At 63.0% G+C, this 109,652-nt stretch carries 115 protein-coding genes, 3 tRNA genes and 4 pseudogenes (1 of these 122 only partly in view); 44 read left to right on the top strand and 78 right to left on the bottom strand.

Annotated features, from left to right (window positions below; translation table 11 throughout):
* Positions 1 to 257 precede the first annotated feature (257 nt).
* From NKJ76_RS19490 to NKJ76_RS19480, 3 genes are all read left to right on the top strand, one after another.
* Positions 258 to 356, top strand: a complete 99-nt coding sequence (locus tag NKJ76_RS19490; RefSeq protein ID WP_023670351.1) for a hypothetical protein — start codon at positions 258 to 260, stop codon at positions 354 to 356.
* 59 nt (positions 357 to 415) lie between these two features.
* Positions 416 to 514: a hypothetical protein gene (locus tag NKJ76_RS19485; RefSeq protein ID WP_023684816.1), complete on the top strand. Its 99-nt coding sequence runs from the start codon at positions 416 to 418 to the stop codon at positions 512 to 514.
* Between the two features lie 73 nt (positions 515 to 587).
* Complete coding sequence (locus NKJ76_RS19480) at positions 588 to 680, top strand: hypothetical protein (RefSeq protein WP_023689018.1); 93 nt, start codon at positions 588 to 590, stop codon at positions 678 to 680.
* 90 nt (positions 681 to 770) lie between these two features.
* Here NKJ76_RS19480 and NKJ76_RS19475 read toward each other — a convergent pair whose 3' ends face one another.
* The 8 genes from NKJ76_RS19475 to minC form a co-directional block, all read right to left on the bottom strand.
* Positions 771 to 1,946: a hypothetical protein gene (locus NKJ76_RS19475; protein WP_352538140.1), complete on the bottom strand. Its 1,176-nt coding sequence runs from the start codon at positions 1,944 to 1,946 to the stop codon at positions 771 to 773.
* A gap of 144 nt (positions 1,947 to 2,090) precedes the next feature.
* Complete coding sequence (locus tag NKJ76_RS19470) at positions 2,091 to 2,972, bottom strand: EamA family transporter (RefSeq protein WP_023693874.1); 882 nt, start codon at positions 2,970 to 2,972, stop codon at positions 2,091 to 2,093.
* Positions 2,973 to 3,131: 159 nt separating this feature from the next.
* Entirely contained in the window at positions 3,132 to 3,713 is a 582-nt protein-coding gene (locus NKJ76_RS19465; protein WP_352538139.1) for a dihydrofolate reductase family protein, read from the bottom strand.
* 165 nt (positions 3,714 to 3,878) lie between these two features.
* The gene (locus NKJ76_RS19460; protein ID WP_023670345.1) at positions 3,879 to 4,415 is read right to left on the bottom strand and encodes an SRPBCC family protein; all 537 of its coding nucleotides are present in this window, start codon (positions 4,413 to 4,415) and stop codon (positions 3,879 to 3,881) included.
* The gene (locus NKJ76_RS19455; RefSeq protein WP_023834732.1) at positions 4,412 to 4,858 is read right to left on the bottom strand and encodes an ArsR/SmtB family transcription factor; all 447 of its coding nucleotides are present in this window, start codon (positions 4,856 to 4,858) and stop codon (positions 4,412 to 4,414) included. Before NKJ76_RS19455 ends, NKJ76_RS19460 begins: the two co-directional genes overlap by 4 nt.
* A gap of 265 nt (positions 4,859 to 5,123) precedes the next feature.
* A complete protein-coding gene (gene minE, locus NKJ76_RS19450) occupies positions 5,124 to 5,396 on the bottom strand; it encodes a cell division topological specificity factor MinE (RefSeq protein ID WP_023684809.1) in 273 nt (90 codons plus the stop codon).
* Positions 5,393 to 6,208 carry a septum site-determining protein MinD gene (gene minD, locus NKJ76_RS19445; RefSeq protein ID WP_023670342.1) on the bottom strand — a complete coding sequence of 272 codons (816 nt, stop codon included), beginning with the start codon at positions 6,206 to 6,208 and terminating at the stop codon, positions 5,393 to 5,395. The genes minE and minD overlap by 4 nt, the downstream gene beginning before the upstream one ends.
* A gap of 49 nt (positions 6,209 to 6,257) precedes the next feature.
* Positions 6,258 to 7,088 (bottom strand): septum site-determining protein MinC, encoded by an 831-nt coding sequence (gene minC / locus NKJ76_RS19440; protein ID WP_352538138.1) that lies wholly within the window; start codon positions 7,086 to 7,088, stop codon positions 6,258 to 6,260.
* A 360-nt stretch (positions 7,089 to 7,448) separates the two neighbouring features.
* Between minC and NKJ76_RS19435 the strand changes: the two genes are divergently transcribed.
* Both NKJ76_RS19435 and NKJ76_RS19430 read left to right on the top strand, forming a co-directional pair.
* The gene (locus NKJ76_RS19435) at positions 7,449 to 7,673 is read left to right on the top strand and encodes a hypothetical protein (protein WP_352538137.1); all 225 of its coding nucleotides are present in this window, start codon (positions 7,449 to 7,451) and stop codon (positions 7,671 to 7,673) included.
* 565 nt (positions 7,674 to 8,238) lie between these two features.
* Entirely contained in the window at positions 8,239 to 8,817 is a 579-nt protein-coding gene (locus tag NKJ76_RS19430) for a hypothetical protein (RefSeq protein ID WP_352538136.1), read from the top strand.
* A 666-nt stretch (positions 8,818 to 9,483) separates the two neighbouring features.
* On the opposite strand, the gene NKJ76_RS19425 is transcribed toward NKJ76_RS19430, so the two are convergent.
* From NKJ76_RS19425 to NKJ76_RS19410, 4 genes are all read right to left on the bottom strand, one after another.
* Positions 9,484 to 9,807 (bottom strand): DUF2934 domain-containing protein, encoded by a 324-nt coding sequence (locus NKJ76_RS19425; protein ID WP_352538135.1) that lies wholly within the window; start codon positions 9,805 to 9,807, stop codon positions 9,484 to 9,486.
* An 85-nt stretch (positions 9,808 to 9,892) separates the two neighbouring features.
* Positions 9,893 to 10,477 (bottom strand): BA14K family protein, encoded by a 585-nt coding sequence (locus NKJ76_RS19420; protein WP_023738670.1) that lies wholly within the window; start codon positions 10,475 to 10,477, stop codon positions 9,893 to 9,895.
* 190 nt (positions 10,478 to 10,667) lie between these two features.
* Positions 10,668 to 14,477, bottom strand: coding sequence for a methionine synthase (metH, locus tag NKJ76_RS19415; RefSeq protein WP_352538134.1), 3,810 nt, complete (start codon positions 14,475 to 14,477; stop codon positions 10,668 to 10,670).
* 150 nt (positions 14,478 to 14,627) lie between these two features.
* Entirely contained in the window at positions 14,628 to 15,749 is a 1,122-nt protein-coding gene (locus NKJ76_RS19410; protein ID WP_352538133.1) for a KamA family radical SAM protein, read from the bottom strand.
* A 201-nt stretch (positions 15,750 to 15,950) separates the two neighbouring features.
* Here NKJ76_RS19410 and NKJ76_RS19405 point away from each other — a divergent pair, with 201 nt between their 5' ends.
* The 3 genes and pseudogenes from NKJ76_RS19405 to NKJ76_RS19395 all read left to right on the top strand — a co-directional run bounded on the left by NKJ76_RS19405 (position 15,951) and on the right by NKJ76_RS19395 (position 21,617).
* A complete protein-coding gene (locus NKJ76_RS19405) occupies positions 15,951 to 17,597 on the top strand; it encodes an acyl-CoA synthetase (protein ID WP_352538132.1) in 1,647 nt (548 codons plus the stop codon).
* A gap of 244 nt (positions 17,598 to 17,841) precedes the next feature.
* Complete coding sequence (locus NKJ76_RS19400) at positions 17,842 to 18,735, top strand: hypothetical protein (RefSeq protein ID WP_352538131.1); 894 nt, start codon at positions 17,842 to 17,844, stop codon at positions 18,733 to 18,735.
* A gap of 261 nt (positions 18,736 to 18,996) precedes the next feature.
* Positions 18,997 to 21,617, top strand: a pseudogene (locus NKJ76_RS19395) (bifunctional diguanylate cyclase/phosphodiesterase).
* Between the two features lie 45 nt (positions 21,618 to 21,662).
* Here NKJ76_RS19395 and NKJ76_RS19390 read toward each other — a convergent pair.
* The 4 genes from NKJ76_RS19390 to NKJ76_RS19375 form a co-directional block, all read right to left on the bottom strand.
* Positions 21,663 to 23,285 carry an ABC-F family ATP-binding cassette domain-containing protein gene (locus NKJ76_RS19390; protein ID WP_352518966.1) on the bottom strand — a complete coding sequence of 541 codons (1,623 nt, stop codon included), beginning with the start codon at positions 23,283 to 23,285 and terminating at the stop codon, positions 21,663 to 21,665.
* Between the two features lie 377 nt (positions 23,286 to 23,662).
* Positions 23,663 to 24,406, bottom strand: coding sequence for a 2OG-Fe(II) oxygenase (locus NKJ76_RS19385; RefSeq protein WP_352538130.1), 744 nt, complete (start codon positions 24,404 to 24,406; stop codon positions 23,663 to 23,665).
* A gap of 118 nt (positions 24,407 to 24,524) precedes the next feature.
* On the bottom strand, positions 24,525 to 25,049 hold the full coding sequence (locus NKJ76_RS19380; RefSeq protein ID WP_352538129.1) for a carboxymuconolactone decarboxylase family protein: 525 nt from the start codon (positions 25,047 to 25,049) through the stop codon (positions 24,525 to 24,527).
* Between the two features lie 44 nt (positions 25,050 to 25,093).
* Positions 25,094 to 25,516: an OsmC family protein gene (locus NKJ76_RS19375; protein ID WP_352459594.1), complete on the bottom strand. Its 423-nt coding sequence runs from the start codon at positions 25,514 to 25,516 to the stop codon at positions 25,094 to 25,096.
* Between the two features lie 200 nt (positions 25,517 to 25,716).
* Between NKJ76_RS19375 and NKJ76_RS19370 the strand changes: the two genes are divergently transcribed.
* The 7 genes from NKJ76_RS19370 to NKJ76_RS19340 all read left to right on the top strand — a co-directional run bounded on the left by NKJ76_RS19370 (position 25,717) and on the right by NKJ76_RS19340 (position 31,371).
* The gene (locus NKJ76_RS19370) at positions 25,717 to 26,439 is read left to right on the top strand and encodes a 3-keto-5-aminohexanoate cleavage protein (RefSeq protein ID WP_352538128.1); all 723 of its coding nucleotides are present in this window, start codon (positions 25,717 to 25,719) and stop codon (positions 26,437 to 26,439) included.
* A 102-nt stretch (positions 26,440 to 26,541) separates the two neighbouring features.
* Complete coding sequence (locus NKJ76_RS19365) at positions 26,542 to 27,051, top strand: Lrp/AsnC family transcriptional regulator (RefSeq protein WP_023670324.1); 510 nt, start codon at positions 26,542 to 26,544, stop codon at positions 27,049 to 27,051.
* Positions 27,048 to 28,211: a saccharopine dehydrogenase family protein gene (locus tag NKJ76_RS19360; protein WP_023705202.1), complete on the top strand. Its 1,164-nt coding sequence runs from the start codon at positions 27,048 to 27,050 to the stop codon at positions 28,209 to 28,211. Before NKJ76_RS19365 ends, NKJ76_RS19360 begins: the two co-directional genes overlap by 4 nt.
* A gap of 107 nt (positions 28,212 to 28,318) precedes the next feature.
* Positions 28,319 to 29,107 carry an ABC transporter substrate-binding protein gene (locus NKJ76_RS19355; protein ID WP_352538127.1) on the top strand — a complete coding sequence of 263 codons (789 nt, stop codon included), beginning with the start codon at positions 28,319 to 28,321 and terminating at the stop codon, positions 29,105 to 29,107.
* A 115-nt stretch (positions 29,108 to 29,222) separates the two neighbouring features.
* Entirely contained in the window at positions 29,223 to 29,900 is a 678-nt protein-coding gene (locus NKJ76_RS19350; RefSeq protein ID WP_352538126.1) for an amino acid ABC transporter permease, read from the top strand.
* Positions 29,897 to 30,571, top strand: a complete 675-nt coding sequence (locus NKJ76_RS19345; protein WP_023684787.1) for an amino acid ABC transporter permease — start codon at positions 29,897 to 29,899, stop codon at positions 30,569 to 30,571. Before NKJ76_RS19350 ends, NKJ76_RS19345 begins: the two co-directional genes overlap by 4 nt.
* A gap of 71 nt (positions 30,572 to 30,642) precedes the next feature.
* Entirely contained in the window at positions 30,643 to 31,371 is a 729-nt protein-coding gene (locus NKJ76_RS19340; protein WP_023670319.1) for an amino acid ABC transporter ATP-binding protein, read from the top strand.
* A gap of 209 nt (positions 31,372 to 31,580) precedes the next feature.
* Here the strand turns inward: NKJ76_RS19340 and NKJ76_RS19335 are convergent, their stop codons facing one another.
* The 9 genes from NKJ76_RS19335 to NKJ76_RS19295 all read right to left on the bottom strand — a co-directional run bounded on the left by NKJ76_RS19335 (position 31,581) and on the right by NKJ76_RS19295 (position 41,955).
* Positions 31,581 to 32,648 (bottom strand): cyclic nucleotide-gated potassium channel, encoded by a 1,068-nt coding sequence (locus NKJ76_RS19335; protein ID WP_023684786.1) that lies wholly within the window; start codon positions 32,646 to 32,648, stop codon positions 31,581 to 31,583.
* Between the two features lie 144 nt (positions 32,649 to 32,792).
* A complete protein-coding gene (locus tag NKJ76_RS19330; protein WP_352538125.1) occupies positions 32,793 to 33,863 on the bottom strand; it encodes an adenylate/guanylate cyclase domain-containing protein in 1,071 nt (356 codons plus the stop codon).
* Positions 33,864 to 33,866: 3 nt separating this feature from the next.
* Positions 33,867 to 34,361: a Rab family GTPase gene (locus NKJ76_RS19325; protein WP_023670316.1), complete on the bottom strand. Its 495-nt coding sequence runs from the start codon at positions 34,359 to 34,361 to the stop codon at positions 33,867 to 33,869.
* An 11-nt stretch (positions 34,362 to 34,372) separates the two neighbouring features.
* Positions 34,373 to 37,051, bottom strand: a complete 2,679-nt coding sequence (locus NKJ76_RS19320) for an OmpA family protein (RefSeq protein WP_031204239.1) — start codon at positions 37,049 to 37,051, stop codon at positions 34,373 to 34,375.
* Positions 37,052 to 37,058: 7 nt separating this feature from the next.
* Entirely contained in the window at positions 37,059 to 37,724 is a 666-nt protein-coding gene (locus NKJ76_RS19315; RefSeq protein WP_023670314.1) for a hypothetical protein, read from the bottom strand.
* A gap of 196 nt (positions 37,725 to 37,920) precedes the next feature.
* Positions 37,921 to 38,322 carry a GFA family protein gene (locus tag NKJ76_RS19310; RefSeq protein ID WP_023689042.1) on the bottom strand — a complete coding sequence of 134 codons (402 nt, stop codon included), beginning with the start codon at positions 38,320 to 38,322 and terminating at the stop codon, positions 37,921 to 37,923.
* 21 nt (positions 38,323 to 38,343) lie between these two features.
* Positions 38,344 to 39,402, bottom strand: a complete 1,059-nt coding sequence (locus tag NKJ76_RS19305; protein ID WP_023738663.1) for a Gfo/Idh/MocA family protein — start codon at positions 39,400 to 39,402, stop codon at positions 38,344 to 38,346.
* 103 nt (positions 39,403 to 39,505) lie between these two features.
* On the bottom strand, positions 39,506 to 40,291 hold the full coding sequence (locus NKJ76_RS19300) for a ThuA domain-containing protein (protein WP_023738662.1): 786 nt from the start codon (positions 40,289 to 40,291) through the stop codon (positions 39,506 to 39,508).
* 158 nt (positions 40,292 to 40,449) lie between these two features.
* A complete protein-coding gene (locus NKJ76_RS19295) occupies positions 40,450 to 41,955 on the bottom strand; it encodes a DUF2778 domain-containing protein (protein WP_352538124.1) in 1,506 nt (501 codons plus the stop codon).
* A 538-nt stretch (positions 41,956 to 42,493) separates the two neighbouring features.
* Here NKJ76_RS19295 and NKJ76_RS19290 point away from each other — a divergent pair.
* Both NKJ76_RS19290 and NKJ76_RS19285 read left to right on the top strand, forming a co-directional pair.
* Positions 42,494 to 43,045 carry a cytochrome c gene (locus NKJ76_RS19290; RefSeq protein ID WP_352538123.1) on the top strand — a complete coding sequence of 184 codons (552 nt, stop codon included), beginning with the start codon at positions 42,494 to 42,496 and terminating at the stop codon, positions 43,043 to 43,045.
* A 130-nt stretch (positions 43,046 to 43,175) separates the two neighbouring features.
* Positions 43,176 to 43,598: a hypothetical protein gene (locus tag NKJ76_RS19285; RefSeq protein ID WP_023705211.1), complete on the top strand. Its 423-nt coding sequence runs from the start codon at positions 43,176 to 43,178 to the stop codon at positions 43,596 to 43,598.
* Positions 43,599 to 43,682: 84 nt separating this feature from the next.
* Here the strand turns inward: NKJ76_RS19285 and NKJ76_RS19280 are convergent, their stop codons facing one another.
* The 3 genes and pseudogenes from NKJ76_RS19280 to NKJ76_RS19270 all read right to left on the bottom strand — a co-directional run.
* The gene (locus NKJ76_RS19280) at positions 43,683 to 43,835 is read right to left on the bottom strand and encodes a hypothetical protein (protein ID WP_352538122.1); all 153 of its coding nucleotides are present in this window, start codon (positions 43,833 to 43,835) and stop codon (positions 43,683 to 43,685) included.
* A gap of 376 nt (positions 43,836 to 44,211) precedes the next feature.
* On the bottom strand, positions 44,212 to 45,144 hold the full coding sequence (locus NKJ76_RS19275; RefSeq protein WP_023711883.1) for a dimethylarginine dimethylaminohydrolase family protein: 933 nt from the start codon (positions 45,142 to 45,144) through the stop codon (positions 44,212 to 44,214).
* A 39-nt stretch (positions 45,145 to 45,183) separates the two neighbouring features.
* Positions 45,184 to 46,764, bottom strand: a pseudogene (locus tag NKJ76_RS19270) (zinc-binding metallopeptidase family protein); the annotation flags it as partial.
* 83 nt (positions 46,765 to 46,847) lie between these two features.
* On the opposite strand from NKJ76_RS19270, the gene NKJ76_RS19265 reads away from it, so the two are divergent.
* From NKJ76_RS19265 to NKJ76_RS19240, 6 genes are all read left to right on the top strand, one after another.
* Positions 46,848 to 47,744 carry a LysR substrate-binding domain-containing protein gene (locus NKJ76_RS19265; protein ID WP_352538121.1) on the top strand — a complete coding sequence of 299 codons (897 nt, stop codon included), beginning with the start codon at positions 46,848 to 46,850 and terminating at the stop codon, positions 47,742 to 47,744.
* A 103-nt stretch (positions 47,745 to 47,847) separates the two neighbouring features.
* Entirely contained in the window at positions 47,848 to 48,939 is a 1,092-nt protein-coding gene (locus NKJ76_RS19260; RefSeq protein WP_023693915.1) for an ABC transporter ATP-binding protein, read from the top strand.
* 82 nt (positions 48,940 to 49,021) lie between these two features.
* Positions 49,022 to 50,137 carry an ABC transporter substrate-binding protein gene (locus tag NKJ76_RS19255; protein ID WP_352538120.1) on the top strand — a complete coding sequence of 372 codons (1,116 nt, stop codon included), beginning with the start codon at positions 49,022 to 49,024 and terminating at the stop codon, positions 50,135 to 50,137.
* Positions 50,138 to 50,158: 21 nt separating this feature from the next.
* Positions 50,159 to 50,992 (top strand): ABC transporter permease, encoded by an 834-nt coding sequence (locus NKJ76_RS19250; RefSeq protein WP_352538119.1) that lies wholly within the window; start codon positions 50,159 to 50,161, stop codon positions 50,990 to 50,992.
* A complete protein-coding gene (locus NKJ76_RS19245; protein WP_023743839.1) occupies positions 50,992 to 51,798 on the top strand; it encodes an ABC transporter permease in 807 nt (268 codons plus the stop codon). Before NKJ76_RS19250 ends, NKJ76_RS19245 begins: the two co-directional genes overlap by 1 nt.
* Before the next feature lie 89 nt (positions 51,799 to 51,887).
* Positions 51,888 to 52,520 carry a LysE family translocator gene (locus NKJ76_RS19240; RefSeq protein WP_352538118.1) on the top strand — a complete coding sequence of 211 codons (633 nt, stop codon included), beginning with the start codon at positions 51,888 to 51,890 and terminating at the stop codon, positions 52,518 to 52,520.
* A 45-nt stretch (positions 52,521 to 52,565) separates the two neighbouring features.
* Here NKJ76_RS19240 and NKJ76_RS19235 read toward each other — a convergent pair whose 3' ends face one another.
* Together NKJ76_RS19235 and NKJ76_RS19230 are read right to left on the bottom strand one after the other, a co-directional pair.
* Positions 52,566 to 53,456: an alpha/beta fold hydrolase gene (locus NKJ76_RS19235; RefSeq protein WP_502902325.1), complete on the bottom strand. Its 891-nt coding sequence runs from the start codon at positions 53,454 to 53,456 to the stop codon at positions 52,566 to 52,568.
* Entirely contained in the window at positions 53,456 to 53,791 is a 336-nt protein-coding gene (locus tag NKJ76_RS19230) for an antibiotic biosynthesis monooxygenase family protein (protein ID WP_352459606.1), read from the bottom strand. Before NKJ76_RS19230 ends, NKJ76_RS19235 begins: the two co-directional genes overlap by 1 nt.
* A 166-nt stretch (positions 53,792 to 53,957) precedes the next feature.
* Between NKJ76_RS19230 and NKJ76_RS19225 the strand changes: the two genes are divergently transcribed.
* On the top strand, positions 53,958 to 54,338 hold the full coding sequence (locus NKJ76_RS19225; protein WP_352538116.1) for a hypothetical protein: 381 nt from the start codon (positions 53,958 to 53,960) through the stop codon (positions 54,336 to 54,338).
* A gap of 66 nt (positions 54,339 to 54,404) precedes the next feature.
* Here the strand turns inward: NKJ76_RS19225 and NKJ76_RS19220 are convergent.
* The 4 genes and pseudogenes from NKJ76_RS19220 to NKJ76_RS19205 all read right to left on the bottom strand — a co-directional run bounded on the left by NKJ76_RS19220 (position 54,405) and on the right by NKJ76_RS19205 (position 55,314).
* A tRNA-Arg gene (locus NKJ76_RS19220) sits at positions 54,405 to 54,463 on the bottom strand.
* Positions 54,464 to 54,498: 35 nt separating this feature from the next.
* Positions 54,499 to 54,821, bottom strand: a pseudogene (locus NKJ76_RS19215) (HigA family addiction module antitoxin).
* A 50-nt stretch (positions 54,822 to 54,871) separates the two neighbouring features.
* Positions 54,872 to 54,948: transfer RNA gene (locus tag NKJ76_RS19210), tRNA-Arg, on the bottom strand.
* Between the two features lie 60 nt (positions 54,949 to 55,008).
* The gene (locus NKJ76_RS19205; RefSeq protein WP_023670294.1) at positions 55,009 to 55,314 is read right to left on the bottom strand and encodes an ETC complex I subunit; all 306 of its coding nucleotides are present in this window, start codon (positions 55,312 to 55,314) and stop codon (positions 55,009 to 55,011) included.
* Between the two features lie 173 nt (positions 55,315 to 55,487).
* On the opposite strand from NKJ76_RS19205, the gene NKJ76_RS19200 reads away from it, so the two are divergent.
* The 4 genes from NKJ76_RS19200 to NKJ76_RS19185 all read left to right on the top strand — a co-directional run bounded on the left by NKJ76_RS19200 (position 55,488) and on the right by NKJ76_RS19185 (position 57,932).
* The gene (locus tag NKJ76_RS19200) at positions 55,488 to 56,672 is read left to right on the top strand and encodes a flavin-containing monooxygenase (RefSeq protein ID WP_023711887.1); all 1,185 of its coding nucleotides are present in this window, start codon (positions 55,488 to 55,490) and stop codon (positions 56,670 to 56,672) included.
* Positions 56,673 to 56,723: 51 nt separating this feature from the next.
* Positions 56,724 to 56,800 (top strand) — tRNA-Pro (locus NKJ76_RS19195).
* A 179-nt stretch (positions 56,801 to 56,979) separates the two neighbouring features.
* On the top strand, positions 56,980 to 57,291 hold the full coding sequence (locus NKJ76_RS19190) for a hypothetical protein (RefSeq protein ID WP_023689055.1): 312 nt from the start codon (positions 56,980 to 56,982) through the stop codon (positions 57,289 to 57,291).
* A gap of 380 nt (positions 57,292 to 57,671) precedes the next feature.
* The gene (locus NKJ76_RS19185; RefSeq protein ID WP_352538115.1) at positions 57,672 to 57,932 is read left to right on the top strand and encodes a hypothetical protein; all 261 of its coding nucleotides are present in this window, start codon (positions 57,672 to 57,674) and stop codon (positions 57,930 to 57,932) included.
* An 8-nt stretch (positions 57,933 to 57,940) separates the two neighbouring features.
* On the opposite strand, the gene NKJ76_RS19180 is transcribed toward NKJ76_RS19185, so the two are convergent.
* The 5 genes and pseudogenes from NKJ76_RS19180 to NKJ76_RS19160 all read right to left on the bottom strand — a co-directional run bounded on the left by NKJ76_RS19180 (position 57,941) and on the right by NKJ76_RS19160 (position 61,325).
* Positions 57,941 to 58,324 (bottom strand): type II toxin-antitoxin system VapC family toxin, encoded by a 384-nt coding sequence (locus NKJ76_RS19180; RefSeq protein WP_352538114.1) that lies wholly within the window; start codon positions 58,322 to 58,324, stop codon positions 57,941 to 57,943.
* Positions 58,321 to 58,578, bottom strand: coding sequence for a type II toxin-antitoxin system Phd/YefM family antitoxin (locus NKJ76_RS19175; RefSeq protein WP_352538113.1), 258 nt, complete (start codon positions 58,576 to 58,578; stop codon positions 58,321 to 58,323). The genes NKJ76_RS19180 and NKJ76_RS19175 overlap by 4 nt, the downstream gene beginning before the upstream one ends.
* Positions 58,579 to 58,896: 318 nt before the next feature.
* The gene (gene hdaA, locus NKJ76_RS19170; RefSeq protein WP_502902323.1) at positions 58,897 to 59,589 is read right to left on the bottom strand and encodes a DnaA regulatory inactivator HdaA; all 693 of its coding nucleotides are present in this window, start codon (positions 59,587 to 59,589) and stop codon (positions 58,897 to 58,899) included.
* Positions 59,590 to 59,603: 14 nt separating this feature from the next.
* The gene (locus NKJ76_RS19165; protein WP_023711891.1) at positions 59,604 to 60,797 is read right to left on the bottom strand and encodes an AI-2E family transporter; all 1,194 of its coding nucleotides are present in this window, start codon (positions 60,795 to 60,797) and stop codon (positions 59,604 to 59,606) included.
* Positions 60,769 to 61,325: pseudogene (locus NKJ76_RS19160) on the bottom strand (CDP-alcohol phosphatidyltransferase family protein). The gene NKJ76_RS19165 and the pseudogene NKJ76_RS19160 overlap by 29 nt, the downstream one beginning before the upstream one ends.
* Positions 61,326 to 61,512: 187 nt before the next feature.
* Here NKJ76_RS19160 and purM point away from each other — a divergent pair.
* From purM to NKJ76_RS19140, 4 genes are read left to right on the top strand one after another with little or no spacing between them, the layout of a single operon-like run.
* Positions 61,513 to 62,592 carry a phosphoribosylformylglycinamidine cyclo-ligase gene (gene purM, locus NKJ76_RS19155; RefSeq protein ID WP_023689059.1) on the top strand — a complete coding sequence of 360 codons (1,080 nt, stop codon included), beginning with the start codon at positions 61,513 to 61,515 and terminating at the stop codon, positions 62,590 to 62,592.
* On the top strand, positions 62,589 to 63,296 hold the full coding sequence (gene purN, locus NKJ76_RS19150) for a phosphoribosylglycinamide formyltransferase (RefSeq protein ID WP_023670282.1): 708 nt from the start codon (positions 62,589 to 62,591) through the stop codon (positions 63,294 to 63,296). The genes purM and purN overlap by 4 nt, the downstream gene beginning before the upstream one ends.
* Positions 63,297 to 63,318: 22 nt before the next feature.
* Entirely contained in the window at positions 63,319 to 63,651 is a 333-nt protein-coding gene (locus NKJ76_RS19145) for a hypothetical protein (RefSeq protein WP_023731097.1), read from the top strand.
* A gap of 10 nt (positions 63,652 to 63,661) precedes the next feature.
* A complete protein-coding gene (locus NKJ76_RS19140) occupies positions 63,662 to 64,177 on the top strand; it encodes a SixA phosphatase family protein (RefSeq protein ID WP_352538111.1) in 516 nt (171 codons plus the stop codon).
* A gap of 192 nt (positions 64,178 to 64,369) precedes the next feature.
* Here the strand turns inward: NKJ76_RS19140 and NKJ76_RS19135 are convergent, their stop codons facing one another.
* The 6 genes from NKJ76_RS19135 to NKJ76_RS19110 all read right to left on the bottom strand — a co-directional run bounded on the left by NKJ76_RS19135 (position 64,370) and on the right by NKJ76_RS19110 (position 70,193).
* On the bottom strand, positions 64,370 to 64,603 hold the full coding sequence (locus NKJ76_RS19135; protein ID WP_023727317.1) for a DUF680 domain-containing protein: 234 nt from the start codon (positions 64,601 to 64,603) through the stop codon (positions 64,370 to 64,372).
* 236 nt (positions 64,604 to 64,839) lie between these two features.
* Complete coding sequence (gene dapB, locus NKJ76_RS19130; RefSeq protein ID WP_023727318.1) at positions 64,840 to 65,613, bottom strand: 4-hydroxy-tetrahydrodipicolinate reductase; 774 nt, start codon at positions 65,611 to 65,613, stop codon at positions 64,840 to 64,842.
* 63 nt (positions 65,614 to 65,676) lie between these two features.
* Positions 65,677 to 66,480, bottom strand: coding sequence for an agmatinase (speB, locus tag NKJ76_RS19125; RefSeq protein WP_023727319.1), 804 nt, complete (start codon positions 66,478 to 66,480; stop codon positions 65,677 to 65,679).
* A 96-nt stretch (positions 66,481 to 66,576) separates the two neighbouring features.
* The gene (locus NKJ76_RS19120; RefSeq protein ID WP_352538110.1) at positions 66,577 to 67,749 is read right to left on the bottom strand and encodes an amidohydrolase; all 1,173 of its coding nucleotides are present in this window, start codon (positions 67,747 to 67,749) and stop codon (positions 66,577 to 66,579) included.
* A gap of 12 nt (positions 67,750 to 67,761) precedes the next feature.
* Entirely contained in the window at positions 67,762 to 68,988 is a 1,227-nt protein-coding gene (locus NKJ76_RS19115) for a Zn-dependent hydrolase (RefSeq protein WP_031195177.1), read from the bottom strand.
* 2 nt (positions 68,989 to 68,990) lie between these two features.
* The gene (locus NKJ76_RS19110; protein ID WP_352538109.1) at positions 68,991 to 70,193 is read right to left on the bottom strand and encodes a diaminopropionate ammonia-lyase; all 1,203 of its coding nucleotides are present in this window, start codon (positions 70,191 to 70,193) and stop codon (positions 68,991 to 68,993) included.
* 103 nt (positions 70,194 to 70,296) lie between these two features.
* Here NKJ76_RS19110 and NKJ76_RS19105 point away from each other — a divergent pair, with 103 nt between their 5' ends.
* Positions 70,297 to 70,773, top strand: a complete 477-nt coding sequence (locus tag NKJ76_RS19105) for an Lrp/AsnC family transcriptional regulator (protein ID WP_023738646.1) — start codon at positions 70,297 to 70,299, stop codon at positions 70,771 to 70,773.
* A 58-nt stretch (positions 70,774 to 70,831) separates the two neighbouring features.
* Here NKJ76_RS19105 and NKJ76_RS19100 read toward each other — a convergent pair whose 3' ends face one another.
* The 6 genes from NKJ76_RS19100 to NKJ76_RS19075 all read right to left on the bottom strand — a co-directional run bounded on the left by NKJ76_RS19100 (position 70,832) and on the right by NKJ76_RS19075 (position 77,841).
* A complete protein-coding gene (locus NKJ76_RS19100) occupies positions 70,832 to 72,940 on the bottom strand; it encodes a molybdopterin-containing oxidoreductase family protein (protein WP_023711902.1) in 2,109 nt (702 codons plus the stop codon).
* 231 nt (positions 72,941 to 73,171) lie between these two features.
* Positions 73,172 to 75,049: an ABC-F family ATP-binding cassette domain-containing protein gene (locus NKJ76_RS19095; protein ID WP_352538108.1), complete on the bottom strand. Its 1,878-nt coding sequence runs from the start codon at positions 75,047 to 75,049 to the stop codon at positions 73,172 to 73,174.
* A 137-nt stretch (positions 75,050 to 75,186) separates the two neighbouring features.
* Complete coding sequence (locus NKJ76_RS19090; protein ID WP_023670270.1) at positions 75,187 to 75,633, bottom strand: Ros/MucR family transcriptional regulator; 447 nt, start codon at positions 75,631 to 75,633, stop codon at positions 75,187 to 75,189.
* 166 nt (positions 75,634 to 75,799) lie between these two features.
* On the bottom strand, positions 75,800 to 76,033 hold the full coding sequence (locus tag NKJ76_RS19085) for a hypothetical protein (protein ID WP_023733893.1): 234 nt from the start codon (positions 76,031 to 76,033) through the stop codon (positions 75,800 to 75,802).
* Complete coding sequence (locus NKJ76_RS19080) at positions 76,026 to 76,994, bottom strand: DMT family transporter (RefSeq protein ID WP_352538107.1); 969 nt, start codon at positions 76,992 to 76,994, stop codon at positions 76,026 to 76,028. The genes NKJ76_RS19085 and NKJ76_RS19080 overlap by 8 nt, the downstream gene beginning before the upstream one ends.
* Before the next feature lie 13 nt (positions 76,995 to 77,007).
* Entirely contained in the window at positions 77,008 to 77,841 is an 834-nt protein-coding gene (locus NKJ76_RS19075; protein ID WP_023701893.1) for a hypothetical protein, read from the bottom strand.
* A 111-nt stretch (positions 77,842 to 77,952) separates the two neighbouring features.
* Here NKJ76_RS19075 and NKJ76_RS19070 point away from each other — a divergent pair, with 111 nt between their 5' ends.
* The gene (locus NKJ76_RS19070) at positions 77,953 to 78,921 is read left to right on the top strand and encodes a LysR substrate-binding domain-containing protein (protein WP_023670266.1); all 969 of its coding nucleotides are present in this window, start codon (positions 77,953 to 77,955) and stop codon (positions 78,919 to 78,921) included.
* A gap of 237 nt (positions 78,922 to 79,158) precedes the next feature.
* On the opposite strand, the gene NKJ76_RS19065 is transcribed toward NKJ76_RS19070, so the two are convergent.
* Entirely contained in the window at positions 79,159 to 79,311 is a 153-nt protein-coding gene (locus NKJ76_RS19065) for a hypothetical protein (protein WP_023693936.1), read from the bottom strand.
* 136 nt (positions 79,312 to 79,447) lie between these two features.
* On the opposite strand from NKJ76_RS19065, the gene NKJ76_RS19060 reads away from it, so the two are divergent.
* The 3 genes from NKJ76_RS19060 (at position 79,448) to NKJ76_RS19050 (ending at position 82,208) form a co-directional block, all read left to right on the top strand.
* Positions 79,448 to 79,615 carry a hypothetical protein gene (locus tag NKJ76_RS19060; RefSeq protein WP_352538106.1) on the top strand — a complete coding sequence of 56 codons (168 nt, stop codon included), beginning with the start codon at positions 79,448 to 79,450 and terminating at the stop codon, positions 79,613 to 79,615.
* A 50-nt stretch (positions 79,616 to 79,665) separates the two neighbouring features.
* Positions 79,666 to 81,747, top strand: a complete 2,082-nt coding sequence (locus NKJ76_RS19055) for an ATP-dependent helicase (protein ID WP_352538105.1) — start codon at positions 79,666 to 79,668, stop codon at positions 81,745 to 81,747.
* Between the two features lie 158 nt (positions 81,748 to 81,905).
* The gene (locus NKJ76_RS19050; RefSeq protein ID WP_023670262.1) at positions 81,906 to 82,208 is read left to right on the top strand and encodes a DUF982 domain-containing protein; all 303 of its coding nucleotides are present in this window, start codon (positions 81,906 to 81,908) and stop codon (positions 82,206 to 82,208) included.
* Here the strand turns inward: NKJ76_RS19050 and NKJ76_RS19045 are convergent.
* The 4 genes from NKJ76_RS19045 to NKJ76_RS19030 all read right to left on the bottom strand — a co-directional run bounded on the left by NKJ76_RS19045 (position 82,196) and on the right by NKJ76_RS19030 (position 86,066).
* Positions 82,196 to 82,846, bottom strand: coding sequence for a hypothetical protein (locus tag NKJ76_RS19045; RefSeq protein ID WP_352538104.1), 651 nt, complete (start codon positions 82,844 to 82,846; stop codon positions 82,196 to 82,198). The genes NKJ76_RS19050 and NKJ76_RS19045 overlap by 13 nt on opposite strands.
* A gap of 550 nt (positions 82,847 to 83,396) precedes the next feature.
* Entirely contained in the window at positions 83,397 to 84,182 is a 786-nt protein-coding gene (locus NKJ76_RS19040) for a GGDEF domain-containing protein (RefSeq protein ID WP_352538103.1), read from the bottom strand.
* A 277-nt stretch (positions 84,183 to 84,459) separates the two neighbouring features.
* Positions 84,460 to 85,068, bottom strand: coding sequence for a hypothetical protein (locus NKJ76_RS19035; protein ID WP_352538102.1), 609 nt, complete (start codon positions 85,066 to 85,068; stop codon positions 84,460 to 84,462).
* Between the two features lie 485 nt (positions 85,069 to 85,553).
* On the bottom strand, positions 85,554 to 86,066 hold the full coding sequence (locus tag NKJ76_RS19030) for a DinB family protein (protein WP_023673440.1): 513 nt from the start codon (positions 86,064 to 86,066) through the stop codon (positions 85,554 to 85,556).
* Positions 86,067 to 86,356: 290 nt separating this feature from the next.
* Between NKJ76_RS19030 and bluB the strand changes: the two genes are divergently transcribed.
* Positions 86,357 to 86,992 carry a 5,6-dimethylbenzimidazole synthase gene (gene bluB / locus NKJ76_RS19025; RefSeq protein WP_352538101.1) on the top strand — a complete coding sequence of 212 codons (636 nt, stop codon included), beginning with the start codon at positions 86,357 to 86,359 and terminating at the stop codon, positions 86,990 to 86,992.
* Between the two features lie 451 nt (positions 86,993 to 87,443).
* Positions 87,444 to 87,866 (top strand): nucleoside-diphosphate kinase, encoded by a 423-nt coding sequence (gene ndk / locus NKJ76_RS19020; RefSeq protein WP_352538100.1) that lies wholly within the window; start codon positions 87,444 to 87,446, stop codon positions 87,864 to 87,866.
* 86 nt (positions 87,867 to 87,952) lie between these two features.
* On the opposite strand, the gene NKJ76_RS19015 is transcribed toward ndk, so the two are convergent.
* Positions 87,953 to 88,408 (bottom strand): MarR family winged helix-turn-helix transcriptional regulator, encoded by a 456-nt coding sequence (locus NKJ76_RS19015; RefSeq protein WP_023701901.1) that lies wholly within the window; start codon positions 88,406 to 88,408, stop codon positions 87,953 to 87,955.
* Between the two features lie 64 nt (positions 88,409 to 88,472).
* Between NKJ76_RS19015 and NKJ76_RS19010 the strand changes: the two genes are divergently transcribed.
* Positions 88,473 to 88,949: a cupin domain-containing protein gene (locus NKJ76_RS19010; protein WP_352538099.1), complete on the top strand. Its 477-nt coding sequence runs from the start codon at positions 88,473 to 88,475 to the stop codon at positions 88,947 to 88,949.
* Positions 88,950 to 88,952: 3 nt separating this feature from the next.
* On the opposite strand, the gene NKJ76_RS19005 is transcribed toward NKJ76_RS19010, so the two are convergent.
* The 6 genes from NKJ76_RS19005 to NKJ76_RS18980 all read right to left on the bottom strand — a co-directional run bounded on the left by NKJ76_RS19005 (position 88,953) and on the right by NKJ76_RS18980 (position 94,130).
* Positions 88,953 to 89,720 carry a YbaY family lipoprotein gene (locus tag NKJ76_RS19005; RefSeq protein WP_352538098.1) on the bottom strand — a complete coding sequence of 256 codons (768 nt, stop codon included), beginning with the start codon at positions 89,718 to 89,720 and terminating at the stop codon, positions 88,953 to 88,955.
* A 69-nt stretch (positions 89,721 to 89,789) separates the two neighbouring features.
* Positions 89,790 to 90,263 carry a molybdenum cofactor biosynthesis protein MoaE gene (locus tag NKJ76_RS19000; protein ID WP_352538097.1) on the bottom strand — a complete coding sequence of 158 codons (474 nt, stop codon included), beginning with the start codon at positions 90,261 to 90,263 and terminating at the stop codon, positions 89,790 to 89,792.
* Positions 90,264 to 90,267: 4 nt separating this feature from the next.
* The gene (gene moaD / locus NKJ76_RS18995; protein WP_023689089.1) at positions 90,268 to 90,525 is read right to left on the bottom strand and encodes a molybdopterin converting factor subunit 1; all 258 of its coding nucleotides are present in this window, start codon (positions 90,523 to 90,525) and stop codon (positions 90,268 to 90,270) included.
* A 1-nt stretch (position 90,526) separates the two neighbouring features.
* A complete protein-coding gene (gene pgsA / locus NKJ76_RS18990) occupies positions 90,527 to 91,123 on the bottom strand; it encodes a CDP-diacylglycerol--glycerol-3-phosphate 3-phosphatidyltransferase (protein WP_023831127.1) in 597 nt (198 codons plus the stop codon).
* Positions 91,124 to 91,293: 170 nt separating this feature from the next.
* A complete protein-coding gene (gene uvrC, locus NKJ76_RS18985) occupies positions 91,294 to 93,369 on the bottom strand; it encodes an excinuclease ABC subunit UvrC (protein WP_352538096.1) in 2,076 nt (691 codons plus the stop codon).
* Positions 93,366 to 94,130 carry an SDR family oxidoreductase gene (locus tag NKJ76_RS18980; protein WP_352538095.1) on the bottom strand — a complete coding sequence of 255 codons (765 nt, stop codon included), beginning with the start codon at positions 94,128 to 94,130 and terminating at the stop codon, positions 93,366 to 93,368. The genes uvrC and NKJ76_RS18980 overlap by 4 nt, the downstream gene beginning before the upstream one ends.
* 411 nt (positions 94,131 to 94,541) lie before the next feature.
* On the opposite strand from NKJ76_RS18980, the gene NKJ76_RS18975 reads away from it, so the two are divergent.
* A complete protein-coding gene (locus NKJ76_RS18975; RefSeq protein ID WP_352538094.1) occupies positions 94,542 to 95,192 on the top strand; it encodes an outer membrane protein in 651 nt (216 codons plus the stop codon).
* 63 nt (positions 95,193 to 95,255) lie between these two features.
* Here the strand turns inward: NKJ76_RS18975 and NKJ76_RS18970 are convergent, their stop codons facing one another.
* From NKJ76_RS18970 to NKJ76_RS18960, 3 genes are all read right to left on the bottom strand, one after another.
* On the bottom strand, positions 95,256 to 95,852 hold the full coding sequence (locus NKJ76_RS18970; protein ID WP_023689091.1) for a glutathione S-transferase family protein: 597 nt from the start codon (positions 95,850 to 95,852) through the stop codon (positions 95,256 to 95,258).
* Positions 95,853 to 96,192: 340 nt separating this feature from the next.
* Positions 96,193 to 96,582 (bottom strand): hypothetical protein, encoded by a 390-nt coding sequence (locus NKJ76_RS18965; protein WP_023673454.1) that lies wholly within the window; start codon positions 96,580 to 96,582, stop codon positions 96,193 to 96,195.
* 581 nt (positions 96,583 to 97,163) lie between these two features.
* Positions 97,164 to 97,691, bottom strand: a complete 528-nt coding sequence (locus NKJ76_RS18960) for a DinB family protein (RefSeq protein ID WP_352538093.1) — start codon at positions 97,689 to 97,691, stop codon at positions 97,164 to 97,166.
* Positions 97,692 to 97,753: 62 nt separating this feature from the next.
* On the opposite strand from NKJ76_RS18960, the gene NKJ76_RS18955 reads away from it, so the two are divergent.
* Entirely contained in the window at positions 97,754 to 98,470 is a 717-nt protein-coding gene (locus tag NKJ76_RS18955; protein ID WP_352538092.1) for a TetR/AcrR family transcriptional regulator, read from the top strand.
* On the opposite strand, the gene NKJ76_RS18950 is transcribed toward NKJ76_RS18955, so the two are convergent.
* The 6 genes from NKJ76_RS18950 to NKJ76_RS18925 all read right to left on the bottom strand — a co-directional run bounded on the left by NKJ76_RS18950 (position 98,467) and on the right by NKJ76_RS18925 (position 101,746).
* A complete protein-coding gene (locus NKJ76_RS18950; protein ID WP_023673457.1) occupies positions 98,467 to 98,913 on the bottom strand; it encodes a hypothetical protein in 447 nt (148 codons plus the stop codon). The two genes, NKJ76_RS18955 and NKJ76_RS18950, sit on opposite strands and share 4 nt — an antisense overlap.
* A 201-nt stretch (positions 98,914 to 99,114) precedes the next feature.
* Complete coding sequence (locus NKJ76_RS18945; protein ID WP_352538091.1) at positions 99,115 to 99,537, bottom strand: VOC family protein; 423 nt, start codon at positions 99,535 to 99,537, stop codon at positions 99,115 to 99,117.
* A gap of 70 nt (positions 99,538 to 99,607) precedes the next feature.
* A complete protein-coding gene (locus NKJ76_RS18940) occupies positions 99,608 to 99,955 on the bottom strand; it encodes a MarR family transcriptional regulator (RefSeq protein ID WP_196813743.1) in 348 nt (115 codons plus the stop codon).
* A complete protein-coding gene (locus tag NKJ76_RS18935) occupies positions 99,907 to 100,083 on the bottom strand; it encodes a hypothetical protein (protein ID WP_023829025.1) in 177 nt (58 codons plus the stop codon). Before NKJ76_RS18935 ends, NKJ76_RS18940 begins: the two co-directional genes overlap by 49 nt.
* Positions 100,084 to 100,275: 192 nt before the next feature.
* Complete coding sequence (locus NKJ76_RS18930) at positions 100,276 to 101,124, bottom strand: 23S rRNA (adenine(2030)-N(6))-methyltransferase RlmJ (RefSeq protein ID WP_023684716.1); 849 nt, start codon at positions 101,122 to 101,124, stop codon at positions 100,276 to 100,278.
* Between the two features lie 7 nt (positions 101,125 to 101,131).
* Complete coding sequence (locus tag NKJ76_RS18925) at positions 101,132 to 101,746, bottom strand: hypothetical protein (RefSeq protein ID WP_023733873.1); 615 nt, start codon at positions 101,744 to 101,746, stop codon at positions 101,132 to 101,134.
* 182 nt (positions 101,747 to 101,928) lie between these two features.
* Between NKJ76_RS18925 and NKJ76_RS18920 the strand changes: the two genes are divergently transcribed.
* Entirely contained in the window at positions 101,929 to 103,086 is a 1,158-nt protein-coding gene (locus tag NKJ76_RS18920; RefSeq protein ID WP_352538090.1) for an ATP-grasp domain-containing protein, read from the top strand.
* Positions 103,087 to 103,099: 13 nt separating this feature from the next.
* Here the strand turns inward: NKJ76_RS18920 and NKJ76_RS18915 are convergent, their stop codons facing one another.
* The 6 genes from NKJ76_RS18915 to NKJ76_RS18890 are packed head-to-tail and all read right to left on the bottom strand — an operon-like array spanning position 103,100 to position 109,247.
* Positions 103,100 to 104,104, bottom strand: a complete 1,005-nt coding sequence (locus NKJ76_RS18915; protein ID WP_352538089.1) for a Rieske 2Fe-2S domain-containing protein — start codon at positions 104,102 to 104,104, stop codon at positions 103,100 to 103,102.
* A complete protein-coding gene (locus NKJ76_RS18910; protein WP_023705347.1) occupies positions 104,101 to 105,234 on the bottom strand; it encodes a GNAT family N-acetyltransferase in 1,134 nt (377 codons plus the stop codon). Before NKJ76_RS18910 ends, NKJ76_RS18915 begins: the two co-directional genes overlap by 4 nt.
* Positions 105,231 to 106,487 carry a F390 synthetase-related protein gene (locus tag NKJ76_RS18905; protein WP_023705348.1) on the bottom strand — a complete coding sequence of 419 codons (1,257 nt, stop codon included), beginning with the start codon at positions 106,485 to 106,487 and terminating at the stop codon, positions 105,231 to 105,233. The genes NKJ76_RS18910 and NKJ76_RS18905 overlap by 4 nt, the downstream gene beginning before the upstream one ends.
* Positions 106,484 to 107,308 carry an MBL fold metallo-hydrolase gene (locus NKJ76_RS18900; protein WP_023705349.1) on the bottom strand — a complete coding sequence of 275 codons (825 nt, stop codon included), beginning with the start codon at positions 107,306 to 107,308 and terminating at the stop codon, positions 106,484 to 106,486. The genes NKJ76_RS18905 and NKJ76_RS18900 overlap by 4 nt, the downstream gene beginning before the upstream one ends.
* Complete coding sequence (locus NKJ76_RS18895) at positions 107,305 to 108,309, bottom strand: NAD-dependent epimerase/dehydratase family protein (protein WP_031196565.1); 1,005 nt, start codon at positions 108,307 to 108,309, stop codon at positions 107,305 to 107,307. The genes NKJ76_RS18900 and NKJ76_RS18895 overlap by 4 nt, the downstream gene beginning before the upstream one ends.
* Positions 108,306 to 109,247: a 3-oxoacyl-[acyl-carrier-protein] synthase III C-terminal domain-containing protein gene (locus NKJ76_RS18890; protein ID WP_245261185.1), complete on the bottom strand. Its 942-nt coding sequence runs from the start codon at positions 109,245 to 109,247 to the stop codon at positions 108,306 to 108,308. The genes NKJ76_RS18895 and NKJ76_RS18890 overlap by 4 nt, the downstream gene beginning before the upstream one ends.
* A 201-nt stretch (positions 109,248 to 109,448) precedes the next feature.
* Here NKJ76_RS18890 and NKJ76_RS18885 point away from each other — a divergent pair, with 201 nt between their 5' ends.
* Positions 109,449 to 109,652, top strand: partial view of a T6SS immunity protein Tdi1 domain-containing protein gene (locus tag NKJ76_RS18885; RefSeq protein ID WP_023685696.1) — the 5' end (the start) only. 393 nt of this gene lie beyond the right edge of the window; the window shows 204 of its 597 coding nt (coding positions 1-204); its start codon is at positions 109,449 to 109,451; the stop codon falls past the right edge of the window.

The following is a 109,652-nucleotide window of genomic DNA, read 5'->3' as shown; positions in this document are numbered from 1 at the left end:
AGGCTGGGCCAGTCCGCGCTGCATTGCCGCTCTGTTTGAGCAGGCCGACCAACCAGGCCAGACCCGCCACAGTTTCGGACATTTTTCGCACCGCAACCCGGCCACGCCATGCACGCCCAAGAACAACGCTTTGTCGATGAAGGTGGACTTGCAGTTAGCGCATCGGCGCCAAGAAAACCCGGGGCGGGACGACGGCGCCGCGAAGGTTGACAGTGCCGATCCGTCTGGCATTATCGCGTAAGCTTGGAGGATTCACTATGAAGAAAACCTATTCGAAGCCTGTTCTGGTCAAAAAAGGCAAGCTTTCGCAGGTTACGGCGCTCGCCAATGGAGCGGGTTCCGGCCCGATCGAGTGAAGTCGTTGAGTCGGACTGTCGCCTGATCTGGCGGCCTCGCCTGACACTGGAGATGCGGCATGAAGAAGACCTATTCGAAGCCGGTGCTGGTCAAGAAGGGCAAGCTCTCGCAGGTTACAGCCGACAATGGTAACGGCTCCGGGCCGGTCGCCGTCTAGCAGCCGATTATCCGACGCCTCGTGCCGTCTGGCCGGGAACGGGGCTTTGGGTGCCCGACGTGGAGAGTGGAAAATGAGGAAGACCTATTCCAAGCCAGTGCTGGTAAAAAAGGGCAAGCTCTCGCAGATCACCGCGAACGGCGCTTCTGCTCCTATTCCGGGCTAAACTCGTTCCCCGGTAGATCGAGATCCTCCTGGCAGAGTCGGGCGGCTTGATCGTTTCCGGAGCATGATCTCCCGCAGGCGGCGGGACCGTTCAGCGCACAACCACCAGATCGTCGAGCACGAGCTGCCAATAGTGGCTCGTTGAAAGGCGCACGCGCGTCACCGCCGCCAGCATCGGCGCATAGTGGACGGGCGCCATTGCCGACAGGACGATCGTGTCGCTGGCGATCAGCCGGTCGCCAAGCCAGCTCTCGACCAGTGCGGTTTCGCCTTCGGACTTCAACCATGCCGCTGTCAGCATCACGGAATGGAACCCGAACGGTTTGTCGCTCGAGAATTCGGCCGGGTGTCCGCTGCTCGTATAGCAGACATGGTCTCCCGAGATATTGCCGTTGACGTAGCCTTCGCTGCCTTCGGTATGATCGCGCGCCAGTGCGTTCAGGTTGAACCAGGTCAACCCGGCATAACCGGACGGCACCTTGCGCAGGCCGCGCGTCGTGACATCGTCGAAACCGATGGCCTGCAAGGACGCGGCGCTGTCGACGGCCGCGTTCTCGGGCGACAGCAGGCCGAGTTCGGTCGGGTAGGCCGACAAGGCCAGTCGTCGTTCCATGCCACCGCCGGTGATTTCGATCGCGTCGGCGTCATCGGGCAGATCGAGACGGAAGCCAGCCCCAGCACTTAGCGGATGCACCGCCACCTCTTGCCCTTTCGCCATCACCGAGATGCTCGCCGAAGCACCGTCCGCTACGCGGCCGCTGAGCCGGCGTATCGCAAACAGGCCGACCGGCTGCAGCATTGCTTCCGAGGCCAGCCCGGTGGGCGAGCCCGGCAGCGGCCGGAGGTGCTGCGACTGGACCTCGTTGGCGCTGCTGGAGCGCCAGCCGGGCGGAACCGACACGGTGAAGCGGTAGCTGCCCGGCACATGGATGGGCGCGGCCCGACGTTTCGCCGACGCCAGGAAATTGGCAAAGCCGCCGCGGTTGCTCCGCGCCGCGGCGACGAAGCGGCCGTCGCCATCATGCAGTCTGACCATGATGCCGGCCATCGGGCGGTCGCCGAGCCCGTAGCGGCCGTCGCGATCGGCATCGAAGTAGACAAAGGTCGAATGATTGAGCTTGCCGTGGTTGCCCGACCAGTCCCGGCGCACGGCGTAGTCGTTGGCCGGATCTTCACGAAGCCGGGCTCTGCGACGCGACCGCGCCAGCCGCCAGGCCAAAGCCGCAACGACAGCGGCGAGCCCGGCAAGGAGTATTGCCTTGATCACGGACGGCTCAAGCAATGCTGTCGGCCCTGCTCATCTGGATCTCCTGCACATACATCGATCCATATATCGATGCTGCAGGCGCTTGAGCAACCGGACACGGGACCGGCGGACATGGCGTCGGCCTCATATACCCATCTCGGGCAACTATTCCGGCGACGGCACCGGCGGCTTGGTGGTCAGCGCGGCGCCGAAGGCGGCGACGACCACGGCGGCGACGCCCGCGCACTGCAGCGGGCTCAGGGTCTCGTGCAGGAACAGGAAGCCGGCCAGCGCGCCCAGCGCCGGCTCCAGACAAGTCAGCGTGCCGTAGAGCCTGGCCGGCATCCGGGTCAGCGCCACCATCTCCAGCCAGAACGGCAAGGCGCTGGAGAACAGCCCGACCAGCAGCGCGCTGACCAGGATCGCGGGTGCGATCAGGCCGGTACCCGCCTCGGCTAGGCCGAACGGCAGGGCGAGAGCAGCGGCAATGACCAGCCCGTAAGCCGTGGTCTGGCTGCCAAGCTCGGCGCCCGCCTTTTGCGCAAAGACGATGTAGAGCGCCCAGCAGCCGCCGGCGGCCAGCGCCAGCATCACGCCGATCGGGTCGAGTGCACTGCCGGAGTGGATGAAGGGCGACAACAGCAATATGCCGGCAACGGCCAGCACCACCCAGACGAAGTCGGTGGCGCGCCGCGACGACAGCGTCGCCACGAGCAGCGGGCCGCAGAATTCGAGCGCCACCGCGACGCCGAGCGGAATTCTGGCGAGCGCTGCATAAAACAGCAGGTTCAGCGCCGCGAGGTTGACGCCGTAGGCGATGAGCCAGGGCAGCACGGCGCGCGACGGCCGCACCCGCCACGGCCTCAGCACCGCCGCCAGCATCAGCGCCCCCACGACCAGCCGCAGCGCCGTGGTGCCATTGGCGCCGATCAGTGGAAACAGGCCCTTGGCGAAGGTGGCGCCGATCTGGATCGACACCATGGCGCCAAGCAACGCGCCGATCGGCAAGCCCTTCGCTTCAGCTGCGGCAATCTGCGTCGACGTCAATTCCAGTCCCTCCGCGCGGTGCGCCGCAGCGTTGGCCCGAGATATGGATAATAGGCCTGGCTGTCGTGTGGCACGGGCAGACTGTTGATGGGGCAAGACGTGGAAGGCGAACGCCGACGCATTTCCTCTCCCCCGTCGATCGGGGGAGAGGAAAAGAGGCTAGCTCGCCAGCCCATACACCAGCCTCACCCGCCCATCCGACAGCTGGCCGACCTGGCGCAGTTCCAGTCCGTGCCGGGCGTGCACCGTGCCGAACAGCGCCTTGCCGTCGCCGGCGAGCAGCGGATAGACGATGAGCCGCATTTCATCCACTAGCCCCGCCTCAATCAGGCTGGCGGTGATGCGGGCGCCGCCCATGAGATAGATGTCCTTGCCGGGCTCGCGCTTCAGCGCCGCGATGTCGTCGAGGCTGCGCAGGAAGCGCGTCGAGGCCCAGGCGGCCGAAGTCATGGTGTTCGACAGCACATAGTGCGGGCTTTTCGCGGCAAAGCGCGCCCATTCGAGTTCGGCCGGGTCGACCAGCCTGCCGGTCATCGGCAATGGCTGGTCCGGCTCGTTCTGTTGGATCGCGCTCCAGTAGCGCTCATAACCGGCATACATGACGCCGCCGAGCAGGCAGGCGTCGATCTCGGGCATCAGGCCGTATTCCTCCGACCAGTTGTCGACCCAGTCGGCGAAGCCTTCGGGGCCTTCCATCTTGCCGTCGATGGAGATCTTCATTCCGGTGATCAATTTACGCATGACTTCCTCCTTCGGGCTTGCGGGATGCAAGCACGTTGCCTGGTTTCACTTCCGCTGACGCGCCGCGGTGTCTGGCGAAGGCGCGTGTTTCGCCGACCCTTGCGCCGGCATCCGGCGCAAGGGATCGATGGTGCCCGGTTGGACCGGGCGATGCGTCAGGTCAGGTCAGGCCGGCAGGCGCCGGTCGTATTCCGCCACGATACGGCTAAAGCTGTCCCAGAACGGTTCGGGTTTCTCGGCCGCCACGCGGGCAACCAGGAGGTCGAGATGCACGTGCCAGCCTGCGGCATGCATCATCAGGCTCGAGCGGTCCGGCAGGCGGCGGTGGACCAGGGTGAGCAGAACGTCGTCGCCGCGCTGCGCCAATTCGAAGGTGACATTGCCGCTGCCGTTCCAGGTGATGGTGAGCTTGCGCGGCGGATCGCACTCGACGATCTGGTTGTGCATCCGCTGCTCGCCGCCACTGAAGCTGGCCGGCCTTTCGCCGGGCGGGTCGGTCAGTTCGTCATTGCGCCAGACCAGCTCGAAGGAAGAGCCTTCCTCCATCTCCATGTCGCCGGCCGCCAGCCATTGGCGGCGCAGATCGCTCTGCGTCAGATATTCCCAGACGCGCTCCCTGGTTCCGGGCAAAAGCCGTTCGATCCTCAAAGTGGCCGGCTGGATCAGCTGGGCGTAGCCGTCGAAGCTGTTCATCTGGTTCATCGGTCGTCTCCCTCGGATGATGTTGGCCTGGATGTGTCTGGCTTGGGTGATTCCGGCTTGGATGGTTCTGGATTTGCCGGTGCCGGCGTTGACGGCGTTGTCGACGTTTTGCGCCCCGCCTCCTCGCGCATAAGCTGTTCGAGGACATCGAGGCGGCTGTTCCAGAAACGCGCGTATTGGCCGAGCCACTGATAGGCGGTGGCCAGCGGGCGGGCCTCGAGGCGGCAGACATGGGTGCGCCCGCGCACTTCGCGCCGGATCAGCCCGGCATGCTCCAGCGCCTTGATGTGCTTGGAGGCGGCGGCCAGCGACATGGCGAAGGGTTGAGCCAGCTCGCTCACCGTGCGCTCGCCGCCGGCGAGGTGGTTAAGCATGTTCCGGCGCGTGGCGTCGCCAAGGGCGTGAAAAACCTGGTCCATCTGGGGCGTCTCTAATTCAACCATGTAGTTGAATATAGAGGCGAGATTTTAGATAGTCAACTAGTTGGTTGAATGTTTTTTGGGGAGAGGCGCTGGCCCCCTACCTCCCCCTTGTGGGGAGGTCGGACCGTAGGTCCGGGCGGGGGTACTAGCGCTGACCGTGGGGGATGTGGATTTCCTCTTCCCTCACGAAAGTCTGGGAGAGGAACCCAAGATGGCGGAGGTCCGCGCAGACCCCCACCCCGATCCGCTTTGCGGATCGACCCTCCCCACAAGGGGGAGGGTAACCTCACCCAGCCATGGCCAGCGGCACTGCGCTCTTGTTGGGGATCTGGATGTCGATCTCCAGCGTCGACATGGTCTCGCCGCGGTCCATCGAAACTTGCAGATAATCCTGGTCGATCTGCACATGCTTGGCGATCACCGCCATGATCTCTTCGCGCAGGATGGAGACGAGATCGGGCTGGCTGCGGTTGCGGCGCTCATAGGCAAGCAGCACTTGCAGCCGTTCGCGCGCCACCGGCGCGCTGGTGCGCCGCTTGAAGATGTCGAGCAGGTTCATGCCGCCCTCCTTCCCAAAAGACGATCGAGGAAGCCCTTGCGTTCGAAGGGCACGATGACCGGCAGCTGTTCGCCCTCGAGGCGCTTGGCCGCGTCGATGTAAGCCTTGGCAGCGGCGTTCAGCGGCTCCGACAGCGTCACCGGCGAACCGAGGTTGGAGGCGCGCAGCACATCCTGGCTTTCCGGAATGATGCCGAGCAGCGGCACCGACAGGATCTCCAGCACATCGTCGATCGACAGCATTTCACCGCGCGCGGCGCGTCCCGCATCGTAGCGCGTGACCAGCACATGCTTGGCGATCTGCTCGCCCTCCTCGGCGCGCAAGGTGCGGGAATCGAGCAGGCCGATGATGCGGTCGGAATCGCGCACCGACGACACTTCCGGATTGGTGACGATGACCGCCTCGTCGGCAAAGCGCATGGCGAGCTGCGCGCCGCGCTCGATGCCGGCTGGGCTGTCGCAGAAGACGTAGTCGAACACCGAGCGCAGCTTGCCGATGACCTCGGCGACGCCCTCCTCGGTCAGCGCATCCTTGTCGCGCGTCTGCGAGGCCGGCAGCAGGAACAGCGTCTCGACCCGCTTGTCGCGGATCAGCGCCTGCGACAGCTTTGCCGAGCCTTGGATGACGTTGACGAGGTCGAACACCACGCGGCGCTCGGCGCCCATGATCAAATCGAGGTTGCGCAGGCCGACATCGAAATCGACCAGCGCCACCTTCTTGCCGGTCTTGGCGACCGCCGCCCCCAGAGCCGCGGTAGAGGTCGTCTTGCCGACGCCCCCCTTGCCCGAGGTGACCACCACTACCTTGCCCATCAATAAAGCCTCCGTTGTTGTTCGTTATGTCGTTGTCGGGCGAGACGCATTAGCTGAAAGGGGCGATGCGCAGCATGCCGTTGTCGAGAAATGCCTGCACAGGCTTGCCCCGGACTGACGGGTCCATCTCCTCGGCCGTGCAATACCAGCCATCGACCGAGAGAAGCTCGGCCTCGTTCTTGCGGCAGAAGACACGCGCGGCGGTATTGCCCTGCGCCCCTGCCGACGCGCGGCCGCGCAGCGTGCCATAGACGTGGATCGAGCCGGTGGCGACGATCTCGGAGCCGGACGCGACGGAGCCCAGCACGATGACATCGCCATGCGGGTGGAAGATCAGCTGCCCTGAACGGATCGGCGAGCGGATCATCAGCGTGCTGGCGTCGGGTGCGGCGATTTTGGCGTCTTTCGGCTGTGCCTTGGCATCGCTCGCCGGTTTCAAATCGCCCGCCTTCAAATCGCCGGCCTCTGCCTTGATGTCACCGGCCGCCTTTATGTCGCTTCCTGCAGTGGCGTCCTCCGCCCTGCCCGCCTTGCGGCTGGGCTGCAGCAGACCGTCGGTGGTCGCCTCCTTGGCGCCGACCAGCACCGGCGGCAGATGCGCGCCAAGCTCGGCGCCGCCGTCGAGCTCGATGGCATAGATGCGAATGCCGCGCTGGCCGAGTAGATCGACCAGCGCTTCGATGGCCACGACATCGGGCTTGAGCACGTTCAGGTCGAGCACCACCGGGCGCCCCGCAAAATATCCCGGCGAATTGCCGACCCAGCGATCGAGGCTCTCCAGCCAAACGTCCAAAGGCGCCTCCGGCGTCAGCGTGAAAGCCACGAAGGAGCGGGCGCGAAAGCGAATGGATTTGGCCTCGAGGGGAGCGGCAAAGGTCACGGCGGGCGATTCCTTACTGAGAGGTAAACGCTAGCGGTGGTATGGTTAATGAAAGGTTAATGCGGTGGGTATTCACGAGCAGTGGGAGCGCTTTTCCTGACAACCCGTGCCAGGTCCTGCGACCCTTGCAAAGACGCTAATCGACGCGACCATTCCCCTGCCGTCAGCTAGGCAAGCTGCAATCGCGACGACCGCAACGCAGCAAGTGTCGGCGCAGATGTTGAAAATAATCATGTATTGCCGAGCGTTGAATACTTGCGCACCGCCATGCGCCGCGTAATGTCGGCGTGGGACGGGTTTTATTTGGGGGGAATTATGAAACGCAGTGTTTGACACTATCGCTGCTGGCTTGCTCGCAGCATGCGCCACGCCGCCCGACAGGATAGCCGGCGTTCCAAATTCCGGCCCTGCACCCCGGCCGACAGACAGCACCTTGCCGTCATATCGAACCAGCAGAACAAGTCAGCAACCGGCGATGCGCTCGGCGTCTTCCTGATCGGCGTGCCGATTGCATCCATGTCGGGTGGCGACCACGAGGCCGAGATAGCGTTTCTCAAGGGACGCTGCGGGGCGACGAAGACGTAAGTGCGGATCATTGAGCCGGGTAAGTTCACAGGAGGTGAGTGGTGAGACAAGATCGTAGCAGGCGCGCAGCCAAAGCAAGCGCCGCAATCGGCGCGCTGGTACTGGCAAGCATATTCCTTGCGGGATGCACTACAGTCTCGACCGCCAACAAGGACGGATGGCAGAACAAGACCACCGCTGTGCCGCTCGACGAGGCGATGAGGCGACAGGGCTTCATGCCGGCGAGTATGGACTGCCGGATCGATGGCCGCCAGATTTATGGGTCTAGGTTTACCTGGAAGCCCAACCCGAAGAACAAGCGCTGGGAGTGGCAAGTCGGCGAACCGAATTTCGTCGCGGCCAATAGAGCTGCTATGCTGAAACTGGGACTTCACCGTGTGTCCCACAAGAGCGTTCGCGACTCCACTACCGGCCAAACAGTTGAATGCGCAATCTGGACGAACTAGTCGAGATCAGCGGCGACCGCGAGGCCAAGATCACCGTCGTCATGGGTACCAAGGCCATCGAAGATTTAGAGGCTACCGGAAGATGAACTCGAAACGACAAAGATAGACGGTGGCATCTGATGAAACGCGCAATACTTATGCTGTCGTTGATCTCCGGGCTAATTTTTCACGTCGCGTTGGCGAACGCAGGAAATCCCGAGCGAGAGAAGTGCACCTGCGACACACAGAAGGAGTCGGAACCGATTAACGGCGCATGGGTCAAAAATGCGACTGCGTGCTGGTCGACAGAAATTAAGGACCGCCAATGGTGCGATATTACCGTCCAAAGTCTTGAAGGAAGCCAGACCCAAGCCGCGATCGTGATCCAACTGCTTGACCGCAAAGACGATGCCGCGGCGCTTAATGCCAAGCTCCAAGAGCAATTCCAACAATTCATGTCGACGGCAGCCGACGCTAGCTTACCACTTGATCTCAATTTGGCGCGTGACGTCGTTCCTAGTCTGCTGAAGGCGAATGAAGACCTCATCATGCAATGCGTAAACGCCCTTCAGGACAAGATGTCCGGAAAGGGTGGCGCGGTTTTGGAAGGCGAAGGTGGGCTCAAATGTAGCGTCGGGGAATCGAGCGGATGGCTGCGGATCGAATTTCGGGTGGGAGATGTATGGCTCGCCTATATGATCGCTCCTCCCTCTTCGTGAACCACAGATGATGAAGCTACTTAAGAAGTTCGGACTATGGGTCGCGGGACTTGTCGCGGTCACGATCGTGGGGATCTGGATAGCTGGCGGATACAGTTGGTTTCTCACACAATTTGCCCCTCCCTCGCCATTTAAAATTGATTTTCAGGTTGAGAAACGTTGCGCGGGTGGAGAACTGGTCGACCTGAAGCGACACTTTGCCGATCAATCCGTAAAGCTCGAGTGGGGTGCTGATCGCTTGATCATTTGCGATCCGAATGCGTTGCAAACCAACATCGCCGATGCACCGACAGATATCGCGAATGCATTTCCGGGGTGCCTAGGCTTTAGAGGTGGTCGTTGCGGATGTTGCATGCGAGTGACGCGATATGCGCGTTGCCGTCCAATGGCGGTTACATCTGTGATGGGGAAGCAGCAGCTACTTATCAAGGATCACGCGCCTTGGGCGCAGAGACTGATGCCATTCCGCCGTGCACCAGTCAGTTGCTATCGCGCTTCGGCTTTGGCACGGCGTTATAACGGCAAACGGTGCGCCACGCCGTGTGCGGTTTGCAGGTCTAGGCACAAAAGCACGCGGCGCACTCGATGATCTTCTTGTCCTTGTCGATGGTGACCGTCCACAGGTTGTCTTCGGCAGACCGTAAATCGTGGTTCTTGCCCGCATTTTTACCGATCAAGATTTCGCCGCCCGCTTTCCTTTAAGCCCCTCGCCGCCTGCTCAACCGCCGCCCGGTCCGTGCCGAGCCTGTCGATCAGCTCCTGCGCTTCCTCGCCCGATATGCCGGTGCGCATGGCCAGTTCCTCGACCGCCAGGATGTCGGTGCTGGCGATCTCGCGCGGCAGGGCGTCGTCGGCGGTCAGCGGCAGGGCTGCTTCGCGGTCGATTTCGGCCTCGGCCCGGTGCCAGTGGTGCTCGGGGTCACCAGTGCCTTCGCGCTCCCAGATCTGATAGGCGCGCTGCTGTATCTTGTGATGCCGGTCGTCTTCCATGGTGGTTCTCCCCTGGGCTTTGAGGACGATCCGAACGATCCCAGAAATCGCGCGGTCGCAATGGTTGCGGCGCCCTTCGCGCTGGCTATTCGCATTGCCGTCTCGGCCCGCCGGAATATGGCTGGTAGCTGTTGTCTTCCGGACGGTAGGAGCGATAGCGGCTGAAGCAGGATTCGACATGGTCGCCGCCGGCGGCCGCGTAGGCGCCCGCGCCCTCGACGTAGCTTGCCTCTCGCGGCGCGACGCGGTCGGCGGCGAGATAGGGCGATACGCAGGTGCGCTGCTGTCCGCTATAGGACATGTAGCTGTTGTCGTCGGGATCGTAGGAGCGGTATCGGCTGGCGCACCAGGCGAGATGCGGCGGCGGCAGTTCGGTCCGCGCGATGGCGCCGGTGACTGTGGGATCGGGCTGCTGCCTGGCCGGGTCCTGGGCTGGCTCCTTGGCGGCGATGTCGGCAGGCGCGGACTGCTCGGGCGGCACACGTTCGAAGTCCTGCGCCGTCTTGTCCACCGGCCGCGCTTTCCGGGTCCACAGTTCCGCCACGCTGACGGTCGGCCTTGCCTCCCGCACAGGCTTGGCGGCAAGCAGCCAGGCTGCGAAAACCAGCCCGCTGCCGAACACCGCAAGGGTCAGCACGAAGCCGCCGACCAGTCCCAAAATCGCTTTCACTCGACACTCCTTGTGTCCCTGCCAATAAAATGCGGGACATCACGGCTTGTTCCAGAAAAGCAGGCGCGAGGGACCTAAGTCTGACCGACCGACAACCGGCAGCTCGCCGAGAACCGGTGCGGCGCGATTTTTTCGACGGTGAAAAATCAAGGGAGCGGTCGAGCAGCCATTGGGCTAGATCACGTCCCGGCTATTCCGCCGCCTCGGCATAATCCACGGGCACATAGTTGAGGATCGGCCCAAGCCAGCGCTCGGCATCGGCCAGCGGCATGGCTTTACGCCGCGCATAGTCCTCGACCTGGTCGCGTTCGACCTTGGCGACACCGAAATAATAGCTTTCGGGATGGGCGAGATAGATGCCGGAGACCGATGAACCCGGCCACATCGCATAGCTTTCGGTGAGGCTCACGCCGGCACTGCGCTCACCATCCAGCAGTTGGAACAAGGTCGCCTTCTCGGTATGATCGGGCTGCGCGGGATAGCCGGGCGCCGGGCGGATGCCGCGATAAGGCTCGCCGATCAGTTCGTCGGGCGCCAGCTTCTCGTCTGATGCATAGCCCCAGAATTCCTTGCGCACCTTCTCGTGCATGCGCTCGGCGAAAGCTTCGGCGAAACGGTCGGCCAGCGCCTTGACCATGATCGAGGAATAATCGTCATTGGCGCGCTCGAAGCGCTCGGCGATCGCCACCTCCTCGATCCCCGCGGTCACGATGAAGCCGCCGATATAGTCCGGCTTGCCGCTGTCGGCCGGCGCGACGAAATCCGACAGCGCGACATTGGCCTTGCCGTCGCGCTTGATCAGCTGCTGGCGCAGCGTGAAGAAAGTGGCAAGCTCCTGCGAGCGCGCCTCATCTGTGAACAGCCTGATGTCGTCGCCGACGGCATTGGACGGCCAGAAGCCGATGACGGCGCGCGGCGCGAACCATTTTTCCGCGATGATCTTTTTCAGCATCGCCTGCGCGTCCTCGAAAAGCTGGCGCGCGGCGGCTCCCTGCTTCTCGTCGTCGAGGATCTTGGGGTAACGCCCCTTCAGCTCCCAGGTCTGGAAGAACGGCGTCCAGTCGATGTAGCGCGCGAGCTCCGTCAGGTCCCAGTTGCCGAAAACCTTGACGCCGGTGAAGGACGGCTTCGGCGGCTCATAGGTCGACCAGTCGACCTTGTGCGCATTGGCCCTGGCCTTGGCCAGCGGCAGCCGCTGCTTGTCGGCCTCGGAGCGGGCATGCGCGTCGGCGACCTTTTTGTACTCGGCCCGCACTGTGTCGACGTAGCCGCCCTTGGTCTCGTTCGACAGCAAGGATGACACGACGCCGACGGCGCGGCTGGCGTCATTGACATAGACCGTCTGTCCCTTGGAATAGCGCGGGTGGATCTTCACCGCCGTGTGCACGCGGCTGGTCGTGGCGCCGCCGATCAGCAGCGGAATGTCAAAGCCTTCACGCTCCATCTCGGCGGCCATGTGCACCATCTCGTCCAGCGACGGGGTGATCAGGCCGGACAGGCCGATGATGTCGACATTTTGCTCGCGAGCCGTCTGCAGGATCTTCGCCGCCGGCACCATGACGCCGAGATCGATGATCTCGTAATTGTTGCAGGCCAGAACGACGCCGACGATGTTCTTGCCGATGTCGTGGACATCGCCCTTTACAGTCGCCATCAGGATTTTGCCGGCTGTCTGGCGCTCGCCATTGTCGATGCCATTGGCGGCGTTGGCCAGTTTTTCGGCCTCCATGTGCGGCAGCAATCCGGCCACCGCCTGCTTCATCACGCGCGCCGACTTCACCACTTGCGGCAGAAACATCTTTCCCGCGCCGAACAGATCGCCGACGACATTCATGCCGGCCATCAGCGGGCCTTCGATGACATGCAGCGGCCGCTCGGCCGCAAGCCGCGCCTCTTCGGTGTCGGCGTCGATGAATTCGGTGATGCCGTTGACCAGCGCATGCGAAATCCGCCGCTCGACCGTCCAGTCGCGCCAGGCGAGATCGCGCTCCCTGGCTTCCTTGCCGGCGGTGCCCTTGAAGCGCTCGGCGATCTCCAGCATGCGTTCGGTGGCGGTGCCGCCGGCCCTGGGCGCGCGGTTGAGCACGACGTCCTCGCAAGCCTCGCGCAGTCCCGGTTCGATCGTGTCGTAGACGGCAAGCTGGCCGGCATTGACGATGCCCATATCCATGCCGCGCTGGATAGCATGGTAGAGGAACACCGCGTGCATCGCCTCGCGCACCGGCTCGTTGCCGCGGAAGGAGAAGGACAGGTTCGAGACGCCGCCCGAGATATGCACATGCGGCAGCGTGGCGGTGATCTCGCCGGTGGCCTCGATGAAGTCGACGCCGTAATTGTCGTGCTCCTCTATGCCGGTGGCGACCGCGAAGACATTGGGGTCGAAGACGATGTCTTCGGGCGGGAAACCCGCCTGTTCGGTGAGCAGCTTGTAGGCGCGGGTGCAGATCTCGACTTTGCGCGCCTTGGTGTCGGCCTGGCCGGCTTCGTCGAAGGCCATGACGACCACGGCCGCGCCATAGGCGCGCACCAGCTTCGCATGATGCAGAAAGGCTTCCTCGCCTTCCTTCATCGAGATGGAGTTGACCAGTGGCTTGCCCTGCACGCATTTCAGCCCGGCCTCGATGATCTCCCATTTCGAGGAGTCGACCATGACCGGAACACGGGCGATATCAGGTTCGGCGGCGATCAGGTTGAGATACTCGACCATCGCCTTCTTCGAATCGATCAGGCCTTCATCCATGTTGATGTCGATGATCTGGGCGCCATTGGCGACCTGGTCGCGCGCCACGTCGAGCGCGGGGACATAATCGCCCGCCGTGATCAGCTTTCGGAACCTGGCCGAGCCGGTGACGTTGGTGCGCTCGCCGACATTAACGAAGGGAATCTCGTCAGTCAGCGTGAACGGCTCCAGCCCGGACAGGCGCATCTTGCGCTCGATCTCGGGGATGGCGCGTGGCGGATATTTCTTGACAGCCTCGGCGATGGCGCGGATGTGGTCCGGCGTCGAGCCACAGCAGCCGCCGACGACGTTGACCAGCCCTTCCCGCGCAAAATCCTCGATCTGCGCGGCCATGAAGTCCGGGCTCTCGTCATAGCGGCCGAATTCATTGGGCAGGCCGGCATTCGGATAGGCGCAGACGAAGGTGTCGGCGGCGCCTGAAATTTCGGCCAGATGCGCGCGCATCGCATTGGCGCCGAGCGCGCAGTTGAGGCCGATGGTGAAGGGGTTGGCATGGCGCACCGAATGCCAGAAGGCGGTCGGCGTCTGGCCCGACAGCGTGCGGCCGGAGAGATCGGCGATGGTGCCCGAAATCATCACCGGCAGGCGCACGCCCTTTTCGAGGAAAATCTCGTTGCAGGCAAAGATCGCCGCCTTGGCGTTCAGCGTGTCGAAGATGGTCTCGATGAGAATGATGTCGGCGCCACCGTCGACCAGGCCGCGCAGCTGCTCGCCATAGGCCAGGCGCAATTCATCGAAGGTCACCGCGCGGTAGCCGGGATTGTTGACGTCGGGGGACATCGAGGCGGTGCGGTTGGTCGGCCCGAGCGCGCCGGCGACGAAACGGCGCTTGCCGTCCTCCTGCTGTGCCCTCGCCGCTGCCCGACGCACCAGTCGCGCGCCGTCCCGGTTCAGCGCGTAGACGGCATCCTCCATGCCGTAATCGGCCTGGGCGATCGAGGTCGAGGAGAAGGTGTTGGTCTCGAGGATATCGGCGCCAGCGATGGCGTATTGATAATGGATCTCCTCGATCGCCTTCGGCTGCGTCAGGATCAAGAGGTCGTTGTTGCCTTGCTGGTGGCAGGCGCAGCCGGCGAATGCCTCGCCGCGAAAATGCTCCTCGTCGAAACCGAGACCCTGGATCTGCGTGCCCATGGCGCCGTCGAGGATGAGGATGCGCTCGCGTGCCGCCGCGGTGAGCGCCGCAAGCACTTCCGAACCGTCGGGCTTGGCCGCGACGGGGCCGAACAAAACGTCCAGCGATGCAGAATTCTGCGACATTTTTTTCCTTGAGGCGACAACCATCACATAAGGATATCTTTATGTCAACATACGGAATGCAGGCGAACGCGTCGTGGCGAGAGTTTGGTGCGATCGGTCATCCCGATCGACAATGTGACGGCGGCGGTCATTGTCGCCGCTGCGCCCTGCCTACACCACGACGTCCCGATACAGCCTCACCTCGCCGTCCTGGCCGCGGATGCGCCAGTCCTGCCCGTCCCGGCCCTCGACATGGCATGGCCCGAGCGGCACCTTGCCACCGCCTTCCGGCAGGTCCAGCACATAGACCGGATTGCAGATGCCCGACAGGCGGGCGCGCAGCGCGCCGGCCAGCGCCTGTCCCTGCGCAATCGTGGTGCGCCTCTGCGCCATGCCGCGCGCGAGGTCGCCATGGTGCAGGTAATAGGGTTTGACGCCGAGCCGGTACATCAGTTCGCGGCAGAGTTCCTCCAGCACCTCGACCGTGTCGTTGACGCCCTTGAGCAGGACACTCTGGTTGAGCAGCACGAAGCCTGCCTGGCGCATGACGCGGCAGGCCAATTCGGTGGCCGGCGTGATCTCCCGCGCATGGTTGAAATGGGTGACGATTGTGACCATCAGCCGGCCCTGCAACGCGCCAACCAGCCCCGGCGTGATGCGCGCGGGCAGTACGACAGGCACGCGCGTGTGGATACGCAGCAGCCTGACATGCGCGATCGCCTCGATGCGGGCGCGGATTTCAGCCAGCGCCTTGTCGGGCAGCGAAAGCGGATCGCCGCCCGTCAGGATCACTTCGCGGATTTCGGTATGGCCTTCGATATAGGCAAAAGCCTCTTCGAGCGCTTCTCGCGTATAGCCGCGGCCGATCGAGGTCAGGGATTCCTTGCGGAAGCAGAAACGGCAATAGACCGCGCATTGGTAGGTTGCAAACAACAGCACCCGGTCGGCGTGGCGGTGCGTCAGTCGTGGCACCGGACTGAAGGCATGGTCGGCGATGGGATCGTCGAGCTCGCCTTCCGTTTCCGTCAGCTCATCCGGCGATGGAATGACCTGGGCGCGGATCGGATCGGCGGGATCGTTCCAGTCGATCAGGTCGAGATAGGTTTTGGGGGCACGCACCTTGTGGCGTACGACCGCCTCCTGCGCCGCCGCGCGCTCGGCGGGTGACAGCGGCAGGGAGGCGAGATCGCGGACGTGGCGCACGCCCGCGCGGATGTCGTTTTGCCAGGCGGTGTCGGCATCGCGTTCTTCGTCGGCTGTGGCCGCGTCATCGAAAGTTGAGTCTGGGGTCATTGCGGCCTCGGGGCAATTCTGGCGGTGCTATCGGCCGGATGGACGGTTCGGTCAACTCCAGTGGCTCGGCGCGGATTGTCGCTGCGCTGCGGTCCTTCGCATTCCCCGACTATCGCCGTAATCGACCAGCGCAGCAATTTCAGGCAATCTGACCGATAAGGCGCTCCAAGGGGAGATGGGCGCCGCCTAGGGAGGACTGCCATGAGCAAAATGCCGCGCTATGAGGATGCCGTTCAGCGCTTTCGCATCGAAGATGAGATCGCGCGGTTGTATGGCAACCCTGGAACCGGCATCAATGCCTATGTCGAATGCTGCGGCCGCTACACCGGAGAAGACCGGCTGGCGCTGCGCGCGATCTCGGCCGGCGGCGAGCTTCGCGAATTCAGCTTCGACGATCTCGCCGACATGTCGGGGCGCGCCGCCAATGTGCTCAAGGCCGCCGGCGTCGGTGCCGGCGATGTCGTCGCCGGCATGCTGCCGCGCGTCCCCGAACTGGTGGCGCTGATCCTCGGGACATGGCGCATCGGGGCGGTCTACCAGCCGCTGTTCACCGCCTTCGGCCCGAAGGCCATCGAGCACCGTCTCGGCTATAGCGGCGCCAGGATCGTGGTCACCAACCCGGCCAATCGCGGCAAGCTCGACGAGGTCGAGACATCAGCGCAAATCGCCATCATTCTTGGCAATGGCGATGTGCTACCTGCAGGCGACATCGATTTCCGCGCCGCGCTTGCCGCCGCCTCGCCCGAGTGCCAGCCGGTGATGCGCAAGGGCGACGACTTGTTCATGATGATGTCGACGTCGGGAACGACCGGCCTGCCCAAGGGCGTGCCGGTGCCGCTTCGCGCCCTGCTCGCCTTCGGCGCCTATATGCGCGACGCGATCGGCTTGCTGCCCGACGACATCTTCTGGAACATCGCGGACCCCGGCTGGGCCAACGGCCTCTATTACGCCATCACCGGCCCGTTGCAGCTCGGCATCGCCACGACCTTCTATGAAGGCGCCTTCAACGCCAAGAGCACTTACGACATCATCGAGCGGCTCGGCGTCACCAGCCTTGCCGGCTCGCCGACCGCCTATCGCCTGCTGATGGCGGAAGGCGCGGAAGCTGCGGCCCGTGTCAAAGGCAGACTGCGCGTGGTGAGCAGCGCCGGAGAGCCGCTCAACCCGGAAGTCATCCGCTGGTTCGACGCAAATCTCGCCGCGCCCATTCACGACCATTACGGCCAGACCGAGAACGGCATGATGGTCAACAACCATCATGGGCTCTCGCACGTCGTGCGCGTGGGCTCGGCCGGCTTCGCAATGCCCGGATATCGCATGGTGGTATTGGACGAGGCCGGCAACGAGCTCGGCCCCAACCAGCCCGGCATCCTCGCCGTCGACATCGCGAAGTCGCCGCTGCGCTGGTTCGACGGCTATCACCAAGCCGAGACGCCAGCGATCACGGGCGGCTACTACCGCACCGGCGACACGGTGGAGTACGAGCCGGACGGTTCGGTCTCCTTCATCGGCCGCGCCGACGATGTCATCACTTCGGCCGGCTATCGCATCGGCCCGTTCGACGTCGAAAGCGCGCTGATCGAGCATCCGGCGGTCAACGAGGCGGCTGTCGTCGGCGTGCCCGATCCGCAGCGCACCGAGATCGTCAAGGCCTTCGTCGTTCTGGGGCCGGCTTACAAGGGCAATTCGGAGCTCGCCGAAGAGCTGGCCCAGCACGTCAAGAAACGGCTGTCGGCGCACGCCTACCCGCGCGAGGTCGAGTTCATCACGGAACTGCCGAAGACCCCAAGCGGCAAGATCCAGCGCTTCCTGCTGAGGAAGGCGGAGGTGGAGAAGCGCAAGGCGTGATTAGGCGCCAATCTCCCCCCTCGAGGGGGAGATGTCGCCGAAGGCGACAGAGGGGGTCGTTGCGCGTGAAGCGCTAACGTCGTCTCGCGCTGCAAAAGGAGTCAGCGCTTCACGCGCGGCGACCCCCTCTGGCCTGCCGGCCATCTCCCCCTCATGTGGGGAGATCTGCAGCTCCAACGGCGTCTTTTTTCAGCCCAATGTTGTCATGTATCCTTGGAATCGAACGTAGAGCAGGGTTTATATCATGCGGTGGGTCTGGACGTTTCTGTTTGCACTGGTGAGCAGCGTGGCTTTCGCGGCCTCGCCGGAGGACGACTATGTGGCCGCGCGTGACAAGGCGATTGCTGATATCGCAGCGCTGAACAGTGCGAACGCGGCAATCGAGACCATCGACGCTGAGAACGAGAAGGCGCTGGCCGACCTCCAGCAGCGTCTTGCCGGCATTATCGGGCCGCTGGCGGTCAAGGACTTTCCGCCAACCGGCACAATCAATATCGAAAGCCTCAGCGACTCCGATATCGGCTATGGCATGCTCGATGGGCTGCGATACACCAAGGGCGACGACGGCCCCAGCCTGGTGGCAACGACGCGAGGGCTGCTGGAGCGCTGGCTCCAGTCCAGAACCGCCGAGACCGACGAAAGTTTCAAACTGCCCGCCGGCATCGATGAGGCGCTTAAGCTGGATGCCTTCTATACCCAGGCGATCAACAGCGACGCCGCCTTCGAGGGAACGCTCGACTTTCCATTGAAGAAACCCGAAGGCGCCGACATCGCCTTCGCACGGCTCGGCGGCTGGACGCAGGACGTCGGGCCGATCTATGAGCAGGAAGTCATCGTTACGCTCGTCAAAGGCAACAGCGTGAGAATTATCGCAGCACCGGCAGCCCCTGCCGTTCCGAAGATCGCCGCCTGCGACGCCGTGTGGGCTGCTGCGGACGCCGCCGCGCAGAAATTCCAGGAGGCCTACCAGGCATCGGACCTCAAGGACGAAAAAGCGTTCGATTCCTCCAACGCCGCCTGGGACAAGGGCGACAGCGACTACCGGGCCTGCATGGCGCAGCGCCTGCCGGCTGACCCGGCTTTCCCGGCGCTGCTCGCCCAGGCGCAGGCACTGGCCGATCAAATGGCTGGGAAGTAAGCCTCCCGCAAGGGCCCGCGCGGCAGATCAGGCGGCTTGTTGCAATCTGAGGCGAATATGACTTCGCCGCTGGGTTGCAGAACTCTGCAACCTGGCGTCCTACTTTCGGACACTCATTCAGATTTCGGCTGGACCCTGGCAACCAAAAGCTTACCGTTTGTTCTCGGATTCGTCTCGAAGCTCAAATTTAAGCTTTAGCTACTATGGTCGACCGAAGGACTACTGTCCTGGAAAGGTCTTCGGATCGAGTTGGCAGGTGCAATGCTCAATTCCGGCCGGTTGAAACGGGCCGTTTTTTCTTCCGCCAACTTGCCGGCGGCGATTGCCTTTGTCGTGCTTCTCGTCTGCGCCCTGGTTGCCGACCAGAGGAACAGAGAGGTCTCCGATCAGCTGGCGCGCGCCGACGTCCTGGCCAAGGTCAACATCATACGTGCCAAGCTCGAAGGCAACATAAGCGGCAATCTCCAGCTGGTTCAGGGTCTCGTTTCGACAATCGTTACGGAGCCCTATATGGGCCAGCAAAGATTTGCGGCGCTCGCCCGTAATTTGTTCGAGCAAAGATCGCAGTTGCGCGATATTGCCGGCGCCCCCGACCTCGTCATCGCGCTGATATATCCGCTGGAAGGCAATGAAAAAGCCATCGGGCTGGACTACCGCAAGAGCGATACGCAACGCATGGCCGCGCTTCGCGCTCGTGACCAGCGCGCGCTTGTGCTCGCCGGGCCGGTCAAACTGGCGCAAGGCGGACGTGGCTTCATCGGCCGTATCCCGGTTTTCGTGCCGACGGCGGGTGGCGGCGACCGTTTCTGGGGTATCGTCTCGGCCGTGATCGATGTCGATCGGCTCTACGCTGCCAGCGGACTGACCGACCCTGATCTGGATATCGATGTGGCGCTTATCGGCAAGGATGCGCTCGGCGGCGGCGGGGAACTGTTCTTTGGCGGCGATAATGTCGTGTCCGGCAATCCGGTGATGGCAGAGGTGCAATTGCCTTCAGGCTCCTGGCAAATTTCAGCCATACCGAAGGGCGGTTGGCCGACCGCTCCGAAAAATGAGTGGCTGTTGCGTCTGCTCATGGCGCTTGCCGGCGCGCTGGTGGTGCTGCCGATCCTCGTGGCAGGACGTCTTTTCGGTGAGCGGCAGAAAAGTGACGCCGAGTTGAGGCGCCTGTCCCGGCGGCTGGAGTTGGCGTTGGAAGCCTCTGCTATAGGCGTGTGGGAGCACGATACCGTCAGCAACCAACTCGTATGGGACGACCGCATCAACGAAATCTATGGCAAACCCGGCGGCGGCAAGACCCGTAGCTATGACGACTGGGCGCTGGCGATCCATCCCCAAGACTTCGAACGGGCTAAAGCAGATTTCGATTCGGCTGTTGCAACACAAGGACCCTACTCTTCGCAATATCGGCTCCTGCGGCCGGACGGCACCATTCGCCATGTGCGCACCCGCGCCAGTTTCTTCCGGGACATCGACGGCACGCCAAAAATGATCGGCGCCGAATGGGATGTGACAGGCGACGTGCTGCTCAACGAGAATCTCGTGCGTGAACGTCGCCTTTCAGAATCGAAAAATGCCGAACTGAACCTGGCCAAAGCCCGCATCGAGCATGTCGCGATGCATGATTCGCTGACTGGTCTGCCCAACCGTCGGTATCTGGACGAGATGCTTGCCGAAAACCGCGAAGCCGACGGCCGTGCGGCGTTGCTGCATCTCGACCTTGACCGGTTCAAGCAGATCACGACACGCTCGGCCATGCAGCGGGCGATGCATTGCTGGTGCATGCTTCGAAAGTCATCAAGGCCAGCGTCGGCAGTGCCGATTTCGTTGCGCGCATCGGCGGCGACGAGTTTGTCGTGCTGAGCCATGGACGCGACGACAAGGACCTCGCCGCGCTGGCCGACCACATTATCGATGCGATGCGCCAGCCGGTCGACTATCTGGGTCACCAGTGCCGGTTCGGCGTCAGCATCGGCATTGCGGCCAATAGCGGCGTCGATGCCAAGCAGTTGCTTGTCAATGCCGATCTGGCGCTGTACCGGGCGAAAGGCCGCGGCCGCAACCGCTACGAGTTTTTCAACGAAGAGCTGCAGAGCGAGATCGTGCGGACCAAGCAAACCGCCGACGAGATTCTGGGCGGGCTCGAGCGGAACGAATTCATCGTCTACTATCAGCCGCAGTTCGACGCCAAGACGCTGGAGATCGTCGGCGTCGAGGCGCTGTCGCGTTGGGATCATCCGCAACGCGGCATGCTGACCCCCGACGCCTACATCAAGGTGGCTGAAGAACTTAATGTCGTGGCGCTTATCGACCGCACCGTCCTGGAGCAGGCGCTCGATAATTTTGAGCGTTGGTCGCGCAGCCACCTCAACATCTCGCGCGTCTCGGTCAACGTTTCCGCACGGCGCCTGGAAGACAGGGACCTGATCAAGGGTTTGCGCAAGCTTCCGATCAAGGAAGGGACCGTGTCGTTCGAACTGGTGGAGTCGATTTTCCTCGACGAAAACGACGAGCTGGTCAGCTGGAACATCGAACACATCAAGGGGCTCGGCATCGACGTCGAGATCGACGATTTCGGCACCGGGCATGCCTCGATCGTCTCGCTGTTGAAGTTGCGGCCCCGTCGCCTCAAGATCGACCGCCAGCTGGTCACCCCCATCACCAGCTCAACCGCACAGCGGCAGCTTGTGTCGTCCATCATCGACATCGGCAAGTCGCTCGGGATCGAAGTGATCGCCGAGGGCGTCGAGACGATGGAGCACGCGCGCATCCTGAAAGAGCTTGGCTGCGACATCCTGCAAGGCTTCCTGTTCGGCTACCCGATGGATGCCAAAGCCTTCAAGGCCTTCGCGCAGTCGCGCAAATGGCTGGCGGCGAGCTGACAAATCCTGGCTTTGCTGGACGCAAATGCGGACGCAGGACCTGCGTCAGGTCCGCAGCCCCGGCGCCTCGTGCCCGGTCCTCTCCACATATTCGGTATAGCCGCCGCCATAGGTGTGGATGCCTTCTGGCGTCAGTTCCAGCACGCGGTTGGAGAGTGCGGCCAGGAAATGGCGGTCGTGCGAGACGAACAGCATGGTGCCTTCGTATTGCGACAGCGCCGTGATCAGCATCTCCTTTGTGGCGATGTCCAAATGGTTGGTCGGCTCGTCCAGCACCAGCAGGTTGGGCGGGTCGAACAGCATCAGCGCCATTACCAGGCGCGCCTTTTCGCCGCCCGACAGCACCCGGCATTTCTTCTCGATCTCGTCGCCGGAAAAGCCGAAGCAGCCGGCGAGTGCCCTGAGCGGCGCCTGGCCGGCTTGCGGAAACGCGTCCTCCAGCGTCTGGAACACGGTGCGTTCGCCCTCCAACACCTCCATGGCGTGCTGGGCGAAATAGCCCATTTTCACACTCGGCCCCCGAGCAACTGTGCCGGCATCCGGGTCAGACGCGCCGGCCACCAGCTTCAGCAGTGTCGACTTGCCGGCGCCGTTGACGCCCATGATGCACCAGCGCTCGCGGCGGCGGACCTGGAAGTCCAGCCCCTCATAGATCGAGCGGCTGCCATAGCCCTTGTGGACGTTCTTCAGCGTCACGACATCCTCGCCGCAGCGCGGCGCCGGCTGAAAATCGAAATTCACGATCTGACGGCGCTTGGGCGGCTCGACACGATCGATCTTGTCGAGCTTCTTCACCCGGCTCTGCACCTGGGCGGCGTGTGACGCCCGCGCCTTGAAGCGCTCGATGAAAGCGATCTCCTTGGCCAGCATGGCCTGCTGGCGCTCGAACTGCGCCTGCTGCTGCTTGTCGGCGATCGCCCGCTGCTGCTGGTAGAATTCGTAATTGCCGGAATAGGCGGTGAGCGAACCGGCGTCGATCTCGACCACCTTGTTGACGATGCGGTTCATGAACTCGCGGTCGTGCGAGGTCATCAGCAGCGCGCCCTCATAACCCTTCAGGAACTGCTCCAGCCAGATCAGGCTTTCGAGATCGAGATGGTTGGACGGCTCGTCGAGCAGCATGACGTCGGGCCGCATCAACAGGATGCGGGCCAGCGCCACGCGCATCTTCCAGCCGCCGGACAGTTTGCCGACATCGCCGTCCATCATTTCCTGGGAAAAGCCGAGGCCGTCGAGCACTTCGCGGGCGCGGCCATCGAGCGCATAGCCGTCGAGCTCCTCGAAACGATGCTGCGCCTCGCCGTACTTCTCGATGATCTCCTCCATCCGGTCGGCCTGTTCGGGGTCGGCCATGGCCGCCTCGAGTTCGGCCATTTCGGCCGCCACGTCGCTGACCGGCCCGGCGCCGTTCATCACCTCGGCCACAGCACTGCGGCCGGCCATGTCGCCGACATCCTGGCTGAAATAGCCGATGGTGACGCCGCGATCGACCTGCACCTGGCCTTCGTCGGGCTGTTCCTGGCCGGTGATCATGCGAAACAGCGTCGTCTTGCCGGCGCCGTTCGGCCCGACAAGGCCGACCTTCTCGCCCTTCTGTAGCGAGGCCGAGGCCTCGATGAAGACAAGCTGGCGGCCGTTCTGCTTGCTGATGCTTTCAAGACGGATCATGCGACTGGAAGAACCTTGGAGGATTTTCCCCGGCCCTTACGCGATCGGCCGCGCCAGAGGAAGCGCCCATTTGACGCCGCGCGCAAAAGCCGCTGCGGTCCGCACCTCCAGAATGCAAAACAGCCCGCCGCGCGATTTTGCGCAACGGGCTGTTTTTGAACCAGCTTCTGTACTCAGTTCGGTGCGGGCACTTCCGCTTCTATTGACGGCACCTGCTGGGCGGCGAGCGAGGCGAGCTTGCCCCGTCTGACGAGTGTCGGCTTCTCATAGGATCGTTTCATAAATTCCCCTCTCTTACACAAGCGAGACTGTTCCGCCGAACTCGCCATGTCAATAAGCAGCGGTAGTGAGGTGCTTTGGCTGTGTCCGACGAATTGTCACTTCGCGTCGTGGAAAATGATCCCCACTGTATGCCGCCTGCCGGAGCGCAGGCGGCTGACGCCGTGCCTGAGGTTGACGCGGTAATGGCCTTTCGTGCCTTGCACCGGGCGGTTGTGGACAGCAAAGATCACCGCATCGCCCCGGGTCAGCGGCACCACTTCGGCACGGCTTTGCATGCGCGGGCGCTGTTCGGTCAGGACGAATTCGCCGCCGGTGAAATCCTCGCCGGGCTGCGACAACAGGATCGCCACCTGCAGGGGAAAAGCGAGATCGCCGTAGAGGTCCTGATGGAGGCAGTTGAAGTCGCCGGGGCCATATTGCAGGAGAAGCGGCGTCGGCCGCGTTTGGCCGCTTTCGTGGCAAAGCTGGAGGAAGGCGGCGTGGTCATCGGGATAGCGCCGTGCCGCGCCCATGCGTTCGTTCCAGTCGTTGGCGACGCAGGCGAGCCTGGGATAGAGCGCGGCGCGCAGGCCACCGACCAGATCCGGCAGCGGATAGCGGAAATAGCGGTACTCGCCCTTGCCGAAGCCATGGCGGGCCATCACCACATGGCTGCGGAAATGGTCCTCATGCGGATAGAGACCGGCGATCTCGGTGCACTCCTCGGGTGAAAGCAGCGCCGGCATGACGGTGCTGCCGTGGCTGTTCAGTTCGCCGATCAGAGCACTCCAGTCCTGCGCTGCGACGCGCGCTTCGGCCGAATGGGCTGCGCGTTTGGTGCTTATCGAATGGATGGTCATCGATGCCTCCTTTGATATGATCAAAGTGGGGCGAACGGCGGGCGTGAACCACCCGATTCCTGCGGAGGTGAAGCGCGATCTTCCCCTTTGCCCCCTGTGGGAGAAGGGAAAACGCGCTTCACCGCTTGCGATACACCTCCAGCTCCGGGTCGAGATCAACGCGCACCGCATTCGTGAACAAGCAGGTCGCCACCATGATGCCGGCGAAGGCGACGAGGTTGACCAGCAGTGTGTCGTCGTAGCGAGCCTTGAGTGCCGCCCAGACATCGTCGGGAACGGCGTTGGTATCGGCAGCGACTGCCTTGCCGAATTCGATCAGCAAAGCTTCTTCAGCGCTGGGCTCGATCGCCTCGGGATCAAGACCGCTGTCGATCAGCGCGCGGCGGAAGAAGGTGAGCGGAATCTCGGCGCGGCATCTCTCGGAGACCGCCAGCGACAACAGCCAGATGGCGCGGTCGTCGAGCGTGGGCTTCAAGAGATCGCGCAGGGTGAACCATTCGGCATAGATGCGGTGGGCTGCCGGTGAATGCAGCAGGATGCGCTTCATGTTGGTCATGCGCCCGCGCAGGCCAAGTTCCCTGTCGTGCTCGGCGCGGATGTCTTGCGATGCCGAGGCGTAGTCGATCGGCGGGATCATGGCCATGGGACGGTCCTTGGTTGGTGGTAGCGAGGCATTCTGCGACACCCTCACCCAAGCGTCGTATGCAATTGCGGCGCGGCGCGCAGCGTGTTGGACACCGTGCAGATCGCTTCGGCGTCCTCGACGATCCGCTGCTTGGTCGCAGCGTCGAGATCGCCTGAGATGTCGAGCCTGATGTTGAGCCTTTCGACGCGCGACGGTTCGTCCTTCGCCTTCTCGCCGCTGACCTCGGCGCGTACTTCGCCAAGCTCGGCGGCGACGCCGAGGCGTGAGGCGGCGATGCGCGCGCTCAGCACCATGCAGGAGGCGAGCGAGGCGTAGAGCAGGTCGAGCGGATTGAAGCCCGGCGCGCTCACGCCGGTGACGACATCGACCGCGCCGCCGGTCGGCGTCGTGACAGCCGGCAAGCCGCCTGGCTGCAGCGTCGCCGTCGCGCCGGTGACGCGGGTTCTGACCTTCAACTCAGCCATCGCAAATCCTTCTGGCCGGCAGTCCGGCAAAGGGGTAAGGATCGCCCGTGGCGTGTCCTGTCCCGCTATATGGTATGTCCTGGGCCGATGCCGCAAGCTCCGCAGAAGCGGCACCCTGTCAGCAGTCTTCACCGCGCCCGTTTCCTCTCCACCCTGCTCTTTGCTAGGCTCGCGCGATCCGCAACAGGAGCGCGAGAGCCATGATCGTCCAGGCCTGCATCAATGGCGCGCGCGCCGCCGATTTTCACCCCACCCTGCCGCTCGACCCCGACACCATGGCGCGCGACGGGGCGGCTTCGATTGCCGTGGGCGCAGCTGAGCTGCATGTCCATGCCCGCGGCGCGGACCGCCGCGAGAGCCTTGCGCCGGAAGCGATGGACCCGACGATCGCAGCGCTGCGCCGTGCCTGCCCCGGTACGCTGATCGGCGTCTCCACCGGCGCCTGGATCGAGAATGACGATACAAGCACGCTGGTCGCCATCGCCGGCTGGCGCGAATTGCCGGACTATGCCTCGGTCAATCTCAGCGAGGCGGCGGCTCCGATCGTCATGGAGAGCCTGCGCCAGCGCGGCATCGGCATCGAGGCGGGTCTGGCGTCGGTCGCCGACGCCGAGCGGCTGGTCGGCCTCGACCATGGCGGGCGCGTGCTGATCGAGATTTCCGAGCAGACGCTAGACGAGGCTTTTGCGGTCGCCGGCGGCATCGAACAGGTCCTGGAGCGCGCCGGCATTCGCCGTGCCATCCTGCTGCATGGCGAGAACGCGACGGTGTGGCCGTTCGTGCGCCGTGCGGCGGATCGCAACTGGTCGACGCGCGTCGGGCTGGAGGATGGGAAGCATCTGCCGGATGGCACGGTTGCGGCCGGCAATGCCGCGCTGACTGCGGCAGCGGTGGCGATCTTCCAGTCCATTCGATCAGCGTAGCAACAAACTCACCTCTTGCTGTTATTATAAATATCTCGTAGGCTATTTTCATATCAAGAAGAAATTCCACCACATTTTTCTCCTTTATGAAAGCCTTGCCTTTTGCGTGAGCATCTCGATCAAACCGATCGACGGCTGGTAAAGCTGTTGTCGCAGGATGCCCAGCCCGGCATCAACCGGCTCGCCGAGACGATGGCGATCTCGGTGCCGACGGTGCGCTCAAGGTTGCGCAATCTGCTCGACCGCAACCTCTTGAAGATCGTCGGGCTGCTCAATCTGACCGAACGCCCCGAGTTGATCTCGGCCATTGTCGGCATCAACGCTCAGGGACGTGGCCGCGCCCGGGAACTGGCGCAGCGCATTGCCGAACTGCCTTTCGTCAACTCGGCCTCGGTGGTTACCGGGCGCTTCGACATCATCGTCGACGTGACCGTCGCCGGCGATGTCGCCGACCTCTACCGCATCACCAGCGAGCTGATTCCGGGCGCCGGCATTCCCGGGGAAGTCGTGCGCAGCGAAACCTTCGTCGTCATGGCTTCATGCAACAAATGGGTCAGCCTTCCCGAAGGCTGCTGGTCGGAAGAAACACCGTCACGCAAGGAGCCGGCATGAGAATAGCTGTTCTCGGCGGCCTCGGCCTGCAGGGACGGGCGGCCATCGCCGATCTCGTCGCCAGCGCCGGTGTCGAGGAAGTCGTCTGCGTCGATACGTCGGCTGACGGCCCTGCCCGGCTTGCCGGGCTGACCGACCTTTCCCGCGTGCGTTTCGTCATGCCCGAGGGCGCGATCGGTCCGGCGCTTGCCACCGTGCTGGCGGATGTCGACGCCGCCATCGATCTGCTGCCGCAGCCATTGATGCGCGAGGCGGTGCAGGCCGCGATCGCAACGCGCACGCCGCTGGTCACCACCAACTACGGCAAGGCGATTGCCGATCTGGCGCCGGAGGCTGCACAGGCCGGCGTTTCGATCATGACCGAATGCGGGCTCGACCCCGGCATCGACCTCGTGCTCTATGCGCGCGCCGCAAAGCAGTTCTCTACGATTTCTTCGATCGATTCCTATTGCGGCGGCATCCCCGAACCGAAGGCGATGGCCAAGCCGCTCTGCTACAAGGTAAGCTGGAATTTCGACATGGTTCTGGTCAGCCAGAACCGCGACAGCGTGATGATCGAGTATGGCAAGCGCGTCGAAGTGCCGGCCGGCCGACAGCACGACAATGCCTTCATCCACGAGATCGAGGTCGCGGGCCTCGGCCGGCTGGAAGCTTTCCCCAATGGCGACGCTCTGCACTATGTCGAGATGCTGGCAGCCGCCAAGGGATTGCAACGCTCGGGCCGCTATACGCTGCGCTGGCCGGGATGGTCGGCGTTCTGGGCGCCGCTGAAGGAACTCGGCTTCCTCTCCGAAGACAAGGTGCCCGGCACCGGCGCCAGCCCACGCGAATTTCTCGGCCGTCTGCTCGGCCCGCAACTGCAATATGGCGCCGACGAGAAGGACCTTTGCGTGATGCGCAATGTCTTTTCCGGTCTCGAAGGCGGCCGCGCCAAAACGGTGACGTCGGACCTGATCATCGAACGCGACCTGGCATCAGGCCTGTTCGGCATGAGCCTTGGCGTCGGCTATCCCGCCAGCATCGTGGCGCAGATGCTGGCGCGGCGCGAGATCGCCACACCAGGGCTTTTGAACCCGCTGCTGCATGTGCCGGACGGGCCGTTCTTCGACGAGCTGGCCAGGCGTGGCATCAAGGTTGCCGAGACGGTGGCCTGGGACTGAGGATTTTCGAACGGTGGCTGCCGCCGGAAAACGGTGCCGCCGCTCAAAAAACACCAAAAGGGTGGAATAACAAAGTGGAACAACAACGATAACAGGAGGAATGCCAAATGAAGATTGCCAGACTTTTCATCGCCGGACTTGCGCTTGCGGGCCTGACCGCTGCTTCCAGTGCCGGAACGCTCGACGAGATCACCAAGCGCGGCGAACTGCGCGTCGCGGTACAGACGCAAGGACCTCCCTTCTCGCTGGTCGGCGCGGCCGGCGAGCGCACCGGCAGTTCGGTCGAACTCGCCGAGCTGATGGCCAAGGAGATGGGCGTCAAGATCACCTTCCTCGACTATGACTGGGATGGGCTGATCCCGGCGCTGCTTTCGGGCAAGGCCGACCTGCTGGTCGCCGACATGACGCCGACGCTGGCGCGCGGCATGAAGGTCGCCTTCACCACGCCCTACATGTATACGGGCAGCACGGTCTTCACCAAGGCCGACAGCAAGTTCAAGACCACCGAGGACTGCAAGGCCAAGGGCACCAAGATCGCCGTGCTGTTGGGCGCCACCGGCGAAAAGGAAGCCAAGAACGCCTTCCCGGATGCCGACATCAAGAGCTACAAGGGCGGCGGCCCGCTGCTGCTCGACGCCGTCAACAACGGCCAGGCCGATTGCGGCGTCAACGACGTCTCGGCGGTCAAGGGTCAGTCGACAGCCTATCCCGCCGGCACCTTCACCATCATGCCGGACCTGTTGTCGAAGGAGCCGCTTGCCTTCGCCACCCGCTACGACGAGCCGGACCTGTTGATCTGGATGAACCTGTTCCTCAACCAGGTCAGCATCGACGGCCGCCTGCAGAAGAACCTTGACTACTGGGTCAATTCCGACGCCTGGAAGAAGGATCACTAAGCAGAGGTAAGCAGGGAATAGTGAGTAGGAAGTGGTGAATGGTGAATGGCCATTCCGGACGCCCTTCACTACTCACTACTCACTACTGCCCATTCACCATTCACAATTCACCGCCATGCTCGAAAATTTCAGCTTCCGCACCATCATCGAATATCTGCCTTTGTTCGGGCAGGGTCTGATCACGACCGTATGGCTGTCGGCGCTGTCCTTTGCCGGCGCGCTGGCCGTCGGCATCGTGCTCGCCGCCATGAACCTGCAGCGCGGCCAGCTGTTTCGCGTGCTGGCCAAGGGCTATATCGATGCCGTGCGCGCCACGCCGTTGCTGGCGCAGCTCTACTTCCTCTATTTCGGCCTGCCGCGTCTCGGCTTCGTCCTGCCCGAGCTCGTCGTCGGCATCATCGCTTTGTCGCTGAACAGCGGCGCCTATGTCGCGGAAATCATCCGCGCCGGCATCCTGTCGATCCCGCGCGGCCAGGTCGAGGCCGGCGTCGCCTCGGGAATGACCTATGTCCAGCGCATGCGCCTGGTCATCCTGCCGCAAGCCTTCAAGGTGACGATCCCGCCGCTGCTCGGCCAGGCGATCGTGCTGGTCAAGGATTCCGCGCTTTTGTCGCTGATCTCGGTTTCCGAACTGACGCGCGCCGGCCAGTTGCTGGCGTCCGACCGCTTCATGCCGGCGGAAGGCTTTCTCACCATCGCCGCCTTCTATCTGCTGCTCTATTACTGCCTCAAAGGACTGGCGGGGCTGTCCAGTCGGTGGCTCGGTCTGCAGCCGGCAAGGAGCAGCACATGATCTGGCAACAGCTGCAAAGCCTGGCCGGCAGCTACCCCCTCGCCTTGCGCGGCCTTGGCATGACCGTGATGCTGTCGGCGATCAGCCTGGTGCTGGGCACGCTGCTTGGCTTCGGCCTCGGCATATTGCGCACCGGCGGCAACCGGCTGATCTCGAGCGTGATCGGGGCCTGGGTCGACCTGATCCGCGGCACGCCGTTCCTGGTGCAGATCTTTCTGATCTTCTTCATCCTGCCGGAATTCGGCATCGAGCTCGATGCCTTCACCGCCGGCATCATCGCGCTCACCAACCTCGCCGCGTGCTTCATCTGCGAGATCGTCGCCGCCGGCATCCGCTCGGTGCCGACCGGCCAGGTTGAGGCAGCTCTGGCGTCTGGCCTGTCGCGCTGGCAACGCATGCGCCAGGTGGTGCTGCCGCAGGCGATGCGCATCGTGCTGCCGCCGCTGGTCGGGCAATATGTACTCTTGATCAAGGATTCCTCCGTCGTCTCGGCGATCGGGCTGACCGACCTCACCCGCGTCGGCTGGCTTGTGGTGCAGCGTGTGCCCAACGGCCTGCTGGTCTTCTTCCTGGTCGGCGTCGGCTATTTCGTCGTCTGCTATCCGCTGATCATGCTCGCCCGCCGGTTGGAGCGACGCATGGGCGCGGCGCATGGCGAGGTGCAGCTGTGACATCGAACCCCAAAGGGCTGACCGCCATGACCAATCCGAGCCCGACCAAACCAAACCTGACCAAAACGGGCATGATCGACTTTCGCGGCGTCAACAAATGGTTCGGCTCGCTCAATGTGCTGAAGGACATCACGCTCAGCGTCGAGCCGCGCGAAGTGGTCGTCGTCTGCGGCCCAAGTGGTTCGGGCAAGTCGACGCTGATCCGCTGCATCAACGGCCTGGAAGCGATCAAGGATGGCGACCTCGTCGTCGACGGCCAGCGCCTCGGCGACCCCGCCACCAACATGACGCAGTTGCGCACCGAGATCGGCTTCGTCTTCCAGTCGTTCAACCTCTACCCGCACAAGACGGCGCTGGAAAACGTCACGCTGGCGCCGATCCATGTGCGCAAGATCCCCCGCGCCGAGGCCGAGCAGGCCGGGCGCGACTTGCTGGCCAAGGTCGGCCTCGCTGACAAGGTCAATGCATACCCGTCACAGTTGTCCGGCGGCCAGCAGCAGCGTGTGGCCATCGCGCGCTGCCTCGGCATGCGGCCCAAGATCATGCTGTTCGACGAGCCGACCTCCGCGCTCGATCCCGAGATGATCTCCGAAGTGCTCGACGTCATGGTCGCGGTGGCCGAGGAAGGCATGACCATGATGGTGGTGACGCACGAAATGGGCTTTGCCCGCAAGGTGGCGCAGCGCGTGGTGTTCATGGACGCGGGCGCCATCGTCGAAAGCGGCACGCCGGAGGCGTTTTTCTCCGACCCGAAGACCGACCGCAGCCGGGCTTTTCTAAGCAAGATTCTAAGGCATTAGAGTTTAGCCAAAGCCGGTCGTCCGAAAGGCCGCGGGGCAGGAACTGTCGACGCACAGCGCCAAAAAAACGAGCCGCCGGTAGAGTGGATCGGCTACGTTTAGGTCTCCGGCTACGCCTCTGGGAACTTCCACGTGCCGTCCAGAACCTTCGCGCGTGGTCGATAGAGCCGTACCATCCAGTTCCAGCCGGGCCACCATCGGCTGTACGGTCAAGCCACCGGCGCCGCGCCGCGCCGCTCGAGCGCTGTCCTGCGGATGATTTCCGCGATTTCCGGGCTGCTGCTGCACAGCATCTGGAAATCCGCCGCGTGCAGCGACAGGAGTGAGACAGAAGTTGCGGCAGTGACGGTCGCCATACGCGGTTCGCCGCTGATCAGCGCCATCTCGCCGAAGAAGGCGCCAGGGCCAAGCTCCACCGGGTTCGGCGTCGCGACGCTGACGCGGCCCTCCACGACGAAGAACATCCGATCGCCGGTCTCGCCGCTGCGGCAGATCACGGCGCCCGCCGGCACCGTGCGGGGTCTTAACGCGCGCACGATCTCGACCAGCGTGGCCGGGCCAAGCTTCTGAAACAACGGAACGCCGGCAATCAATTGCCAATTGCGGACAAAATCCTCGCGACGGACTTCTTGATAAAAGCCGGAGGCAAGAATGCCGGCCCAGAGCCCGAAGATGCCGATGCCACACATCATGACAGCCCCGGCAAGGACGCGGCCGGCGAAGCTTTGCGGAATGTCGTCGCCATAGCCGGTAGTGGACAGCGTGACCACCGCCCACCACATTGTCTCGGGGATGCTGCCGAACTTTTCCGGTTGGACGTCGCGCTCGATGACATAGGCCGCGAGTGCGACACCGAACAGAACCAGGCCGAAGACCGTGGTGACGCCGACCAGGTTGCGCGCTTCGTTGGCCAGAACCCTGCCAAGCAGCGGGAAGAAGGTCGAGTCGCGCAGCGGCTTCAGCAGCCAGACAGCACAGTAGAGGCTCCGGTCGGGCGTGCCGTCGAGCAGAAATGCGGCGACTGGAACCAAAACCGCGAGCACATCGATCGCGATTGCCGGCGTCCTGTCCCTGAGGTCTCCCGCCCAGCGCTTGAGCAGGGTCTCGGCCATCTGCAGAAGATAGGCGGCCCAAATGACAGCGAGCACAGCAGCCAGAGCCAGTCTGCTTCGTCCGGACATGTTCGGCATCGTGAGCGCAGCCACCGCCAGAAGCCCAGGCGCAGCGAGCACCGCATTTAGCGGTGCGTAGATTCTCAGGAAAGGCAGTACCGACATTCTATCCCACCAGCGGCCACTGTGCTCCAGAATAGAGGCCTTCCGGGCAAGCGCAAAGGGTGCTTTGCGATCGCAAGATCAGGTCACGCCAATGGCTTTCGGGCGCCGCTATCGGCGCTCCACGGTCGCACCGCAGGCGACGGATCAGCTCGGGAGCCGCCACATTCGCACGCGACCCGCACCGCGCAATTCCGTTTCATCGAGTGGGTCGCAAGCAAATTTCGGTCCAAGCAGTTGGTAAGTTGCATCGGAAATACGGATTTCATCGGGCTCCGCGGACGTTTGAATACGTGAGGCGAGATTAACGGTCTCACCCCACAGGTCATAGGCGAACCGCCTCTTGCCTATGACGCCGGCGACGATCGGTCCTGAGTGAATTCCAATTCTCAGCCTTATCGGTTCTCCTGCGAAGCGTTCCCGCTTGACCGCTTTGCGCAGCTCAATCGCATAGCGCGTGAGGGCCTTTGCATGATCGGATCGCGCCGTGGGCAGGCCGGCGACCACCATCACACAATCGCCAATTGTTTTGATCTTTTCGCAGCCGTATCGCTCAGAGAGCCGATCCGCCGCCTTGAAGAAGTAGTTTAAAATAGCGAGCGTCGTCACCGCTCCGACGCTGCGCGCTCGTTCCGTAAAACCGACGATGTCGGCAAAAAGCACACTCACCTCTGCGTGGTTGTCGGCAATTTTCTTTTGCGCTTTCAATCGCTCCGCGATCGAGGCCGGGAGAATGTTGAGGAGCAGGTTTTCGGCGCGCTGATATTCACGCGCCAATCCCTCCTGGCTCTTCCTCAACGCCTCGTTCGTCGATTGCAATTTTTCGTTGAGTTGACGCTCCCTCTCTTGCAGGAGCGTCATTTCATAGGCCTTCTGTTGAAGCCGCTGCCTGTTGTCTCGTTCGGCAGTGGCGTCCAGAAAAAGCAGCCACACGCACGCATTGTCAGCAAAAAAATGAAGGTCGGCGACACGCCCGCCGGGCAGTTCGATCATGTCCATGCGAAACGGAAGCTCCGGGCAAGGCAGCAAACCTTCCATGAATTCAAGCTGCCCCGCAACAGGCTTGCCGATGCGAAGCGATGACAGCCCGTAATGTTCAACATTACCGCCCTTGGCAGCTATGCAAAGCTCAGCGTCGATTTTCAGATAAGCGACAGCGTGCCCGTCGAAGAAGAAATTGAAAAACCAATTTCTGACTTCTTTTGGCAATTCATGCATGGTCTATTTGGTGACCATCAAGGCAAGTTGACGAAAGGCGTCATCGACCTGCTCGCCCGAAAGCGCACTTGTTAGATAGATTTGCCATCCACGTTGCCTCAACTCGTTGATCTCACCATCCGATATCGCCCACCGATCGGCCAGATCGGACTTGTTGAACAGCAATACGAACGGCATGGCGCCGAATTCGGCCTCGACCCGTTCGCGCAGCGTGAGTGCCACGGCAAGAGTAGCGGCGCGGGTTCCATCGACGACTAGCACGAGCCCGGTTGCACCTCGAACATAGCTGACGCGGAATGAGCCGATATCGTCCTCGCCGGCCAAATCCCACAAAATCAGATCCACGGTTTTGTCCGGGAGCGCGACGCTTTTCTTGTCGATTTTCACTCCGACGGTGGTCAAGTAGGTTTCTGAGAAGATGCTCTGCACAAACCTGCGGACCAGACTCGTCTTTCCGACGGCGAAGCCGCCCAGCATGCAGATCTTTTTTTGCAACATGTTGGGCTCCGCTAGTCCAGGTTTACCGTAATCGAAACCCGGCGATTGGTGGAGCTACCGGTTAGACTGTTTTCAGGTACAGCCGGCTCAAAAGTGCCCGCGCCCCGAACCAGCAGCAGTTCGGGAGCAACGCCGCGCTTGTTGAGAAGCGCACGAACTGTCTCGGCGCGGGCGGCGCTGATCGACGCGTTGGCCGTCTCACGGCCCGTGGTGTCCGAATGCCCGGTCAACATGAACCGCGCCGTTACGCCGGAATTGCGGGCACTCTGGGCGAATTCCTTTATTTGATCCGCCAACCTGTCGAGAACCGGCGTCTGCTCCGGTCCCGGCACAACCTTGCCGGAAGAGAAGAAAATATCGGTCGTCTGGATCGCCTGCCGCAAATGATTAAGTTCTGCAAGGTTCAGCTCACGCAGCTGCGAGACATCCAGAACCACTCCGTCCGCCGAAAGTTGTTCAGCGGCGGCCCGCGCGCGGTTGATCCAGCCGGCAGGAGCCTCACCCACGGCCACGATGCGACCCTGGATGATCGAGAGCTGAACGGTTTTCGGCGGGGACAGCGCCGCCGTCAGCCGCTTCACCACAAACTTCGGATCAAGACTCTGATAGAATTGCCACTGTGCATGAACGCGGGCAGGATCAACGTCCGTTCCGGAGAGCAGGGCTTGCGGGTCGGCGGCAAGCGGGTCTCTCAAGCCGGAAATGTAGAAATGTCCGCCCCTCGCGCTTTGTTGGGCGACGATGATTCCCGATTGGGCCTCAAGTCGCGACACATAATACTGCCAGTGCTCCGCCGCGCGTGCTTCGGGGCTCACGTCACGAACCTTGGAGATGTCGAATTCGGGTCCGCCTGCCGAAAGCTGCCGGGCCGCTGCGCGCGCGCGATCGATCCAGGTGTCGGGAGCCTCACCCTCGGCAACGATGCGATCATCGACGATCGAAAGTCGTACTGTATCCGGCGGATACAGTGACGCCGTCAGCCGCTTCAGCACGAACTCCGGCTCAAGGCTCTGATAGAACTGCCACTGCGCATGAACCCGGGCGGGATCGACCTCTGTTCCCGACAACAGCGACTGCGGATCGGCGCCAAGCGGGTCTCGCAGGCCGGCGATATAGAATTGGCCGTCGCTTATCTTTTGGTCTGCAACGATGATGCCCGGCTGGGTCTCCAGTCGCGACACATAGGCGTGCCAGCGCTCCGCCTCGCGCACTTGGGGACTTACGTCACGAACCCCCGAGATATCGAAGACCGGCCCGCCTGCCGAAAGCTGCTGGGCCGCCGCGCGCGCCCGGCTGATCCAGGTGTCGGGAGCCTCACCCTCGGCGACGATGCGGCCATCGACAATCGAAAGTCGCACTGAATCCGGCGGAGCCAGCGACGCCGTCAGCCGCTTCAGCACGAACTCCGGCTCAAGGCTCTGATAAAATTGCCATTGCGGATGAACCCCGGCCGGATCGACTCCCGTGCCTGACAACAGCGACTGCGGGTCGACGGCAAGCGGGTCCCTCAGGCCGGCAATATAGAACTGGCCATCGCGTACCTGCTGTTCGGCAACGATGATGCCCGGCTGGGCCTCCACTCGCGACACGTAAGCCTGCCAGCGCGACACGTAAGCCTGCCAGCGCTGCGCTGATTGCCAGGAAAGAAAGTACCAACCGCCTGCCAGACTCAAGAGCAACAGGGCAACGGCCGCCACCAGCCACGGAAATCCGTCGTTTGATTCCTCTTGCTTGAGCTCGACGCAGGTCTGCAACTGCGCCTCTACGGAGGCCAGCTGCGAACCGTCGCCGTCGAACTGCTCTAAAGCCTCTGAGGATTGCTCATGGATGCGAAGCAACACATCGCGAACGATTTCATGCAATTCCTCCGGCGGATTTCCCCGGATCACCGAAACCAGTGTCGCAAACGGTCCAACTTCCGACCAGAGACGAAGCTCGCCGAAACGGATTGTGTCCAGGCCGCTCTGCTCTTTCTCGTTAAATGAGTCTTTTACAAAATCCTGAATCGCACTGAGCATCGAAGAAATGAGCTGAGGATCTTCGCTCGTCGCATTGTCGGCAGTTACATGCGCTATCAAAAGGCCGGAATTCCGATGAATGAGAAAGGCATGTTCCACACGGTAGACAAGGGAATGCTTCAGAACAACTGCCGAGAAGCTTGCCCCTGTTCTCCAGGCTTCAAGTCTCCACTTGAGCCCGTGCCAGGTGAATATGTGCCTTAGAGTTTCATTCAGCGACTGAAAGGTCTGGTCGATCTTTTCGCCGATCGACTTGCGAATTGCCGGCAGAAACACCGGGTACAATATGTCCGTCAGCGTGCGCGGGCTCTTCTGGATCGACCGTTGCACGGCCCGTTCGACAGCTGGCGCAAGCGCCTCGCCGAGTTGCGCGTAAGGCGCTCGTCCGGCAGCACTGGGAAGAACGTCGCCCACGGCCGCCGCAAGCTGCTCGGGTTCGTCGAGCAGATGCGTGACGCGTGAAAGCTCGGAGATTTCGCGGCTGACCAGCAACTGCCGCAGCGTTTCCATGCGCGGATCGGCGGTTGGAACCGCCTCGAACTGCGCACGGTAGTCCGGATCAACGTTCCGGGCAATTTCGATCAAAAGACGAGCCAGAGCCTCGCGATCAATCTCTGTATCGTTCGAGGCTGTTCTTTGCGGAAGGTTGAATGGGTCGACGGTGGACGTCAAGGTCCCATCAACTCACTTTCCAGCTGCGGTCCGAGTTGCTCTTGCTCCCGACGGGATCCTGATTGAGACACTTTGCAACCTCGACAAACAGGCCAGCCAAAAGATTTCGGTCGGTCTTGACGTTGCTGAGGTCTGCAAACATCTTCTCTATCAGCATCTGAACGCCTTCATTCTTCTGCTTGATTTCCTCACGCAGCAAATGATCGTTTCGATTTATCCGGTCCGAAACGTCGCGCTCGAGCGCGCTCAACTGATCCGACAACGTGCGCACCTGCTTTTCAAGAGCCTGGTTTTGCTCGCGAAGATTCCGGTCGATCTCCTTGTCGGCATCGGCTCGTGAATCTTTTTCGCTCCGCAATTGCCCTGCAAGCGAATCGATCTGCTTCTTTGCATTCGACTCGTACATTTCGAGATTGCGCTTGGCCTCGGACTCGACATCCTTGAAGCGCTGCAACACCCGTTCTTCAAGCTTGGAAAAACGGCGGTCATAGTCCTGCATCTGGTTGCCGAACAGCAGGTCACGGATCTTGTCGACACCGACGGCGTCGCCGGCGGTTCCGTTTTCGCGAGCCTGAACTCCCATGAAGTTCAGCCCGTTTCCTTCTGTGTTACCTATCAGATTTACGTCCGCCTTCTTTTCTGAAGAAGCGGAATTCGAAGATTCCTTAGCCATCCATATACCCCCATTGAACACATGCCGTCAGGTAAGCATGTCAGCAATCGGGCCGCAAGCCGGATTCGTCTTGACTTATGCCTATTCATGGGGCAGCCGAGCGCGATGGCTAACGGCCCGGCAATGGCAATCAGGGGCGATGCCCTCTTAAAGGCGCGGAGCGTGCGGACGGTTCCGGGTATCCAAAAAGCGGCCTTCAGTCGAACGTCGCCAGCGGCTCGGCATTGATCTCGACCCACTCACAGCGCCGGCTTTCGTGGTAAAAAGACTGAAATGGCGGCGGGAACGACGGGTCGGCGAAGGCGCCGACGGGAATGGCGATCACACCGGGCTGCGTGTCGATGCGATAGTGGACGGCGGCGCCGCACTCCGGGCAGAAATTGTAGATGACGCGGCCGCCCTCGTCGCCGGTGCGCGTGAACTGCTTCGCCCGTCCCTCGATCGATACATCAGCTTGCGCAAACCGGACATTGTAGCTGAAGGCGCTGCCGGTGCGGCGCTTGCAGTCGAGGCAATGACAGACCGAGATGCGCACCGGCTCGCCCGAACAGACGGCTGAAAGCTGGCCGCAGAGACATTGCGCGCGGCGCGAGACCATAGTTTCTCCCTCCCCTTCACATCACTGCGTATCGGCGCTGGCCCTCAGTTCCGTCCGCTTCTGTTCCGAAACCATGGCCAGATCCAGCACCTTCTGCAGTTCGGCGGCATGGTGGAATGAAGGCTCGGCCTGCACGCCGCTGCGAACCGCATCGACGAAGCGCTGGTAATTGGTCGGCACCGTGCCGGCGTCGAGCACCTGCCATTTGGCGTTCTCGATATCCTCGCCGACACACGCCTTCAGTTCCGAACCCTCGAGATTGTGCACGACTTCGATGCCGCCCTTGTCGCCATAGATGCGCAGGCGCAATTCGTTGATGTGGCCGGTCGCCCAGCGGCTGGCGTGAACGACGCCAAAGGCGCCGTTGGAGAAATCCAGCGTCATGGCGAAGCTGTCATTGGCGTCGAGGTCGTATTCGCCGATGCGGTTGCCTGGCGCCTTGTCGAAGGTGCGCAGCCGGCAAAACACGTGGTCGATGTCGAGTGCGGCGCCATAGCTGGCGAAATCGAGGATGTGGATGCCGACATCGCCGAGCACGCCGTTGGAGCCGTGGTCACGCGACAGCCGCCACAGCCATTTCGGGTCGGTGCGCCAGTCGCCCCAGAATTTCGACACCAGCCAGCTCTGCAAATAGGAGGACTCGACGTGGCGGACGGTGCCGATCTCGCCGGCCAGCACCATCTGTCGCGCCTTCTGCAAGGCAGCGACATTGCGATAGGTGAGGTTGACCATGTTGACGATGCCGGCTGCCTCAGCCGCGTTGGCCATCTCGCTTGCCTTGCCGAAGTCTTCGGCCAGCGGCTTTTCGCACAGCACCGGCTTGCCGGCCGCGATCAACGCCATGGTGGTCGGGTGGTGAATGCGGTCCGGCGTGACGTTGGCGACCGCATCGAACTCGCCCCACGCCAGCGCGTCTTCCAGCGATGTGAATCGCTTCGATATCTTGAACCCGTCGGCGAATTCGCCCACGCGCTTTTCATCGACGTCGACAGCACCGACGATCTCGACGCCGTCGACGCCGCCGAAACGGCGGGCATGCTCCTGCGCCATCCAGCCGGTACCCAGTATCAAAAGCCGCATTCTCTGCACTCCGAGCGAATTGGTTCGATTCAATCATATGGCGCAGATACGGTCTAGGAAACCCATGCGGAAAGCCGCTACGCCTTTTTTCCTGGACTTTGCTTTAGCGGTAGCCGGCCTCGCCCGAAACGTGCAGCTTGCCGCCGCGCTCGACGATCGGCTCCAGCGCCTTTTCGACCGGCACGTTCGGCGCCTCAAGGATCGCCGACTTGGTGCCCTGCGGATTGTGCGCCCACTTAACCGCATTGCGCAGCACCTTGTGCACATTGGCGTCGTGATAGGTCGGATAGGTCTCGTGGCCCGGGCGGAAGTAGAAGACATTGCCGGCGCCGCGGCGATAGGTCAGTCCAGAACGGAACACCTCGCCGCCCTGGAACCAGGAGATGAAGACGGTCTCCAGCGGTTCGGGCACGGCGAACTGCTCGCCATACATTTCTTCATTCTCGAGCTCGAAATATTCGCCGACGCCTTCGGCGATCGGATGGCTGGGACTGGTCGCCCAGAGCCGCTCGCGCTCACCCGCCTCGCGCCATTTCAGCGTGCAGGGCGTGCCCATCAGCCGCTTGAAGATTTTCGAGAAATGGCCGGAATGGAGAACGATCAGCCCCATGCCTTCAAAGACCCGGCGGGCGACGCGCTCGACGATCTCGTCGGCGACGGCGCCATGGTCCTTGTGGCCCCACCAGACCAGCACGTCGGTCTCGGCCAAGCGCGCCTCGGGCAGGCCATGCTCGGGCTGTTCGAGCGTGGCGGTCGAGGCGGAGATCGCCTCGTCGGCATTCAGCGCCTTGGCGATGGTCGTGTGCATGCCCTCGGGATAGAGGGCTGCGACCACCTCATTGGTCCGCTCATGGATGTTCTCGCCCCAAACGACAGCGCGTATTGTCATGATGTCCTCGTGGTGAAGCCGACCCGCAGGGGTCAGTCATAATCTGCCTGGGGGTCAAAAGGGAATAGGCAGTGGGGAATAGGCAATAGGGGCAGAAAAACAAGGAAAGGCGATGGACGCTCCTGGGCCCTACTGCCTACTGCCTACTGCCTACTGCCTTACGCTCCCCGGCCTTCCTGAGCGACCCGCGTCAGCGGCTTGGTCAGGCGCGGCACGACGACGAGGCGCTTGATCTTGCCTTTCTTGTAGGCGGCAAGGAAGCGGGCGTAGTCCTTGAAGACGACGCAGCCATTGGACTCCGCACGGCCGCCGCGCAGCATGTAGGTGTGGGCGAGCAGGCCGTCGCGACCGTACTTGTTGCCGCCGCTGACGGGAGTGAGACGGAGCGCCTCGACGCCATGGAAGCGGGATTCTCGAAGACGCAGATCATAGGTGTTGGGCGGCGTCGGGCCGACATTCTTCTTGTGCACGAAGCGCGGCTGGTCGACCATCGAACCCAGCCCCGAATGGGCCTCCAGCCGCGAGCCGTCCGGCATATAGACGGTCTTGGCCGAGATATCGTACACGGCGACGCCGCCGCCCATTCCGGGCGTGGCGAACAGATCCTTGAAGGCGCGACCGACACCGCCCGCCGGGACGTCCGGCTTGGCATAGGCCAGCATCTCGCCGGCCTGTGTCTTCGACCGTTTGCCAGGCTTGATCCGGCTTGATCGGATGCTCTGGCTGTCTGGCACGCCAGGCAGTGCGGCGACCTCCGAAGTACTGCGTGGCGAGCGCGGCGACGAATTGCCCGGCGACTGGGGTGCGGGGCTCTCGGGCGTCCTGTCGGTCTGTGGCTTGGCTGCCCTGGGCTTGCTGGCTTGCCGAGCCTCGGCAGGCTGAGCGGTTTCGGCGCGTGGACGCCAACCGGGCAACGCAATGTTGTCGGGCAGATCGTCCTGCGGCGGCAGCGAAGCGACCTGAACCTCGGCCTGCTCAGGATCCTGCCCTCCGGCGATTGCTTCAACGGCCGGCGGCGGGGCCAGCATGTCAGCGTCTTCCGGCAAGCTGTTGGCCAGCGCCAGCGCCAGGCGCGACGAGCGTTCGATCTCAGCCACTTCCGGCCCAAAGCGTTCCGAGGCCGGGCCATGCTGATCGGGCAGCCGGACTTCGGCGAAACGGGCAGCGACCGGAAGGCTGGCAAGCATGAAGGGCGCATTCGAGGCCTTGGCGAAGGCGGCAGCCAGCTTTTGCGGCGACAGCCCTGCCTTGGCCACCACGCCGTCGAAGCGCATGCCGCGCGAAGTGGCGAGAGCGACGCTGGTGTTTGGCGCAATGTTTGAGGCGACACTGCTCGGGGCCACAGCGTGCGTGGCCGGCTTCAGCCGCGCCATCTTGCCGTCATGCGCGAAGTTCGCGGCGGCATGCGCGCAGCCGGCGTCGCATTGGCTGAGCAGCGAGGCCTGTGATTTTTGCGCCGAAAGCCGCGGCGCCCACGAATTGGCGAGGCTGCGGCGCGAATCGGCAAGTGCTGCGTTCGGCAGAAGCAGACTGTGCGGAAGGCTGTTGGAGGCTGCGGTGAGGGAGGCGCCGAGCGAATAGAGGCCGGCCATGGTTGCCACGGACCACAGCGCCAAGGCCGCGCCGACAACCGGCACCACCACCCAGCGCTGGCCGGATCTCATCGAAGTCAAACCCCGTTCAGGAGTGTCGCCCCGGTCTTTCAAACGCAAAAACGCCATACAACCACTCTCAATCGGCATGCAGGCTTGCGACCCTCGCATCCGTGACATCCACAGTTCGCTGGTGCCCCCTGCACCTTTCGCGTCTGTTGCCGATTGAATCAAAAGATGGACAAAGTTGGTTAACCAATCCCTCCATCAGCCACCGATTATGCGGCGCCTGATACGAAAAAAAGAGCACTCCATGGTCTGCGCCACGGTAGAATGCTCTCCCTCACCCCCGCCTTGCTGCCCGTTTTTGCGATCCAAGTCAAGGAAACGCTGCGTCAGCCTGCTGCAAGCCTGTGCTGATTGCCCGCTGATCGGCCTTCTCAATCAGTTGACCTTCCGGTGGCTGGAAGGTCTATCTGCTCAGAGACGGAGACCTCCGGCGACGGAATTTACCGATGAGAACCGGCATCACGACCGAAGAATCCGACTGCAGGTCGAACCCCTGCTGCGGCTGGCTGAGCACGGATGGATGGGGCAAGGACATGGCGCCGTGAGATGGACTGTGAAAGCGGCGCTGCTGTGGCTGGTCTGTGCCCTTAGGATGGGCGCCTCCGTCGGCAGCGGACCGATCGTCACGGCCCGCCAGGCGTCGATGAAGGAGATGGCGGCGGCTGCGAAAACCATTGCCGGCATGTTCGACCGCAGGCAAGCCTATGACGCGGCAGCCTTCAAGGCGGCAGCGGACACGCTGCGCGCGCGCACCGGCCCTGCCCTGATTGCCGAATTTCCGAGCGGCTCGCTTGGACCGCCTTCGCAGGCCAGGCTGGAGATCGATCAGTCACGGGCCGAATTCGAGGCCCTGGCAAATCATATCGGAACGCTGGCCGACGCTCTGGCCGCCAAGGCCGAAAGCGCGCCGGCCGTCATCACCGATGACATGCGCATGGGCACCGGCCTGGCGATGGGCGGCGGCAGCCTGCTCGGCAAGCGCTCGATTCCAGAGGAAGCCGATCCGACCAAACTGCCGGCGGAGCATATCCTGCATCTCATCCTGCAGGATTGCTCGACCTGTCATTCGAAATTCCGGCAAAAGGTACAGTGAAGCGACATTATCCGGCGGAGCATTTTCTTGCTGGCCTGCGCCACAGTCACTTTGCATACAAGTAAATTCGTTTGTGCTAATATATCGCCGGTCGTGCATATCCATGCATGACGAGCATCGGGAGGATGCAATGAAAACCATGAATCGCAGGTCTGCAATTGCCCTCGGTCTGACGACCGCCGCGGTAGCGCCTTTGTTCACCTTGGCGGCATCGGCAAAAATCAAGAAATACGGCCCGAAAGAGGGCAAGGAGATTGCGCCCGGTGTCAGGGTGGTGGAGGTCGGCACCGGCAATGCAGACATTCCCGCCTACAAGAGCATCGCAATTATCGACGTTGTGTTTCAGCCCGGAGCACATGCTCCTCAAACCGTGATGGACAACGACATGGTGTGCACCATTACCTCAGGTGCATTCACGATCAAGAAAGCGGACAAGGAATTCAAGCTCAAGACGGGTGATATGTACACCTGCTCCAAGGGCAAGACCGACGAAGCGACGAATACAAGCAAGGAGGTCGGCGTGCATCGCATCGCCATATTGATACCCGCATAGCAGATCGAATTCCGGCCGGACCACGCCGTCGCGAGTCCGGCCGGCCAGACGAGGCGATCTCATTCCGTCGTCAGCGCGGCCATCTCACGCCAGCCACTCCCTGATCGCCGGGCGGGCGGGAACGGCGCGCATGCGGTCTTCGGCGCTATGGCTTTGTTGGGCATTATCTTTTGGGGAAGCTGGCTTGGTTTTAAAACCATCGGCTAGGTCGAATGGCTGATCAATCAGCGCATCCACGTGGCCATACGGAGATCGAAACCCGCAGGAGTTTTGCCGGCCACCAGGCGGTGTTCGAGGCGATCGAGCGCCACGAGCCGGAGCAGCCGGCCAGGCGATGCGCGCCGGCGGGCTGCCTTCAATCATACAGCGCGATCCGGTCGTCGGTAACCAGGACGACCGAATTTCGGCCTTCAGCGGCTGGTTGCGCTCAGGGGGCGGGCTTCGACGGGTTTGAAGCGACCAGCGATCCGAGTTTGCCGGCTTTGGCCAGACTCGGCTTTTCGTAAGTTTTCTTCACAGAATCCCTCCTCTAATGGCATCAATTTCCTCTGCCAGGCCTGTTTTGTCAAATCTGGCAGCAGTCCGTCACAGGTCCCGGCGGCAATTCGTGCCCTTACGCCGGCTCGCGCTTGAGCGCCTGCGCCATGCAGTGAATGCCGCCGCCGGTCTTGGAAATCTCGCTCATGTCGACGGCAGCAACCTCGAAGCCGCGCGCTTTGAGCTGGCCGATCAGCGACTGGCTCGACGTCGGCGCGATCACCCTGTCCTTGCCAAGCGACATGAAGTTGCAGCCGAGCGCCATCGTGTCCTGGAACGGCACGTCGATGATCTCGTGGCCCTTGCCCTTCAGCCAGTCGACGATGCCGGGCTCGGTGCAGGCGAGACACACCGCGGTGAGTTTTTCGGCGATCGGCACCACCATCAGGTCGATATGGACGTAATATTCGTCGATGAAGGCGAGGCGCGTTTCCCAGCCTTCCTTTTCGAACCAGTCCTGCACCTGACGGGCGCCCTCTTCCTGCGTGCGGGCGCCGCCGCAGCCGATCAGCACCACGCCCTCCTCGATGACGTTGAAGTCGCCGCCTTCGAAGGTGCCAGCCGTGACCATGTCGTAGATGGGGATGCCGAGCTTTTCATAGGTGCGGATGGCGGCATAGTTCTCGCCGCGCCGCCACCAATTGGCCATGGCGGTGATGAAGGCGCCGTAGGGCGTCATGACGCTGGAGTCTCTGGAATAGACCTGCATCGGCAGTTCCGGCGTCGGCTCGTGCCAGTGGATGTTGACGCCGAAATGCTCATAGGCGGCGACGAGGTCCTTGTGCTGCGCCTGGGCGATCTGAACGTTGCAGGGCGCTTCGCGCAAATGCTTGCGCGAGAGCGAGCTGGTCGAGAGGTGGCGCAGGAAGTTTGGCGAGCCGAGCAACACGTCTGTCAGCACGTCGGTCTCGTTGGCAAAGCCCCATGATGTCAGCGGCTTGGTGCCGCCGGCGGGATTGCGGCGCTGCAGCGAGAACGGTTCGGCGATGATGCGATCATGGACGGTCATAAGGTTCTCCTCGATTTGACTATGCAGCTTGATTGATTGGCTGCTCGGAATCCACCAATCGCGTCCGCGCGCGGTGGTGACATATTCCGGCCAGCGGAAATTGATCGGAAGGTCATAGTCGCAAAGCGGCGCGATCCAGTTGGAGCCACCAATGCCGCCGCCGGTGCGGGTGACGAATTCGTCCATGGCTGCATCACGCGCGGACTTGTCCTCGAGCAGGCGGAGGGCTGCAAGCGCAACCGTCTTGGCGGCGCAAATGACCATCGGGTCGATGGTGGCCGAGATACCGCCCAGCGCGTTCATCGCCCAGGATGGATAGGCATGGCCATTCGCCGAGCGCAGCGCCGGGCGGGCGACATAGAAGCGTGCGGTCGGCGTGTGCCACGACATGTCGGTGTAGTCGTCGGAGGTCGAGTTGATCTGCGACGGAGGCAAATCGCGGCGCAGGATTGCCTCGGCCTCTTGCGGCGCAACCAGCCGCTCCATCTCGTCGATGAAAGGGTTGTCGGTCGCGGTGCCGCCGGCATTGACCTGGACCTCGCGACCGATCGCTTTCGCCGCCTCGTCCCAGCTTGGAGCGCCAACGGTGGACAGCGCCTCATAGGCAATCCCCGCCATGGCGTGATTGGCGAGGCCCGGCCTCGACTTCGACACCCAATGGCGCTCATAGCGACAACCGCTGATCGCCGCGGCCGCGGCCGCATTACGGTCGAGCACCGCGGTGACCTGCTCTGCCATGGCAATGGTCGGCACGCGGATCATGTACTGGATCTCGGCCAGCCCCGCCGGCAGATTGTCGGCGGTCGCCTGCCCGGCGGTGAGGATCGCCTCGCTGATCGACCAGCCGCCCTGGTGAGGCAGCATGGAATCGCGCAGCGCCTTGGAGGTCATGTACATCGTCATCAGCGCGTCATTGGCGCCGGGCGCCCGCACCGCCGAATGCGCCTGCGGGATCGGCGCGCCATCGCTTGCGCGAACCCAGTTTTCGGGTTCGTCGCAGACAAAACGGTAGATCATCGCGTAGGCGGCGCCGCAATGCGTGTCCCAGCGCGCCGTGTTGCAGAGCGGCAGCATATAGAAGGGGTGGAAGGAGATCATACCGGCAAGGCCGTCATAGTAGCCCTTGGCCGCATGGATCGGCTTCGAGCCCCTGACCTTCTCGGCCGGCTCGCCGGTGAAGCGCAGCGTCCCCTCGATGCCGTGGCGTTGCATTGCCGCCTTGGCGGCGAGAAGTCCGCCGAGGCCGGCAATGCCGAGCCCGGAATGCGGATCGGTGTGGCCGCCGGCCTCGACGCCAAGGCCCGGCCGCGATCGCTTCACCGTTGCCGCGTCCTGGCAGTTGCCGGGCACGGCGTCGTATTCGCCGTACATGCCGATGGTCGGCCCCGGGCCATTCGTCCAGTGGGCGCAAAAGGCGGTCGGCATGCCGGCCGACCCTTCCTCGACCGAAAAGCCCTCATGCTTCAGCCGCGCGACATACCAGGCCGCCGACTGGTATTCGCGCCAGGCTGTTTCGCCGAAATCGAAAATGGTGCGCGTCCACGCCGACAGCGACGGCTGGATGCTATCGAGACAGGCAAGCGCGGTGGCTTGCGCCGAGGTCGTCACCGGTTTCTCCATGCGGCCCAAGAAAGCAGTGAAGCGGCATTGCAAAAAGTGATATGTTTTTCCGGTTCATGCAAATTCGGTTCACCTGAGGCCTCTTGCGAATACCTTCCACACAGGCGCTGCGCGCCCTCGACAGTTTTGACCGTCACGGCAGCGTCTGGCGCGCCGCCGACGAACTGCACCTCACCCGCAGCGCCGTCAGCCATCAGTTGCGGCTCCTCGAACGCGACCTCGGCTTCGACCTGCTGGAGCGCATCGGCAAGGGCGTGGCGCTGACACCGCGCGGCCAGCGCTATGCCGCCGATGTGAGGAAGGCGCTGACCGTGCTTGGCGATGCGGTAACGCGCCAGGCCGGCACCGGCGTCGGCGGTTCGTTCGCCGTTTCCTGCACGCCGGGCTTCGCCTCTCTGTTTTTATGCACCCACATCGGCGAGTTCCGGCAGATGTATCCGGATGTGGCGCTGTCGATCCTGACACCGCGGCGGCTGGACGATGTCAGCAATCCGGACGCCGATGCCTTCATTGCCTTCGGCGTGGGCAACTGGCCGAACCGCTCGGTGGAGTTGCTGTGCGAAATCTCGTTCACGCCACTTTGCAGCCCGACACTGCTCAACAAGGTCGGCGGCTTTTCAAAACCGGCCGATGTGCTGCGCGCCAATCTCCTGCATCTCGGCGACACCGAGGACTGGGCGCGCTGGCTGGCGCTGTCCAAGGTGGAAAACCCCGACACCGAAGGCGGCATCTTCTTCTCGGACATGAACCTCGTTTTTTCCGCGGCGATCGCCGGCCAGGGCATCGCCATGGGCGACGAGCTGACCAGCCGCCGGGCGCTGAGCGAAGGCCGTCTGGTGCGCCCCTTCGACATCGCGATCCCCTCGCCGCGCTCGTATTTCCTGGTGTCGGAACATGCCAAGGCCAGCCACCCGGTGCTGGAAGCGTTCAATGGGTGGTTGAGGTCGAAGCTGTCGGAGAACCGGATCAGCCCGTACTAGCCTCCCATCCGTGAATCAAATTTGCCGATCAGGCGAAAACTATTCGGTTGCGGTGAGCCGGGGCCCTGCCCTACGCTCAAGCCACGACCAAGGAAGAGGCAGGATGCAGCAACCCGGCCGGGCCGCAGAGATCAAGGCAATCGGGATCGGCAAGAGCTTCGGCTCGTTCCGGGCGCTGGACGACCTGACGCTCAATATCGGCCGTGGCGAGTTTTTGACGCTGCTCGGCCCCTCCGGCTCGGGCAAGACCACCTTCCTGATGATCCTGGCAGGCTTCGTGCAACCGACCGCCGGCAAGCTTTTCAGCGACGGTTTCGACATCACCGATCGGCCGGCAGAGCAGCGCGCCGCCGGCATGGTGTTCCAAGGCTATGCGCTGTTTCCGCATATGTCGGTCGAGGCCAACATCGCTTTCCCGCTCAAGGTACGCAAGAAATCGGCCTCCGAGATCAAGCGCCGCGTTGCCGAGATGATCGAGCGCGTCGGCCTCAAGGGCCATGAGACGAAACTGCCGGCGCAGCTTTCCGGCGGCCAGCAGCAGCGCGTGGCGTTGGCCCGCGCTTTGGTGTTCGAACCCGGCGTGCTGCTCCTCGACGAGCCGTTCTCGGCGCTCGACAAGAGCCTGCGCGGCCAGATGCAGGCCGAGATGAAGCGGCTGCATCAGGAGACCGGCACCACCTTCGTCTTCGTCACCCACGACCAGAGCGAGGCGCTGGCGCTGTCGTCGCGCGTCGCCATCTTCAACCACGGAAAATTGCTGCAGGTCGGAGCGCCGGACGAGGTCTACGACCGGCCGGACAACCGCTTCGTCGCCGAGTTCCTTGGCGAGATCAACATGCTGCCGTTGAAGGGGGTCAAGCCCGCCGACAATGGCTCGACAGGCCTCTGCGAGGACCGCGCGGTCAACATGCTCTGCAAGGCCGAGAAAGTCCGTGGCGATGCCATATTGGCGATCCGGCCCGAACATATGTCGATCACGCGCGAAGCCGCCGCCGGCGAGAACGGCATTGCCGCCACCGCCATCGGCTCGACCTATCTGGGTGCGGCGACCAAACTCGATCTGACGACACGCCAGGGCGCCAAGGTGACCGTCTCGGTGCCGAACGAGGTCGCGGCGGCTGCACTCAGCAAAGGCAATTCCGTCTGGCTGACATGGCCGGCGGAAAAGGGTTTCCTCCTTCCGGACGGAGGATGACGACGAGAACGGCGAAGTCTTCCAGCAAAGAATCTGGAGCGCGCCATAACCACCGGAACCAAAACGAAAAAGGGGAACTAAAATGACAAACCAAAGCAAAAAACAAGCCATGGACGGGCTGACCGCCCGGGCTGTGCGCGGCGAGATTTCGCGCCGGCAATTCACCCAGCTTGCAGCCCTCGTGCTGGCCGGCACACCGATGCTGCTGCGCTCGACCGGTGCCTTTGCGCAGGCCAAGGAGCTGGTGCTGGTCAACTGGGGTGGCGATGCCCTTACCGCTTATGACGCCGCCTACGGCCAGGCCTTCACCAAGGAAACCGGCATCACCGTCAAGATGGACGGTTCGGGCCCGACCGAAGGCGCGATTGCCGCACAGTTCAAGAGCGGCGCGCCGACCTGGGACCTTGTCGACGTCGACCCGTTCTCGGCCATCACGCTCGGCGCGCAGGGTGCGCTCGAGCCGATCGACTACGCCATCGTCGACAAGAAGAAGATGCGCGAGGGGTTCGGCTGGGAATACGCGGCGTCGACCTATTTCTTCTCCTATGTCATCGCCTATGATTCCGAGAAATACGGCAAGGACGCGCCGACCGGCATGGCCGACTTCTTCGACGTGAAGAAGTTTCCGGGCAAGCGCTCGCTCTACAAATGGGGCGTGTCGAGCTGGGAAGCAGCGCTGCTTGCAGACGGCATCGCGCCGGCATCGCTCTACCCGCTCGACCTGAAGCGAGCGCATGACAAGATCGCCGCTTTCAAGGAAAACGTCGTGGCTTACTGGGGCGGCGGCGCCGAGAGCCAGAGCGTGCTGCTCAACGGCGAAGCCTCGATGGCGATCGTCTGGTCGACCCGCGCCTCGCTGATCGAGCAGGATTCCGGCGGCAAGATCAAGTTCATCTGGGATCAGGGCCTGATCTCGCCCGGCGCGCTGGCAGTGCTCAAGGGCAACCCCGGCGGCAAGGACGCAGCGATGAAGTTCATCGCCAGCGCCCAGGATCCGGAGAAGCAACTGGTGATGTTCGACAAGCTTGGACAAGGTCCGGCCAATCCGGCCGCCGACGCGCTGATCCCCGCCGACAAGAAGCGCATCAACCCGGTCGATCCCGAAAACATGAAGAAGCAGATCGCGCTCGACATGGATTGGTACGCCAAGAATTACGGGGCAGCACTCGACGAATACACCAAGATCATCTCGGCCTGACCAGGCCGGGCACGAGCTTCGATGAGAGGCACCCTCTCCGACAGGATGGGCGCGGCGGTGCTGATGGCGCCGCTGCTCCTGTTCCTTGTGCTGGCCTACGCCTGGCCGTTCCTCGGCGTCGTCAAGTGGAGCGTCACCTTGCCGACACCGGGGCTCGGTCAGTATGGCGCGCTCGCCACCGATGCCCTGGTGCGGTCTGTGTTCATCCGCACGCTGCGCATCGCGCTGATCGTCACCGTGGTTTCCGTGGCGGCGGCATACGCCATCACCATGGTGTGGGTGCGCGGCAGCCCGGCACAGCGCATAATCGCTGAATTCTGCATTCTCGTCCCCTTCTGGATCTCGGTGCTGACCCGCGCCTTCGGCTGGGTGGCGCTTTTGTCCAACCGCGGCCTGATCAACACCTGGCTGCAATCGATCGGCTTCATCTCCGAGCCGCTGGCGCTGGTGCGCAACGAGTTCGGCGTCATCGTCGGCATGACGCATTTCCTCATTCCCTTCGCGGTGTTCCCGCTGGCCTCCGCCATGCGCAGCCTCGACGAGCGCGTGCTGCTCGCGGCGCGCGGGCTCGGCTCCAGCCGTATGCGCACCTTCTGGACCGTGTTCGTGCCGATGACGCGCTCCGGCATCATCGGTTCGGCGATGATCGTGTTCGTCTTCTCGCTCGGCTTCTTCGTCACGCCGGCGATCCTCGGCGGCGGCCGCAGCGTGATGATCGCCGAGCTGATCTATCTGCGCATCTTCCAGAGTCCCGATTGGGGACTGGGCGCGGCGATCAGCGTCGTGCTGGTGCTGTTCGTCGGCGCGCTCATGGCGCTGCTGTTCCGCTATGTCAGACCGAAGCAACTGATCTGATGCCGACCTATCGCCCCGGTCCCGTCTCGCTGATCCTCGCCGTGCTGGTGGCACTGTTCCTGCTGCTGCCGCTGCTGGCGGTCATCCCGGTGTCGCTGACGCCAAGCCGCATGCTGGCTATGCCGACGGGCGAACTGTCGCTGCGCCACTACCGCGCGCTGATCGAGGATCCGCGCTGGTTCGACGCCATCCTGCTGTCGATCCGCATCGGCATCGTCAGCAGCGTCATCTCCACCGTGCTGGCGCTGTGCTTCAGCCTTGGCGCCTGGATGTTCCAGCCGCGATTTACCGCCGCCCTTGTCGGCTTCGTGCTGTTGCCGATGGTGGTGCCGCCGGTGGTCTCGGCGATCACGCTCTACTTCCTGCTGACGTCGATCTCGGGCATGAGCTCGTTCTTCGGCTACGACACCTGGCTCGGCGTCGCCATGGCGCATTCGGTGATGACGGTGCCTTTCGCCACGGTGCTGATCCTGGTCGCGCTCAGCCAGCTCGACCGCCGCATCGACCTTGCCGCGCGCGGCCTTGGCGCCGGCGTGTGGGAACGCGCCACGCGCATCATCATGCCCAACATCAGGTTCGGCATCGTCACCGCCGCGCTGCTGTCCTTCGTGCTGTCCTGGGAAGAGATCGGCGTCACCCTGTTCATCACCTCGGTCAACGCCATCACGCTGCCGCGGCTGATGTGGATGGGCCTGCGCGACAACATCGACCCGGCGATCGCCGCGCTCTCGGTGATCCTGATCATCATCACCGTGCTGGTGCTGGCGGTGCGGACTGTGGTGGTGAAGATGCGCGGCGGGCACTGAGCCAAGGTGGCCAACAACAATCGGCGATAGCCAAGCCGCTGTGTGAAGGGCGTTACGGACGGTGAGCGCCGGGTACATTACGCGGCGTCATGGGAAACCTGCCGCTGGTGACATTTGCCTTCGTGTCGGTGCTCGGAATGGCGGTTCCGGGACCGGACGTCGTGCTCGCCATCACCAACGGCTCCCGCTACGGTTTTCGACGCGCGTTTCTCGGCATGGCCGGCGTCGTACTGTCTGATTTCGTTCTTATCAGCATCGTCGCGCTGGGCTTCGGCGCTCTTTTGCTGGCTTCGGAATTCTATCTCTCGGCTCTCAGGATGTTCGGCGCGGGCTATCTGCTTTTCGTCGCCATCGGTACCCTGCGCACCGCATCCCGACCTTCGTTCAACGCTAACCTTCCCGAAACACGCCATTCAGCCAAGGCACTCATTGGGCGCTGTTTCTTGGTGGCGGTCACAAATCCGGCGGCCTGGCTGCTTTTCCCCGCGATCCTGCCGCATTTTGTCCGCGTGGATGAGCCGATCGCGATCCAGTATGGCATCCTGGCCATTATCGCCGCGCTTGCCGATGTGTTTGTGCTGACGTTTTACGCAGCCCTTGGCGCGCGGGCTGCAACGCTTCTGGCTGGGCCAAACGCCGTGTGGATCGACCGGTTTTACGGTATCGCCCTGCTTGGTCTTTCGAGCACTTTGATCCTGCAGTCCCTCGGGCATCTGAGATAGTCGACACAGGACTACACAGGGCCGGATTTAGCAATCGGTCCGCCGTCAGCTTGCGAAGAATCTCGACAGCCTTGCAGCCGTGTCTTCGGGGTGCTCTTCCGGGAAGAAATGCCCACCCTTGACCGAGCCGCCTTTGACGTTATCAGCCCATTGCCGCCAGATCGCCAACGGGCCGCCCTCCTCCGCATACCAGTTCTCCAACCCGCCCTCGCCGCTCCAGAGCGCAAGCAGCGGGCATCTGATGCGACAGCCATCAGCCTGGTCCTGCGCGTCGTGCTCGCGGTCGATGCCTGCGGCGGCGCGATATTCCTCGCAGATGGCGTGGACATGGGCGGGATCACGCAGCGCCTCGATATAGGCGGCCCTGACCTCAGCGGGAAAAGCATCTGGAGCCGAGCCCCAGCCGGCGATCGCATTGTCGACAACTGCGTCGGGTGCTGCGGACAACAGGCGCTCAGGCAGCGGTTCCGGCTGGGCGAGCAGGCTCCACGGCCAGAAGGCCAGCGCCAACCTGGCATCGGCCCGATCCCAGGCGGAGGCCGTGGGGACGATGTCGAGAACGGCGACTTTCGACACGGTTTCGGGATGGTCGAGCGCCAGCCGGTAGGCGACGCGGCCGCCACGGTCATGGCCGGCAACCGTGAAGCGGTCGAAGCCGAGAACGTCCATAACCTGCACCATGTCGCGCGCCATCGCTCGTTTGGAATAGGCGGCATGATTGGCTCCGGAAGCCGGACAGCCGCTTTGTCCGTAGCCCCTGAGATCGGCGGCAACCACGCTGAAGTGCGAGGCCAGGGCCAGCGCTATGTCGCGCCACATCACATGCGTTTCGGGAAAGCCATGCAGGAGCAGCAGCGGCGGCCCTGAGCCAACGGCCCTGACGAAGATCGATGTCTCCTCCATTTGAACGGTCCTGGCGTCAAAGCCCGCAAACATCAGCTGCCCCCAACCATTCCGTGGCTGGAAAGGATGCGCAACACCTGGACACCCTTCGGCAATTCGATCAGGAACTCCTTGTCGCGGTCGAGATGGTGGATGCTTTGCGGATCGCCGCCGGTAAAGGCGGCCATCGCCTCGACGCTCTCCCAATAGGAGATGGTGACGAATTCCGAATGCGTCGGCGTGTCCTCGCGAAAAGTCTGCACGCCAAGCGCTTTCTCGATCAGCGGCTTGATGCCGGCCTCGTAATTGTAGCGCTCATAGGCATCGGCCTTGTCGGGCAAGGTCCTGCCGCGCCAGATGCGCGCAATGGTGGGCGTCTTCGGTGCCATCTCCTATAACACCCGAAGGCGCGCCGCGTTCCGACTATCCTGACTGGCCGCACAACTGGCTGATAGTCGACGTATGGCAAAGGTTCCGTACAGTAACTTGCACTGGACACGCGGCTATCCTGTCAAGCCCAAACGTGCTCTCTTGTGCTCAACTTGGGAGGGCACAATGAAACTACGTCTAGCTTTCGCTGTATTCACCGCAGGAATTTTCTTCGCATTGTCGGCTGCCTCGGCCGGACAAGGGGAACAGCAAAACATCAACTTCCTGGCTCGGATGTCCGATGCAAGGTTAAATTTGGCCGCCAGAATGGCCGGTGACCTCGTTGGCGTAAGGCAAAGATGTCCGGCGTTGAGGCCAACGGAAGACGGAAAAGCAATTTTCGCCGTCCCGGTCCTTTTGTATGATGGGCGGGACAAACACCTGACCCCAGACCCCCGAAAGTTCAACATGGCCATCCATACCTATGACAGGGCTTTCGCAATGGCGGCCCAGAGATCGGCAAGTTGCCAAAGCGAGAGGGCCAAATACCCGAAACTTTACCGGTAGATGGCTAACAAGGACCACCTTCAGTCTCCGGCGCCGCGACGCCTCACCTAACGTATTGAAACTATTGGCAGGATTCGAACCTGTGACCATCGGCTTAGAAGGCCGGTGCTCTATCCGGCGGAGCTACGGGACCGCTGCCGTCAGCGAACGCGCCCTACCTTCAGGCAGCATGCAGGGTCGGGATGGCGCTAACGTCAACTTCGCGCTCCGCATGCCAGGCATCATACGCGGCCTGCATCCTGAGCCAGATCGCGGCAACATCGCCGAACATCTTGCCAAGGGCGGGCGGCCACGGCAGGCGATACCGGCTTCTTCTCACGGATGATATCGTAGAGCTGCTGGGCGCGAGATTCAGAGCAGATTGGCGATTTCCACCTTGGTCTTGCCGGTGGCGGGAACGATGTCGTCGAGCAACGCGCCAGGATGGGAAGGGCAGCGCTCGGTCGTTCTGTTTCGTTCGTACACCTTCAGAGTGCTACCCATATGCCAGGTACAAACCGTAACCTATGTGTCCGGAATGGACCCGGCAAAATTGGCGATCCCGACAGGATTCGAACCTGTGACCATCGGCTTAGAAGGCCGGTGCTCTATCCAGCTGAGCTACGGGACCGCTGGCCGGCATTTGATATCTTGGCCGGCTGGTGTCTATGTGCCAGGCGCTGACCGCCGGTCAATGCGTCCAGGGTATCCTGCGGTCATAGCGGAAATTTTCCGCATAGGAAATCTGCCGGCGCTTGGTCTCTTTCGGCTCCTCGACACGGAAGGCCAGCCCCTGCTTTTCGGCATAGGCCACCGCTTCTTCCCTGGTGTCGAAGGTCAGCCTGATCTGGCTCAGCATGTCGCCCGATGTGGTGTAGCCCATCAGCGGGTCGATCTTCTTGCGTTGGGCGGGATCGAATTCCAGCACCCAATGGCCGGTCTTGGCCTTGCCGGACTGCATCGCGGTTTTGGCTGGGCTGAAAATTCGCGCGGACATGGGCACCTCGTAGCTGCGTTGGCGGTAGCGCCGCCTTATTTCAGTCAATACTGTGCAACACTGCCGACGGCAAGGCCGAAGCGGCCTGCAACCAGGCCGCTTCGGCAGCGGCATCGGCCCGATACACTGGCGTAGCATCAAAAGTCATGGTCATGATGGCGACACAAAGAGGCATGGACGCAGGGATTTTGCACGCCGAGGCCGACAGCCAAGCGATTTTCGACGGCGCGATCGTGATCGGCGCCGGGGCAGCCGGCTTGACCGCAGCCCATGCGCTGCTCAAGACCGGCGTGCCTGTGATGGTGTTGGAAAAGGAAGCCCGGCTGGCCGAGCCATGGCACGGGCGGCACGAGCGACTGCATCTCAACACGCATCGCGACCTTTCGGCGCTGCCGGGCGTTTCCTTTCCTGCCGGCACCCCTGCCTTTCCGCACCGAAACACCATAATCGGCCATTTGAACGAATTCCACGCCATGCACCGGCTGCCGGTCGAGTTCGGCATTGCGGTCGAGGAGATAGGCTTCGAGGGCGACCACTGGCTTGTGCGGACCAGTGCCGGGCCGCGGCTGGCGCGCCATGTCGTCATCGCCACCGGGCGCGACCGGCAGCCCTTCATTCCGGCCTGGAAAGGCATGAAGGCCTTTGCCGGACGCATCATCCATTCGGCCGCATTCGGCGACGCCAAGGCCTATGCGGGCAAGAAAGTGCTGGTCGTCGGCGCCGGCAATTCCGGCTTCGACGTGCTCAATCACCTGGCGGCAGCCGGCACCGGACAGATCTGGCTGTCGGCGCGCAACGGTCCGGCACTGCTGCCCAAGCGCCTCGGCCAGATCGCCGTCCACCGGTTTTCGCCGATCCTGGCGCGGCTGCCGTTCAAGCTCGCCGATGCGGTGATGGCGGCGACGCAGCGGTGGGCCTTCGGCGACCTCACGGCCTACGGCCTGCCGCCGACGCCTTCGGGCGGCGCAAGCCGGCTGGCGTCGGATTATACCGCCATCGCCACCGATGACGGCGCCGTCGATGCCATCAAGGACCGCAGGATCATCGTGCTGCCAACCGTGCGGGAATTTACCGGCGACACGGTCGTTTTCGACGATGGCGCGACGATCCAGCCCGATATCGTCATCGCCGCGACCGGCTACCGCACCGGGCTCGAGGCCATGCTGGGCAAGCTCGGCGTGCTCGACCAAAAGGGCGTGCCGCTGTTCAACGGCGCCGACAGCGACCCGAAACTGCCGGGCCTGTGGTTCACCGGCATGCGGCCAAGCATCCGTGGCTGCTTCGCCAATGCTCGCATCCAGGCCAAGGCGATCGCAGCCAGGATTGCGCGGGAGCGCAGACCGCCAAGCCCCGTTTGATGTTTTAGGGGTTGCGCGACAGGGTCCGGAACCGTATACGCCGCAGGGCCTCGGAGTGTAGCGCAGCCTGGTAGCGCATCTGGTTTGGGACCAGAGGGTCGGGAGTTCGAATCTCTCCACTCCGACCATTTTTTCCCACAAAGCCAGTCCTTGCCCAAGGTATCACCTCCCAAGGTCGCCAATGGCTGCCTCGCCGGTTGCGCCTGGCGGCACACATTGCCAAGCAGCAGCCGCTCGCCGATCGGACCCTACATTGGAACACCAGTTCGCTCCGAGAGTTGTGTATGTTCAACCCAAGGAGCAAACAATGAAAACCCTTCTCATCGCCTCGATGATCGCGTTCGCCGGAACGGCGGCTTTGATCGCACCGGCGCAAGCCGCCAGTCTGACTATCCAGTCCGATGACGACGATCAATATTCGTCCGACGATGGCGATATACAGATTCTTCGCCATCACCAGCGCCACAAAGACTATAGCGACGACTATGGCGACGACTACAGCGACAACCAGGATGGCCAATGGCGGCGCCACCATCGCCATCACCGCTGCCATATCGAACTGGTCAGGCACTGGCGCCATCACCACAGGGTCGTCGAAGAGGTCAGGGTCTGCGGCTGATCCGATCGCTTTAGACCTGCTACGGCCGAGTTTGGCGACCGGAGCACCAATCTGACCTAAAGCGCGTCTCATTTGAACGGACTCACGCGACGCGCTTGAGGTCTTGTTTGATGCATGCGGTTCTCTCAAAACCGGGGCCACTTGAGCGACATGCATCAGGCGCCCGTGTCATCGAACAGCATCCCTTCGGCGGGTTTGGCTGAAAATCGACGCAGGGATAATCCCCTCGCTTCCACCACTATCGCCGGTCTAAAAGCGCGTCGCGCTGAAACGTATCCAGGCGACGCGCTTTGATTTTTGTTTTGATGCATGTCGTTCCCTCAAAACCGGGACCACTTTTGAGCGACATGCATTAGACTCCGGGCAAGGGGAGATTCTGGATGCTTGGTCTCGAGGCATGGCTTTCGCTGATTGGCCCTGCCTACTTCGCTTACATCGGCATCACGGTTCGGTTCGTCGTCGTCTGGGCCATTATCTGTGCGGCCCTGTGGATCTGGAACAACCGGCCGAGCAAGAGGCAAGGCCCTCCCCGCTCGTGGCCCGCCAGCGTGCTGTTCTTTGTCGTCGTTGCCGCGTGCTACGTGGCAGCGCATACGGTGGTCTATCTGCTGGTCCGGTATCTGGCGGCGTTGTGGGCATAAACGTAGCTCTATAGAGCGCTCTCGATATCGGTCTTCGAAAAATCGTCGCCAACATAGAGCAAGCGGCAGGCTCGATCCTTTGCCACTTCATAGGCAAAGCAATCGCCGAAATTGAGCCCGGCCGGATGAATACCCTTGCCCCATCGCCCATACGCCTCGGCTATGCGCCGGCCAGAGGCTGGTGTCACCGCCGTGACCTCGAAGCCGAGCCCGCCGATCAGGCCGGCCATTTCCTCACCGACATTGCGCCTGTCCGCCACGATCAGCGCCTCGGCCACTGTGCCAGCCGAGATCAAAATATCGTCTTCGGCTTCCAGCGCCGCTATGCAGGCACTGGATTGAGGTTCGGCAAGAACGATCGCCATCAGGGCCGAGGTATCGACCACGATCATTCGGGCAGGCCATCGTCGCCATAGAGGAAGTCCTGGCTCGGCGCGGCATCCGGCCCGGCCTTTGCCTTGGCAGCGCCGGATGCTCGCATTGCCTCCAGTAATGCCCGGCGGCTTTTCCTGTCAGGGACAGCCTTCACGGGAACAAGGCGCACGGCTGCATGACCATGACGGGTCAGGATAACTTCATCACCCGCCTCGGCACGACGGACCAGTTCGGTGAGCTGCCCCTTGGCGTCTGTAACGGATACCTGCATTGACCACTCCTTTATGGACCGTGCTCTGGTCCATATTCAAGAAGTAGACCATCTAATGGTCCATTTCAATGCAGGACGATGAAGATCTTGCGACTCGGTGAAATCTGAATGACAGCTGGCGCGCAATCGGGCTTGCGGCGATTCTATCTGAAGGTAAGCTCGCCGGGCGAGAACCCCAATCATCACTCCCGGCGAGCCTACAACCCGATCAGGAACGCGATCAGGACCGGGGTCAGCCGGCAAACGCAGTGTTGCAAGATGGATGCCAGAGGTTTCTTCTCGAAATGGGACAGGAGCGGAGTCTTCTCCTTCCACTGCCTACACCTCGAACTCGCCCTGCCCTTCGTCCAATGCGCTGACGGTTTCGGCGGCGAGCGCCCTGGTGATCGGCGTCTTGCGCTCGAGCGCGGTGCGGTCGAGGCGTTCGACCACGCGCATGGCGGTGGCCAGTGAGCGCTCGATGCGGCGCACCAGATATTGCACGACATGCGGCTCGACCTCGACCTGGCGGTCGGCGAAGAGTTTGGTGATGACACCAGCCAGAAGCAAATCGTCCGGCTCATGGATCTCGACCGTTGCCGCCGCCTTCAGCCGCGAGGCGAGATCGGGCAACGTCACCCTCCAGGCGGCGGGGAAGCGCCGCGCCGTCAACAGCAAGGTGGCCCCGGCGCCGCGCACTTCATTGATGAGATGGAACAGGCCCGCCTCGTCGATGGCTGTCTTGTCGACATCGTCGATCAGCGCCGGCCGGCCGCCAAGCCCGGTGATGGCATTGCCGATGCGCTGGGTATCGACCGCCACAGCGTTGGCCCGCGCCTGCCAGATCGAACCCAGATGTGTCTTGCCGGAACCGGCCGGGCCGGCGAGCACGATTACCGGCGACGGCCAGTCCGGCCAGCGGTCGACAAGGGCTGCCGCCTCGCGGTTGGTGGCCGACACCACCAGTTCGTCGCGCGAGTAGCCGGTGCCGTGGCCAAGGTCGAGCGGCAGCTGGCGCGGCGGTTCGGTCATATGATCCGTCACGTTCAGCCGCGCGGCGACCGGTGGCCCCCGCCGCGAGCGGCGGGCAGCGGCGGGACGGGCTCGGTGGAGTGTCCCTTGTAGAGAGGCGATTCGAGATAGCGGGCAATGGCAAACCGCACCAGCACGGCAACCGCCGCCGAAGCAGGAACGGCGATCAAAAGGCCGACGAAGCCGAACAGGGCGCCGAAAGCGAACAGCGCAAACATCAGCCAGACCGGGTGCAGGCCGACGCTTTTTCCGACCAGCCTCGGCTGGAGGATGTTGCCCTCGATGAACTGGCCGATGAAGAAGACCACCGCGACAGCAACGATCATGGTCCAGTCCGGCCAGAACTGGACGAAGGCGACGCCGACGGCCAGCACCAGCCCGGTCAGCGAGCCGACATAGGGAATGAAGGAGATCAGCCCGGCGAAGAGGCCGATCAGGATGGCGAAATTCAGCCCGGTCAGCGTCAGGCCAGTGGCATACATGCCACCGAGCACCAGGCACAGCGTGCCCTGGCCGCGCACGAAGCCGGCGGTCGCGGTGTTGATGTCCCTGGAGATCGCCCTGACCGTCCCGACATAATCGCGCGGCACCCAGCTGTCGACGACCGCCACCATGCGATCCCAGTCGAGCAGCATGTAGAAAGCGACAACCGGAGTGACCACGAACAGGCTGACCACCGACACCAGAGCAACGCCGGAACTCCAGATCGAGGTGAAGACGGTGCTCAGCAAGCCGAAACCGGAAGTGAGCAGCGAATTCAGCCCGTCGCGCAGGCCATTGGCATTGACGCCGAATTTCTGCTCCAGCCATTTCGGATCGAAGCTGGTGATCAGCGACTGCAGCCGGGTCAGATATTCCGGCAGCTTGCTGGCGAAATCGGCCATCTGCGTGGCCAGTACCGGAACCAGGATGACGAAGGCCAGCACCAAAAGAACGATGAAGGCAATCAGGATGACCACCGTCGCCATCAGCCGGGAGAGGCCGAGGCGTTGCAGCCGGTCGGCGACCGGGTCGAGAAAATAGGCCAGCACCATGCCGGCAACGAACGGCAACAGGATGCTGGAAAAAATGTAGAGGAACAGCGCCAGGAAGATTGCCGTGCCCAGCCAGAAGAAAATCTGGCGGCGAAACGCCAGGGACGCAGCCGCGTCTGCTAACGCGGCAGTCGCGGCATTCTTGTCAACTACCCGGGGTGGAGCCTTCGCCATAGCCGCTCATATGCCTCAGCCAAGCCACGAGATAGGCCGCGGCCGAAGCCACGGTCAAGACCCCGGACAGCAATATGAGCGCAGGCCTGAGCGGGTCGAGGTGGAGGCCAAGGGCAAGTTCGCCCAGCACCACGGCGCCAGCACGATCTGGGCGGCGGTGTTGGCCTTCGACACATAGAGCGGCTTCATCTCGACCGGATGCGCCATGACCGTGGACAAAAGCACGGCGCAGATGATCAGCGCATCGCGTGACACCATGGTCACCACCAGCCACAGCGGCAATTTCCCGATGAAGCCCATGACCACGAACACCGAGACCAGAAGCACCTTGTCGGCCATCGGATCGAGATAGGCGCCTAGTCTCGATTGCTGGTTGAAGCGGCGGGCGATGAAGCCGTCGACGCCATCGGAAATGCCTGCAACGAGAAAGCCGGCAAAGGCCCAGTCCCAGCGCATGTTCAGCATCGCCAGTACGACGGCCGGAACCAGCACGAAGCGCAGGATGGTGATGAGGTTGGGAATGGTCAAAGGCATGTCCCGCCATGCTTATTCTGCAGATAGATGATGGAGTTGGATTGTGGGTGCAAGGACCAGCGGTGAAGGGGCGACTGTCCACGTATTTATCTTGGGCAAAAGCCCGGTATCCTGTCGTCATCCTTGCCCCCCGAAACCATTCATGCGAAGAGCCGCCGAGGGAAACAGGGATGCGCCGACGATGAGCAAGGGCGACCGGGCCAAGCGCAAGAACGGGCTCACCTATGCCGAGGCGGGCGTCGACATCGATGCCGGCAACCTCATGGTCGAGAAGATCAAGCCGCTGGTGCGCGCGACGCGCCGGCCGGGCGCCGATGGCGAGATCGGCGGTTTTGGCGGCCTGTTCGACCTCAAGGCGGCGGGTTTCACGGATCCGGTGCTGGTTGCCGCCAATGACGGCGTCGGCACCAAGCTGAAGATCGCCATCGATGCCGGCAAGCACGACACGATCGGCATCGACCTCGTCGCCATGTGCGTCAACGACATCGTCGTGCAGGGCGCCGAGCCACTGTTCTTCCTCGACTATTTCGCCACCGGCAAGCTCGACCCCGACCAGGGGGCGGCAATCGTCGGCGGCATAGCAATCGGCTGCCGACAGGCCGGCTGCGCGCTGATCGGCGGCGAGACGGCCGAAATGCCCGGCATGTATCACGACAAGGATTACGACCTGGCCGGTTTCGCCGTCGGTGCTGCCGAACGCGGCCAGTTGCTGCCGACCGACGATATCGTCGAAGGCGACGTGCTGCTTGGCCTGGCTTCCTCGGGCCTGCATTCGAATGGCTTTTCGCTGGTGCGCCGCATCGTTGGCGTCAGCGGTCTTGCCTGGGGCGATCCGGCGCCGTTCAACGATGAGGCGACGCTGGCAGAGGCGCTGCTCGAGCCGACCCGCATCTATGTGAAGTCGGTCCTCAAAGCGATCCGTGGCACGCACGGCATCAAGGCGCTGGCCCACATCACCGGCGGCGGTTTCCCCGAAAACATCCCGCGCGTCCTGCCAAAGGACTTTTCCGCAGAGCTCGATCTCAATGCCATCGATGTGCCGCAGGTGTTTTCCTGGCTGGCGAAGACTGGCGGCGTGGCGCCGGAGGAGATGATGCGCACCTTCAACTGCGGTATCGGCATGATCCTCGTCGTCGCCTCCGGCCAGGCCGCACAGGTCGCAGCCGTGCTGCAGGAGGCCGGCGAGACGGTGACGCCGATCGGCCGCATCGTGCCGCGCCGCGACGCCGGCGTTATCTATCGGGGCTCGATCGGCCTATGAGCAGGAAACGCACGGTTGTTTTGATCTCGGGACGCGGCTCGAACATGACGGCGCTAATCGCGGCGGCGAGCGACCCGGCCTATCCCGCCGAGATCGTTGGCGTCATTTCCGACCGGGCCAACGCCGCCGGCCTCGGCATCGCGGCCGCGCGCGGTATCCCGACCAAGGTCATCGTGCGCGCCGACCATGCCAGCAAGGAAGCGCATGATGTGGCGATCGACGCCGCTCTGATTGCGTTCAACGCCGAGATCGTGGCGCTGGCCGGCTATCTGCGCATTCTCTCCCGCGGCCTGGTCGAGAAGTGGCAAGGGCGCATGCTCAACATCCACCCTGCCCTGCTGCCGGCCTTCAAAGGGCTCGATACGCATGCGCGCGCCCTGCGCGCCGGAATTCGCATTCATGGCTGCACGGTGCATTTCGTCACATCAGAGATGGATGACGGCCCGATCATCGCGCAGGCAGCGGTGCCGGTGATGGTCGGCGACAACGAAGACACGCTGGCCGCCAGAGTGCTGAAGGCCGAGCACCGGCTTTATGCGCTGGCGCTCGGGCTGGTCGCCGACGGCAAGGCGCACATGGAAGGCGGCCGCACCGTGCTGGCGCATTTCGCCGACGATGCCGAAAACGGAACTTCCGTGGTGATGGCCCCCGACCCGCTGCGCGAAGAGCGCGATCTCGAACATCTGGCGCGGATCACGCCGTAGGCGCTTCAGGACCTGAAAGCCCTTGGATATTTTTGACAGCGCGATCCGGGGAAAAGGCGATCTCGCCGGCGTCTTTGAATATGACGACACTGAAGGGCCAGCAAACGCCACGGCTTATTTTTACCTATACGAAGCGCATGACGAGGTAGTTGGGCGGATCATCGGCGCAATTCATATTCGATCGGGTGCCTGGGCGATCACCGAAGCGGATATTGCCGTCCAATGGGACAAAGATGAGAGGCGCGTCGGCCTGTTCGTCTTCGGCACTTTGTCGGCAGCCTTTGATGCCGCTACGGGCGCTAAATACGGTGGCGGATACGGCAAGGACTTCCAGCGCGAAATTCCCTGGTCCTGAGATCTAACAGATGAAACAGCTGCTTCTTCTTCGCCACGCCAAGTCGAGCTGGGACGACCCGGCGCTTGCTGATTTCGACCGGCCGCTCGGGCCGCGCGGGCTGAAGACGGCGCCGCTGATGGGGCGCGAACTGGCCCGGCGCAGTTGGCAGCCTGACCTGGCGCTGGTGTCGCCGGCGCTGCGCACGCGCGAGACATGGCGGCTGGTCTCGGCGGAACTTTCGGCGAGCGTAACGGTGGAGTTCGCCGAGGCGCTTTTCGAAGCCACGGCTGGCGACATTCTGGCAGAGGTGCAGCAGGCAGTCGCATCGGCTGGCTGTCTCCTGGTGCTCGGCCATAATCCCGGCCTGGAGGACTTTGCCCGCCGGCTCGCCGGTCCGCGATCGGGTGTGGCTGCTCTAAGGAAACTTGAAGAGAAACTCCCGACCGGCGCCCTTGCCCGCTTTGTCATCGACGGCGACTGGGCGGATCTCGGCTTCGGCGCGGCCCGGTTGACGCATTGCATCAAGCCGAAGGATCTAAGCTAGACCAAGCTGCTTAACGGGCTAGCCGCAGGTGACAGCCGCAAACCGTGTTTTGAAAAGACCACGGTCAAACAAGGAGATAGGACCAATTGCTGGCGGATTGATTCAAGATCTTTGCGGCCCGAGTCGATTGCATAAAAACAAGAGCGGTGGGCCCGGCCCACCGCTCTTTGTGGTCGTAGATTTCTCAGAAAATCAACGACCCCAGATGCCCTGGCCGGATTCCGGCTGGTTCGAGTCGCCCTTGATCGTGAAATCGCCGAGGCTGGCCGGCTTGCGGATCGAGGCGGTATAATTGTGATCGATGTTGCCGGCGGGCGCTGTCACAGCAGGCTGGTTGACGCCGTCGGAGCCGTAGTGGTCGCTGCCTGCGAAAGCGGTGCCGGTGGCAAGGAGGATGGCAGCAGCGGTAAGTGCGATCTTGGTCATTTCAGGTAATCCAGATTTTTCAGTTCTGTCCGTCAAGTGGCGTGCCTTGGGAGGAATTCGCGTCGCTCGGACCACCCCGAAATGGGTGTGCGTTGCTGCCATTGCCAATCACAAAAATGTGCGAACCGAACCGTTCGGTTCGGTGTTGGAAGGCGCGAAATGGCGTAGTTGTTGCTATATTCTATTCTCTAGGCGGCTCCGACCTCCAACGCCCCTCGTTGCGTTACCCTTGCATCTCAAAAGGTCGTGAAGCCCAGTACGTCGCGCATGTCGTATTCGCGGGGCGGCCGGACGGCGACCCAGCGTGCTGCCGCAATGGCGCCGCGCGCGAACATCGAGCGGTGGCCCGCCGAATGGGAAAGCGTGAGCGTCTCGCCCTCGGCCAGCAAGCTCACGCTGTGCTCGCCGACGATGCTGCCGCCGCGCAGCACGGCAAAGCCGATCTCGCCGGCAGGGCGTGGACCTGTAAGGCCGTCGCGGATGCGTTTCGCCACATCGTCCAGCCTGACGCCATGTCCGCGAGCGGCCGCCTCGCCCAGCATCAGCGCCGTGCCCGACGGTGCGTCGACCTTCATGCGGTGATGCGCTTCCAGGATTTCGATGTCGGCGGCGGGACCAAGTGCTCGCGCCGCCTGCTCGACCAGCCCGGTCAGCATGCTGAGCCCGAGCGAGTAGCTGCCGGAGCGAACGATGGCGACGGACTTCGAAGCAGTAGCGATGGCGGCGAGATCGGCCGGCTCGAAGCCGGTCGAGCCGATGACCAGCGCCGGGCCGCCGCGGGCCGCGCAAGCTTGTGCAAGATCGACGGAGGCCGAAGGCGTGGTGAAATCGATGACGACATCCGCAAGCGCCAGTGCTTCGTCGCGCTCGACCAGCCCCTCACCGATGCTGCCCGGCCTGTGAAAGCGGGCGACGAGCGTCAGCCTGGGATCGGCCTCGACGGCCAGCGCCATCTGGCTGCCCATGCGGCCGAGCGCACCGGCTATGGCTATCTTCAACAGATGCGGCATGGCGGCTTTCACTGGAAATGCGAGTCACAACAATGATCTACCATGCCGCCCTGCCAGATTGATTCAGCCGGCGCCATGCGTCTTGAGCATCATGCCGGCGATCTCCTTGACCAGCTTGGCGGCAACCAGCGCGGTGAGATTGGAGACATCCTGGCTTGCATTGTATTCGACGACATCGGCGCCGACGATGGGCTGGTCGATCCGCTGGATCAGGTTGATCACTTGCCGGGTTGTAAGACCACCGGGTTCGCGGTGCGACACGCCGGGCGCACAAGCCGGGTCGAGGCCGTCGAGATCGACCGAGAGATAGACCGGCGTCTTGAGATCGAGCTGCAGATCCTCGCTGAAATGCCGCGCCTCGATCATTTCGACGCCGAAGCGCTTGAGCTGGTCACGAAGCTCATCATTGAGGGTGCGCAGGCCGATCTGGATCAGCCGGCCAGCCAGCCCCTCCTCCAGGATGCGCGCGAAGGACGAGGTGTGGGACCGCCTGTTGCCCTGATAGGCATCGTAGATGTCGGGATGGGCGTCGATCTGGACGATCGTTAGCCTGGCATGGCGGCGGCGCACGGCACGCAGCACCGGCCAGGCGATGGCATGATCGCCACCGAGGCTGATCAACGGGTGGCCGGCATCCAGCGCGCGGCCGACCTCGGCCTCGATCCGCTCCCATGGACCGCCGGCGCCTGAAAAGTCGATGTCGCCGTGGTCGACGAAACTGTCCGCCACATCGAAGCCGGTTTCGCTCCACGAGCTGTGCGCGTCGCTTTTGAGTTCCCGCCGGATCAGGGCCGGCGCTGCGGCCGCGCCCTTGAGATAGGACGAGTTCTCGTCATGCGGTATTCCCAGAAGCGAAACCCTGGTCATCGGCGTGCGATCTCCGGCAACAGGCAATCTCCCTAAACCCGGCAGCTGGCTGGCGATAGCAGTGCCGCTTGGGCCAGTTGCGAAGGCGATCAGGCGTCATTTCCCGATCGCGCCGCACAGTCTTTGCCTGACGATCGCGATATGGAAATCCGTGCCGTGCAACAGCCCGTCATCGTTGAAGTCGTAGCTGGAATTGTGCAGCGGCGGCGAGGTCTCGCCATTGCCGAGAAAGACGAAGCAGCCCGGTACGTGATCGAGGAAGCGGGCGAAATCCTCCGAGGCGGTCATCGGCTCCGCCGCGATGCTGGCGGCGCCATAGGCCAGCACGCGCCTTGCGGCGACAAAGGCCGCGTCCACCAGGTCGGCATCGTTCTGCAGCGGCACGAATTCCCTGCTATAGGTCACGTCGGCGGCGACATTGTAGGCAGCGGCGGTGCCTGCCGCGATGACCCGCATCTGGCGCTCGATCTCGGCGCTGACCTCGGGACGAAAACTGCGGGCGTCACCGAGGATGCGGGCGAGGCCGGGCAATGCGTTGCGGGTGCCGTCGGTGATCAGCTCGGTCACCGAAACCACCGAAATGTCGGCGGGACTCAGCCGGCGCGAGACGATGGTCTGCAGATTGGTGACCAGCGCGCAGGCGGCGACCAAGGTCTCGTTCCCGGAATGTGGCCGCGCCGCATGGCCGCCGATGCCCTTGAGCACGATCTCGAAATTGTCCTCCGCCGACATGAACGGGCCGGCACGGGTCTCGAAATGCCCGACGGGCAGGCCCGGCATGTTGTGCAGGCCAAAGATCTCGTCGAAGGGGAAGCGCTGCAGCAGCCCGTCATCGAGCATTGCCAGCGCGCCCTTGCCCCACTCCTCGGCCGGCTGGAAAACGAAACGCACGGTGCCGTCGAAACCACCCTCGGCGGCCAGCAGCTTTGCCGCGCCGAGCAGCATGGTGGTGTGGCCGTCATGACCGCACGCATGCATGATGCCGGGGTTCTGCGAGCGATGGGCTGTCGCGGACTGCTCGGTGATGCGCAGCGCATCCATGTCGGCCCTGAGCGCAATCGCCCGGTTGCCGCTGCCGCGCTTCAATGTGCCGACGACGCCGGTGCCGCCGACCCCCTCTGCAACATCGTCCAGCCCGAATTCGCGCAGCTTCGCGGCGACAAAGGCAGCGGTGCGCTTTTCCTCGAAGCCGAACTCGGGGTGCGCGTGCAAATCGCGCCGCCAGCCGGTCATTTCCTGCTGCAGCACATCACGATCGAGCTCAGCCATTTTCTCCCCGACCTATTTTGCAAGCTCACTGGCGACATCAAGCAGGATGTTGGCGCCGGCGACAAGCTCGGCATCTTCAGTGTGTTCGCGCGGATTGTGGCTGATGCCACCGGCGCTCGGCACGAAGATCATTGCCGCCGGCGCGAGGCGGGCCATCATCTGCGCGTCATGGCCGGCGCCCGATGTCATGCGCCTGACGCCGAGACCGCGGTTCTTCGCGGCCGCCTCGATCAGTTCGACGATGCCGATGTCGAATAGCACCGGTTCGAAGCGGGCGAGCCGCTCGACCGAGATCGATACGTTCTCCGAAACCTCAAGCTCCTCGAGATAGGCAGCAAGGGCCGCCTCATGCGCCTGCAGGCGCTGTTCGTCGGGATCGCGCAGGTCGATGGTGAAGACGGCGCGCGCGGGAATGACGTTGATGGCGTTGGGTTCGAAGCGCATCGTGCCGACCGTGGCCACGGTTGGCCCATTTGAAGCCCTGGCCCGATCGTGCAGGAAGGTGATGATGCGGGCGGCGGCGTGGCCGGCGTCGCTGCGCATCGACATCGGCGTGGTGCCGGCATGGTTGGCGGCGCCGTCGATGGTGATGCGCTGCCAGGAAATGCCTTGCAAATTCTCGACCGCGCCGATCGGCACGCCTTCACGCTCCAGCACCGGCCCTTGCTCGATATGAAGTTCGAGATAGGCATGCGGCTTGAGGAAGCCGGGTTCGCGGTCGCCGGCATAGCCGATGCGGGCGAGCTCCTGGCCGAGCACGCTGCCATCCGTGCCGATGGCGGCCAGCACGGCCTCGGCGCTGACGCCACCGGCATGGCATAGCGAGCCCATCATGTCAGGCGTGTAGCGCACGCCTTCCTCATTGGTGAAAGCGGCGACCGCGACCGGGCGCGACGGCGAAAAGCCCGAAGCCTGCAGCCTCTCGATCACCTCCAGCCCGGCCAGCACGCCGTAGCAGCCATCATAGATGCCGGCATCGATAACGGTGTCGATATGCGAACCGATGAGCAGCGGCGCCTGCCCGGCATTGTCGGGGCTTTGCCAGATGCCGAAGATATTACCGACCCGGTCGATGGCGACTTCCAGCCCGGCCTGCCTGAGCCAGCCGACAAAGAGGTCACGGCCCTGTCTGTCTGTGTCGGAGGCGGCGAGCCGGATCAGCCTATCCTCACTGTCGCGGCCAACGGCGCCGAGTTCCCGGATGCGGCCAAGCAGACGCTGTGCATCGATCCCGATCATGGCTATGCCTCGGCCTTCAGCTTGCCGGCCAGCACATCGGCGGGGCTCTGCCCGACCAGCTCGGTATAGCGATGCGGGTCTGTGGCGCCTTCGGTGTTGATCAGCAGCACGCGGGATTTGTCGTCGAGCCCGAGCGCGGCCTTGTGGTCGGCCACCGCCCGGATCAGCCCGGCCAGACCGACGCCGCCGCTTTCGCCGGCGACGATCACTGGATCATTGCCAGCCGGCCGTGCCAGCCGCCGCATCACCGCGACCGCCTCCTCCTCATCCACTGTCATGAAGGCATCGGCAACCCGCGCCAGAACGCGCCAGGCAACTTGCGAGGCCTCGTAGCATTCGAGCATCGCCATCACCGTCGGCTGATCGTGTGCGACCTTGACCACGTGGCCCGCCCGGGCGGCTGCGACAACGCAGGCGGCGCGGGCTGGCTCGACGACGATGAAGGTCGGCCTGGCGTCACCGAGCACGATGGCGAGATGGCCGGCCAGGGCGGCGGCAATGCCGCCGACACCGGCCTGCACGAAGACATGGGTCGGCGGCTGCGGCAACTGGCGCAAGGCTTCGCGCACGATCGCCGTATAGCCCTGCATGACCAGACCGGGGATGCGCTCGTAGCCCGGCCAGGAGGTGTCGGACACCACGGTCCAACCTTGCTCAGCTGAAACCTCGGCGGCCTGCCTGACCGAGTCGTCATAATTGCCGTCGACGCGGATCATCTCGGCGCCATAGCGGGCTATTGCTGCAATGCGCGCCTCGCTGACGCCGGCGTGAACGAAGATTGCCGCTTTCGCGCCAACCAACTGTGCACCTTGCGCGACCGAGCGGCCATGATTGCCGTCGGTGGCGCAGGCAACCGTCATGCCGGCAGCGACCGCCCGGACGTCGAACCGGTTGAGATCGGCCACGTCAACGGGCCGACCAAGCGATCGGCTCGCCTCCTCCAGCACCAGTCGAAAAACGGCATAGGCGCCGCCGAGCGCCTTGAAACTGCCGAGACCGAGGCGAAAGCCTTCATCCTTGATGTGGACGGCGCCGAGGCCGAGTTCGCCGGCCAGCGTCGGCAATGCATGCAACGGAGTTGCGAGGTGATTGTCGCGATGGGCAAGAAAGCGCTCGACCTTATCGGCACCGGCATTCCCCAGCGTTTCGGCATCGACCGGATCGAGCGGCCGGCGGTGCAAGGCATTGCTGTTGAGCAGGAACACGGGTGGCCTCCTTTGGGTGTGACGAAATCATATTGCAGCCGAGGCGCAAATAGCGCTGTTATTGGCGCTTCGAAATGCAAGTTTGTTTCGCCAGGATAGCGCTTTGCCTCGATCGCCTTCGCTCGACAGTTTCGACCTGGCCATCCTTGCCATCCTGCAGCGGGACAACACGACGCCGCAGCGGCTGATCGGCGAAGCCGTCAACCTGTCGGCGCCGGCGGTGCAGCGGCGCATCAAGCGCATGGAACAGTCCGGCGTCATTGCCGGCAACGTCGCTGTCATCAACCCCGTTGTGGTCGGCCAGCCCATCACCATTTTCGTCGAGGTCGAACTGGAGAGCGAACGCTCGGACCTGATCGACGCGGCCAAGCGGCAATTCTCGGCAGAGCCCGAAGTGCAGCAATGCTACTACGTCACCGGCGAGGCCGACTTCATCCTAGTCATCACCGCGGCCGACATGGGGGCCTATGAGGCCCTGACGCGCAGACTGTTCTTCGACAGCAAGAATGTCCGAAAATTCCGCACCTTCGTTGCCATGGACCGTGTCAAGGTGGGGCTGACGGTGCCTCTGCCGGGATAGCCAGTCTCTTTTACGCAATTCCGGACGGAAAACCGCTCACACTTTTCCTGGAATTGCTTTAGCCCGCCGGCCGCAGCCAGACCTTGTTGTCGTGAAAGGCAGCGCCGCCATAAGGTGCCGGCGCATCGGCGCCGGTGAGCACATTGATGCCTTCGCCACGCTCATGGGCGCTGTTTGGCCAGATGCCCTCGCCGATCACCACGCCGCGCTTGAGGCCTTCGAACAGCTTTGCGTGCAGCACCACCTCGCCACGCCGGTTGCCGACCTCGATACGGTCGCCGTCGCCCAATCCAAGCGCGGCGGCATCGTCCGGGTGCACCAGGAGTTCCGGCCGGCCTTCCTTGGCTCTCGACACAGGTGTCTCGGCGAATGTCGAATTGAGAAAGTTGCGCGCCGGCGATGTGGCGAGCCGGAACGGATGCTCCGCATCCGCGACCTCGATCAGGTCGACATGGTCGGGGAATTCCGGGAGCTCCGCCACCGGCCCGAACAGGCCCATGATTTTCGGCGGCCGGTTGGGCGCCGCCTGCCCGCTCCAATTGGCGCGGAAGTGAAATTTCTTGTCGGCATGGCCGAAACCATCGATGAAATGCGCCGCCTCGAAATCCGGCTGCAGGTCGACCCATTTGTCTTCCTTGAGGCTGGCGAAGGAGCCCAGCCCGCGCTTGCCGAGGATGATGTCGATATGCTGCTGCTCGGTCAGGCCAAAGCCCGGCCGGTCTGCGACGCCGAGACGCTGCGCCAATTGCTCGATGACGAAATGGTTGGTGCGCGGCCCTTCCGGCGGTTCGATCAGCTTGGGGCCGAGCGTGATGTGCTGGTTGCCACCGCCCTTGTAGACGTCGTCATGCTCGAGAAACATCGTTGCCGGCAAAACGACATCGGCGAGCTTTGCCGTGTCGGTCATGAACTGCTCGTGCACGCAGGTGAACAGGTCGTCACGCAGGAAACCCTGCTTCACCAGCCGCTGCTCGGGCGCGACATTCACCGGGTTGGTGTTCTGGATCAGCATCGCCGTCACCGGCGGGCCACCGTAAAGCGCGTCCGCTGCACCGGTCAGCACCGGGCCGATACGCGACTGGTCGAGATGGCGAATATTGGGATCGCGCATCGCGGCGCCTTCCAGCACATCCTGGTTGAGCTTGAAGATGCCGGAATTGGAATGGAAGGCACCGCCACCCTCATATTGCCAGGCGCCGGTGACGGCGGCGATGCAGGATGCCGCGTGCATGTTGACCGAGCCATTGCGCTGGCGGGCAAAGCCATAGCCGAGGCGGAAATAGGTTTTCCTCGTCGTGCCGACGAGGCGTGCGAAAGCCTCGATCTCGGTGACGGCAAGACCGGTGATGGCGGAAGCCCATTCCGGCGTGCGCGTCTCCAGATGCGCTTCCAGCCCCTTCGGATCGTCGGTGTATCTTTCGAGATAGGCGCGGTCGGCCATGCCTTCCCTGAACAGCACATGCATGACCGCGCAGGCCAGCGCGCCATCGGTGCCGGGCTTCAGCACAAGGCCTATATCGGCCTGCTTCATCGTCGCGTTCTCGTAGACATCGATGACGACGATCCTGGCGCCACGCTCCTTCCGCGCCTTGATGGCGTGGGTCATGACATTGACCTGCGTGACCACGGCATTGGTGCCCCAGATCACCACGCAGTCGGACTTCGCCATCTCGCGCGGATCGGGACCACGCAAGGCGCCCGCTCCCATCATCCAGCCGGTCCAGGCCAGATTGGTGCAGATCGAGCCGAAGAAGCCGGAGTATTTTTTCGCATGGCGCAGCCGGTCGATGCCGTCGCGCTGCACCAGCCCCATCGTGCCGGCATAGAAATAAGGCCAGACGGTCTCGGAGCCGTATTTTTCCTCGGCCGCGATGAATTTCTCGGCGACGAGGTCGAGTGCCGCTTCCCAGCTGGATTCTTTCCAGATGCCGGCGCCCTTGGCGTCGGCGCGAACAAGCGGCTTCAGCAGCCGGTCGGGATGGTGGACACGGTCGGCATAGCGCGCGACCTTGGCGCAGACCACACCAGCCGTATACGTATTGGACTTGGCGCCATGGACACGGCCGATGCGGTTGCCATCGAGCAGTTCGACCTCGAGCGCGCAGGTCGAAGGGCAATCATGCGGACAGGCGGAGTGGCCGATTCTGACCTTGGCGTGCTGGTTCATGCGGCGTTTTTAGCGGGTTTCGCGGGCGGCGTGTAGGGCCAGATCTTACCCTCCCCTTGATGGGGAGGGTCGGCGCGCAGCGACGGGGTGGGGTGCGGCGCGGGGCCCCCCCCCCCCCCCCCAGGCGGCGGGGGGCGCGGGGGCGCCCGCGGCGGCGCCCCCCCCCCGCGGCGCGGACCCCCACCCCGCTCCGCTTCGCGGATCGACCCTCCCCACAAGGGGGAGGGTAAATCACTCCGCCGTGCCTTCCTCGTACTCGGCCGACATGGTCAGCCACTTTTCCTCGTGGCCAGCCAACTGCTGTGCCAGCTGCGAGCGCTCCTTGGCGAGCCGGGTCGCGGTCGACGGATCCTTTTCGTACACCGCCGGATTGGCGAGTTCATCCTCGATCAGGTCGATGCGTTTGCGGATGCGGTCCATCAGCGCTTCGGTGGCGCGGATTTCCTTGGCCAGCGGCTCGAAGGCGGCGCGGCGCGCCGCGGCATCGCGGCGGCGATCGGCCTTTGATGCCTTCTCGGCCTCGCGCTTGCCGCGTCGATCGCCGGACACGCCGGTGACGAGCGTCTTGTAGTCCTCTAGGTCGCCGTCATACGGGTTGACCGCACCATCCTTGACCAGCCACAGGCGGTCGGCGGTCGCTTCCAGCAGATGCCGGTCATGCGAGATCAGGATGACGGCGCCGGGAAACTCGTTCAGCGCATGGATCAGGGACTCGCGGCTGTCGATGTCCAAATGGTTGGTCGGTTCGTCGAGGATGAACAGGTTTGGACCCTCGAAGGCCGACAGGCCCATGAGCAGGCGCGCCTTCTCGCCGCCGGACAGGTCCTTGGCGGCGGTGTTCATCTTTTCGGTGGTCAGACCGAACTGGGCGACGCGGCCGCGCACCTTGGATTCCGGCGCTTCCGGCATCAGCCGGCGGACATGCTCATAGGCGTTTTCATCCGGGCGTAGGTCGTCGAGTTGGTGCTGGGCGAAGATCGCCACTTTCAGGCCCGGCGCCACCGTCATGGTGCCGCTCTCCTGCTTCAACCGGCCCGACAGAAGCTTGGCGAAGGTCGACTTGCCGTTGCCATTCGCGCCGAGCAGGGCGATGCGGTCCTCGGCATCGATGCGCAACGTCATCTTCTTGAGGATCGGCTGGCCCTCGGTGTAGCCGACATTGACGTTGTTCAAGGCAATGATCGGCGACGCCACCGTTTTCACCGGTTCGGGGAAAGAGAACGGCCGCACCGTGTCGTTCACGATCGCGGCAATCGGCTTCATCTTCTCCAGCGCCTTGATGCGCGACTGCGCCTGTCTCGCCTTCGAAGCCTTGGCGCGGAAGCGTTCGACGAAGGACTCCATGTGTTTGCGCGCGGCTTCCTGCTTGACGCGGCCCTTCTCCTGCAATTCCTTCTGCTCGGTGTACTGGCGCTCGAACTGGTCGTAGCCGCCGCGCCAGAAGGTCAGCTTCTTCTGGTCGAGATGAACGATGGAATTGACGGCGCGGTTGAGCAGGTCGCGATCGTGCGAGATCAGAAGCACGGTGTGCGGATATTTCGACACGTAGTTTTCCAACCAAAGCGTGCCTTCGAGATCGAGATAGTTGGTCGGCTCGTCGAGCAGCAGAAGGTCGGGCTCGGCAAACAGCACCGCGGCGAGCGCCACACGCATGCGCCAGCCGCCGGAGAAGGACGAGGCCGGGCGGCGCTGCGCGGCGTCGTCGAAGCCAAGGCCGGCGAGGATGGTGGCCGCGCGGGATTCCGCCGAATGCGCATCGATATCCGCCAGCCGCATATGGATGTCGGCAATGCGGTGCGCGTCGGTGGCGGTCTTTTCCTCCTCGAGCAATGCGGTGCGCTCGAGATCGGCCTTGAGCACGATCTCGATCAGCGGCTCCTCGGTGCCGGGTGCTTCCTGCGCCACCTGGCCGATGCGGGTGTTCTTGGGCAGGCTTATCGAGCCGGTCTCGGAGGGAAAGTCGCCGGTGATGGCCTTGAACAGCGTCGTCTTGCCGGTGCCGTTGCGGCCGACGAGGCCGGCCTTTGTGCCGGCCGGCAAGGTCAGCGAGGCATGATCGAGAAGCAAGCGTCCGGCCATGCGGAGCGAAAGATCGTTGATGATAAGCATGCCGGGGCTTTTGCACGGGAGGGCGGCGCTTCGCAAGGGCCTGGGCGCTGGCGGGGGCATAAGGCATGAAGACGGCGCGCCCAAAGCGCGCCGTCCATCACTGCTAACTGCAGACTGACTTTAAGAGGCTGCCTGGTTCAGGCTTTGGGTTTGCGCTTCGTCACCTTGGCCGCGGCGGCCGGAACGGCCGGCTTGCGGCCGAGGCCCGAGGACTTGGCCAGTGCCGAACGGGTCGCGGAGTAGTTCGGCGCCACCATCGGATAGTCCGACGGCAAGCCCCATTTGCCACGATATTCCTCCGGGCTGAGACCATGGTCGGTCATCAAGTGGCGCTTCAGCGACTTGAATTTCTTGCCATCTTCCAGACAGACGATGTGGTCGGGAAACACCGACCGCTTCGGATTGACAGCCGGGTTCAGCGCGGGGCTTTCCACGGCGGCAATGCTGCCCAGCTTGCGCACCGATGCGCTGACGCTGGCGATCAGATCCGGCAGGCCAGACGCAGGGAGAGGATTGTTGCCGACATAGGCTGAGACGATGTCAGCAGTCAGTTCAATAGCGGTCTTGCTGTCGATGGTGTGCAATTCTGTTTCTCCCGCCGGTCATGAAGTTGCCGGCTTTTTTTAAGACTTCTCTTGATGTATCGACCTAGCTGCACCCCCCAACGGGTCGCTAAGTCTCAATAAACGATCAAGAATCGGAACAGGAGGATGTTTCCACAACAGGTTGCAACGTTGCAAATTAGAAAATCTAATACTTGGAAACGGCCGACTTCGCGCCAGCAGATTTCAACTGCACGGACCCGGCAGGTTTGGAGTCGGCCAGTATCTCCAGAATGCGCTTCCAGCGGGCGCACCGGCCGAAATCTTTTTGCTCTATCGCCTTTTCGGCCTTCATGGCGGCATAGAGCGGCGCCTCGGCGCCGAACTCCTTGAGCAGCCAGAATGCTTCCTGTCTGGCGAGGCGTTCATCGTCGTCAAGCATGTTCAGCCTCCGAGCGTTCTATGCCCACCGCAATACAGCTGCCGATGACGAGGACCGCACCGGCTATCGCGGTCAGCGTCAGCCTTTCGCCCGACAGTGTCAGCAGCAGCGTCGACGCGATCGGCGTCAGATAGGCGATGACCGCAACCTTGCCGCCGCCTTCAAGCTTCAAGGCGCGCGACCAGAAATAATATCCCAGCCCCATCGGACCGGCGCCGAGATAGAGGCCAAGGAGGAGGTGCTCGCTGGATGGCCAGGCTGCGCCGTCGTGAATACACCACAGCAAGGTCAGGCCGACGCCGACCAATGCCGAAGGCAAAAGCAAACGCTCCGACGGTGTGGCCAGGCGGGCGACCGCAATCGAATAGAAGGCCATGCACAGCGCCGAGCCGAAGGCAGCGAGATAGCCGACGATGCTGCCCTGGAGAAAAGGCTGGCCGCGGCCACCCGAGATCACCAGCGCCACGCCGACAAAGCCGAGCACGGCAGTCAAACCCAGCAGCACGGGGCGTTGCCGCTTGCCCAGCATGATGACCGCCGCCGCGACCATCAGCGGCCAGGTGTAGGCGACGAGATTGGCCTCGATCACCGGCATGGACGCAAAGGCGATGTATTGCAGCACCATGGTGCCGACCAGGCCAATAAAGCCGACCGCGACCGGCGCCAGGGTGCCGTCAGCACCCTTGGAAAAGGCTGCGTCTTGCAGGCCCCTCTTCCGGCTCGCCAGATGGATGACGGCGAACACCAGAGCCGCTCCACAAAATTGCAGCAACTGCACCAGCGACACCGGATGGCTGGCCAGCAGCGATTTGCCGACCAGCGCGTTGGTCGACCACAGGGCGACCGCGCCGGCGGCGAAGACCAGGGCCGATGGCGAGCCCGATCCATCCCGGAATCGCCGAGACGGTGCCTTGTCCTTATCGCCGACCATGATGTTACCGACGGCCAAACCGGCGTCCACTTCTATGCTCTGGCTACCAGGATTCCCTTGACCCGCCCGGGACCGGCGCATCGGCCGCCGCCGCAACGGGACGTTCTTCCTCGAAGCGCCGATAGGCCGGCAGCTGGTTCGTCCAGACGTCTTCGGCGAGCTCGTTGACCCACTCGCGATCGTGATCATTGTCGGCTGCGAGATAGAACATGCGATTGTCGTCGACATAAGGCTTGGCCACCGAGCGCTGGTTGAGGACCAGCGTGACGCGCGAGCCGAGCTGGATCGGCGCGGTGCGGTGCAGGACGCCGAGAAACTGGCCGAGCGTGGCGTAGTTCATCTTGTGGTCGATGCGCATGACCTGGTTGCGCGGAATCTCGCGGCCGGATTCAAGGATGGCGCGGCCGGTCTCGGAATCGTCGCAGTAGATTTCGAGATGGCCGCCGACCAGCGGATTGCTGATCGACAGCGGAATGAGTTCGGTGACCGGGACACCGTCGCAATGCCAATCGACGGCGCCGTCCTTGGGATTCATGAAAGTGACGGTCGAGCCGACGATCGACAGCGGATAGGGCTCGAGCTTGGTGCCCATCATGTCGGACAGACGTTCCAGGCGCAGCTTGTCATGCAGCAACTCCTTGATCTCCGGGATAAAACGGTCGGCGCCGGTGATGAAGGTAAGGTCGAGGTGCTTGTGCACGGCGTGGCTGGCCTTGAGCTTCAACGCCGCCTCTTCGATCGCCGCCAGCAGCGTCGGGTCGTAGCCATGCAGATACTGCGCAACGCCGAAACCCGACACTTTCCAGGCCGTCTCATGGCCGATAATGGCTTCTCGGCTCATCGCGTAGCGCAGTTCAGGTATGGTATGGGCGTTCATTCTACTTCTCCAGGATGGGGGCATCACTTGGTAAACTGTCGATTAATTTCCCCACCCCTGTAAAATTAGGAATGCTGGTGCTAGTGTAAGCCCAGCTTAAGGTCGAAACGCGTGCGTCTGCTCAGTCAGGTCAACCTAAATTCGCTGAAGATTGTCGAAAGTGCCGCCCGGCACCGTAACTTCACGCGCGCGGGCGAAGAGCAGTTTATTACTGCTTCCGCCGTCAGCCAGCGCGTCAAAAGCCTCGAGGAACAGCTGCGCTTCAAGATCTTCCAGCGCGGCGGCAATGCGGTGTCGCTGACACCCGAAGGCGAGACCTATGTGTCGCGCGTTCGCGAGGCGCTGGAGCGCATCGTGGCGGCCAGCATGGAGGCGACCGGACAGTCGCAGGCGCATGTGCTGAAGATTTCGGTGCTGCCGACGTTCGCGGCGCGCTGGCTGTTTGCCCGCCTGCCGCTGTTCCAGCGGCAATATCCCGAAATCGAAATGCGGGTCTCGACCTCCTACGCCACCAATGAGTTCGCCACCTCCGAGTTCGACCTCGAGATCCGCTATGGCGACGGCAGCTTTCCCGACCTCAAGGCGGACCTGCTGTTCAAGGAGGATTTGACGCCGGTGTGCAGCAGGAAGCTGTTCCACGAGGTTCTCGGCGATAGGCCGCCGTCAAAGGTGACGCCCGACGACCTCAGGCATTTCACGCTGCTGCATTCCGACACCTGCACGCAGAACTGGCAGTCGTGGCTGGGTTTTGCCGGCGCGAGTTCCGTGCTCGGCGAGACCAAGAGCATCTATTTCGATTCCTGCATGATGTCCTATGAGGCGGCCAATGCCGGCATGGGCTTTGCAGTCGCCAACCGCGCCTATATGGCGAGCGAGATCCGCGCAGAGCGGCTGGTGGCGCCGTTTGCCGTGCATCACCCCAACACCGCCGGCTGGTATTTCGTCTGCCCGGTCACCGCGCCCTACACGCGCAAGGTGGAATTGTTCAAGCAGTGGATCATGGCCGAGGCGGCGCTGACGCAGTGCCAACTGGACGCCGGGATTGCCGGCGGCCCGGTGCTGCGCAAGGCCATTGCCTGAGGTCGGATTCTTTCCGCGGCCTTGCGGGATTTGTGGTCTTTTCTGCTGGTTTTGCGCAGACGGCACGAGCAGAACCGGCACGAAAACTGCCACCTCATGACGCAGGCGAGCGACTCAGCTATCTTCGGTTGTTGCGGCGGACCTGATATCCGCCTGGCCGGCGCTATCAGCTCACCTCCCAAGCGGCGCCGGCCTTCTTCTCCTGAAAGCCATTTCTCGTCTCCCGCCGGAAAACGATCATTGCGCCGGCTGATCGCCGCTGGCCGCCGGCTTTGGCGCCGAATCCGTCTGCGGAGTTTGATCGAGCACCGGGGCTTTGGTTGGCTGGATGTCGCCGTCGCAGGCGGCGAGCGCCAAGCTGGCGGCTAGCAGAATCAGAAGCCTCTTCATGGCGACCTCCTAGGTCTGCCCTCTCCTTCGTAAGGCAACGAGGTGGTTCGGCTTTGGTTGCACGCTCGCAAACGACGCCGCGTCGGCTGGAACCAAACGGCGGCTCTGAGGTTGGTTGCCCAAAGGAGATCGCGCCATGATCCGTCTGCTCATTACCGGCCTTTTCGCTTACGCGACCTATCGCATCGCCAAGGAGATCATCAAGGACGTGCCCGACAATTTCGATCCGTTGCCGGTGCCTGGCGACGAACGCGCCACATTGCGGCGCCAGTCGGCGGCGACGGGTGTCGCGCCACGGGGATAGGGGCGACTTCGGCCCGTTGCGAACAAAGCGGAAACGATGCTTGATAGGCGATGACCATCGCCATCAATGATTCGTCCTTGCAGCCCGCCTATCTGACGAAGCTCAACGCCGAGCAGCGGCTCGCCGTCGAACATGGCGACGGCCAGATCGCCGGGCCGCTGCTGGTGATCGCCGGCGCCGGCTCCGGCAAGACCAACACGCTCGCCCACCGGGTTGCGCATCTGATCGTCAAGGGGGCTGATCCCAGACGCATTCTGCTTATGACATTCTCGCGCCGCGCCGCCACCGAAATGGCCAGGCGGGTCGAACGCATCGCCGGCGAGGTCCTGGGCCGAGACGCGTCCGTCATCGCCGATGCGCTGGCCTGGGCCGGCACGTTTCACGGCATCGGCGCCAGGCTGCTGCGTGACTATGCGCTGACGATCGGCCTCGACCCCGCCTTTACCATCCATGACCGCGAGGATTCCGCCGACCTGATGAATCTTGCCCGGCATGAGCTTGGATTCTCGAAGACCGAAAGCCGGTTTCCGACCAAGGGCACCTGCCTGGCGATTTATTCGCGCGCAGTAAACGCGCAAGCGCCGCTCGGCGAGGTGCTGGGTTCGGCCTTTCCCTGGTGTGCCGGCTGGACCGAACAACTGAAGGCGCTGTTCGCCCGATATGTCGAAGCCAAGCAGGCGCAGAACGTGCTCGATTACGACGACCTCCTGCTCTACTGGGCGCAGATGGCCGCCGAGCCGGAGATCGCGGCGCATCTCGGCTCGCGTTTCGACTATGTGCTGGTCGACGAATACCAGGACACCAACCGGCTGCAGGCCTCGATCCTTTCGGCGCTGAAGCCGGACGGCGCCGGACTGACGGTGGTGGGCGACGACGCGCAGTCGATCTATTCGTTTCGCGCCGCGGACGTGCGCAACATCCTCGATTTCCCGCAACAATTCGCGCGAGCCGCCGATGTCATCATGCTGGAGCGCAACTACCGCTCGACCGAGACCATTTTGGCGGCAGCCAATGCGGTCATCTCGGAGGCATCGGAGCGCTTCACCAAGAAGCTCTGGTCGGAGCGCAAATCCTCGCAAAGGCCGAAACTGGTCAGCGTGCGCGACGAGGCGGAGCAGGCGAACTATGTCTGCCAGGCCATCCTTGCCGAGCGCGAGGCCGGCACGGTGCTGAAATCGCAGGCGGTGCTGTTTCGCGCCTCGCACCACAGCGGCCCGCTGGAGATCGAATTGACGCGCCGCAACATCCCCTTCGTCAAGTTCGGCGGGCTGAAATTCCTCGAGGCCGCCCATGTCAAGGATGTGCTTTCGGTGCTGCGTTTTGCCGAGAACCCGCGCGACCGCGTCGCCGGCTTCCGCGTGCTGCAGCTCCTGCCCGGCATCGGCCCTTCGGCGGCGAGCACCATCGTCGAGACCATGGCGACATCGCTCGACGAGGAAATGGGGCTGGCCCGCTACCGGCCGCCGCAACGCGCGGCTGAGGACTGGCCGGCCTTCGTTGCGCTTTATTCCGGCCTGCGCGCCCGGTCGGGGAAATGGCCGGCCGATCTCGAACAGGTCAGGCTGTGGTACGAGCCGCATCTTGAGCGCATCCACGAGGATGCGACGACGCGGCGGGCCGACCTCATGCAGCTCGAGCAGATCGGTTCCGGCTATGCTTCGCGCGAGCGCTTCCTGACCGAGCTGACGCTGGATCCACCGGATGCGACCAGCGACCAGGCCGGGCCGCCGCACCGCGACGAGGACTATCTGATCCTGTCGACCATTCATTCGGCCAAGGGCCAGGAATGGAAGAACGTCTTCGTGCTCAACACCGTCGATGGCTGCATCCCGGCCGATCTCGGCGTCGGCACCAAGGAAGACATCGAGGAGGAGCGCCGGCTGCTTTACGTCGCGATGACGCGGGCCAAGGACGGCCTGCATCTGGTGACGCCGCAGCGCTTCTTCACTCACGGCCAGGCAGCGCGCGGCGACCGCCACGTCTATGCCTCGCGAACCCGTTTCATCCCGGCCTCGATCCTCGGCGCTTTCGAGCAGACCTCTTGGGCGGGCGTCCACGCAAAGGACGATCCGCGCCACAGACCTGAAGTCCGCGTCGACCTCGGCGCCCGCATGCGCGGCATGTGGAAATAGCCGCAACCGCGAATGCCGGCAGGGAGCGACCTCAAGAGCAAATCGTCCTGTCATGGCATCTCTCAGGGAACCTCGGGCCGCCAGCCGCGTTTTCTGGCGTCCAACCCGCGATCGGAGGGCGGCGGCCGCCGCCCTTCCGCCCATCCAGAGAGGCCAGAATGCACGACGCGATGTTCTTCACCCCGGTTGCCGTTAGCGTTGGCGCCGGCCACAAACGCATGCTCGCCTCGCTGTTCGAGATGCATGATTTCCTGACCGAATTTCCGCCGTCACGCCGGCGCCTGAGCTATGGCGCGGCCGTGAGGGCTTGCGAGGCGGCGCGCGCCGGCGAAATCTCGACCGAGGCCGCACGCGATGCCCTGATCACCTTTGCAGTCACGGCAGGCATCCTCTGGCCCGCGGTCCAGCCGGCCGTCTCGGTCAAGCCGGTCGCACATGGTTATGGCGGCTACGCCGTCTGAGACGGCCGGGACCGGGCCTGCCCAGCAAAAAGATCACTCGGACTTGCCGGCAGACGTCGAACGACAAACACGTCTTGGTGATCCCACCAAGCGTCCACTTCATCTTGGAGTAACTCGGCATTGGAAACGTCTTGAGATAGTTTGATCACGAACCCAAGATCCATGGCCATCATGCCGTATTTCTCAACCGCGATGTCGGCCTGTTCACTGTTCAAATGCAAACCGAAAGCCAAATTCACTCGGTGGCGTCTCCATTTGAAGAAAAGGCAGGGTTCGCGAGCCGTTAGTTGTGAAATCGGAATGCCACCAGGCCGCACAAAGCTGAACAGACGAACCAGCCATCGCGACCAGTTGTTATCGGCATGTGGAAAAGAATGAAAGCGCAAAGACTGCATCATAGAGCCGGCCAAAACTGCCTCCTCCGGTATCGATCGCGACTGAATGGCTTTAACCTTGAATTCGTTCGCCAGGAAAGAAATCGCTTGTGGATAATCGGAACTGACGAGATCGATGTCTTCACCCTTTACAAGGTGCCGCGTCACGCATCCATACCTTGAGGCGAACTCGAGGAGTGAAAAAGGCCCCCGGCCTAGATGCCGTGTTAAAATTCCTTTGAGTTTTTGCAGATGCTTGCCCATTTCTGAATATTAACTGGCCTTTGAGACGTCAGACACAAATCCATTATGGCTGATCAGGAATTGAATATATCATGATCTTGATGAAAGGATGGAACAACGGAAACTCTACGGATTATTTGTTCTCTAAGTAATTGTCGTTCCAACAGTTTAGGCCGACTTCTGGATCACTGACTCATCCGATCTATGAGCAGTGGATAACGGTACAAGCCGCCGAGGCGGGTACCACGCGCGATAGCGAGCGACGCTGCAGCCACCGTTTCGCCATCGGGTTGATCCACACCTCGAAGCAGAAATGGACGGCCAACCCGCAAGCAGCGGCGGACGCAGCAAGCGAGGACTATTTTAGGTACATCTGAAGGCATCATATCGATGCGGCAGGCCAACGGATCGCAGCGCCACCATTAGACCGAAACACTTGCGTTAAGGAACGAGGCCTGCTGCAGTCGACACCATGGAAGCTGACGGCGCCGCTGCGTGTTCCAGGTCGCATTGCCGCGATCCGTTTGAAAAGCGCCTGCGCCCGACCGGAGCCTCGCCTGGCGCCCGCATTTCAATGCAACGTCGGATCACCGGCCAGCAGGGCGCGCGGCCCGGTCGTTTCGAAACTGACCTGGTCGCGGCCGTTGGACTTGGCCTTGTAGAGGTGCCGGTCGGCCGTCAGGAACATGTCGGCATAGGTGGTCGGTCCGGTGAAGGCGACGCCGCCTATGCTCACCGAGAGCGGACAGGGCCGTCCACCCGGAGCAAACTCGACCTCGCGGATGCGCCGCCGGATCCCCTCAGCAACCAGCCAGGACTGCGACGGGTCGGCGCCAGGCAGGAAGATGGCGAACTCCTCGCCGCCGATGCGTCCAACGATGTCGGCGCCGCGCAGCTGAGCCTTGATCGTCTGCGCGATCAGCTTGAGCGCTTGATCGCCGCAATCGTGGCCCAATCGATCGTTGATAGTCTTGAAATGATCGGCGTCGACGATCAGCAGGGCGCCGGCATCGACGACGGCCTGGCTGCGCGCCTGTTCGAGATAGGCCTCGACCAGCATCGAAAACGCGCCGCGGTTGAACACCGCGGTCAGGCTGTCGGTCGCCGCGACAATGCTCAGATTCTTCTGGGCGATCGCCAGCTGGCGCATCTTGTACATAAGGAAAGAGAAGAACGACCCACCCAGCACGAGCGGCAGCAACAGGTCGGTGAGCTGCGCCCAGCGCAATGCTTCGGGCGACAGCGACGGAAAATTGTAGGAATCGACAAGGAAGGCCGCCGCGATGCAGATCGCCGTGCCGACAACCGTGACTGCTATGACCCTGCCCCAGCTCGTGGGCGACAGATCGACCCGCATGCCAATTTCTCCCACTGTGTTCGCTATTTTGCAGCGGGAACACAAATGAAACCCTAAACCCTTGCCTTCAATTCTAATGTGGTTAACGGTTAATCGAAAGTGTGACCGATTGCCGTGAAGATGCCGGCGGTCACAAAAAGCCCGCCACTTGCGCGGCGGGCTTTCCGACTGGCCGGAGGCTTCTCGTCAGCGCATGTCCCTCGGGAAGTCTGGGCCATGCGGTAGGAGAGTGCCGTAAAGCCTCACGGCTGGTTCGACACTCCCGGCGAAACCTGTCTCAGCGACGCGAGATCATAAGGCATAGCTGCCGCAGATCGCTGTCGTAGGTGCCCTCACTGGCGAGCACATCGACGCAGCGCTTCTTCATACGTGTCAGCTGGCTGTTCGACATGCTGGCGACGACACCGGGTGTCCCAGGTGTGCCTGGTGTTCCAGGAGTTCCTGGAGTGCCGGGCGTACCCGGCGTACCGGGCGTTCCGCCAATGCCGACGCCGACGCCGACGTTGATGCCGCTGCCGACGTTGACGCCGACACCGGCCTTGATACCTCCGCTGCCGCCGACCGTGGCCCCAACACCGGCCTTGATGCCACCGGCTCCGCCGACCGTCGCGCCAGCGCCGGCCTTGATGCCGCTGCTACCGCCGACTGAGGCGCCGAGGCCCGCAGTAACGCCGCTATTGCCGCCGACCGTTGCGCCAGCACCCGCCTTGATACCGCCGCTGCCGCCGACCGAGGCGCCGGCACCTGCATTGATGCCGCCAGCACCGCCGATAGATGCGCCGACACCGACGCCAATTCCGCCTCCTGCATTCGCGGGAGCGGCAAAAATAACGATAATTGCACCCGCCGCCAGTGTTCTAGCGATCTTCTGAGTGATATTAACCATGACACTCTCCTTGTTGCCGTTCTGCTTTGTGCATTGCAACATGCCAGCAAACCAAAGCAGACATATGCTTATGCACTCACAGCTACGCACGAGTCTTCCTTATAGTTTCTTTATTTTTTTCGACATAGGCCGTTGTAGTTCTCAATCAGTGTACTCGGTTTCTAAAAAAAATATGTTTTTGCTTCAATATTTAAACTTTGTTGAATTTATTAAATAGAAACTCTACTGAAAAATGGAGCAGGTTGTAGCGGCCGGCCGAGCAAGGGGCGGCGCCAAAGGGCGGCACAAGCCACCGGGCAGCGTCGTGCAAACCACGGGCTTCAAAAACCCGGCTTGGGATTCAGGCTGGAGGTTGAGGCTTTGGCGCTGTCCGTCGCGTCCAGAGGCGTTTCACTGGTATCGGCGGCCAGGTCGCAGACGGATGGCACAAAGGCACCGAGGGATGTCGCCTCCGGCGTCTTCAAACGCAAACCGCGGTCAAGAAATCAGGCGTAGGCGCGGCCTTCGTCGGTGCGTTGGAAAAACGCCAGGTCGAGCTGCACCGAAGGCCGGCCGAGAATGGTCAGGATGGTATGCGCCTGGCCGCGGTGATGGGTCTGGTGGTTGAAGACGTGTCCCAGCGCCGGCGCCAGCCGCTGCGAGACGGTGCGCATGTCGGAAACGGTCATGTAGGAGAAGCGGCCGGACAAAGCCTTTTCGGTCAAACCGCCGACCCAGTCGACGATCCGCCTGTCCTCGGCCTCACGCGCCAGCTTTAGGCCAGGCAATGCGCGGTGCAGGATGGCGTCGAGTTTTGCCGGCGCGTCGCCCTCGCCGGTGAAGCGTTTCATCCAGATGCGGTCGGTGGCCAGCAGATGGTTGAGCGTGCCCATCATCGAGCCGAAAAATGCGCCGACATCGCGGTTGAACTCTTCTTCGTCAAGTGCGGCGACGGCATCGTAGATGCGGCCATTGGCCCATTGATTGTATGCCGCGAACATCATGAAATGCTGTTTCATCTTTTTCCCGCCGACGAGTTCCGCTTCAGCCGCAGGCGCCTAATTAGACCGCGAGGACGCAGCCGCCAATGACCATTCTGTTCTATGAACTCGCCGGACACGACGCGACCCGTCCGTTCAGCCCGCCTTGCTGGAAGGAGGCGGCGGCCGCAGCTTAGGGAATAGGCAGTAGGCAATAGGGTCTGAGGGCTGTACTGCCTACTGCCTACTGCCTACTGCCTACTGCCTACTGCCTACTGCCTACTGCCTACTGCCTACTGCCTACTGCCCACACAAGTCTCCTGATCGCCATGCCACCACCCCCCGATTTCACCGATGATTTTCGCGCCGGGCTGGTCACGCTGCTGCGCTGGCGCCGGGATGTGCGGCGCTTCGAGCGGACGGCTTTGCCCGAGGGTACGCTGGAGCGGCTGCTGGAGCTTGCCAGCGTCGCGCCGTCCGTCGGTCTCAGCCAGCCGTGGCGCTTCGTGGTGGTCGAGAGCGCCGAGCGGCGGGGCGCGGTGAGAGACTGTTTCGAGCGCTGCAATGCCGAGGCTCTTGAATGCTTTTCAGGCGAGCGCGCCGCTCTCTATGCCCGGCTGAAGCTCGCCGGTCTCAATGAAGCGCCCTGCCAGTTCGCGGTTTTCGCCGACCGCACGACGCAACAGGGCCATGGGCTCGGCCGCATGACGATGCCGGCAACCATCGACTATTCGGCCGTCATGGCGGTGCACACGCTGTGGCTGGCGGCGCGGGCGGAAGGCATTGGCATGGGCTGGGTGTCTATCCTCGACGCGGCCGAGATGGCCGCAATCCTGGACACCCCGCCTGAGTGGACGCTGATCGGCTATTTCTGCCTCGGCTATGCCAGCGAGGAGCATGATCTGCCGACACTGGAACGCGAAGGCTGGGAGCAGCGGCGGCAGCCGGTGGTGATCAGGCGGTAAGGCTGCCGATCACTTCGTCTCTTCCTTGGCGATGAGCTTGACGCAGATCGGGTCGCCCTTCGGCATCGGGGTGCATTGCCATTCGGGGCCGAAGCCGAAGTCGTATTTGTGCGGCGACCCAAAAAGAGCAGCAGAACAAGGCCCACGGCAGCAAAAATGCCGATAGTCAATAGGCTCCCTTTTATGTCGCCCGGCCTGAGGTGGTGGTAGGGCCAGCGCGTCCCGTCAAACATGGTCCGATGTCTTTCCGTTCCGTGCGTGCCTGCGCAATCGCCATTTTCCCGCAAAGCCTTGCCTTTGACCACAGCGTTGCGAACAGCCATGCGGGCGGTCGCGGTCGAATAACGCTGCCGGGGCGCCTCCCCTTGGCAATGGGCCGGGCGGCTTGTATAGAGCCCGCCACTCCACATTCCGATCTCAAGACTTTCCATCTCAAGACAAGGACGACCCCATGGCGCTCGAACGCACCTTTTCCATGATCAAGCCGGACGCGACCCGGCGCAATCTTACCGGCGCCATCATCAGGATGCTGGAAGAGGCCGGCCTGCGCGTCGTCGCCTCACGTCGCGTGTGGATGAGCCGCCGCGAGGCCGAAGGCTTTTACGCCGTCCACAAGGATCGTCCGTTCTTCGGCGAACTGGTGGAATTCATGTCGTCGGCGCCGACCATCGTGCAAGTTCTGGAAGGCGAAAACGCCATTGCCAGGAACCGCGAAGTTATGGGCGCGACCAACCCCGCCAACGCCGCCGAAGGCACCATCCGCAAGGTCCACGCGCTGTCGATCGGCGAGAATTCCGTGCACGGCTCCGACGCGCCGGAAACCGCTGCTGAAGAGATCAAGTACTGGTTCTCGGACACCGAGATCGTCGGCTGAGCCGACGCGAACCAATGTATGCAAGAGGCCGGCACTTCGCCGGCCTTTTTCTTTGGTCAGGTCCCGGCTTCGGCTTCATGCCGCTTTCAACGGATGAGCGGCGTATCCCAGAGGTCGCCGAGCAGCGTTTTCAGCTCCGTGAAACGCTTCTCGCCCAGTTCCTCGGCCCATTCCCGTTCGACGTCGAGCAGGATGTCGGCCATCTTCTGGTATGCGGCGCGCCCGCGGTCGGTGAAGTGGACGACGGTCCCGCCGCTCTCATCGGGTGCCGCCGAGCGAGTGATATAACCCATCGCTTCCAGCGTCTTCAGCAGTTGATTCATGGCCTGCTTGCTCATCGCGGCGCGCTCGGCGAGCGCGCTCGGCCGAAGGCCATCCGGGCCGGGATATTGGATCACCGCCATATGCGGCGGGCTGAGGTCCTCGAAACCCGACGCCCTGAGATCCCTGATCAGCTTGCGGTGAATGGCCATGGCCGGAACGCGCAGCAGTGCACCGATCAGCGGTGGCTTCTTTGGCGGTTCTTCCGCGGATAATGGCATTGACACTCTGGTAAATTGAGTTTACTCATTTCGGTAAATTCAATTTACCACGTGGGAGGATGAAATGCTAGACAGAGCTAGCCAGATCAGCGTCAATCCGGCCGACGAGACAATCAGCCATGGCGGCCTTGCCGTGCGCTTCCTGCTGACCGGCGACCAGTCGAACGGCAGCATCGCCGCCTTCGAACTGACGGTCGCCGGCTCGCAGCGCCTGCTCGCCCCGGCACACAGCCACGATCACTATGAGGAGACGATGTACGGGATCGAAGGCGTACTGACGCTGACCGTCGACGGACAACGGCACGATATCGGACTCGGCCAGGCACTGTGCATACCGCGCGGCGCGGTCCACCGCTTCGACAACGATACCGCCGAGACCGCCAAGGTGCTGTGCGTGGTGACGCCGGCGGCGATCGGTCCGGACTATTTTCGCGAGGCCTTCGCCATCTTCAGCACCGGCGGCCCGCCCGACCGCGCCAGGCTTATGGACCTGATGCGCCGGTTCGGCCTGACGCCGGCGCCCCCGCCGCCGCAGTCTTGATTCTTAGCTCGCTGCGTTGAAGCGCAAGATATCGTGGCCGTCCTTGTCGGCGATGATCAGCTTGCCGCCATCGACACGGTATGACGCCGCCTTGGCGAGCGCCTCGAACAGCGCCTTTTCCTCGGCCATGATCTCCGGCGCGCAGGCCTTGTAGGTCGAGCCGATGTCGCTGATGACGATGGTCTCGCCATCGACCTTGGCGGTGGCGAAATAGGCGTTGCACGGGCCGCTGCCGCCCGCCTTGCCGGCTTCGCTGACCCGGAACGTCGCCTGCGGCTCCGAAATCACGCCGATACCATCGATATACTCGACTAGCCAGCTCTGGCCGAACAGCGAGGCCGAGGTCGGCTTGTCGCTCGGCGCCACCATTTTCAGCACAATGGCCTGCGGCGCCTCGCTGAGCGGATCGACCTGATAGCGCGAGTCCGTGACGAACAGCAGCTTGTCGTCGGCGATGATGCGCGCCTGCAGCGCATAGGTCATGTTGGGCCGGATCACCGTTGGATCGAAGCTGATCTCGAACTTGATCGGCACCTGGCCGGCCGGCGCTACCTTGCGCTCGCCGACAATGGCGGCCGGCGCATCGGCCAGCGATACATCGGCAAGTTGAATCGACAGCACGGCGTTGGGCGGCAGCGCGATGCGCTCGCGATACATCACCTCGCCCTTCAGGGTTTTCTCGGCGGCGACGGAAGGCTCGGGAACGGCCAGAACGCCGATAACCAGCGGCACAAAACCGAAGACGAAGAATTCGGCGATCCTGTCCAGCATGCCCTTGCTCCCTTTTTGCCGATGCGATTTGGCCCAGGGAATGCGGTCAATACATGGCTGCGCCGAGATTTATTCGGGCCGCGCCTTCCAGCGCGCCGCAGCCTGGTCGTCGGCGTCCTTGGCCTCGACCCAGCCGCCATCGCTGCCGTCCACGCGGTGCTCCTTCTTCCAGAAGGGTGCACGCGATTTCAGGAAATCCATCAGGAAATTGGCCGCTTCGAACGCCGCCTGCCGGTGCGAGGACGCTGCCACCACCAGCACGATGTTTTCGCCCGGTGCGATCTTGCCGTGGCGATGGATGACGGTCAGCCCTTGCAGCGGCCAGCGCTGAAGTGCCTCGCGGGCGATGCGGGTGATTTCGGCCTCGGCCATGCCGGGATAGTGCTCGAGTTCCAGGGCCGACAGCTGGCCCTGCTCGTCGCGGCAAAGTCCTGAGAAGGACACCACGGCGCCGATGTCGGCGCGACCCTCGGTCAGTTTCGCGATCTCGGCGGCAACGTCGAAATCGTCGCGCTGGATGCGCACCGTCGGCGCGCCGGACATGGTGTCAGCCCCCGGTCATCGGCGGAAACAGCGCGATCTCGCGCGCGCCGGCTATCTTCTCGCGATGCTCGACATGTTCCTGGTTGATGGCGACGCGGATCACATCAGGATATTGCAGCGCGTGCTCATATTCCTCGCCACGCGATTTCAGCCAGCGCAGGAGGTCGGCCACCGTCTCGATACCGGCGGGCAGTTCGACATCCTCTTCCGGCTTGCCGATCCGTTCGCGCACCCAGGCGAAATAAATGAGCCTGGTCGACATCTCACTCGTCCATGATGTGCTTGAGGCCGGCGCGGAAATAGTCGTAGCCGGTGTAGAGCGTGACGAGGGCTGCGATCCACAGCAGCACCAGTCCGGTCTGCGTGGTCAGCGGCAAGATCTTGTCGCCGGCAGGCCCGGCCAGCAGGAAGGCGATGGCGACCATCTGGATGGCGGTCTTCCATTTGGCGAGCTGCGTCACCGGCACCGAGACTTTCAATGCCGCCAGATATTCGCGCAGCCCCGAGACCAGGATTTCGCGGCACAGGATGATGATTGCCGCCCACAGCGACCAGCCTGCGATGCCGGCATGGCGGTCCGTATCGGCGGCGAGCAGCAGCAGGCAGGTGGCGACCAGCAGTTTATCGGCGATCGGGTCCAGCATCTTGCCGATGTTGGACGTCTGCTGCCAGGCGCGCGCCAGATAGCCGTCGAGATAGTCGGTGATCGAAGCCAGCAGGAAGATGATCAACGCCGACCAGCGGGCGAAGTCGCTCGATTTCAGATGCCCCTCGAGAAAAAAGCACAGCACCACCAGCGGCACCGCGACGATGCGGGCGTAGGTAAGCATGTTGGGCAGGTTGAACGCGCGCTTGGCCATATCTCAGGGACTCTTTCTGCCTGCGTACTCAAATCAGAACCGGATGTAGGGGGTCAACAGGCGAGATTCGATTGGCCAGACGAAAATAGCGCGCGATTGCCGGGATTCGAGTGGCCTGCGAGAAAAGAACGGCTGCTGCCATTTCATCGGGACAGCGGCGTCACCGGCGCTCAGCTCTCATGGAAATGATTGTAGACGAGCTTGGCGACCTGCTCTGAAATACCGTCGACCTTGACCAGATCCTCGACTGCCGCGCGGCTGACCGCCTTGGCAGTGCCGAAGGCCAGCAGCAGCGCGCGCTTGCGACCGGGACCGATGCCGGCGATCTCGTCGAGCGGGCTCTTGACCAATTCCTTCTTGCGCCGCGCGCGGTGCGAACCGATGGCGAAGCGATGGACCTCGTCGCGCAGCCGCTGGACGAAATAGAGCACGGGATCCCGCACGGGGAGTGAAAACGAGTCCCTGCCTCTGACGAAAAAACGCTCGCGGCCGGCATCGCGGTCTTGGCCCTTGGCGATGCCGATGGCCGCCACGCGATCCTCGATGCCGAGGTCGGCGAGGATCTTCCGCACCGCGCTCATCTGGCCCTGGCCGCCATCGATCAGGATGACGTCCGGCCAGGCCGGGAAGCTGCCGGAGATGTCTTCCTCGATGTCGTCGCCTGCTCCACCGGCTGCCGCGTCGTCGGGAACGACATCGCCATGTTCCTTCAGCAGCCGCGAAAAGCGCCGTTCCATCACCTCGCGCATCATGCCGAAATCGTCACCGGGCGTGATCTCGGTCGAGCGGATGTTGAATTTGCGGTACTGGTTCTTCACAAACCCTTCCGGCCCGGCGACGACCATGGCGCCAACGGCGTTGGTGCCCATAATGTGCGAATTGTCGTAGACCTCGATGCGCACCGGTGGCTTCGGCAGGCCGAAGGTCTCGGCAAAGCCGGCGAGCAGCCGGCCTTGCGTCGAGGTTTCGGCCAGCCGGCGGCCGAGCGCCTCGCGCGCATTCTGCAGCGCGTTGTCCGTCAAATCCTTCTTCTCGCCGCGCTGCGGCACCGAGATCGACACTTTACGGCCGGCCCGGGTGGACAGCGCTTCGGCCAGCAGTTCCTGATCCTGGACGCCTCGCGACAGCAGAATGTTCCGTGGCGTCGGCTTGTCGTCATAGAACTGCGCCAGGAACGAGCCCAGCACTTCCGCCCCCTCCAGTGCCGGATCGGCCTTGGGGAAATAGGCGCGGTTGCCCCAGTTCTGGCCGGTGCGGAAGAAAAACACCTGGATACAGACCTGGCCGCCCTCCTGATGGATGGCAAAGACATCGGCCTCGTCGACCGTGGCCGGGTTGATGCCCTGATGGCTCTGCACATGGGACAGTGCAGCCAACCGGTCGCGATAAATGGCGGCGCGCTCGAAATCGAGCTCCTGCGAGGCCTGCTGCATGGCGGCAGAGATTTCGGTCTTCACCTTCTGGCTGCGGCCGGACAGAAAATCCTTCGCCTCGCTGACCAGCTCGGCATAGTCGCCATGCGAGATTTCGCCGGTGCAGGGACCGGCACAGCGCTTGATCTGGTAGAGCAGGCACGGCCGGGTGCGGTTTTCGTAAAAGGAGTTGGTGCAGCTCCTGAGCAGGAACGCGCGCTGCAGCGAATTGATGGTGCGCCCGACCGCGCCGGCCGACGCAAAAGGTCCGAAATAGTCGCCCTTGCGCGAGCGCGCACCGCGATGCTTGTAGATGCCGGGCGAGACGTGATCGCCGGTCAACAGGATGTAAGGGAACGACTTGTCGTCCCGCATCAGCACATTGAAACGCGGCCGCAAGCGCTTGATGAGATTGGCCTCGAGCAGCAGCGCTTCGATTTCGGTGCGGGTGACGACGAACTCCATCGTCGATGTCTCGCGCACCATGCGGCCGATGCGGGCGGTGTGGAACCGGCCTTGCGCGTAGTTGGTCACCCGCTTCTTCAGGCTGCGCGCCTTGCCGACATAAAGCACGTCGCCGGCAGCGTTCATCATGCGGTAGACGCCGGGCGCATTGGGCAGCCGCTTGACCAATGTCTGGATGACCTCGGCGCCGACCATGCCGTCGGCTTCGCCGGCATGCGGCGCCCAGTCTATCGCTGTGAAGGCGACATCGGGCCCGGTGGCCTCGGGCTCGACGATCTCCTCGACCGCTTCATCCTCAAGGTCGATGTCGGGCGGCATATCGTCGGCGGCGCCGGCGCGCGTCTTGTGTTTCTGGTCTGCGGGACTCATTCCACCATGCCTGTCACATCCGGCGTCTGCCATGCAAGATGCTGGCCGCCGTCAAGCGCGATCATCTGGCCGGTCACCGAGCGCGCATCCCAGAGATAGCGAATGGTGGCGCCGAATTCGGCCAATTGCGGGCCGCGCTTCAGAATCAGGCCATCGACCTGCTTCTGGAAATCATCATCTTCCTGGCGCGCATTCTTCAGCGTTGGACCCGGACCGATGGCGTTGACGCGGATGCGCGGACCGAGCGCCTGTGCCAGCATTTCGGTCTGCGTCCACAGGGCCGACTTCGATAGCGCATAGGAGAAATAGCGCGGCGTCGGCCGCCAGACGCGCTGGTCGATGATGTTGACGATCAGCCCCTCCCGCCCTTGCGGCAAGGCGCGGGCGAAGTTTTGCGCCAACAGCGCCGGCGCCTTCACATGGATGGCGAAGTGAAGGTCCCATGCCGCCCAGTCGAAGTCCTCGACGCTATCGTCGACGAACAGCGACGCATTGTTGACAAGAAGCGTGACCGGGCCGAGCGCTGCCTCGGCGCGGCCGACGAGATCGCCAACCGCATCCATGTCGGTCAGATCGGCGGCTACCACGCCGGCGCGGCCGCCTCCGCCCCTGATGCGCGCAGCCAGCGCGTCGGCGTCGGCGGTCGAGCGGTTGGCATGGATGGCGACGGCAAAACCGTGCGCGGCCAGATCCTCGACGATCGCCTTGCCGATCCGCTTCGCCCCGCCCGTAACCAGCGCCGTTCCGGCGGCTTCGATCATCTGTCAATCCTCAATCTGCGCCTCAATTCCGCCAGCCGCCACATTGTGACGCGTCCGGGGTTAAATGCCGTTTCCACCTGGGGCAGGAATGTGGCGAAATGGCTTTTTCACCGCCTGGACCTCCCCGGATTCGGGTCGGCAGGACCGCAATATAGGACGCTGAACCCGTTGCACCAAGCCGAGTGCAGTGCAGCATCGCCTGCGTACTGACATTTCGCTGTTGCGAAGATGCAACGTCAAGCTTCGGCCTCATTCGTGCCGGGGAATGACCCATTTTCAGGTTCGCTGCCGCCGCATTTTGACACGACATTCGGAACCGTTGAGTGCCAGATCCGTTTCACCCCCCGGACGGGTTGATGGCGCTCAGGACAAACAAGCCTACGTGTCTTGTGGCTTAAGGAGTAAACAACAATGCAAACCAATCTCAAATTCGCGCCGCTCGCGGTTGCGCTCGGGCTCTTCGCCCTCAGCGGTACCGCTTTTGCTGCCGATGTCGTCTCGGAAGAACCCCCGGCACCGGCCCCGATCGCCGAGCTCCCCGTCGCTTCCTGGGCCGGCCCGTATGCCGGTCTCAGCGCCGGCTACGGCTTCAGCGGTCATGCCAAAGTCCACGACGGCGGCCCCGACATCAAGACCAAGGGCTTTGTCGGCGGCGTTTTCGGCGGCTATCAGTGGCAGCAGGAAAACTTCGTGTACGGTGCTGAAGCCGATCTCGGCTACAACGGCGTCAAGGGTGACAGCGGCGGCGTCAATTCCAAGGGCGGCTTCGAAGGCTCGCTGCGCGCCCGTCTGGGTTACGCCGTGACCCCGGAAATCCTGCTCTACGGCACCGGCGGCGGCGCCCTGAAGAACCAGAAGGTCTCGACCCCCTTGGGTAGCGACAGCAACACCATGCTCGGCTGGACGGCCGGCGTCGGCACCGACATCAAGATCACCGACAATGTGTTCGGCCGTGTCGAGTACCGCTACACCGACTTCGGTTCCAAGAGCTTCGACAGTGTCGGCACCAAGGTCAAAGAGAGCGACAACCGCGTCACCTTCGGCGTCGGTATGAAGTTCTAACTGTCGTTCAAGCCACGACACAAGAAAGCCGGGCCTCGCGCCCGGCTTTTTTTGTTTCGCCCGTCAGGCCGGCACAGCCACCTTCAGCCCCGGAAACTTCTCATCGAAACGCGCTGCCCAGCGGGTCAGGCGGCCCCGGCCCTTTTCCCATTTGCCGGCGAAGCGCAGAGAGAGGTAGCCGAGGCAGGCACGCAACGCCAACTGGCCAAGCGTGATCTTCTTCGGCAGCTTCGGCGGATTGGCGTTGAGGAAATCGAGTGCGGCGGTGATCTTGGTCCACTGGCGATCGAGCCAGGGTTGATAGACCATCTCCTCCGGACGCGTGCGCCGCTCATAGACCATCGACAGCGCGCAGTCGCATATGCCGTCGGCCAGCGCCTCCAGCACTTCGGCCTCGAGGCGCTTGTCGGCATTGCGCGGCAACAACAGGCTCTTCGAAGCGCGGTTGAGATGCTGGGTGATGGCGCGGCTGTCGTGGATCGAGCGGCCGTCGTCGAGCACCAGCACCGGAATCTTGCCGAGAGGATTGGCTGACATCAGTTCAGCAGGCTTGTCCTCGGTCTTGACCGGCACGAGCTCGACGGCAATGCCGGCATGGAGTGCTGCCATGCGCACCTTGGAACTGTAGGGGGATGAGGACGCGTAGAGCAGCTTCGGCATGATCGGTTCCCTGTTTTCGGACGGCCAGTGCATGTCGCTCAAAAATGCGATTCCGGTCTTGAGAACGACGCGCGTAAAACAAAGGTCTAGAGCGCGTCGCCTGAACCCCATCGAATGCGACCGCCTTAGTGTTGGCCGATCTTCCCTGAGGGAGCAACTGCCAGAAGGGCAAAACCAGGCGGCCAATCCGCCGACAATGAAATCGCCATGCATGTCTCACAGAAGTGGCGTCAATTTCGAGAGAACGACATGCATCAAAACAAGACCTAAATCACAACAAAAAAGCTCCCGGGAATCTGCCAGTCGGCAAAGTTCCCGGGAGCTTTGAGATGGACCGCTGTTACTTCTTCTTGGCGGCTGGCTTTTTGGCCGGTGCAGCCTTCTTCACAGCTGCCGTCGACTTGGCGGCGGCGGCCTTCATCGGAGCCTTGGCGGCGGGTTTTGCCGCTGCCTTGGCTGCCGGCTTCTTGGCGGCGGGCTTGGCTGCTGCCTTCGCAGCAGGCTTCGCCACAGCCTTGGCGGCCGGCTTCTTGGCGGCGGGTTTCGCTGCTGCCTTGGCGGCGGGTTTTGCTACTGCCTTAGCTGCCGGCTTTGCCGCTGCCTTGGCAGCCGGCTTTGCCGCTGCCTTCGGTGCTGCCTTCTTTACTGCTGCAGGTTTCGCGGCTGCTTTCGGTGCCGCTTTCTTTGCCGGCGCTTTCGCCGCCGGCGCCTTCGTCGTGGTCTTTGCCATGCGATGCCCCTTGCGTTTGTGCCGATGGCCGTGAGTGACCCGGCGAGCTAATGCATATCTGACTCGTGCGTATCTAGCCAGCGAAGCATTACATAGAATTTTGCAGATTAAGTTTCGGTTACGCTGAGAGCATGGTCGCAATGATCGGCACAGAAATCGGCAAAGAATCTTCCCGCTTCGCAGCGAACTATTGCGAGAGAAATCTCTGATATCGCGACTCACACGATCTTCTCGTCAAGCTCACATTCTCTTGCAACGCCGTCGATCTCACGCGGTCATCGGCGGCCTATCGGATGGCAACAATCATCGCACCGCAGAGGCTGATCTTGCTTCATCCCCACGGTTGCAGGAACAGCACTAAACTAAACGCGAGCTTTTTACTCGTATATCGAAAGTGGTTGGATGGAAGCCAGGAAAGACAGCACTTGAAGGGACAGCCTGTTGTGTCGGACGTTTCCCAGACGAGAAGGGAGATCGCCAGCTTCGGCGCAAGAGATGCCTAACGGAAATGGGAAACGAAGATCGGGGAATCCTCCTTCCCAGGAAGCCGCGATCCCTTGGAAGCCAAGGGGTGCAGGCCCCTAAGCGCCAACCCGCTCGCGCACCTGTGGCCGGCGCGAAGGCTCGGCGTGGTGGAGGTGGGCGGCAAACGTATCCCACGGCGGCGCAATGCCGATCTGCATCAGGATCCGCCCGATCTCGCCGCGGTGATAGCCGCCATGCGTGACGACATGTGTCAGCATTTCCTGGCGTGACATCATCGCCCTGTCGCCGTCGGTGAAGGTGAAAGGCACAGGCTCTGACATGAGCTTTGGCGAGACGGCTTCGATATAGTCGAGATACCAACGATCCATCGCAGCGACATCAGCGCTCAATTCATCGAGTGCCGGTGTGTCCTCGGTGTTGTCGGACGCATAGCCATGACGCGTGCCGGAAAGATGCGCGGCGAATATCTTCGATACGACAAGGTTGTGGTTGATGAGACGGGTCGCCGTGTGGCGCTGATCGACATGCTCCTGCTGGTCGAGGCCCGCAAGCTTCTGCAGCAATTCACCATTCGCCCAGGCTTGATAAACGAAGAGGCTGCGGAGCAAATCCAGCGCGTCCATGGTTTGTATCCTTTGCAAAAAATGTGAGTATATTATCTATATTCTTGGCTGCTGGAGCAGACATGTCTACTCGCATTGCAAAGCCGCGCTCACGCATGCGCAAGCAGCCGCGCCAGGCGCGTTCGAGAGCGACGGTCGAGGCGATCATCGAAGCCGGTGCTCATGTTCTAAGCGCGCTCGGCTGGGCCGGCTTCACCACCAACAAGGTGGCCGATGCGGCCGGCGTCAGCATCGGCTCGCTCTATCAATATTTTCCCGACAAGCTGTCGCTGGTCGAAGCAATTCGCCGGCGACATTTCGATCAGGTGCTGTCGGTGATCGCCGAATCAGCAGAAGGCGACAAGCCGCTCAAGCGATTCGCGCAGGAGCTGGTGCGCGGCATGATCGATGCGCACAGCATCCATCCGACGCTGCATCAGGTGCTGCTCGACGAGGCGCCGGGCGATCGCGGCTCACGCGCCGCCCATGCCTCGTTCCAGTCGCGCTATCTGGATCACTACACGGCGGCGGTGGCGCAATATCGCAGGCGCAGAAAGGACAATGAGACCGTGGCCCGGGTGCTGTCCTCAGCGGTCGAGGGCGTCATCCACAATGCCGCGCGGCGAGACATGCTCGACGCGCCGGAACTGCAGAAGCAGTTGGTCGAGCTGATCTGCGCTTACGTATCTGGTGGGGTGAGGCAGCGGCAGCAGTTCGGAGATTGGCGAATCCGGAGCGACATCAGATCTCCCCCTTGCGGGGAGATGGCAGGTTCAACGGCGGTTCTTATCCGACCTTAGCGCAGGACGCGGCAGCGGCCGTTGTAGACCATCCAGCGGTCGAAGCCCGAGACGCAGAATTCGACATTGTCGCCGATCGAGGCAAAACCCTGGCCTTCCTCGATCAAGTACCAGATGGTGCGGGCGCGGCCATCGGAAAGGCTGACGGTGGCGCCGCAATAGCGGCGGCCGATCGGCCATTCTTCGCTGGCCGGGAGATAGCGATGCTGGTGGATGCGTTGAAAATCGGTGATCGAAACATCCGGCAGATGCGGCACGTGATGCACCTGGTAGGAGAAGCGGCTGGAGATCTTGCTTAGCACCCATGCCTCGCCGCAAACGCCGCTGTCCTCGTCGGAATAGACGGAAAGGTCGGCGGCCTGTGCTGGCTGGCCAAGGGGTGCGGCCAGCGGCGTGCAAAGCGAAATCAGGGCAGCAAGAGCGGATTTGGCAAAGCGAGTCATGGCAGCCTCTCAAAGGTCGACTGCGCCCACTTTGCGGATTCGGCGGCGCGCGGTCAAGCGGTCGCGCTGACGATGGTTTCCCGCTCCGCAACCGGTTTTGCCGGTGCGAAGCTGTGAAACCACGTTCTGAGCCTTTGAAAAAGCTCGCCTTGCCCATTTAGGAAGCGGCCTGCCATGGCCGGCGGGGCGCCGAAACCCGGTTCAGCTTTGCTTGGCGTCGCCCTGCGGTACGGCGGCCGGGTCCATCCACATCGCTTCCCAGACGTGGCCGTCAGGATCGGCCAGGCTGCGATTGTACATGAAGCCATAGTCCTGCTGGGCGTTGATGTCGGCGGCGCCGCCATTTTTAGCCGCCGCCTCATTCATCGCATCGACCGCCGCGCGGCTGTCGCAGGACACGGCAAGCATAACCTCGCTCGAGGTGGCCGGTGGGATGGGGCGATCGGTGAACTGACGCCATTTGGCATGGGTGAGCAGCATGACGTTGATCGTTTCGCTCAGCACCATGCAGGCTGCGGTGTCGTCGGTGAAGTGCGGGTTGTTGTCGAAGCCGAGGGCTTTGTAGAATGCCATCGACGCAGCGAGATCGGCGACGGGCAGGTTGACGAAGATCATGCGGGGCATAGGGTCTCCTTGACAGTACACACTTGAAACCGGACCGGCGTTTCGCCGGACCATCCTCCGATGCCTTCTCTCAACGCACCGGTTTTGCTTTGCCGCGCACCCTCTCGGTCTGCGCCTTCTGCATCGCTTCGACCTCTTGATAAGCCGAGCAAAAACTGCATCTCGGCCGCCGAATATTCTCCAGCAATGCGGCGCCCGCCTCGAGGATCGGATGGTAGCAGCGCCGGACGAGTTCCTCGGTCTTCTTGCCCGCCGCGACCATGACCTTGCGCCTGTCATCGGGATCCGGCTGACGGCTGACGAAGCCGCGCTTTTCCAGCCGGTCGATCAACGTCGTGACCGCCGCCGGCGTGAGATTTGTCTCCCTCGCTACGAGGTTTGCCGGCCCCGCCGGCCGTGATTGATCGCACCGAGACAGCGGCGCTCGGCAGCGCTCAGCACATAGATTTCGGCGACGGTCCCATCGAACGTTTCGACGGCATCCTGCCAGCGCGACATCGCGAAGCCTATCGCGTTGACCAGTTCCTCTTCTGTCGATCTTGGCATTCGATTCGAAATCTAATAATTAGATATCTATCTATCTGATTCTGGGATTAGCGTCAACGCCGAGCCGATTAGATGTGCATCTCCATGGTTTCGGTTCGTTGAACACAGCTGAGCATTCGCGGATGGCGCCACCGTCAAAACCTCTAGCGACTTTGTGTCTTTGCCGCGGGCGCCGCCCGCTGCGAAGCGTCGCTACTCCCCGGCCAGCCATTCCAGCGACCAGTGCGCCGGCTTTTCGACCGCCAGCAATCTGTGCAGGACCGGCAGCACGATGCGCAGTTCGCGCTCCAGCGTGAAGGGCGGGTTGACCACCACCATGCCGCTGCCGTCGAGGCTTGGTTCACGCGATGCCGGCCGGATCTCGAACTCGATGTCGAGCAACTTTGGGACGCCGGATTGCTTGAGCGCCTTGCGGAAGGCGATGATCGCTTTGCGATCCTTGATCGGATACCACAGCGCGTAGATGCCACCCGGCCAGCGCCTGTGCGCTTTCTGCATGCCGTCGACCAGGCGGTCGAATTCGCCGGCTTCCTCGAACGGCGGATCGATCAGCACCAGGCCGCGCTTTTCCTTTGGCGGCAGATGCGCGCCAAGCGCCAGCCAGCCGTCGAGTTCGATCACCCTTGTCTGGAAATCGCCGGCAAACAGCGTCTTCAGCCTGGCGGCATCTGCGCCGTGCAGTTCGATCGCCGACAACCGGTCCTGCTTTCGCATGAGGTGCCTGGCGATCAATGGCGAGCCCGGATATTTCTTCACCCCGCCATCGGGATTGAGCGAACGCACCGCTTCAAGATAGGGGGCAAGCAGCGCAGCCGCCGATTTTTCGATCGGGGCGTGGATGAGGCGGCCGATGCCGCCTTGCCATTCGCCGGTCTTTTGCGCTTCCGCCGACGAAAGATCGTAGCGGCCAATGCCGGCATGAGTGTCGACGACACGGAACGCCTTGTCCTTCTGCTTCAGATAGTCGAGCAGAAGGCTGAGCACGACATGCTTGACGACGTCGGCGAAATTGCCGGCGTGATAGGCGTGACGGTAGTTCATGCCGCGCTCATGTCGAGGAGCCTCTGCCCCAACGCGGCGGTGGCGGCTTCGAGTTCGGGTTCTCCGGCCGGCGACCGCCGAAAGCCAGAGTAAGCAGGAAGCCGATCAGGCCGACGGCCATCAGCCCATAGCCAACCGGCCGTGCGCGTTGATCGATCTCACCGGCCCCGGAGCGCAGTATCAGATCCACTGCGCGTATCGGGATATCGTCGGCGTCGCCCGGGCCGGCGGTGAAGAGATAGGCGCCGGGACTGACGGTTTCGATCACGCCGGCCTCGTCGCGAAAGATCTTGTCGGGCAGTTGCGGGCTGACCTGGCGCGGATTGTCGGCGTGGTTGAATTGCAGCGTCGAGGCAAGCACCGTGCGCCCGGCTGTGGCGGCAGTCAGCGTCAGCACGGTGCGCTGCTGCGAGACAATGCGCTCGGCCTTTGCCGTCAGGTCGACCAGCACTCTGACCGGCGCGTCGCCAGCTTTCAGCGTCACCGTCACAGGCCTAAACCGTCCCTGGTCGTAGACGCGCCAGGCGCCGATCTCGTGGCCGGAGAAATTGCTCATGGCCCAGGGATACACGAAGCCAATGGCGGCGCCAGCAAGCAGTATCAGGACAAACAGAAAGCGCATTGAGGAGATCCGGGTGTTCGACAGATTGCCAATAACGCCCTGAAGGCCAAAAAGCGATGGCTGACGCAGCGGAGCCACCTTTGTGGAGTGCGTTGGCGGCACGCAAGCCATGTGGCACTTATGGCGAATGAAGCCTTCCGCAGAAGCATCGACTCGTCTTTTCCAACCGATGCCGGTGGCTCATGCCCAATAACACCGTGCTGATCACCGGTGCCCGCGCGCCGGTGGCGCTGCACCTGGCGCGGCTGCTGCATGGCGCCGGTCGCCGGGTGATCCTGGCCGACACCCCGGCCCGGCCGATCGCCGCAGCGAGCACGGCCTGCGCCGCCTACCATCGCCTGCCGCCGCCGCGCTTTGCCGCCGACGCCTATGCCAAGGCGGTCGAAGCGCTTGTCCGCGCGGAAGGCATCGAACTCGTTATCCCGACCTGCGAGGAAGTCTTTTATCTCGGTCGTCTCTGGCAGCACCGCGCCATGCCGGCCCGCCTCTTCGCACCCGAGATGGCGATGCTCGCCCGCGTTCACGACAAGCATGCCTTCATCCGGCTGGCGCAGAGCCTTGGGCTCGACGTGCCGGAAACGATACTGCTGCAAAGCGAGGCCGATCTCGACGGCGTTCGTGGCCAATCGCGCGAATTGGTGTTCAAACCTGTGTGGTCGCGTTTTGCCCGTGACGTACTGCTGCGGCCATCGCCGGACGAACTCGACGCCGTCCGCCCCTCGCCCGCCGCTCCTTGGGTGGCGCAGCGCTACATCGCCGGTGAAGAGATCAGCGCCTATGCGTTGGCGATCGAGGGTGAACTCAAAGCGCTGGCGCTCTACAGTTCGCTCTATCGCGCCGGCAAGGGCGCCGGCATCTGTTTCGAGTCGGTCGAGGATATCGCGGCGCGGCGCTTCGTCGAAACCTTCGTCGCCGGCGCCGGCTGGACCGGCCAGATATCCTTCGACCTGATGCGCGAGAACAACGGCAGGGTGCTGCCACTGGAGTGCAATCCGCGCGCCGTGAGCGGCCTGCACTTCTTTCGCGATCCGCGGCGCTTCGCCGACGCGGTCCTGGAGGATGGCGCCGAGGTGAAGCCCGACGGGACGGCGCCGCAGACGGTGAGGCTGGCGATGTGGATCTACGGGATGCCGGCGGCACTGCGCTCCGGTGGTCTCGGCAGCTTTCGCCAGGCGATGCACGATGCCGATGAGCTGCTCGACTGGCCGGGCGACCCCGCGCCGAAGCGGGCGCAGTGGCGCACGCTGGCCGAGATCGCCGGCACAGCACTGCGCCAGCGCATCAGCCTGCAGGCTGCGTCGACGCGCGATATCGAGTGGAATGGGCCGGAGCAGGACTGAATAGAGCGCTTTCCTACAGCTCGATCTGGTACACCCTCGGCTCTGCCGCCGTCGGTGGCATCTTGCCGTCGATGATCGCCGCTATGTCGCGGCGCAGGAAATCCAGCGGGCCGATCGCCGGCTGAACCTGCGGCCACATACGGGCGTTGGCGCTGGCCGATTTCAGCACACGGCGATCCTGCTGCAGGGCAAAGGCAAAGAGCGGCCGGAAAGCAAGCGCCTTGAGTTCGCCGAACAGGCCCTGTCGCGGGCCGATCAGCCAGCCGACGCCTTCGACGGTCCGTTCGTCCGCCTGACGCAAATGGAAAGTGGTCGCCAGCGCCAAGCCGCCCTTGCCCCAATATTCGAGTTCGACGATGCCGGGATGGCGGTAGCGGCCGATGGTCCTGGCGCGCTCGCCTTCCAGCAGCCGGCTGACCAGCCCCTGTTGGCGGTCCTCGCCGGTGTAGCAGCTTTCGACCCAACCCTTGCCGCCGGTCACCTCGACGCGCACGAGATGGCGCTTTGCGGTCAGGCCGCGCAGCACACCCTTGTGGGTGAAGTGGGTGTGAGTGGCGTCGAGAATGTTCTCGGCGGCGTCGAGCACCGTCGATCGCGCCGAGCTTCGCACCCGCTTCACGACGACATCCTTGCCTTGCATGCAATGGAGATAGGGCTCGCCCTCAGGCGTGCCTGCCGAGACGAAGACGACGCCGTCGCGCTCGATCGTGCTGTAGCGGCGGATACGGTAATGCGGGACGTCGCCGACATGGCCGGGAATGGCGGTGCAGCGCCCTTCCCCATTGTAGCGCCAGCCATGATAGGGACATTCGATCTCGCCACCGACGACCTTGCCGGTCGAGAGTTCGACCAGGCGGTGAGCGCAGCGGTCGAAGAGGGCTGCAATCCCCTGCGCCGAGCGGAATAGCACCAGCGGCGTGCCATCGAACAGGATGCGCTTCGGCTTGCCTTTGATATCGACTGACCGCACTACCGCCTGCCAATAGTCTTTGTCTTTTTGCTGCTGGGCTTCGCTCAAAGTTCAAATCTCCTGAGCAGAGGGATGCCGATCTTCGCGAGCACAAATTCCATGATACGCACTGCAGCGCGCTGGCGGCGCCGAAGATGGCCGGCATAGACGGCGTTGTACTCCACCGTTGCCACGGCGCCGCGCAAGCGTTTGAAGGCGGCGGCACCGGCGCTCATGTTGAAGAACAGGCCGTGCGCCATCGCATGGTCCTGTGCGATCGCCATCATCATGCGGTAGAGCCCTTCGCTCACTGGAAGACTTGTGTCGTAGCCAACGATTGGCTGCGTCAAGGTCCTGCCGTTCTGAGACAAAGCGGCGACGGCGACCAGTTCACCGCCGGGACGACGCAGGCCTGCCAGTTGCAGGATGCCGCGACGGTGCGTCTCGCCGATATAGCGGGCGGTGTAGTGCGGGTTGAGTGGCGTGTATTTGTCGAGATAGAGCATCCGGTAGAGCGCTTCGGCGCGCGCATAGTCGGCCTCGGTGAAGTCGCCATTGCCGACCCACTCGAACGGCGTCGTGCGCAGCCGCTTGCGGTCGCGCTTCATGTCGTTGGTCATAGCCGAACCGCGGCCGGCGAAGATGTAGATTTGCCGCGCCGCCAGCATTCGAAAACCCTCTGCCTTCAGCGCTGCGATTGTCGAGGGATCGGCGATCTCGTTCAGGGAGCGGATGAGAACAGCGCGATCGGGAAAACGCGCCGTGAGATCGTCGCGGATCGCAGCGACCGCGTTGCGATCGAGCAGCGGCACCGGATTGGTCGAATAGAGCCAGTTGTTGACCTGAACCTGATGGTCGAGGCCGCTCATCCTGACCAGCGGCGCGCACAGGCCAATCAACATGCGGATCGCTCTTTGCAGCATGGGCGACGAGACGAAATTGCGGGTCTCGTCGATGGCGTAGTCGATATAGGCGCTGGACGGGCAGCAGATATAGCAGTTCGGCGCCTCGCTTCTGTCGTTCAGCGTCAGTGGAAAGAAGCGGCCAGCGATCTCGAAGGCCTCGACGGCGACCGTCAGATTTCGCACGAGGTCGCGCACCGGCACCTCGTTAAAAAGCTGAACGAAGGCTTCGACCTCACGCGGGTTGTTTTCTACCCGGTTCGTCTGATCGAGTGGCAACATAGCGAGCCGGTTCATGATGCCGCTCCCAGGTGGCATTCGACCCGACGCAGTTTGCGGCCGGTCTCCAACGGCAGGTCCCTGCGAACAAGGCTGACCGAAGCTGTCGCCTGGCGCGCCGCCAGCAAATTGCGCACGGCCTGATGGGCGGCGGTGGCGGCTTCGTCGGCAAGCCCGGGGGCCAGGCTAAGTTCGATTGCATCTTCAGCGGTCTGGACCAGGCGAAAATCGTCAATGCGCCGGTCGGCCTTGAGCAACACATTGCGTAGTATGTCGGGCGTGACGAGGAGCTGCCCGTGCGGCGAGGCGAGCCGGAAAGCGTCGTCCATGCGGCCGACGATCTCGTCCAGCGTGCGCAGCGGCGAGCCGCAGCGGCATGGCTTTTCGGACAGCCGCAGCAGATCGTTCATCCGGTAGCGCGCCATGATCTGGGTCCGGCGGCGAAAGGCGGTGATCAGCGGCATGACCAGGCCGTCGCCGGCCGGTTCGAACTCGAAGAACACCGAATCCTCGGCCAGATGCAGCCCGCCCTGGCGGCAGGTGACGGCGAACAGCCCTTCCGTCGCCATGTAGATCTGGTCGAGCTGACGACCAAAGAATGCCTCGATAACCGGCCGGTCAACCGGGTCGAGCGTTTCGGCGGCGCTGAAGACACGCTGCGGCTTGAGCCGAAAGCCCTCGGCCGCGAAGTGCCGCAGTATCTTCGGTGGCGCGATGATCACCGTCGGCGCGAAATCTTCGAGAGCGCCGCGCCAGCTCTCCGGACCGCGCGTCAGATCGAAGAAGCGCAGGTCGATACGCCGCGATTTGCGCGCGCTGTCGTAGAGCCCGGTGTTCTGCGGCAGGATCACCGCAACGCGCTGCCGGCGCCAGAGCAGATCGGGCACGGCTTTGGCCAGGATGGTGCCCAGCCAGCGGTATTTTTCCGCTTCGGAAATGATGAACAGGCCACGATTGCCCGACGTGCCGGTGCTGGCGCCGACTGTCAGTTCGCCAATGCGGCCATCGCCGGCCTGCGCCTTCCAGGCCTCGGCGGCCGAGCCGCCATGAATGTTGAAGCGCTCGAAATTGCCCATCACCGTCGCCTTGTCGATCACCTGGAGGTCGCCGAGGTGACGTGGCGCCTTGCCGTAGAACGGCGCGCGCGGCAGGTCGCGGTCGAGAAAGCGGCGCAAGGCTTGCGCCTGCCAGCGCTCGAAACTCTCGCGGCTTTTGCGCGAAACCCATTGCGTCAGCGCAAACGAGCGGATCGCTTCGGCCGGCCCGTTCATGCGCCCCGTCCGGCAAGATCATACGCCGTCAACGCCGGATCATGGCAAAGCACTACCTCGCCGCCGGACGCCATAAACCGGCGCAGCGTTGCGCTGGTCGGCTCAAGCGCCGTGGCGTCCTCGGCCAGCAGAGTAGCCGGCAGACCGGGCGTCCGGTTTTCCACCAATGCTCTGATCAGCCATTGCGCATCGACGGCGTAGAGCAGTGGCCGCTCCAGATTGGGGAACAAAAGGCCGAACTGGCCATCGGCATGGCCGGGCAGATCGACTGCGACGACGCTGCCGTCGCCGAACAGATCGGCGCCGCCTGGCACGCCGCCGCGAGGTTCGATCCGCCGCTTCGACGACAGCACGTCGAGCCGGCTCTCGAAATCGGGCGGGAACAGTTCCTTGAAAAGGCCGTGGCGCAGATTCTGCAGGGAAGTCTTGGCCTTCGCCCGCGCCCAGGCGGTGTCATTGGCGATAAGCCGAGCGTTGGGAAACAGCGACAGGCCCGACATGTGGTCGGCATGGAAATGCGTGACGATGACGGTGCGCACATCCTGCAAAGACAGGCCGAAGCGCGCCAGTACCGCGAGCGGCTGCTCGGCTTCGTTGAGCTGAGGCCGGAGGATCGCACTGTAAAGACGCAGCGCCGTGCTGCGCCCACTGCCTTGTGTCACATGCGGCGTGTAGCCGGTGTCGATCAGGACGGGGCCGGCTCGCGGATGCATGATCAGGCCGTAGCGGACACGTAGCCTGACCTTCGCCCAGCTGCCGCCGCGCAGGATCAGGCGCTCAGCTGCGCTGACAGAGGCGCTGTTGGCGAAGACGATCTTCACGCTGCCCTCCTGCTTTCCATCGCCTTGCCGAATGTGCGATCGAGCCCTTCCTCGAACGACACTTTCGGCGCCCAGCCGAGGATGCGGCCTGCCTTGGAAAGATCGAGGCTCTGCGCATAGGCGAACAGGCCAAGACCGTAGCGCGTCACCGGCGGTTCCGGGCGGCCGGGCAATATGTTCGCTACCGCCTCCGCTATCCCGGCCGTCAGCATGGCGGGCCAGAGCGGCATTCTGCGCCAGCGCGGCTGCACGAGGGCGCGGGCGCAGGCCGCCTCGGCAATGCGGCGGACCGGCACCACTTCGCCGCCGGAGATGTTGAATATCTGTCCCTCGGCAGCGCTCCCGGCGGACAGCGCGGCAAAGACCGCATCGACGACATCCTCTATATAAGTGAGATCGATGCGCGCCCTGCCGTCGCGAAACAGCGGCAGCGGGCGCTGCCGTGCCACCTGCAGCAGACGCGGCAGCAGCGTGCGATCGCCGGGACCGTAGAGGCCGCGCGGCCGCAGCACCACCGGGCCGGTTTCGGGCGCCGCCAGAACGATCTCCTCGCCCTGCCGCTTGGTGCGGGCATAGTGGTTGACTGGAGGCGGCAAGGCCGCATCTTCGCTGACATCGAGCTGATCGCGGTAGGCGAAACAGACCGTCGGGCTGGAGATATGGACGAAGCGGCGCACGCCTTGCCCGCGCGCGAAATCGCTGAGGTTGCGGGTAGCTGTGACATTTGCCGTCTGGAAACCCGCCAACCTGCCGAAGGGCGCGGAAAGTGCCGCGCAGTGGATGATCGCATCGACGCCGTCGAGAGCGCGCGCGGCAGCTGCATCGAATGGTTGAGACAAATCCAGCCGAACGACCCGATGACCAGCGGCTTCGAGCGCGGCGCAGCGTTTGGCGTCCCTGCCAAGACCCAGCGCCGGTGTGCCCACTGCCGCCAGCCGCGCCATAATATGCGCGCCGAGGAAGCCGCTGGCGCCGGTGACGAGGACGCGTCCCACGGTCATGCTTCCAGCGCCATGCCGCCGAACGACACGCCGGCCGAGGTGCCGAGGAACAGCACCTTGGCGCCCGGCCCAATGCGTTGTTCGCGGCGTGCGACATCGAGCGCAAACGGGATGGAAGCGGCGATCTGATTGCCGTAGCGCGCCGCGATGTCGACGAGCTTTTCCCTGGCGAAGCCGGTCTGGCGCGCCATGTGGGCGAGCGCCAAAGGGCTCGCCTGATGCGGCACGACGAGGTCGACATCGTCGTGCCGCCAGCCGGCGCGATCGAGCAACTCCGCTACAAAGCCGTTGAAATGGCGTGACGTGACGCGAAACAGTTCCTTACCCTCCATGTGGAACAGGCTGTGGCGGGCGAATTCCTCAGGCTCACGATGAAAGTCGAACCGGGTGCCGCCGGAGCCGATGCTGCAGGCCTCATAGGCGGAAGGGTAGGTGCGCATCAGGTTGGCCGCGACTCGACCCTCGGCAGGGGCTGCCTGTTGCAGCACGGCGGCCGCCGCGCCATCGCCGAAGAGGGCCGCAATTTCCGGCTGGTCCTGCCACGGCAGCGCGCGCGAGGCGATTTCAGACGAGAACACCAGCGCCGTCCGGCATTGCCCGGCCTCGATCAGGCGCGACGCGGTCTCGAAGGCTGTGAGGAAGCCCAGGCAGGTGCTGTTGACGTCGAAAGCGGCCGCCGACCCATCGGCAAGGCCGAGGCGCTGCATGACCAGCGGCGCCGTCGACGGCAACGGCTGGTAAGGCACGCCGCAACCGCCGATGACCAGATCGACACTGCCTGCCTCAAGTTCGGCATCGGCAAGCGCCAGACGGGCTGCGGCACAAGCAAGGTCGACCTGCGATTCGGCGTCGCAGACATAGCGTTCGATGACGCCGGTCGCGGCCTCGAAATGTCCATCGCCAAACCCCAGCCGCGCATCGAGGGCGCGCGACGTCACGCATCGAGCCGGCACGGCCCGCCCGGTTCCGATGATCCTGATCCGCATTCTCAGCCCGCCCAATGAGCCTGCATCCAGTCAATCCATAAAACGGATCCAATGTGATGGCCATCATCAAGACGAATGCGTGGGAACTATGGAGCCTTCAGTGGATTGCGGCTAGAATCTCTCGCAAGTATAAAGACCCGTACGGGGGCGATTATGGCCAGATCTTTTTTCCGCTTTATTTCTTCAATTTTTGGCGCGTCCGACGCCAGACAGGAAGGAAAAGCCGAGGCCAACAGAGCCAATACAGGGGGCTTGATCAGAGCCGAATGGCCCCATGACTATCAGTTCCTCTTTATCGAACCACCTGCGAACGAAGTCGCGGAAGCGTTGGACGGCTGGAAGTGGATCGGACTGGAT

This window comes from Mesorhizobium sp. M0029, from assembly GCF_040323735.1.
Classification (GTDB): Bacteria; Pseudomonadota; Alphaproteobacteria; order Rhizobiales; family Rhizobiaceae; genus Mesorhizobium.
This window is presented reverse-complemented; position numbering and strand designations above follow the sequence as displayed.

Bases quoted from the DNA above. Each gene is read 5' to 3' on its own strand.
- NKJ76_RS19490 (WP_023670351.1), top strand. From the start codon at position 258: ATGAAGAAAACCTATTCGAAGCCTGTTCTGGTCAAAAAAGGCAAGCTT.
- NKJ76_RS19485 (WP_023684816.1), top strand. From the start codon at position 416: ATGAAGAAGACCTATTCGAAGCCGGTGCTGGTCAAGAAGGGCAAGCTC.
- NKJ76_RS19480 (WP_023689018.1), top strand. From the start codon at position 588: ATGAGGAAGACCTATTCCAAGCCAGTGCTGGTAAAAAAGGGCAAGCTC.
- NKJ76_RS19465 (WP_352538139.1), bottom strand. From the start codon at position 3,713: ATGCGTAAATTGATCACCGGAATGAAGATCTCCATCGACGGCAAGATG.
- NKJ76_RS19460 (WP_023670345.1), bottom strand. From the start codon at position 4,415: ATGAACCAGATGAACAGCTTCGACGGCTACGCCCAGCTGATCCAGCCG.
- NKJ76_RS19455 (WP_023834732.1), bottom strand. From the start codon at position 4,858: ATGGTTGAATTAGAGACGCCCCAGATGGACCAGGTTTTTCACGCCCTT.
- minE (WP_023684809.1), bottom strand. From the start codon at position 5,396: ATGAACCTGCTCGACATCTTCAAGCGGCGCACCAGCGCGCCGGTGGCG.
- minD (WP_023670342.1), bottom strand. From the start codon at position 6,208: ATGGGCAAGGTAGTGGTGGTCACCTCGGGCAAGGGGGGCGTCGGCAAG.
- NKJ76_RS19435 (WP_352538137.1), top strand. From the start codon at position 7,449: ATGCGCCACGCCGCCCGACAGGATAGCCGGCGTTCCAAATTCCGGCCC.
- NKJ76_RS19430 (WP_352538136.1), top strand. From the start codon at position 8,239: ATGAAACGCGCAATACTTATGCTGTCGTTGATCTCCGGGCTAATTTTT.
- NKJ76_RS19425 (WP_352538135.1), bottom strand. From the start codon at position 9,807: ATGGAAGACGACCGGCATCACAAGATACAGCAGCGCGCCTATCAGATC.
- metH (WP_352538134.1), bottom strand. From the start codon at position 14,477: ATGTCGCAGAATTCTGCATCGCTGGACGTTTTGTTCGGCCCCGTCGCG.
- NKJ76_RS19410 (WP_352538133.1), bottom strand. From the start codon at position 15,749: ATGACCCCAGACTCAACTTTCGATGACGCGGCCACAGCCGACGAAGAA.
- NKJ76_RS19405 (WP_352538132.1), top strand. From the start codon at position 15,951: ATGAGCAAAATGCCGCGCTATGAGGATGCCGTTCAGCGCTTTCGCATC.
- NKJ76_RS19400 (WP_352538131.1), top strand. From the start codon at position 17,842: ATGCGGTGGGTCTGGACGTTTCTGTTTGCACTGGTGAGCAGCGTGGCT.
- NKJ76_RS19390 (WP_352518966.1), bottom strand. From the start codon at position 23,285: ATGATCCGTCTTGAAAGCATCAGCAAGCAGAACGGCCGCCAGCTTGTC.
- NKJ76_RS19385 (WP_352538130.1), bottom strand. From the start codon at position 24,406: ATGACCATCCATTCGATAAGCACCAAACGCGCAGCCCATTCGGCCGAA.
- NKJ76_RS19380 (WP_352538129.1), bottom strand. From the start codon at position 25,049: ATGGCCATGATCCCGCCGATCGACTACGCCTCGGCATCGCAAGACATC.
- NKJ76_RS19375 (WP_352459594.1), bottom strand. From the start codon at position 25,516: ATGGCTGAGTTGAAGGTCAGAACCCGCGTCACCGGCGCGACGGCGACG.
- NKJ76_RS19370 (WP_352538128.1), top strand. From the start codon at position 25,717: ATGATCGTCCAGGCCTGCATCAATGGCGCGCGCGCCGCCGATTTTCAC.
- NKJ76_RS19360 (WP_023705202.1), top strand. From the start codon at position 27,048: ATGAGAATAGCTGTTCTCGGCGGCCTCGGCCTGCAGGGACGGGCGGCC.
- NKJ76_RS19355 (WP_352538127.1), top strand. From the start codon at position 28,319: ATGAAGATTGCCAGACTTTTCATCGCCGGACTTGCGCTTGCGGGCCTG.
- NKJ76_RS19350 (WP_352538126.1), top strand. From the start codon at position 29,223: ATGCTCGAAAATTTCAGCTTCCGCACCATCATCGAATATCTGCCTTTG.
- NKJ76_RS19345 (WP_023684787.1), top strand. From the start codon at position 29,897: ATGATCTGGCAACAGCTGCAAAGCCTGGCCGGCAGCTACCCCCTCGCC.
- NKJ76_RS19340 (WP_023670319.1), top strand. From the start codon at position 30,643: ATGATCGACTTTCGCGGCGTCAACAAATGGTTCGGCTCGCTCAATGTG.
- NKJ76_RS19335 (WP_023684786.1), bottom strand. From the start codon at position 32,648: ATGTCGGTACTGCCTTTCCTGAGAATCTACGCACCGCTAAATGCGGTG.
- NKJ76_RS19330 (WP_352538125.1), bottom strand. From the start codon at position 33,863: ATGCATGAATTGCCAAAAGAAGTCAGAAATTGGTTTTTCAATTTCTTC.
- NKJ76_RS19325 (WP_023670316.1), bottom strand. From the start codon at position 34,361: ATGTTGCAAAAAAAGATCTGCATGCTGGGCGGCTTCGCCGTCGGAAAG.
- NKJ76_RS19315 (WP_023670314.1), bottom strand. From the start codon at position 37,724: ATGGCTAAGGAATCTTCGAATTCCGCTTCTTCAGAAAAGAAGGCGGAC.
- NKJ76_RS19310 (WP_023689042.1), bottom strand. From the start codon at position 38,322: ATGGTCTCGCGCCGCGCGCAATGTCTCTGCGGCCAGCTTTCAGCCGTC.
- NKJ76_RS19305 (WP_023738663.1), bottom strand. From the start codon at position 39,402: ATGCGGCTTTTGATACTGGGTACCGGCTGGATGGCGCAGGAGCATGCC.
- NKJ76_RS19300 (WP_023738662.1), bottom strand. From the start codon at position 40,291: ATGACAATACGCGCTGTCGTTTGGGGCGAGAACATCCATGAGCGGACC.
- NKJ76_RS19295 (WP_352538124.1), bottom strand. From the start codon at position 41,955: ATGAGATCCGGCCAGCGCTGGGTGGTGGTGCCGGTTGTCGGCGCGGCC.
- NKJ76_RS19285 (WP_023705211.1), top strand. From the start codon at position 43,176: ATGAAAACCATGAATCGCAGGTCTGCAATTGCCCTCGGTCTGACGACC.
- NKJ76_RS19275 (WP_023711883.1), bottom strand. From the start codon at position 45,144: ATGACCGTCCATGATCGCATCATCGCCGAACCGTTCTCGCTGCAGCGC.
- NKJ76_RS19260 (WP_023693915.1), top strand. From the start codon at position 47,848: ATGCAGCAACCCGGCCGGGCCGCAGAGATCAAGGCAATCGGGATCGGC.
- NKJ76_RS19255 (WP_352538120.1), top strand. From the start codon at position 49,022: ATGACAAACCAAAGCAAAAAACAAGCCATGGACGGGCTGACCGCCCGG.
- NKJ76_RS19250 (WP_352538119.1), top strand. From the start codon at position 50,159: ATGAGAGGCACCCTCTCCGACAGGATGGGCGCGGCGGTGCTGATGGCG.
- NKJ76_RS19245 (WP_023743839.1), top strand. From the start codon at position 50,992: ATGCCGACCTATCGCCCCGGTCCCGTCTCGCTGATCCTCGCCGTGCTG.
- NKJ76_RS19240 (WP_352538118.1), top strand. From the start codon at position 51,888: ATGGGAAACCTGCCGCTGGTGACATTTGCCTTCGTGTCGGTGCTCGGA.
- NKJ76_RS19235 (WP_502902325.1), bottom strand. From the start codon at position 53,456: ATGTTTGCGGGCTTTGACGCCAGGACCGTTCAAATGGAGGAGACATCG.
- NKJ76_RS19230 (WP_352459606.1), bottom strand. From the start codon at position 53,791: ATGGCACCGAAGACGCCCACCATTGCGCGCATCTGGCGCGGCAGGACC.
- NKJ76_RS19225 (WP_352538116.1), top strand. From the start codon at position 53,958: ATGAAACTACGTCTAGCTTTCGCTGTATTCACCGCAGGAATTTTCTTC.
- NKJ76_RS19205 (WP_023670294.1), bottom strand. From the start codon at position 55,314: ATGTCCGCGCGAATTTTCAGCCCAGCCAAAACCGCGATGCAGTCCGGC.
- NKJ76_RS19200 (WP_023711887.1), top strand. From the start codon at position 55,488: ATGGACGCAGGGATTTTGCACGCCGAGGCCGACAGCCAAGCGATTTTC.
- NKJ76_RS19190 (WP_023689055.1), top strand. From the start codon at position 56,980: ATGAAAACCCTTCTCATCGCCTCGATGATCGCGTTCGCCGGAACGGCG.
- NKJ76_RS19185 (WP_352538115.1), top strand. From the start codon at position 57,672: ATGCTTGGTCTCGAGGCATGGCTTTCGCTGATTGGCCCTGCCTACTTC.
- NKJ76_RS19180 (WP_352538114.1), bottom strand. From the start codon at position 58,324: ATGATCGTGGTCGATACCTCGGCCCTGATGGCGATCGTTCTTGCCGAA.
- NKJ76_RS19175 (WP_352538113.1), bottom strand. From the start codon at position 58,578: ATGCAGGTATCCGTTACAGACGCCAAGGGGCAGCTCACCGAACTGGTC.
- hdaA (WP_502902323.1), bottom strand. From the start codon at position 59,589: ATGACCGAACCGCCGCGCCAGCTGCCGCTCGACCTTGGCCACGGCACC.
- NKJ76_RS19165 (WP_023711891.1), bottom strand. From the start codon at position 60,797: ATGGCGAAGGCTCCACCCCGGGTAGTTGACAAGAATGCCGCGACTGCC.
- purM (WP_023689059.1), top strand. From the start codon at position 61,513: ATGAGCAAGGGCGACCGGGCCAAGCGCAAGAACGGGCTCACCTATGCC.
- purN (WP_023670282.1), top strand. From the start codon at position 62,589: ATGAGCAGGAAACGCACGGTTGTTTTGATCTCGGGACGCGGCTCGAAC.
- NKJ76_RS19140 (WP_352538111.1), top strand. From the start codon at position 63,662: ATGAAACAGCTGCTTCTTCTTCGCCACGCCAAGTCGAGCTGGGACGAC.
- NKJ76_RS19135 (WP_023727317.1), bottom strand. From the start codon at position 64,603: ATGACCAAGATCGCACTTACCGCTGCTGCCATCCTCCTTGCCACCGGC.
- dapB (WP_023727318.1), bottom strand. From the start codon at position 65,613: ATGCCGCATCTGTTGAAGATAGCCATAGCCGGTGCGCTCGGCCGCATG.
- speB (WP_023727319.1), bottom strand. From the start codon at position 66,480: ATGACCAGGGTTTCGCTTCTGGGAATACCGCATGACGAGAACTCGTCC.
- NKJ76_RS19120 (WP_352538110.1), bottom strand. From the start codon at position 67,749: ATGGCTGAGCTCGATCGTGATGTGCTGCAGCAGGAAATGACCGGCTGG.
- NKJ76_RS19115 (WP_031195177.1), bottom strand. From the start codon at position 68,988: ATGATCGGGATCGATGCACAGCGTCTGCTTGGCCGCATCCGGGAACTC.
- NKJ76_RS19100 (WP_023711902.1), bottom strand. From the start codon at position 72,940: ATGAACCAGCACGCCAAGGTCAGAATCGGCCACTCCGCCTGTCCGCAT.
- NKJ76_RS19095 (WP_352538108.1), bottom strand. From the start codon at position 75,049: ATGCTTATCATCAACGATCTTTCGCTCCGCATGGCCGGACGCTTGCTT.
- NKJ76_RS19085 (WP_023733893.1), bottom strand. From the start codon at position 76,033: ATGCTTGACGACGATGAACGCCTCGCCAGACAGGAAGCATTCTGGCTG.
- NKJ76_RS19075 (WP_023701893.1), bottom strand. From the start codon at position 77,841: ATGAACGCCCATACCATACCTGAACTGCGCTACGCGATGAGCCGAGAA.
- NKJ76_RS19065 (WP_023693936.1), bottom strand. From the start codon at position 79,311: ATGAAGAGGCTTCTGATTCTGCTAGCCGCCAGCTTGGCGCTCGCCGCC.
- NKJ76_RS19060 (WP_352538106.1), top strand. From the start codon at position 79,448: ATGATCCGTCTGCTCATTACCGGCCTTTTCGCTTACGCGACCTATCGC.
- NKJ76_RS19055 (WP_352538105.1), top strand. From the start codon at position 79,666: ATGACCATCGCCATCAATGATTCGTCCTTGCAGCCCGCCTATCTGACG.
- NKJ76_RS19050 (WP_023670262.1), top strand. From the start codon at position 81,906: ATGCACGACGCGATGTTCTTCACCCCGGTTGCCGTTAGCGTTGGCGCC.
- NKJ76_RS19045 (WP_352538104.1), bottom strand. From the start codon at position 82,846: ATGGGCAAGCATCTGCAAAAACTCAAAGGAATTTTAACACGGCATCTA.
- NKJ76_RS19040 (WP_352538103.1), bottom strand. From the start codon at position 84,182: ATGCGGGTCGATCTGTCGCCCACGAGCTGGGGCAGGGTCATAGCAGTC.
- NKJ76_RS19035 (WP_352538102.1), bottom strand. From the start codon at position 85,068: ATGGTTAATATCACTCAGAAGATCGCTAGAACACTGGCGGCGGGTGCA.
- NKJ76_RS19030 (WP_023673440.1), bottom strand. From the start codon at position 86,066: ATGAAACAGCATTTCATGATGTTCGCGGCATACAATCAATGGGCCAAT.
- bluB (WP_352538101.1), top strand. From the start codon at position 86,357: ATGCCACCACCCCCCGATTTCACCGATGATTTTCGCGCCGGGCTGGTC.
- ndk (WP_352538100.1), top strand. From the start codon at position 87,444: ATGGCGCTCGAACGCACCTTTTCCATGATCAAGCCGGACGCGACCCGG.
- NKJ76_RS19015 (WP_023701901.1), bottom strand. From the start codon at position 88,408: ATGCCATTATCCGCGGAAGAACCGCCAAAGAAGCCACCGCTGATCGGT.
- NKJ76_RS19010 (WP_352538099.1), top strand. From the start codon at position 88,473: ATGCTAGACAGAGCTAGCCAGATCAGCGTCAATCCGGCCGACGAGACA.
- NKJ76_RS19005 (WP_352538098.1), bottom strand. From the start codon at position 89,720: ATGCTGGACAGGATCGCCGAATTCTTCGTCTTCGGTTTTGTGCCGCTG.
- NKJ76_RS19000 (WP_352538097.1), bottom strand. From the start codon at position 90,263: ATGTCCGGCGCGCCGACGGTGCGCATCCAGCGCGACGATTTCGACGTT.
- moaD (WP_023689089.1), bottom strand. From the start codon at position 90,525: ATGTCGACCAGGCTCATTTATTTCGCCTGGGTGCGCGAACGGATCGGC.
- pgsA (WP_023831127.1), bottom strand. From the start codon at position 91,123: ATGGCCAAGCGCGCGTTCAACCTGCCCAACATGCTTACCTACGCCCGC.
- uvrC (WP_352538096.1), bottom strand. From the start codon at position 93,369: ATGAGTCCCGCAGACCAGAAACACAAGACGCGCGCCGGCGCCGCCGAC.
- NKJ76_RS18980 (WP_352538095.1), bottom strand. From the start codon at position 94,130: ATGATCGAAGCCGCCGGAACGGCGCTGGTTACGGGCGGGGCGAAGCGG.
- NKJ76_RS18975 (WP_352538094.1), top strand. From the start codon at position 94,542: ATGCAAACCAATCTCAAATTCGCGCCGCTCGCGGTTGCGCTCGGGCTC.
- NKJ76_RS18970 (WP_023689091.1), bottom strand. From the start codon at position 95,852: ATGCCGAAGCTGCTCTACGCGTCCTCATCCCCCTACAGTTCCAAGGTG.
- NKJ76_RS18965 (WP_023673454.1), bottom strand. From the start codon at position 96,582: ATGGCAAAGACCACGACGAAGGCGCCGGCGGCGAAAGCGCCGGCAAAG.
- NKJ76_RS18960 (WP_352538093.1), bottom strand. From the start codon at position 97,691: ATGGACGCGCTGGATTTGCTCCGCAGCCTCTTCGTTTATCAAGCCTGG.
- NKJ76_RS18955 (WP_352538092.1), top strand. From the start codon at position 97,754: ATGTCTACTCGCATTGCAAAGCCGCGCTCACGCATGCGCAAGCAGCCG.
- NKJ76_RS18950 (WP_023673457.1), bottom strand. From the start codon at position 98,913: ATGACTCGCTTTGCCAAATCCGCTCTTGCTGCCCTGATTTCGCTTTGC.
- NKJ76_RS18945 (WP_352538091.1), bottom strand. From the start codon at position 99,537: ATGCCCCGCATGATCTTCGTCAACCTGCCCGTCGCCGATCTCGCTGCG.
- NKJ76_RS18935 (WP_023829025.1), bottom strand. From the start codon at position 100,083: ATGCCAAGATCGACAGAAGAGGAACTGGTCAACGCGATAGGCTTCGCG.
- NKJ76_RS18930 (WP_023684716.1), bottom strand. From the start codon at position 101,124: ATGAACTACCGTCACGCCTATCACGCCGGCAATTTCGCCGACGTCGTC.
- NKJ76_RS18925 (WP_023733873.1), bottom strand. From the start codon at position 101,746: ATGCGCTTTCTGTTTGTCCTGATACTGCTTGCTGGCGCCGCCATTGGC.
- NKJ76_RS18920 (WP_352538090.1), top strand. From the start codon at position 101,929: ATGCCCAATAACACCGTGCTGATCACCGGTGCCCGCGCGCCGGTGGCG.
- NKJ76_RS18910 (WP_023705347.1), bottom strand. From the start codon at position 105,234: ATGAACCGGCTCGCTATGTTGCCACTCGATCAGACGAACCGGGTAGAA.
- NKJ76_RS18905 (WP_023705348.1), bottom strand. From the start codon at position 106,487: ATGAACGGGCCGGCCGAAGCGATCCGCTCGTTTGCGCTGACGCAATGG.
- NKJ76_RS18895 (WP_031196565.1), bottom strand. From the start codon at position 108,309: ATGACCGTGGGACGCGTCCTCGTCACCGGCGCCAGCGGCTTCCTCGGC.